The sequence below is a fragment of the Deltaproteobacteria bacterium genome, from assembly GCA_023382265.1.
In the GTDB taxonomy this organism is placed as follows: Bacteria; JAMCPX01; JAMCPX01; order JAMCPX01; family JAMCPX01; genus JAMCPX01.
On sequence record JAMCPX010000007.1, the window covers coordinates 1 to 91,518 of the forward strand.

The 91,518-nt window shown below is 40.7% G+C and carries 95 protein-coding genes, 2 tRNA genes, 1 pseudogene, 1 CRISPR repeat array and 1 riboswitch; of the genes and pseudogenes, 49 read left to right on the forward strand and 49 right to left on the reverse strand.

From position 1 onward, the window contains the following. Nucleotides 1-62: 62 nt before the first annotated feature. The 10 genes from M1381_00865 (at nt 63) to cas2 (ending at nt 8,558) form a co-directional block, all read left to right on the forward strand. On the forward strand, nt 63-173 hold the full coding sequence (locus M1381_00865) for a hypothetical protein (GenBank protein MCL4477641.1): 111 nt from the start codon (nt 63-65) through the stop codon (nt 171-173). A gap of 63 nt (nt 174-236) precedes the next feature. Continuing rightward, on the forward strand, nt 237-2,654 hold the full coding sequence (gene cas3 / locus M1381_00870) for a CRISPR-associated helicase Cas3' (GenBank protein MCL4477642.1): 2,418 nt from the start codon (nt 237-239) through the stop codon (nt 2,652-2,654). Further along, the gene (locus M1381_00875) at nt 2,651-4,096 is read left to right on the forward strand and encodes a hypothetical protein (GenBank protein MCL4477643.1); all 1,446 of its coding nucleotides are present in this window, start codon (nt 2,651-2,653) and stop codon (nt 4,094-4,096) included. The genes cas3 and M1381_00875 overlap by 4 nt, the downstream gene beginning before the upstream one ends. Next, nucleotides 4,093-5,154, forward strand: coding sequence for a hypothetical protein (locus M1381_00880; GenBank protein ID MCL4477644.1), 1,062 nt, complete (start codon nt 4,093-4,095; stop codon nt 5,152-5,154). Before M1381_00875 ends, M1381_00880 begins: the two co-directional genes overlap by 4 nt. Next, nucleotides 5,135-5,902, forward strand: coding sequence for a hypothetical protein (locus M1381_00885; protein ID MCL4477645.1), 768 nt, complete (start codon nt 5,135-5,137; stop codon nt 5,900-5,902). The genes M1381_00880 and M1381_00885 overlap by 20 nt, the downstream gene beginning before the upstream one ends. A 177-nt stretch (nt 5,903-6,079) precedes the next feature. Beyond that, a complete protein-coding gene (locus M1381_00890) occupies nt 6,080-6,340 on the forward strand; it encodes a DUF4258 domain-containing protein (protein MCL4477646.1) in 261 nt (86 codons plus the stop codon). A 6-nt stretch (nt 6,341-6,346) separates the two neighbouring features. After that, nucleotides 6,347-6,556 (forward strand): DUF2283 domain-containing protein, encoded by a 210-nt coding sequence (locus M1381_00895; GenBank protein MCL4477647.1) that lies wholly within the window; start codon nt 6,347-6,349, stop codon nt 6,554-6,556. A gap of 163 nt (nt 6,557-6,719) precedes the next feature. Next, the gene (cas4, locus tag M1381_00900) at nt 6,720-7,232 is read left to right on the forward strand and encodes a CRISPR-associated protein Cas4 (GenBank protein MCL4477648.1); all 513 of its coding nucleotides are present in this window, start codon (nt 6,720-6,722) and stop codon (nt 7,230-7,232) included. Between the two features lie 18 nt (nt 7,233-7,250). Next, a complete protein-coding gene (gene cas1b, locus M1381_00905) occupies nt 7,251-8,243 on the forward strand; it encodes a type I-B CRISPR-associated endonuclease Cas1b (GenBank protein MCL4477649.1) in 993 nt (330 codons plus the stop codon). A gap of 51 nt (nt 8,244-8,294) precedes the next feature. Beyond that, the gene (cas2, locus tag M1381_00910) at nt 8,295-8,558 is read left to right on the forward strand and encodes a CRISPR-associated endonuclease Cas2 (protein ID MCL4477650.1); all 264 of its coding nucleotides are present in this window, start codon (nt 8,295-8,297) and stop codon (nt 8,556-8,558) included. 117 nt (nt 8,559-8,675) lie between these two features. Then, a CRISPR array of direct repeats spans nt 8,676-10,025; the repeat unit is 30 nt; unit sequence CTTTTAATCGCACCAGTATGGAATTGAAAC. A gap of 325 nt (nt 10,026-10,350) precedes the next feature. On the opposite strand, the gene M1381_00915 is transcribed toward cas2, so the two are convergent. The 28 genes and pseudogenes from M1381_00915 to M1381_01050 all read right to left on the reverse strand — a co-directional run bounded on the left by M1381_00915 (nt 10,351) and on the right by M1381_01050 (nt 34,267). Then, on the reverse strand, nt 10,351-10,722 hold the full coding sequence (locus M1381_00915; GenBank protein ID MCL4477651.1) for a phage virion morphogenesis protein: 372 nt from the start codon (nt 10,720-10,722) through the stop codon (nt 10,351-10,353). 195 nt (nt 10,723-10,917) lie between these two features. Beyond that, the gene (locus M1381_00920; protein MCL4477652.1) at nt 10,918-11,430 is read right to left on the reverse strand and encodes a PBECR2 nuclease fold domain-containing protein; all 513 of its coding nucleotides are present in this window, start codon (nt 11,428-11,430) and stop codon (nt 10,918-10,920) included. A gap of 4 nt (nt 11,431-11,434) precedes the next feature. Continuing rightward, the gene (locus M1381_00925) at nt 11,435-11,647 is read right to left on the reverse strand and encodes a hypothetical protein (protein MCL4477653.1); all 213 of its coding nucleotides are present in this window, start codon (nt 11,645-11,647) and stop codon (nt 11,435-11,437) included. 114 nt (nt 11,648-11,761) lie between these two features. Continuing rightward, nucleotides 11,762-11,827: pseudogene (locus M1381_00930) on the reverse strand (hypothetical protein). 419 nt (nt 11,828-12,246) lie between these two features. After that, nucleotides 12,247-12,918 carry a hypothetical protein gene (locus M1381_00935; GenBank protein ID MCL4477654.1) on the reverse strand — a complete coding sequence of 224 codons (672 nt, stop codon included), beginning with the start codon at nt 12,916-12,918 and terminating at the stop codon, nt 12,247-12,249. A gap of 14 nt (nt 12,919-12,932) precedes the next feature. Then, complete coding sequence (locus tag M1381_00940) at nt 12,933-13,331, reverse strand: pyridoxamine 5'-phosphate oxidase family protein (GenBank protein MCL4477655.1); 399 nt, start codon at nt 13,329-13,331, stop codon at nt 12,933-12,935. A 462-nt stretch (nt 13,332-13,793) separates the two neighbouring features. Further along, complete coding sequence (locus tag M1381_00945) at nt 13,794-14,219, reverse strand: cytochrome C (protein ID MCL4477656.1); 426 nt, start codon at nt 14,217-14,219, stop codon at nt 13,794-13,796. Nucleotides 14,220-14,323: 104 nt separating this feature from the next. Further along, nucleotides 14,324-14,674, reverse strand: coding sequence for a DUF1634 domain-containing protein (locus M1381_00950; GenBank protein ID MCL4477657.1), 351 nt, complete (start codon nt 14,672-14,674; stop codon nt 14,324-14,326). A 62-nt stretch (nt 14,675-14,736) separates the two neighbouring features. Continuing rightward, a complete protein-coding gene (locus M1381_00955) occupies nt 14,737-15,582 on the reverse strand; it encodes a sulfite exporter TauE/SafE family protein (protein MCL4477658.1) in 846 nt (281 codons plus the stop codon). Between the two features lie 81 nt (nt 15,583-15,663). Then, a tRNA-Thr gene (locus M1381_00960) sits at nt 15,664-15,736 on the reverse strand. A gap of 847 nt (nt 15,737-16,583) precedes the next feature. After that, nucleotides 16,584-18,038: a hypothetical protein gene (locus tag M1381_00965; protein ID MCL4477659.1), complete on the reverse strand. Its 1,455-nt coding sequence runs from the start codon at nt 18,036-18,038 to the stop codon at nt 16,584-16,586. After that, nucleotides 18,031-21,420, reverse strand: a complete 3,390-nt coding sequence (locus M1381_00970) for an acyl-CoA dehydratase activase (GenBank protein MCL4477660.1) — start codon at nt 21,418-21,420, stop codon at nt 18,031-18,033. The genes M1381_00965 and M1381_00970 overlap by 8 nt, the downstream gene beginning before the upstream one ends. Continuing rightward, nucleotides 21,386-21,973 (reverse strand): TetR/AcrR family transcriptional regulator, encoded by a 588-nt coding sequence (locus tag M1381_00975; protein ID MCL4477661.1) that lies wholly within the window; start codon nt 21,971-21,973, stop codon nt 21,386-21,388. Before M1381_00975 ends, M1381_00970 begins: the two co-directional genes overlap by 35 nt. A 227-nt stretch (nt 21,974-22,200) precedes the next feature. Further along, nucleotides 22,201-22,272, reverse strand: a tRNA-Gly gene (locus M1381_00980). A gap of 125 nt (nt 22,273-22,397) precedes the next feature. Beyond that, nucleotides 22,398-22,736, reverse strand: a complete 339-nt coding sequence (locus M1381_00985) for a P-II family nitrogen regulator (protein MCL4477662.1) — start codon at nt 22,734-22,736, stop codon at nt 22,398-22,400. 249 nt (nt 22,737-22,985) lie between these two features. Next, nucleotides 22,986-24,176, reverse strand: a complete 1,191-nt coding sequence (tyrS, locus tag M1381_00990; GenBank protein MCL4477663.1) for a tyrosine--tRNA ligase — start codon at nt 24,174-24,176, stop codon at nt 22,986-22,988. A 75-nt stretch (nt 24,177-24,251) separates the two neighbouring features. After that, nucleotides 24,252-24,452 carry a 4Fe-4S binding protein gene (locus M1381_00995; GenBank protein MCL4477664.1) on the reverse strand — a complete coding sequence of 67 codons (201 nt, stop codon included), beginning with the start codon at nt 24,450-24,452 and terminating at the stop codon, nt 24,252-24,254. Between the two features lie 73 nt (nt 24,453-24,525). Beyond that, nucleotides 24,526-25,653, reverse strand: a complete 1,128-nt coding sequence (locus tag M1381_01000; GenBank protein MCL4477665.1) for a M20 family metallopeptidase — start codon at nt 25,651-25,653, stop codon at nt 24,526-24,528. Nucleotides 25,654-25,665: 12 nt separating this feature from the next. Then, entirely contained in the window at nt 25,666-26,223 is a 558-nt protein-coding gene (frr, locus tag M1381_01005; protein MCL4477666.1) for a ribosome recycling factor, read from the reverse strand. Nucleotides 26,224-26,227: 4 nt separating this feature from the next. Then, on the reverse strand, nt 26,228-26,950 hold the full coding sequence (gene pyrH, locus M1381_01010; GenBank protein MCL4477667.1) for a UMP kinase: 723 nt from the start codon (nt 26,948-26,950) through the stop codon (nt 26,228-26,230). 9 nt (nt 26,951-26,959) lie between these two features. Further along, on the reverse strand, nt 26,960-27,568 hold the full coding sequence (gene tsf / locus M1381_01015) for a translation elongation factor Ts (protein ID MCL4477668.1): 609 nt from the start codon (nt 27,566-27,568) through the stop codon (nt 26,960-26,962). Nucleotides 27,569-27,586: 18 nt separating this feature from the next. Continuing rightward, nucleotides 27,587-28,399: a 30S ribosomal protein S2 gene (rpsB, locus tag M1381_01020; GenBank protein MCL4477669.1), complete on the reverse strand. Its 813-nt coding sequence runs from the start codon at nt 28,397-28,399 to the stop codon at nt 27,587-27,589. A gap of 222 nt (nt 28,400-28,621) precedes the next feature. Beyond that, nucleotides 28,622-30,172, reverse strand: coding sequence for a DEAD/DEAH box helicase (locus tag M1381_01025; protein MCL4477670.1), 1,551 nt, complete (start codon nt 30,170-30,172; stop codon nt 28,622-28,624). Nucleotides 30,173-30,213: 41 nt separating this feature from the next. After that, nucleotides 30,214-31,293: a type IV pilus twitching motility protein PilT gene (locus M1381_01030; GenBank protein MCL4477671.1), complete on the reverse strand. Its 1,080-nt coding sequence runs from the start codon at nt 31,291-31,293 to the stop codon at nt 30,214-30,216. Nucleotides 31,294-31,305: 12 nt separating this feature from the next. After that, the gene (locus tag M1381_01035) at nt 31,306-32,085 is read right to left on the reverse strand and encodes a hypothetical protein (GenBank protein ID MCL4477672.1); all 780 of its coding nucleotides are present in this window, start codon (nt 32,083-32,085) and stop codon (nt 31,306-31,308) included. A gap of 9 nt (nt 32,086-32,094) precedes the next feature. Then, nucleotides 32,095-32,478 carry a response regulator gene (locus tag M1381_01040; protein ID MCL4477673.1) on the reverse strand — a complete coding sequence of 128 codons (384 nt, stop codon included), beginning with the start codon at nt 32,476-32,478 and terminating at the stop codon, nt 32,095-32,097. Further along, complete coding sequence (locus M1381_01045) at nt 32,475-33,503, reverse strand: response regulator (GenBank protein MCL4477674.1); 1,029 nt, start codon at nt 33,501-33,503, stop codon at nt 32,475-32,477. Before M1381_01045 ends, M1381_01040 begins: the two co-directional genes overlap by 4 nt. A 350-nt stretch (nt 33,504-33,853) precedes the next feature. Next, nucleotides 33,854-34,267, reverse strand: coding sequence for a hypothetical protein (locus M1381_01050; GenBank protein MCL4477675.1), 414 nt, complete (start codon nt 34,265-34,267; stop codon nt 33,854-33,856). Between the two features lie 195 nt (nt 34,268-34,462). Here M1381_01050 and M1381_01055 point away from each other — a divergent pair, with 195 nt between their 5' ends. The 4 genes from M1381_01055 to ligA all read left to right on the forward strand — a co-directional run bounded on the left by M1381_01055 (nt 34,463) and on the right by ligA (nt 39,927). Continuing rightward, nucleotides 34,463-35,965 (forward strand): ATP-binding protein, encoded by a 1,503-nt coding sequence (locus M1381_01055; GenBank protein MCL4477676.1) that lies wholly within the window; start codon nt 34,463-34,465, stop codon nt 35,963-35,965. Then, on the forward strand, nt 35,955-37,331 hold the full coding sequence (locus M1381_01060; protein MCL4477677.1) for a sigma-54 dependent transcriptional regulator: 1,377 nt from the start codon (nt 35,955-35,957) through the stop codon (nt 37,329-37,331). The genes M1381_01055 and M1381_01060 overlap by 11 nt, the downstream gene beginning before the upstream one ends. Nucleotides 37,332-37,696: 365 nt before the next feature. Continuing rightward, nucleotides 37,697-37,915 (forward strand): hypothetical protein, encoded by a 219-nt coding sequence (locus tag M1381_01065; GenBank protein ID MCL4477678.1) that lies wholly within the window; start codon nt 37,697-37,699, stop codon nt 37,913-37,915. Beyond that, nucleotides 37,912-39,927, forward strand: a complete 2,016-nt coding sequence (ligA, locus tag M1381_01070) for an NAD-dependent DNA ligase LigA (GenBank protein ID MCL4477679.1) — start codon at nt 37,912-37,914, stop codon at nt 39,925-39,927. Before M1381_01065 ends, ligA begins: the two co-directional genes overlap by 4 nt. Before the next feature lie 75 nt (nt 39,928-40,002). Here ligA and M1381_01075 read toward each other — a convergent pair whose 3' ends face one another. From M1381_01075 to M1381_01085, 3 genes are read right to left on the reverse strand one after another with little or no spacing between them, the layout of a single operon-like run. After that, nucleotides 40,003-42,174 (reverse strand): sodium-translocating pyrophosphatase, encoded by a 2,172-nt coding sequence (locus M1381_01075; protein ID MCL4477680.1) that lies wholly within the window; start codon nt 42,172-42,174, stop codon nt 40,003-40,005. After that, entirely contained in the window at nt 42,171-43,343 is a 1,173-nt protein-coding gene (locus tag M1381_01080) for a hypothetical protein (protein ID MCL4477681.1), read from the reverse strand. Before M1381_01080 ends, M1381_01075 begins: the two co-directional genes overlap by 4 nt. A 44-nt stretch (nt 43,344-43,387) precedes the next feature. Continuing rightward, nucleotides 43,388-43,648, reverse strand: a complete 261-nt coding sequence (locus M1381_01085) for a hypothetical protein (GenBank protein MCL4477682.1) — start codon at nt 43,646-43,648, stop codon at nt 43,388-43,390. A gap of 317 nt (nt 43,649-43,965) precedes the next feature. Between M1381_01085 and M1381_01090 the strand changes: the two genes are divergently transcribed. The 17 genes from M1381_01090 to M1381_01170 all read left to right on the forward strand — a co-directional run bounded on the left by M1381_01090 (nt 43,966) and on the right by M1381_01170 (nt 57,017). After that, nucleotides 43,966-45,195, forward strand: coding sequence for a cysteine desulfurase (locus tag M1381_01090; protein MCL4477683.1), 1,230 nt, complete (start codon nt 43,966-43,968; stop codon nt 45,193-45,195). Continuing rightward, complete coding sequence (locus tag M1381_01095) at nt 45,185-45,607, forward strand: SUF system NifU family Fe-S cluster assembly protein (protein MCL4477684.1); 423 nt, start codon at nt 45,185-45,187, stop codon at nt 45,605-45,607. Before M1381_01090 ends, M1381_01095 begins: the two co-directional genes overlap by 11 nt. A 12-nt stretch (nt 45,608-45,619) precedes the next feature. Further along, nucleotides 45,620-46,405, forward strand: coding sequence for a hydroxyethylthiazole kinase (gene thiM, locus M1381_01100; protein MCL4477685.1), 786 nt, complete (start codon nt 45,620-45,622; stop codon nt 46,403-46,405). Further along, a complete protein-coding gene (gene thiE, locus M1381_01105; GenBank protein ID MCL4477686.1) occupies nt 46,402-47,025 on the forward strand; it encodes a thiamine phosphate synthase in 624 nt (207 codons plus the stop codon). Before thiM ends, thiE begins: the two co-directional genes overlap by 4 nt. Nucleotides 47,026-47,100: 75 nt before the next feature. Next, nucleotides 47,101-48,009 (forward strand): putative 4-hydroxybenzoate polyprenyltransferase, encoded by a 909-nt coding sequence (gene ubiA / locus M1381_01110; protein MCL4477687.1) that lies wholly within the window; start codon nt 47,101-47,103, stop codon nt 48,007-48,009. A gap of 39 nt (nt 48,010-48,048) precedes the next feature. After that, nucleotides 48,049-48,867: a DNA adenine methylase gene (locus M1381_01115; GenBank protein MCL4477688.1), complete on the forward strand. Its 819-nt coding sequence runs from the start codon at nt 48,049-48,051 to the stop codon at nt 48,865-48,867. 118 nt (nt 48,868-48,985) lie between these two features. After that, a complete protein-coding gene (locus M1381_01120; GenBank protein ID MCL4477689.1) occupies nt 48,986-49,594 on the forward strand; it encodes a DedA family protein in 609 nt (202 codons plus the stop codon). A gap of 56 nt (nt 49,595-49,650) precedes the next feature. Continuing rightward, complete coding sequence (rnc, locus tag M1381_01125; GenBank protein ID MCL4477690.1) at nt 49,651-50,418, forward strand: ribonuclease III; 768 nt, start codon at nt 49,651-49,653, stop codon at nt 50,416-50,418. A 2-nt stretch (nt 50,419-50,420) separates the two neighbouring features. Next, a complete protein-coding gene (locus M1381_01130) occupies nt 50,421-51,044 on the forward strand; it encodes a riboflavin synthase (GenBank protein ID MCL4477691.1) in 624 nt (207 codons plus the stop codon). Beyond that, the gene (locus M1381_01135) at nt 51,044-52,249 is read left to right on the forward strand and encodes a bifunctional 3,4-dihydroxy-2-butanone-4-phosphate synthase/GTP cyclohydrolase II (GenBank protein MCL4477692.1); all 1,206 of its coding nucleotides are present in this window, start codon (nt 51,044-51,046) and stop codon (nt 52,247-52,249) included. Before M1381_01130 ends, M1381_01135 begins: the two co-directional genes overlap by 1 nt. A gap of 8 nt (nt 52,250-52,257) precedes the next feature. Next, nucleotides 52,258-52,755, forward strand: coding sequence for a 6,7-dimethyl-8-ribityllumazine synthase (ribE, locus tag M1381_01140; GenBank protein MCL4477693.1), 498 nt, complete (start codon nt 52,258-52,260; stop codon nt 52,753-52,755). Further along, the gene (nusB, locus tag M1381_01145; protein ID MCL4477694.1) at nt 52,722-53,114 is read left to right on the forward strand and encodes a transcription antitermination factor NusB; all 393 of its coding nucleotides are present in this window, start codon (nt 52,722-52,724) and stop codon (nt 53,112-53,114) included. Before ribE ends, nusB begins: the two co-directional genes overlap by 34 nt. A 2-nt stretch (nt 53,115-53,116) precedes the next feature. After that, nucleotides 53,117-53,671: a hypothetical protein gene (locus tag M1381_01150; GenBank protein MCL4477695.1), complete on the forward strand. Its 555-nt coding sequence runs from the start codon at nt 53,117-53,119 to the stop codon at nt 53,669-53,671. 5 nt (nt 53,672-53,676) lie between these two features. Next, the gene (locus M1381_01155) at nt 53,677-54,672 is read left to right on the forward strand and encodes a ketoacyl-ACP synthase III (protein MCL4477696.1); all 996 of its coding nucleotides are present in this window, start codon (nt 53,677-53,679) and stop codon (nt 54,670-54,672) included. Beyond that, the gene (gene rimI, locus M1381_01160) at nt 54,666-55,145 is read left to right on the forward strand and encodes a ribosomal protein S18-alanine N-acetyltransferase (protein MCL4477697.1); all 480 of its coding nucleotides are present in this window, start codon (nt 54,666-54,668) and stop codon (nt 55,143-55,145) included. The genes M1381_01155 and rimI overlap by 7 nt, the downstream gene beginning before the upstream one ends. Beyond that, nucleotides 55,142-55,906, forward strand: a complete 765-nt coding sequence (locus M1381_01165) for a dihydroorotate dehydrogenase electron transfer subunit (GenBank protein MCL4477698.1) — start codon at nt 55,142-55,144, stop codon at nt 55,904-55,906. Before rimI ends, M1381_01165 begins: the two co-directional genes overlap by 4 nt. Beyond that, entirely contained in the window at nt 55,872-57,017 is a 1,146-nt protein-coding gene (locus M1381_01170) for an amidohydrolase (GenBank protein MCL4477699.1), read from the forward strand. Before M1381_01165 ends, M1381_01170 begins: the two co-directional genes overlap by 35 nt. On the opposite strand, the gene M1381_01175 is transcribed toward M1381_01170, so the two are convergent. The 14 genes from M1381_01175 to M1381_01240 form a co-directional block, all read right to left on the reverse strand. Next, nucleotides 57,009-58,454, reverse strand: coding sequence for an NADH-quinone oxidoreductase subunit N (locus M1381_01175; GenBank protein MCL4477700.1), 1,446 nt, complete (start codon nt 58,452-58,454; stop codon nt 57,009-57,011). The two genes, M1381_01170 and M1381_01175, sit on opposite strands and share 9 nt — an antisense overlap. Before the next feature lies 1 nt (nt 58,455). Beyond that, entirely contained in the window at nt 58,456-60,033 is a 1,578-nt protein-coding gene (locus M1381_01180; protein ID MCL4477701.1) for an NADH-quinone oxidoreductase subunit M, read from the reverse strand. Between the two features lie 6 nt (nt 60,034-60,039). Beyond that, nucleotides 60,040-61,977, reverse strand: coding sequence for an NADH-quinone oxidoreductase subunit L (nuoL, locus tag M1381_01185; protein ID MCL4477702.1), 1,938 nt, complete (start codon nt 61,975-61,977; stop codon nt 60,040-60,042). Between the two features lie 4 nt (nt 61,978-61,981). After that, nucleotides 61,982-62,281 (reverse strand): NADH-quinone oxidoreductase subunit NuoK, encoded by a 300-nt coding sequence (gene nuoK, locus M1381_01190; GenBank protein MCL4477703.1) that lies wholly within the window; start codon nt 62,279-62,281, stop codon nt 61,982-61,984. Continuing rightward, complete coding sequence (locus M1381_01195) at nt 62,278-62,781, reverse strand: NADH-quinone oxidoreductase subunit J (GenBank protein ID MCL4477704.1); 504 nt, start codon at nt 62,779-62,781, stop codon at nt 62,278-62,280. Before M1381_01195 ends, nuoK begins: the two co-directional genes overlap by 4 nt. Continuing rightward, nucleotides 62,778-63,308 (reverse strand): NADH-quinone oxidoreductase subunit I, encoded by a 531-nt coding sequence (locus M1381_01200; protein MCL4477705.1) that lies wholly within the window; start codon nt 63,306-63,308, stop codon nt 62,778-62,780. The genes M1381_01195 and M1381_01200 overlap by 4 nt, the downstream gene beginning before the upstream one ends. A 2-nt stretch (nt 63,309-63,310) precedes the next feature. Continuing rightward, a complete protein-coding gene (gene nuoH, locus M1381_01205; GenBank protein ID MCL4477706.1) occupies nt 63,311-64,390 on the reverse strand; it encodes an NADH-quinone oxidoreductase subunit NuoH in 1,080 nt (359 codons plus the stop codon). After that, nucleotides 64,384-66,018 carry a 2Fe-2S iron-sulfur cluster-binding protein gene (locus M1381_01210; GenBank protein ID MCL4477707.1) on the reverse strand — a complete coding sequence of 545 codons (1,635 nt, stop codon included), beginning with the start codon at nt 66,016-66,018 and terminating at the stop codon, nt 64,384-64,386. Before M1381_01210 ends, nuoH begins: the two co-directional genes overlap by 7 nt. Nucleotides 66,019-66,022: 4 nt before the next feature. Further along, a complete protein-coding gene (nuoF, locus tag M1381_01215) occupies nt 66,023-67,294 on the reverse strand; it encodes an NADH-quinone oxidoreductase subunit NuoF (GenBank protein ID MCL4477708.1) in 1,272 nt (423 codons plus the stop codon). Further along, nucleotides 67,294-67,770, reverse strand: a complete 477-nt coding sequence (gene nuoE / locus M1381_01220; protein MCL4477709.1) for an NADH-quinone oxidoreductase subunit NuoE — start codon at nt 67,768-67,770, stop codon at nt 67,294-67,296. Before nuoE ends, nuoF begins: the two co-directional genes overlap by 1 nt. After that, nucleotides 67,767-68,954 carry an NADH dehydrogenase (quinone) subunit D gene (gene nuoD / locus M1381_01225; protein ID MCL4477710.1) on the reverse strand — a complete coding sequence of 396 codons (1,188 nt, stop codon included), beginning with the start codon at nt 68,952-68,954 and terminating at the stop codon, nt 67,767-67,769. The genes nuoE and nuoD overlap by 4 nt, the downstream gene beginning before the upstream one ends. Next, nucleotides 68,954-69,343, reverse strand: a complete 390-nt coding sequence (locus M1381_01230; protein ID MCL4477711.1) for an NADH-quinone oxidoreductase subunit C — start codon at nt 69,341-69,343, stop codon at nt 68,954-68,956. Before M1381_01230 ends, nuoD begins: the two co-directional genes overlap by 1 nt. A gap of 115 nt (nt 69,344-69,458) precedes the next feature. Further along, a complete protein-coding gene (locus M1381_01235; GenBank protein ID MCL4477712.1) occupies nt 69,459-69,956 on the reverse strand; it encodes an NADH-quinone oxidoreductase subunit B in 498 nt (165 codons plus the stop codon). Then, nucleotides 69,947-70,312, reverse strand: a complete 366-nt coding sequence (locus tag M1381_01240; protein MCL4477713.1) for an NADH-quinone oxidoreductase subunit A — start codon at nt 70,310-70,312, stop codon at nt 69,947-69,949. Before M1381_01240 ends, M1381_01235 begins: the two co-directional genes overlap by 10 nt. 167 nt (nt 70,313-70,479) lie before the next feature. Between M1381_01240 and M1381_01245 the strand changes: the two genes are divergently transcribed. Beyond that, nucleotides 70,480-70,791, forward strand: coding sequence for a hypothetical protein (locus M1381_01245; protein MCL4477714.1), 312 nt, complete (start codon nt 70,480-70,482; stop codon nt 70,789-70,791). Between the two features lie 755 nt (nt 70,792-71,546). Here M1381_01245 and M1381_01250 read toward each other — a convergent pair. Genes M1381_01250 through M1381_01265 form a run of 4 tightly spaced genes read right to left on the reverse strand, consistent with a single transcriptional unit; the run spans nt 71,547 to nt 75,553 of the window. Further along, entirely contained in the window at nt 71,547-73,049 is a 1,503-nt protein-coding gene (locus M1381_01250) for a transglutaminase-like domain-containing protein (GenBank protein MCL4477715.1), read from the reverse strand. A 50-nt stretch (nt 73,050-73,099) separates the two neighbouring features. Then, a complete protein-coding gene (locus M1381_01255) occupies nt 73,100-73,924 on the reverse strand; it encodes a hypothetical protein (protein ID MCL4477716.1) in 825 nt (274 codons plus the stop codon). A 1-nt stretch (nt 73,925) separates the two neighbouring features. Then, nucleotides 73,926-74,783 carry a UTP--glucose-1-phosphate uridylyltransferase GalU gene (gene galU, locus M1381_01260; protein MCL4477717.1) on the reverse strand — a complete coding sequence of 286 codons (858 nt, stop codon included), beginning with the start codon at nt 74,781-74,783 and terminating at the stop codon, nt 73,926-73,928. A gap of 2 nt (nt 74,784-74,785) precedes the next feature. Next, nucleotides 74,786-75,553, reverse strand: a complete 768-nt coding sequence (locus M1381_01265) for a tRNA 2-thiocytidine(32) synthetase TtcA (GenBank protein ID MCL4477718.1) — start codon at nt 75,551-75,553, stop codon at nt 74,786-74,788. Between the two features lie 71 nt (nt 75,554-75,624). On the opposite strand from M1381_01265, the gene M1381_01270 reads away from it, so the two are divergent. From M1381_01270 to M1381_01350, 17 genes are all read left to right on the forward strand, one after another. Continuing rightward, complete coding sequence (locus tag M1381_01270; protein MCL4477719.1) at nt 75,625-75,966, forward strand: P-II family nitrogen regulator; 342 nt, start codon at nt 75,625-75,627, stop codon at nt 75,964-75,966. A gap of 6 nt (nt 75,967-75,972) precedes the next feature. Then, nucleotides 75,973-77,142, forward strand: coding sequence for a peptidoglycan DD-metalloendopeptidase family protein (locus tag M1381_01275; protein MCL4477720.1), 1,170 nt, complete (start codon nt 75,973-75,975; stop codon nt 77,140-77,142). Between the two features lie 15 nt (nt 77,143-77,157). Next, on the forward strand, nt 77,158-78,252 hold the full coding sequence (gene alr, locus M1381_01280) for an alanine racemase (GenBank protein ID MCL4477721.1): 1,095 nt from the start codon (nt 77,158-77,160) through the stop codon (nt 78,250-78,252). A 65-nt stretch (nt 78,253-78,317) separates the two neighbouring features. Next, nucleotides 78,318-79,100, forward strand: a complete 783-nt coding sequence (locus tag M1381_01285; protein MCL4477722.1) for an ABC transporter permease — start codon at nt 78,318-78,320, stop codon at nt 79,098-79,100. Between the two features lie 3 nt (nt 79,101-79,103). After that, nucleotides 79,104-79,856 (forward strand): ABC transporter ATP-binding protein, encoded by a 753-nt coding sequence (locus M1381_01290; protein MCL4477723.1) that lies wholly within the window; start codon nt 79,104-79,106, stop codon nt 79,854-79,856. Nucleotide 79,857: 1 nt separating this feature from the next. After that, entirely contained in the window at nt 79,858-81,333 is a 1,476-nt protein-coding gene (locus tag M1381_01295) for an MCE family protein (protein MCL4477724.1), read from the forward strand. A gap of 191 nt (nt 81,334-81,524) precedes the next feature. Then, nucleotides 81,525-82,058, forward strand: coding sequence for a ribosome-associated translation inhibitor RaiA (raiA, locus tag M1381_01300; GenBank protein MCL4477725.1), 534 nt, complete (start codon nt 81,525-81,527; stop codon nt 82,056-82,058). Beyond that, the gene (locus M1381_01305; GenBank protein MCL4477726.1) at nt 82,042-82,599 is read left to right on the forward strand and encodes a hypothetical protein; all 558 of its coding nucleotides are present in this window, start codon (nt 82,042-82,044) and stop codon (nt 82,597-82,599) included. Before raiA ends, M1381_01305 begins: the two co-directional genes overlap by 17 nt. Then, on the forward strand, nt 82,589-83,461 hold the full coding sequence (gene rapZ, locus M1381_01310; protein ID MCL4477727.1) for an RNase adapter RapZ: 873 nt from the start codon (nt 82,589-82,591) through the stop codon (nt 83,459-83,461). Before M1381_01305 ends, rapZ begins: the two co-directional genes overlap by 11 nt. A gap of 2 nt (nt 83,462-83,463) precedes the next feature. Further along, entirely contained in the window at nt 83,464-83,865 is a 402-nt protein-coding gene (locus tag M1381_01315) for a hypothetical protein (protein MCL4477728.1), read from the forward strand. A gap of 2 nt (nt 83,866-83,867) precedes the next feature. After that, on the forward strand, nt 83,868-84,137 hold the full coding sequence (locus M1381_01320; protein ID MCL4477729.1) for an HPr family phosphocarrier protein: 270 nt from the start codon (nt 83,868-83,870) through the stop codon (nt 84,135-84,137). Beyond that, complete coding sequence (ptsP, locus tag M1381_01325; protein ID MCL4477730.1) at nt 84,134-85,855, forward strand: phosphoenolpyruvate--protein phosphotransferase; 1,722 nt, start codon at nt 84,134-84,136, stop codon at nt 85,853-85,855. Before M1381_01320 ends, ptsP begins: the two co-directional genes overlap by 4 nt. Continuing rightward, entirely contained in the window at nt 85,845-86,240 is a 396-nt protein-coding gene (mce, locus tag M1381_01330; protein MCL4477731.1) for a methylmalonyl-CoA epimerase, read from the forward strand. Before ptsP ends, mce begins: the two co-directional genes overlap by 11 nt. Beyond that, nucleotides 86,237-86,779 carry a hypothetical protein gene (locus tag M1381_01335; GenBank protein ID MCL4477732.1) on the forward strand — a complete coding sequence of 181 codons (543 nt, stop codon included), beginning with the start codon at nt 86,237-86,239 and terminating at the stop codon, nt 86,777-86,779. Before mce ends, M1381_01335 begins: the two co-directional genes overlap by 4 nt. Before the next feature lie 141 nt (nt 86,780-86,920). Continuing rightward, nucleotides 86,921-87,056: riboswitch (cyclic di-AMP (ydaO/yuaA leader) on the forward strand. A 205-nt stretch (nt 87,057-87,261) separates the two neighbouring features. Continuing rightward, nucleotides 87,262-89,055, forward strand: coding sequence for a potassium-transporting ATPase subunit KdpA (kdpA, locus tag M1381_01340; protein MCL4477733.1), 1,794 nt, complete (start codon nt 87,262-87,264; stop codon nt 89,053-89,055). 2 nt (nt 89,056-89,057) lie between these two features. Then, nucleotides 89,058-91,124, forward strand: a complete 2,067-nt coding sequence (kdpB, locus tag M1381_01345) for a potassium-transporting ATPase subunit KdpB (protein MCL4477734.1) — start codon at nt 89,058-89,060, stop codon at nt 91,122-91,124. A gap of 15 nt (nt 91,125-91,139) precedes the next feature. Beyond that, nucleotides 91,140-91,518, forward strand: a 379-nt coding sequence (locus M1381_01350) for a potassium-transporting ATPase subunit C (GenBank protein ID MCL4477735.1), incomplete at its 3' end; no start/stop codon positions are given.

Below are 91,518 nucleotides of genomic sequence, written 5' to 3' on the forward strand. Positions count from 1 at the left end.
ATAAAAAAAGCGGCAAGATTACAAAGAACATCAATTTTAAAGGTACAAACATCATCGGCTTCATGGCACCGATTGAAGTAGCCGGCAACCCGGAGCTTATAGAAATAGGTTACGAGGCGGGCTTCGGAGAGAAGGGAAGCATGGGGTTTGGGATGGTTAAAAGAACGGTTTAACAGAGGTTTTATGTTATTTACATGGACAGGAAATCCGTGGGTGGATATGGGGAAGAGGATAAAATGGAATATACAAAATTTCAGAAACATGTAATCAACAAGTTAAAAAGTGGCAAGTCATTACTCCTTATCGCTCCAACAGGTTTAGGAAAGACTCTTGCAGTTACAGGGGACATACAGGATAGCTTTTGCAAGATGGTATATGCCGTTCCACTGAGGTCACTCGGCAAAGGCATTCAGAAAGAGATTTCGACCCTAAAAAGGGATGACAAAAGAATATCAGCCGTTATACATCACGGAGATATTCAGGAAAGCAAGTTGTTCGGTGAAGAAGTTGTTATCACAACATATGATCAGGTTGTTTGTGCTGTTCCTGGCTTGCCGCTCAGTCTTCCGCTCAGGGCGGGACATGCCATAGCAGGGGCATTACTTATGTCACGCCTGATCTTGGACGAAACACATTTGGCTTGGAGTATCTCTGATAAGGCATTGTCAATATTGCTTGCCATAATAGATTTCAGACAAAAACTTGGTTTGCAAACCATCGTCCTAACTGCAACTTTGCCAAAAGAAGTGGCAACTCTTATTTCCAAACGATTGAAACTGGAATTGATAATAGTTGGCGAAGGAGAGGTAGAGTCAGATGAAGGCTTGATACTCCGTGAAAATAATAGAAAAGTAACTATTTCAACCCTTGATTTAAAAAACAAAGGAAAGGGTAATGATAAGAAGCTCGACTGGCAACCGCTGGATGACAAATTAAAGAATGCTAAGGGTAAACGCATATACTTTGCCAATACAGTAGAACGACTACAAACAACTTACGACAGATTGATAGCATCCTCAACTATAAAAAAAGCCGACGAAATTATCGTCCTCCACAACCGAATGCCTCGTTCATGGAGAGCCGACGCAGAGCAGAGGTCGTACGATTGCTTTGGTAAGGGTTCACCCGATGGTGACCGGATTTTATTGACGAATCAGGTCGCAGAGGCAGGACTTGATATTTCCGCTCCATTAGTTATTTCTGATCCCGCTCCTGTGGATACACTGGTGCAAAGGGCTGGACGATGTGCCCGATGGTTCAGGAATAGTGAAACGAAAGGAGAATTTGTTGTTATTACTGCTCCCAAAACAGAAATTGAAGAAGGAAAGAAAGGATTAGCTCTTCCATACAAAGCTGCTTTGGTATTGGATGCTTTGCAAAAAAAACCAAATGGCCAAATGACTTGGCAGGCAGAAAAAGAATGGGTTAATCAAGTGTGGGGCGGCGGTTCAGAGAAAGCCATGAAATCGGTAGAGGAATCTCTTAATGAAATTACCTTTGCTTTAAATCTTTTTGACCGTGCAGCACAAGAGCAGAAGCCTGGCCAGATTGCAGGTGCATTCCGTGAGATTTTGTCCGTTGAAGTTGCTGTTGAAGAAGGGGATTCTGTTCGCATAGACGATTTGGCACAACGAGACTTGCAAATTATGCTAATGCAAGGTCAACATCCGGAGACATCTTCTATTTCTCTTGGTAGGGCATGGGCTTTAATCAGAAAATCGCAAGGTAAGTGTGCGGTAATCCGCTATAACGAACATGAAGACTTGGTTATTTCTCCGACTGATTCTGTAAGATTAGGTGATGTCTTGATTGTTCCTTCATCTGTAGCCTACCTTCACAGAACAAAAGGTCTCTGTTTTGGCGATACAAATGAAATTAAAGGCGTATTTAGGTGCAGTGATTGGCTGGCTAAGAAAGAAAGGTCAGGTGAACCTATTAAAAAAGAATATGGAAAGCAGCAAACCCTTTTGGAACACACATCAGGAGTAATGAAAGGAGTTTATCAGCGATTCACAAATGATGGTATGTACCGCTCCACGCTTAAGAACATTCTAAAATCCCTTGAACCCGAAAAAAATACAGAAACGCTTGCTAATATCGTTGCTTCTTTAAGTATGCTTGCTGCCGGTTTTCACGATTTAGGGAAAGCAGATAAAAATTGGCAAGCAAAAGCAGAAGAAATTGAAGGAAAACATTTCTCTGAACTTATAGGACGGACTTCAAAAATCGAAGGTCGAATAGGTGTTCCACATACGCCGCCTGGATATAATGCCATTGTAAAAGCTGCCGAATTGTTGATTGGTAATCTCGATTCAGCAGAATATTTAATTCGTTCGATTGCTCTTTCTGCTGCTCGCCACCATTCGAGTTTTTTAAATCCATCACAGGTAACTCATCATTTTGACCCGCATCCGCAAACTAATGAATTTATTAAAGCTGTCCTAAAAGCGGTTTCTGCTTCTGAAACAACAATAAAGCAATCTGATGAAATCCTCGAGGCAGCCAAAAAATCCCCAGCAAAAGAAGATGTGCCTCTGTTGTTACCTAATGTAGACCTTTTCCCTGTTTATGCCATTGTCGGGCGGGCAATTCTTATGGCTGACAGGGAAGATGCAGCAGGTGTGGAGTTAGAGATGTGGAGAACAAAACAATGATAGCTTTTGATTGGTCAAATGCTTCTTCGACATTACAGCATTTTGGCGGGAAGCCTGTTACATTATATGTGCAAAAGACAGGGTTACCGTTCTTTGATGTATTAAGGCTTTATGGCGCTATTGATTTGTACATTGGACTTCGAGAGGATGTTACTATACATGATGCTGGTAATGAATGGGAAGTTGCAGGAAGACAACGTGCTCATCTTTTAAAAGACAGAGATGTTGGCACTTTTAAACAAGTGTGGAATAAGAGAAAACCTGATGCCAAGAAATTTTGCGATTCCTTGCGCTCTCATATTTCTGAACGGCATCTTTCCTCTGACGACTATTTTATAGAGGGGAAAAAGAGCTATGATTCAACTTTACAGACAGGTATTAGAGGTATAGCTGCTTATAGTTACGAAACCTTGCAGACAGGTCAAACATCGAAGCCTGAATGTAAGGCTAATATCCCATTAGGTCAAGGAATGCTTGCCTTTGCAGGGGAGAAAAGAACAGAAAGTTTAGGAAACATTTTGTTTTTGCCTATCTTTGAGGGACAGATTGACCTGTCCAAAGTTGTAAGTCCTTTGCGTGCCTGGCTTGGATTACCCAATGTAATTTGCTCTCAGACCTTGGCTTTATTATCTCTTAAATCATCCCTTTTGGGGGAAGGATACGAGGAACGGTTATCTGCGGTTGTTTTCAACACAAACCTTGGAAGCCAACGAAGCGACAATTATTCTGGTTTGATTTCAATAAAATCAACAGCCATAAATAAAATTAAAACAGCCGATTTTGCTGCTCACCTATATCGTATGTTTAGAATATTAGTCAGCAAGGCTTGGAATAAACAAGGAAGAGAATACAAAGCTACAGAATTTGCACCTGATGCCATTGCAGTGGCTTATTGGCAGTTGCAACCTGTTGGCAAGCATCTGTCTTCAATGATTACATCGCAGGAGAGATTAAAAGCAAAAGGGAATCAATATGTTTTTACAAAACCTGAATATGTAAAGGAGGTATTTGATATGAGTTATGGAGATTGGAAAGGTGACCATGAAGCTGTGCAAAGGTTTGCCAAAGCCGTAGCATCAGCTATTTATTTTGCCAGACAGAGCAAGGCTGATAACAGTGAAAAAGGTAAGGTGTGGTATGACGAAGTTGTCATGCTCCGATCAGCGCCTTCACCAAGGGCTTTTTGCGAAAGAGCTTTAATCCTTTTGGAGCAAGGACATCGTGAGCATGGGCAGATCGGTACGGTTCACAGAGAGGAAGATTATGACCCTTCAGCGCTTATAGCAAGCATAGGAGAAGGACGAGATTTTGAGACTTTTCGTGACCTATTCAGAATGTACCTGATACAGGAGAGTACATATAAATCGAAAGAATCTGAAGCAGAGGTATCAGATACAGATACCCCTGAAACAAATAATTCAGGAGAGGAGGAATTAAAATGAAACTATGGAGTATATCTTTTGCCTATCGTTTAGGACTTGGTTTTCATGCATTGAATAATGAGGGATCTGATGGAAGCAATCTGATGCAGCCACGCCGTATTGATGTTGGACAGGTGACTTACGATGGAATAAGCGGAGAAATTATCAGACGGCATATTTTGGAAAATTTTGTAGAAATATGCAGAAACCAAGAGCCCAAAATTCCTATGTTACCATTGAGTGAAGGGCTACATCCTGACAGGGGGCCAATTGGAATTCGTGCTGCTGCAAGAAATGGTAATACCTCTCCTGTTAAACTTAACGGAACTAATCTTTTCCAAAGCGTCAGAACAGCAATTGAGAAGTGTGCAGTTCTTGATGTCGGAGGTTTTCTTGCTGCATGGAAAGATGCCCAAGGTGAAGCTAATGCTGGTGATTATATAGCGGAAAAAGATTATATTGATCAGCACTGCGCTGAACTTGAAAAGGTTGATCCGGTAAAAAGAGAATCCTGTTTTGATGTGGCATGGCTGATTAGCGAAAATCCACAGGATTTGACTGTTACCCAGCATTCGGCATTTCGTGATACAGCTTCAATGAACAGTCGATATGCACAAAGCATGCGCTCCAATACCTATGGTGGTATCATTCGAGCTGATTTGCATAGAATAGGAACAGATGATTACTGGTATTTACAAAATAATAAACAGAGATTAGCTATCACAGAGGATGAACAGAAGAAACGCCAGAAAGCGATTATAGCGGCGATAATAAACTTCATTATCTCACCTACAGGATCAAAAACTGCAGGATGGGCTCCTCATGTATTTTTAACAGAAGGCGCAATTCTTCTTACATCTACCAGAACAGCTCCATTTGCCTCGCCGATAAAAGTGGATTTAACTGATCAAAACACGCCAGTAAAGGCAGATTCAACTTATGCAAATAAAATGGAAGATATTAAAAATGATACTGACACGTGGGTGTGGAAATTCAAAAATGCCAAAGAGCTTATTGATACGGTTTCGAAGATAACAGACACATTAGACGGGAAAAACGATGGCAAGAAAAAAAGCTAAAACGGATTCAAAAACAATTACGCCTGTTCCTGCACCACCGTTAATTTGGATCAAGGCAGCGTATAAGTTCCATACCTATGCCTATCGTGATCCCCGTTCTGCCTTTGCATCTGCAATGGGTTCGCCTGTTGTATCTCCGACAACGGTCCTACTTGGGATTGCATCAACTTTGTTCTCCATCGGAAAAGCTTGTGAAGCCAAGGCTTTTCTCGATATCGCCCAGCATTGCAAAGTTGTTGTGGATGCGCCTGACGGTGTAATATTTTTTAGAGCGTTCCATCAACTGAGACGATATGAGACTGGCGAAATGAAAGTAAAGAAAGAAAAATATAAACCAAATGAACGAATTGGTTTAACAAAGATAAATCAAGGAACTCGTGAATACGGTTTGGTCGAGGGTCAAATTATTCTTTATGTTGGAATACCAGAAGAACATTATGAAGCAGTTAAATTGGCACTTACAAATTTAGGGCATTTTGGAACGCATGATTCTATGTGTTCATTAATTGGTAATGCTGAAAAGTGTTCTAAACCGGATAATGTGGTTTACATTCCGCCGGAACAGTGGGAAACTAGCATACCATCCGGTTCTACCGCTGTGACTCTTTCACGCTTTAAGAATGACGATATTAAACCAACTTTGTCTAACTGGTGGATGGCTGGGGGAGAAAATACAGAACGAGTTCAGTATTTTATTAAAGGTAAATTCGAAGGTACATCAAGAGGGAAAATATATAAAAAACATTGAATCAACCATCACCGCAACTGCTTTCAATTACTTCTTCATCTGTCATCGCAAGCTGTGGTTGTTTGCGCATATGGATAGGATAAATTGAGGAGATTAGGTTTTTATGTTATAAACCTTCTATTATAGCTTTTATGGATATTCAATGACTGAAAGGAATACAAATCTCATACAATTTAAATGAATATTAAGTTTACAAAACACGCAAAAGAAAGAGCGATTCAAAGAGGAGCTACAAAGCAAGAAATTGAAAATGTTCTTTTAGCAGGTATTGAATCATTGGCAAAAGGAAATAAAAAATCAAAAGATATGGTTTTTGAGTATAATAGAGAATGGTTGGGCAAAATTTATCCACAAAAGAAAATAAAAGTGATATATGTTAAAGAAAGAAATGATATTATAATTATTACAGTAAAAGTATTTTATGGCGAATGGAGGTAGAATAATATGAAAATTACTTATGACCCTAAATATGATTTGCTCTATTTAAAAATGGGTGAAGCTAAAAAGGTTTTATGTAAAGAAGTTAACGATGATATAACCGTAGATATGGATGCTAAGGGAAAATTGATAGGCATTGAAATCCTTTCAGCATCGCAACATGTTGATCTAAAAATGCTGTTGCCGGTAGAAATCAAGAAAACAGCAGTGAGATGAATTATCAATGAAGAAGTTAAGATACAAAAAGAGAATGTGTCTTAACAAAGAATGGAAGCTGTTCTTGTCATTGGGCAATGCCATGTTTAACCTAATGCCGCTGAACTGGTTAATCTTGCAGAATAATTTTTAGAAGGCATTAAAAGATTTATTGCTTAGTAATATGGATATTTCGATCCCTTTTTCGCACCTACAGATCACCGGTACGGAATTCAATTACTTCTTCATCTGTCATCGCAAGCTGTGGCTGTTTGCACATGATATACAGATGGAGCAGGAGTCCGACAATGTGTACCTTGGCAATTTGATCCATGAACATTCGTATCCAAGAGAGAAAAAAGAGATTATGATAGACGGCGTAATCAGGATTGATTTCCTTGATGATGGAGCTGTGCATGAGGTGAAGAAATCTGATAAAATGGAAGAATCTCATATATGGCAGGTGTTATATTACATTTATTGTCTCAGGCAAAAGGGTGTGGATATACGGAATGGAGTTATCAACTATCCCAAACAGAAACGTACCACGTCGGTAGAACTGACACCTGAAAATGAAATTGAAATTACTCATACGCTCGTAAAAATAAAAGAAGTAGAGTCAATGCCACAACCTCCGGAGATTTTAAATACAAGGCTCTGTAAAAAGTGCGGCTATGAAGATTTCTGCTATTCCTAACCATTCCATGTCAAAAAAATGAAGCGTAACTACTACATTACAAAAAACGGCCGTTTAAAACGTCAGGATAACACAGTTTATCTTGAATTTGAGTCAGGCGAAAAAAAGGTAATTCCTATAGAGGATGTGGAAGGCATTTATCTGATGGGTGAGATGGATCTGAATACCAAGCTTCTCAATTTTCTGGCACAGCAAAAAATTCCAGTGCATGTATTCAATTACTACGGCTATTACTCAGGCTCATATTATCCGAGAGAGCATCTGAATTCCGGTTTTCTCCTTGTCAATCAGGTGGAAAGCTATAAGAATCAGGAAAAGCGGCTTGTCATCGCAAAGGAATTTATATTGAGCGCCTCGCACAATATTCTCAGAAATCTTAAATATTACCAGAGCCGCCAATCAGGTCTCGAGGGTTACATAACTGATATCGAAGCAAAGATCCCAGAATTAGAGAAAGCCCCTGGTATTCAGGAACTCATGGCATGGGAAGGCCATGTAAGGGAGCGCTATTATGATAGTTTCAATGTCATTCTTAATCTCAAGGAAGAATTTACCAAACGGACAAAGAGACCGCCCGACAACATGATGAATGCACTTATATCGTTCGGCAATTCCCTGTTATATGCAACAACACTTGGTGAGATCTATCATACCCAGCTTAATCCCACTATAAGTTTTCTTCACGAGCCTGGCAACCGAAGATTTTCGCTCAGTCTGGACATATCCGAGGTATTCAAACCTATTATCGTTGATCATGTAATATTCAAACTGATCAATACCGGCATGCTTGATAATACGGATTTCGATAAGGACATAAACTTCTGCTATCTCACCGAAAAGGGCAGGAAGATTTTTCTCAGGGAATATGACGAGCGCCTCGACACGACAATCAAGCATAGAACACTGAAGCGGAATGTTTCTTACCGACACATGATTCGGCTGGAATGTTATAATCTTGAGAAATGTATTGCGGGTATCGATGAATATAAAGGGTTTAGGGCATGGTGGTAACGTTACTCGAAGACACTCTTAATGATTCCCGGGCATCAAAGGTTTAAGAATATGTATGTGATTCTGGTATACGATGTAAAAGAAAATAGGGTACAGAAAGTACATAAGCTTTTGAAACGGTATCTGAACTGGGTGCAGAATTCAGTTTTTGAAGGGGAACTTACAGAAGGACAGTTCGAGGCGATGAAGATAGATGTTAAGGAACGTATGAAAACAGAAGAGGATTCTGTAATCATTTATAAGCTCGGCAGCTTGAAGTATACAGATCGTGAGATAGTTGGCGTTGAAAAGAATTTGACAGATAACCTATTGTAGGTATAATTCTATCAGGAAAGTCGTCGAGGATACGGAGTTTTTACATGATCAGAGGTAGACAGATGGTTTTGTGTTCTTTGACAACTTAATATGCTGTTTTTTCGGCAAAAATTTTGCCTTTTAATCGCACCAGTATGGAATTGAAACTATATGCTGTTAAATGTCCCCACCGAACCCCTAACTTTTAATCGCACCAGTATGGAATTGAAACTTCTTTGCAGTTATTTCGTCAATTTTACCTGTAATTCTTTTAATCGCACCAGTATGGAATTGAAACGTAGATAATAAACTACTGTGTCCTAAAAGTTCTTTCACTTTTAATCGCACCAGTATGGAATTGAAACCAGACTCAACCGATCCTACAAAACGACCTTTATCCTCTTTTAATCGCACCAGTATGGAATTGAAACAGCATCAACGATATTCGGGACTCGTCATTCGTCGGTCCTTTTAATCGCACCAGTATGGAATTGAAACAATATCGTTGATGCTCGGCTCACCATCTTCTTTGCTCTTTTAATCGCACCAGTATGGAATTGAAACTATAAAAGATGGCTTAGAAGAGGCTATAATTCTGTCTTTTAATCGCACCAGTATGGAATTGAAACCACTCAGTTGGGCGGCAAATTATGGGTATGTCGATCTTTTAATCGCACCAGTATGGAATTGAAACGACATTTTTTCAGAAGAACCTGCTTCAGATGCACCCTTTTAATCGCACCAGTATGGAATTGAAACTTTGGTCCCATGCTACACCTCACCTATCAGGTTTTTCTTTTAATCGCACCAGTATGGAATTGAAACATATATATATATGAACTCGGAAACTTTTAAAAACATCTTTTAATCGCACCAGTATGGAATTGAAACGCGATAATAAATAATCGTTAATGTCGTCAAGTATTACTTTTAATCGCACCAGTATGGAATTGAAACCGCTCCCCGCCTGCGGCGTGCCAGGCGCGGACAACTTTTAATCGCACCAGTATGGAATTGAAACTTACCTGCCGCCCAGCTGAGTGCGGTATCGCCGTACCTTTTAATCGCACCAGTATGGAATTGAAACTTATCATAAAAAAAGATGAATGCAATTGTGATATTAATCTTTTAATCGCACCAGTATGGAATTGAAACTAAATAGTATAGCCTCCAGTATCATGTGGATCGTCTGACTTTTAATCGCACCAGTATGGAATTGAAACTGATCTCTCGTCTGGGCTTTGGGAGTTAGATAGCTCTTTTAATCGCACCAGTATGGAATTGAAACCTCGTATATTATCTGCTGATAGGTATTGGGCACGCTCCTTTTAATCGCACCAGTATGGAATTGAAACCCTGCAATGCAGGACCGCCACGATAGCGCAATGAAGCTTTTAATCGCACCAGTATGGAATTGAAACAAAATCTCAGCAGGCTCGGAAGATTTAGACAAGTACACTTTTAATCGCACCAGTATGGAATTGAAACTTATTTAATATTGAACCCGTCAAATTTAACATCGCCTTTTTGACTTTATTATTATTTGTGTTGCAGGATTTATCATACTTTGGTTTATAAGAGAATCTTTTAAATCCCTTAGGCAGATATTAATTGTTGTTGCCAAAATCATTCGCTATATAATAGATGTCTTTCCTCATTCTACAAAGAAAATTAAAGAAAGTTTTGCCGAGACTATTACTGTTCAGAAGACAAAAGGCATAAGCATTGTAACCAAAATCGCGATTGGGGTTTTTATTGGCTTCTTTGGATTGCTTGCCATTTTTTTGATATATGCAAGTCTAACGCCTACACCCTAATCCACTTTTAACGCCGCTTCAATAGCCTCTATAATCTCATTTATATCGTCATTATCCAGGACGAGGAAGGGATGCGCGGGAATGCGGGCGCTCTGGTTTCTGCCGGCAAGTCCGCCGAATTGATGGATTGCGGCATAAGCTTTATTTGTTCCAACCGATGCGCTGTTGGCATCGAAATCGGTTGTCACAGATGAAGCAAGCGAGCCGGTGCGCTGGAGCATTTGCCCGGGCCAGTGCCCTTGTTTCTCACGCTGTTTTATTGTCGAGAGTGCAAGAGGCAGCCAGTGGTCATGGCGGCCTTCCTTCTCAAAGTTTTGTTCCACCGCATCAGCCATGATGCCGGCGATTTTGCGCATGACCGGCGTCATATCCTTGCTGGTTGCCTCCAGCTGCTTGAGTAGCTTCACGACATCACGGTCGTCTATGTGCACGTATATGGTAGTTTCACTCATTTTGACATAACCTTTTTTTGGTGTATATATTATAATAATTATCAGGAATCATCGATACTGCCGCTTGCGGCGGTGCAACCTTATCCGGGGCTTTGGTCGGTGGTTCCTTTTTTATTTTTTTATACTCTTTGGAAACAACAATGTCCCAGTGCGCTGTTTGTTCAGGTAATCCAGATTCCCGGGCTGAAAAGTAGTTGTTCCCTGCCATGTACCATTAATATTATCAAAGACTGCATATCCGCCGATCTTCCCGCTGGCGTCTTTATATATGCCGATATATCGTCGGCACAGCCGCCATTTACCGTCTTGCGTTTGTACAAAGGTCTCCCAGATTTCAGAAGGATGTTTTATCGTATCAGCAAGCATAGGGAGGTAAATCTCCCGGTCGGCCTGAAAGACTTTATAATCTTTATATTGATCCTGGACCGGCTTACTTTTGTCTCTTGTAAAAAGAGCATCAGAAACCACAAGTGGAACGTTTGCATCGTCCGTAAAAACCACCGGTGGGGCACCTACTTTTGTTCCAAAAATATTCAGAAATTTATCGATGTACTGTATAGGCGTATCGTTACTCTGTTGATGAGCAGGTTGTATGAGGGCCGTTGTAAGCGGCGCGGCATACATATTACTACAGGGGATCGTCGAGGGGAGTATATATGCCGGTTGATTTGTATGGAGGTGGTGTTGGTTTGAGCGTAAAAGGCGCCATGTCGTCGCGACCAGGGCAGTAGCTCCAGCCTTTGTCCGGAGCGATATCCATACCGGTGACCGGGTCGTGAAATGTTGTCACCGGAACTTTCTCATTCGAGCCTTTGCTGAGCGGCTCATAAGTCGTACTCATATTCCCCGCCGACGATTCCACCTTTGCACCGCTACGTTTCAGGGCGCTCTCGCTCAGGGCTGCCGTACGGCAACGGCAATTAAATCCGTTCGGGGGAAAGTGGGAGCGCCAGAATGGATCATCATACCGAAACACTATGCCGTTAAGTGCCGCGTGCGTGGGACGTGTCTTTGCATCCATAACCGCGACATACTCCCAGTATGGACGATCTGCCGCCATATCACTTTTAATCTCACCAGTATGGAATTGAAACTTCCGTGACAATTCCCGTGGATACAATTAACCCAAAAAATACAATAGGGCAGATTTAAAGATACAAACCTTTTGCAAGCCCTTCTGAGATCAAAAAGAGAGAAACGAAAGCGTGGCTATTGAAGATAAGATTTCACTTAAAAAATACCGCCCAAAATAGGTTCTCTGAGAACATTTTCTATGAACCCCGTTAGAAAAGACATGGCTTTTGTCCTTTTTTTTTGCACTATGCAGGCAGACAGTTTTAAGACTCCGAACCCTTTTCACTGCCGTGTCTGGGAATATTGTTTGCAATCAACAGGTTGGAAAGCTTTTAGTCCAGTGGGTTGAAAGATCTTTATAACCAATCATTTCCTGTATTTCCCATCAGACTCAATCCATTTTTTTACCGCGTGTAACGCCTTTGGTAGATCTTTCCGTGTTAGATAATTCTCCACAAACTCAGGAACAAAAGAGCCTACATCGAGTTTGCTTCCGTACCGTGCAAGCGTATGATCATCATCAATTTTATAAAACTGCCAGTAGCCGTACAGATCTTTTATGTCATGTTTGTATGACTTATCCAGTTTCCATGTTAATCTATAATCATTATCTTGAAAGTAATGGTTTACACGGTAGCGGATTGTAAAGAATAAAGCCTTTACGGTAAACGCCACTGTATTGCCGTTCTTATAGCTATTTACAAGATTTGATTCCTCAAGATCGGGTATGTATTGTGCCTGACATTCTGTACATTTTATCAATCTCCAGACCTTCTCAATAGGTTTGTTGATAACGAGGGATGCCTTAATCAGAGATTTATTTCTATTCTCGGATTTTGAATCTTGTTTGAGGATAACAATCTCCCCTGCCTCAAGGTTATTTATGTCTGTAATTGTTAATCCTGCGAGTGCTTTTGGAGAAAGTGGTGGAGAGGATAGTTTTATTGTATCATTTCCATATACTGTTCGAGTGAGAGATATAAACAGTAACAAGCTCAATAGCAGGGTAGTGTTTTTTAATAGATTCACGTGCTTCACAATACCTCCGTTAATTATGCAATTCTTTCACCAGCAGTGGGACCTGGCTTAAGATTGTAAATCTCTTCAACCTTTACTGCTATAACAGCTAAAGGTGCCGGTCTGTTTAATTGAGCAGCCATTTCTTTTGCTTTTTCAAAAATCGGGCCCGATGTAACAATGCCGGCATGCCCAAAAAACCTAAAACCTTCTGTTCTCTCTTTATTCACCACGGCGATTGCAACAATCGGATTTTCCTTTATATTTGAAAAAGTCCTTTTACCGGTACCTTCATTAAAGATAATTGTTTCATCATCCAAAGCTCTTGTACTTTTTTTAGGACCTACATCAGGTATGCCCTGTTTGTTTGCAGTGGCTACAAAGCATTGATTCTCGGCTATTAATGTTTTCATAGCATCGGTTAATTTAGTCATATTTATCTCCTTTTTTTATCTTATTGTCACATCATGTACAACAATTTTTATATTTAACTCAATTCACTTTAATTTCCAATAAATATTGATTCGAAATGCCTTTGCCCTATGGTGCTTGTCATAAGGTACAATGTCCTGACAGGGTGGCATGGAATTCCCGGTCACCCATTTTTAATCTTACCTAAAACTACACTCTGATCTATGATGCAGAAACTTTTTTTAAAAATACGTTTAACAAATAGAAATGGAGGTAAAAATAAAAAAATCATGATCGGCTTTTCAACTTTCCAACATAAGCAGGTTAAGCTTTATACAGTTATTGTAGTAATATTAAGGAAGCGGCTGCGGGTTAGACTTTTTCAGGCAAAGATATTGTAGAATGATGCGACAAACCAGCTGGTATGGCTGTTTTTTTTACTTCACTCGACGATGGTTTGTCCATATACACCCCAGTCGCTTGTATCACTGCGGCTTCCCGCCCATGTCCATCGGCTTGCCCTGGGAAAGCGAGGTAATGTAGCTGACCAAGGCGTTCATCTCGGCGCTGCCGTAAGCGGGGGGCTTGCCATGAAGCGCACCAACGATACAATTCCCGATCTGGTCTTCCAATGTAATCACCTTGTTAACCTTGGGATTGAAGCGGGGGAAAATGGTTGCGGCATTGGCGAGGCTTGGGAATTTCATGCCGCCTGGCATCCTGCCTGGTTCTATCCCACCATCAGTGTGACAGGTTTCGCATGTCTTACCGTTGCCGCCGAAAGTACCATGTATGAATAGATCCTTACCTTGCTGGATTGCCTTTTCCAGTTGCGGCTTGCCGGCGGCGTAAAGAATCGAAGAAAAAACCATCATGATCACTACACTGAACAATGGTGTAATGCGTTTCATTGTTAATCTCCTTTCAATTTTAAAGTTAATAATCTGTATAAAAATTCTCTTATCCCACCCTCCATTCCTATGTTCTGTTTCAGCGGCATCTTATAGTTACCCTTCTAACGCAAGAAGAGGCTGTAAGTCAGAACACTGAATACTAACGCAGTGAAAAACGTGTACTTGCGATTGCGCTCCACGAAGGCAAAGTAGAGCATAGAGGCAAACACGCGCAGGTATGGCGTCAGCATCAGCGTGGCAATCCCCATGCTGATGAAGAGATGCGGTTGAAAATCGCCAGATAACATCTGCCGTATATCTGTAAGCACAAAGACGTACAAATTCATGCCCGCTATAGAATATGTAATCCCCAGTTGACCGGTCACCAGCCAGCTCCAGACAATACCAATGGCAATCAGTGCCATGCTCAGTAACACACCGATCAACAAAATGTATCCAACCAGAGCTTCCATATCAAAACCCGACCTCTTTGTACCGGCCGGTTGATGCCTATCTGTTGTTCCCTCAAGTGCTATCATCTTATAATTCCGATCCCGCGCAAAATCATTTCAATACCTAATACCGCTAAAACCACTAAGAAAAAATGGCGTATTTTTTGATTTGTGAACCTGACGAGTAGCCGTGTGGCAATAAATGCGCCTATAAGAATGCCCAGAATCACAGGCGCAGCAAGCCCTGGATCGATCAAACCTGCTGCAAGATAAACACTCGCGCCTGCAAGCGCCGTCACACCGATAATCAGGTTGCTTGTGGTGGTGGACACTTTCGGCGGCAGTCCCATTACCAGATCGTGGATCAACACCTTGAGTGCTCCTGCTCCGATCCCGAGTAGCCCGGCGATCAATCCTGCACCAAACATAAGCGGCCCGCCAAAGTAGGCACGCACCCCGCGATAGCTGATGGTTTGTCCAACTGCCTGGTCATAATAACTCCCTTCTAATTGCAGCCACTTGGAAAACGCATCTTGATGTGTAACGGGTGTCCATCCATCGTGCCTCTGCAAGAAAAGAGCCGCCCATGCTCCCAGCAACACGATTCCGAAAACGAAAAAAAGCGGACCCTGTGCCGAAACCACGGTTATTGCTGCACCAACCAGTGCACCTACAATTGTAAACATCTCAAGGAACATGCCGACCTTGAGATTGGTAATATGATCACGCACATACGCCGAGGCTGAACCGCTTGATGTGGCAATTACTGAGACAATACTAATGGCAATGGCATGCTTGATGTCCATGCCCATCAAAGTGAGAGCTGGAATAAGAACAACACCGCCGCCCATCCCGCTCATCGCACCGATAAAACCTGCTATAATGGAAATAAAAAAAAGTAATTCGAAAGACACGGTAAGCTCCTTCAATGTTGTGTATAGTTTGACGCTTTGAACATGTCAAGGAACCATGGGGCGGTCTGCTCTCAACGACTTATTTGAAAAACAAAAAGCTGGGAGTGGGACTTGAACCCGCAACCTGCGCATTACGAATGCGCTGCTCTACCAATTGAGCTATCCCAGCGCCGAGCTATTATTGTATTGCAAAAATATGGGCATGCGTCAAGCAGTGAGCTCTATGGACAGTATGGCGAGCTTTCTATCCTCTCCAGCGAGGAGATGCCAGGGTAGGTTTCTGCTCCATCGATATACGCTGTGTCAGCCCATTGGCATCGAAAATTTGTATGTCAGTAAGACAGTCGGCATTGATACCCATTTGCCGTAGAAGTAGTGGTAGCCTGAAAAATAATACCTACTCACATAATAATTCAAACTCATATTGCCCTTTTGCCCCGCCCGTCGAGGAAGAAGATAGAAATTTAGGATGACGCAATCTTGTAATTTCAGATGCGATCGGCAAGAAATGAAGCTGTAAATTCAATCTTTCTTTGCTTCATTTACGATGGCTTTTATTGCGCCATCTACAGAGTTAAACCTGATCTTTTTTCCTTTCTCTGCATTGAGTATCCGTTTTTCAAACAATTTCTTCTTCCTTGCTTTCAGCGAAGATAAGAAACGAAATCTTCAATCTCTTTCAGATACTTTTTAGGGAGCTTCGAGAGAAGATTATCAATCTTTTCCTTTTCAAGCGTATCGGTCTGCATGTATTTATAATACTTATTTTCAAAAAATAGCCAAGCTTGTTTATTTATTAAAATTCTGTGATAAATCTGTTTTTGCCTTTTTGGTATTATGATTGAGCTGCTCTACCAATCGAGCTATCCCGGCATCGCATATGGATTCTCTCAGAAAAACCCTTATTCTGTCAGGGCAATGAACAAGGTCTATGTGTTCCATGGTACGCCGGTATAGATTCTCTGGATCCCCGCTCTTGCTGGAATAACAACATGGAAGCTTTAACTCGCCGTAAACTATTTTCCCCTTGACGCATGTACTGCAAAGTTTGCCGCAGTGCCTGTGTACAGGTGCGGCAGGGTTATCATTGGGTTGGAAAGAGAACCATGCTTATCCCGTTCTTTGAGCCTGTTGTAATCTATGCCGTGCTCCTGTAGCGCCTTATTGAACTCCTCATTTGCCCTCTGCCTTGCCTCGTAGAGTTTCATCTGAACCCTGCTTTTGACATTGACCTCTGCATCCCCAGATGTCTCTATTGAAACGAATATGCTCTCTGCCAGATCACTCGTGACCTTTGACTGCACTCCGTCGCTTAGCGTACTGGGCATACATCCGAACGGCTTTACAGAAACAACCATGTGTGCCTTTTTTTCTTTGAAAGCCATTATATGCTTACCTACCTCGAGGTGCCCCTCGCCTCCGGTTATGCGAACATTAAAGTAGGGTGATGCATAATCCGCAAGCCTTTTCTGCGAGGGCAGCCTGCTTGTCCATCGGCCAATCGCCCTTCTGTAGGTGTTGAAATAAAAATTAAAGAGCTTCTTTAACATGAATATACCCATCAGTCTTCCTGCGGCAATTACGGGCTTGATCATGAAACGATCCTTTTCTTCAAGGGAGCTGCTCCATAAAAGGTAATCTATCCATGTGGAGACAGGCTCTGTTTTTACCTCGGCACCCTCTGATTCAAGCCATCTTGCAAGCCTGTAACTGCCGTCGCCTTCTGTTGTCTGCGCCCAGAACTCTCCTATGATCTGAACGATAGGTTTGACCCTGAGATAATCAACCTCTATCCTGACAAGCCTCTTGTGAAGCCCTCGCAGGGCTGCGGTTATCGATGTATTGTCCAGAAAAGCATTGTAAAAACTGTTTCTGTAAAGAGCTATCACTTCGTCAGTTTCGCCGGTGTTTTTTTCATAGGGTCTTATCCTGTAACCTATTTCGTTCAGTATGTCTCCAAGAACAAGTGCCTTTATAAGTGCTTTATAAAATGCTCTGTTTGCCTGTAAGCCGTTCTGTACCCCTTTTTCAAACTTGTCTGACTGTTCAAATGTAAGGATCCTGAAGTTCCTGAAGCCCGCCTCACGAAGCGATTTCCTGTATTCCGATTCATACATGCCGAACCTGCACGGACCGCACGCCCCTGCGGTCAGAAACACGAACCGATCTTCTATATCGAAAACACCGCTCATTTTAAGGTTATTCAAATACCTGATAAGATTGCCAACGGTATAGTATGTTGGGTTGCACTGGCCACGGTTGCCGTACTCCTTCCCTGTCTGGAGTGCCTGATTATCGGGTACGGGCAGATGATCGGCATTATAACCAAGACTTTCCATTACGCCCTTTATAAGGTGCTCATGATTTAATGTGAGTCCGCCGAATAGTATTGTTGTCCTGTCCCTCTGTTCTCTTGTGAATGGCAGCTCGGAATGTTTTTTGTAATGTTGTATGTTTTTCCGGTTAATCATAATTTCCAACCTGTTCCGGGATATAAACTGCGATTGACTTAAGATTTATAGGTACATCCTCAGTCTCATTTCTTAAATGTCCCGAATACTGTTTCAAAAAATAATCAATAGTCTCTATCCTTATTTTTATTGATCCTGCAGGTTTGTTCTCATCTATGTCATGGAATGTAAAATAAGGGGTATCGGATGCCTTTAAAATGGATTCAATAGTGCTGTAAATGGGTGCGTCATTCCCGCACCTGAAACTTGACAGGTCAACCGCGACAAGGTTTTTGTGCCTTGCAACATACTTTGCGGCCCAGAGTTTTTTGTTTGTGTTTTCGCTGTAAGAGTTTTTCCAGACATCATCTATACTCATGGGGTTTTCAAGTTCTCCCGCAGCAAGTTCATCGCCGAACAGCATTGACAATGCTTCCCGATCAATCGGGAGTGATTCTATAGTAAATACTGGATAACCGCGTTTCTGGAGTTCTGACAGTATATCATGATTTATTCCTGGATCAGCATGGTAAGGCCTGCCAAGCACTGCGATCCCTATCCTTTTTTCTTTTTCGAGTCTTCTCAATACTCCCATGGCACGATTTCTCAAAACAGTGTAAAACCGCTCGAGTGATAGTTCTCCTGATGCGATTGCGTGCCTGTTTTCCAGCATGCTAACACCGAACCACTCCTTGAAGAATCTATACATCTGGAACCTGAAAAGTTCCGGCTCCGACATGTTCAGTACCGGGTTTAAATATTTTATTCCTCGCTGCTGAAACACATCGTCCTGTTTTGTGAATGCCGCCTTGACGGCCTCCGGCATTATTGTGGCTGAAGGGCATGCATGACTGTTTATGGTGTTGACAAGCTCTGTTTTAAGGGTAAGCATAATCGGGTAGAATATTGCATCAACGTTCTTTTCATATATAAGGTTATGCACGTGTGCGAGTGCGGCCTTGCTCGGGAAACACTGGTCTATCGAACCTCTCCTTGTGCCGTGTTTATACATCAGTTCATCCGTTACATCCGAAAAAACGATATTCTCTCCGGGTACGCCGAGGGCTTTAAGATATCCTGTAAAAAACGGTGCCGTCCCATACATGTTTAACGCCCTCGGTATTCCTATCCTTGTGTGTTTGCGGGAATCCAAATATTTTCCGCTTGTCCTTTTTCGCAACGCTATAGGCAGGATGGATTTATTAACAGGGTGCTTCAACGTATAGCCTGACGATTCAATATCCGTTGAAAATGCTTCACGGGACATAATGTCCGCAAAATTGGGATTGTCCTTTTTAATTCTGCTGGTCTGAGATTTTATTGTCTTTACCGCATCGATATTATCCGCCATACCTTTTTCGCATGATGCCACGATAAATCTGCTCTGTTTCCCCACGCCTTTGTGCATGTCAATAAATATCCTGAGACATTTGTTCTTACAGAAATTACAACGTGTTGTTTGGTCCTGTGTTATTGAGTAGGCAAGGTCCCGCACCGCATCAATGCCTATGAATCCCGTAGGCCTGCCGGCGAGTACACTGATAGCCTCGATCGCAGCACCTATTGCCCCGCTTTCACCCGTATATTTATGAACAATGATATTGGCGTCGGGAACTCTTGCTTTTATAAAATCATGTTGCGCCTTTACAACCGCAAGGTTGTTATGCGTGCCGCCCTGCAAAACAAAATTTTTGCCGAACTTCCCGAGGTTTGATTCCTGAACAACATACAGCCAGATGTTCCTGGGCAATACGTCCGCAAGCCCTGCCATTATCTCTTCCCTTGTAAACCCCTGCTGCTGGAAATTAACAATATCAGCCTCAAGAAACACAGCGCATCCGTAGTTAAACGATGGTGCACGTGCCGCTTTTAATGCAACTTCAGCATATTCGTTAATCTCATAACCGAACCTGTTTGCGGTATTCTGCAGAAAATATCCGTTGCCGGCAGAACATTGCGTGTTCAGCCTGAAGTCTTTTACCCTGCCGTTGTCCAGGAATATGATCTTTATGTCCTGTCCGCCCACATCGCAGATTACGTCTACGTCCTTGTAAAAATGAAGCGCCGATTTTGTATGCGCCACGGTCTCAACGATAGCAACATCCGCACCTACCGCCTCTTTTATCATGTCCTTTGCATAGCCTGTTGTGCCTGCACCGAGTATCTCAAGTTTTTTACCGTTGGTGATTACGGCATCGTTTAAACTCAGGATGATCTGTTTCGTATCATCTATCGGATTACCGCGCGAGAGTATGTAAGACCGTTCAATGACCTCTCCGTCCCCTGTAATAAGCACACCCTTTGTTGATGTGGAACCTCCGTCTATACCAAGATATGCCTTAATAACTTTATCACTGTTAAGCCTTAAGTCCGCTTTATAAGACGGGGATACACTTTTCAGAAAAGACACGGCGTCCTTGTGTTTGCCGGAATGCCCCTGTAATCCGGGATTATAGGTATTCCTTATTTTGCCGAGATGCTGTGAAAGCAGGGCTGCACCGCTAAACCTGCTTTCCCTCCCATCCGATATGCCGTAGAATATGCTTCCTATTGCGGCAAAAAACTGGGCATTGTCCGGCACTCTAATATGGAATGCTGGATCATTTTTTACTTTTATGCCTCTCTGCTCCCATAGCAGCGGTATATTATGCTGCCACGCCTGTTTTAATGCAGGTATAAATGTGTTAGGCCCTCCGAGCAGCAACACATCAGGGTTAAGCGTATTGCCGCGCGTGAGGACACTCAGGTTCTGCTGTACTATTGCCTCAAACAATGATGCCATGAGCTCTTCCGGTGGGACTCCCTGCTTCTGAAGACTGTTTATGTCCATCTCGGCAAACACGCCGCACCTGCCTGCAACTGCGTGTATCTTTATACCGGCATATTTAAGATTCGAGAGGTACTGTTGTGTAATATTTAGTTTTACTGCGATCCTGTCTATAACTGTTCCTGTGCCGCCTGCACACTTGTCATTCATGGTTGTAAATATGCGCTTCCTGCCTGTAGACGGATCTACAGACCATATTATTGCCTTTGCATCCTGTCCGCCTATTTCAATTACGCTGTTTATGTCCGGGTACAGCTTTTCTACCACAAGGGTTACTGCGTTGACTTCCTGTACATACCTGCACCCTAATACGGATGCGATCGTGGCTCCACCGCTGCCTGTGACAAAAAGGCTTATGTCCGCATTACCGAACCGCTCCTGCACTGCTGACAGAAACTCTATGACCGTTTCTATCTGTCTCGCCTCGTGCCTCTGATAGGAACTGTAAAGTATGCTTTGGGCATCATCCAGCACAACGCCCTTTACTGTTGTAGAACCGACATCGAGGCCCGTGTAATAATGTCCAGTACCGCGGGGTATGTTATTTGAGGGATAACCCATATAAACTAAAATCAATTAACCCTTTTATAATGATATCAACCCGCGGGAGATTATTATCGGTACGCGTAATCTTATCCATGATCTCCTTTATTCCGCCGGTTATAAATGCGGCAATAAGTTTAAGGTTACACTGCTTAACGAGATTCATCTGTATGCCGAGTGTTAATGCACTCTCTATAAGGGCGGTAATTTTGTTATAGAAGCTGTCAATCTTCTGGTCGGTAATCCCGTCGAGACCTGGAGCGTGCCTGAATAGTATCCTTGCAAGCTCAGGGTCGTCGGTTGCAAATTGAAAGACCCTTTTTATATTATCCGATATCTGTTCCAGAGGCGGTTTTTGATCTTTCCCGACAATGACCCTTTTCACGGCATTATTGATCCTCTCGAGCAACTGATCAAACAGGGCATCAAAGATTTCCCTCTTATCCTTAAAATAAATGTAAAACGTGCCTCTCGCTATATCGGCACGTTTTATGATATCGCTTATACTCGTTTCATGGTAGCCTTTTATAGCGAACATCTCTTTTGCCGCACTTAAAATTAATAGCTTTCTTTCTTCATGTAACATCGCACCCTCTATTAGACTGACATGTCAGTCTAATTATATAGTAAACCAGTGTTTGTCAATATTTTTTTAATATGATCAAATAATCTTATTTATTACAGAGTTATCCTGCTTAGATGTCTTTTCGCATGATTGGCCATTTAACATTAAAATTAGGCAAGTTTATCTGCTTATGAACTTCCATATTTTTTAAATGCACTTTTGGGTTAAACAACTTCTTAGCAATTAAAAGCGGGCGACCGGACTCGAACCGGCGACGTCAAGCTTGGGAAGCTTGCATTCTACCACTGAATTACACCCGCATTTGTGTCACTTTTAACAGAATGTTTTAGATATGTCAATTTACCGTATAAGCATACCGGGTAGTCCGCTGATGTCAAGCTCAGCGACATTATAAATTTGCATAATAGCTGTACATTAAAATCGTTTATAACGCATTGTATCCTGTTTCGCCTGTTCTTATTCTAAGTGCTTCCTCTATTGATAAAACGAATATTTTCCCGTCGCCGATTGAACCGGTTTTAGCAGCATCTGCAATTGCAGTTACTATTTTTTCAGACTGCTCGTTCTGTACAACGATCTCGAGTTTTAGTTTTGGGACAAAATCTGTCTTATATTCTGCGCCCCTGTAAAATTCTGTATGTCCTTTTTGTCTGCCAAAGCCTTTAACCTCGGTTATTGTCATACCCATTATACTCAATTCTACAAGTGCAGCCTTCACCTTATCAAGGGTAAACGGTTTTATTATTGCTATGATCATCTTCATCTGTTCCTCCTACAGATAAAGTATAAAGCATAAGCTGTGCCAAATGATATTTTTTCAATGAGCAGCCGGAGATAAGGCTTAAGACATGATGTTTTATAAAACATAATAATAAAAATATTACACTAATGTGATGATGAGACAATAATGTTATAGATGCGTTGTCACCCAAATAACCTATTTAAAGAATCAGGGAGTCTATGAGATTACTAAAAATCTGGGTCTGCAGAGTTAGCCTCCTCATAAACCATCTCAGAGAAATTTCATTTTTACCGGCTTTTTCTTACCGATTTTTATGATATAATTGCCGTGTGCGTTTAGTTTATAAAAGATATCATTTATGGTTTCATTGTTTATGCTTATACTGCCGCTCTGTATAAGCCTTTTTGTTTCCGATTTACTTGATACAAGACCTGTATCCGCAAACAGATCGTATAATAAAACAGACTCCGCTGCGGTATGCATTTCATACTCTTTTAAATTGCCGGGAAGCTCTTTTCTTGAGAATATTCTTTCAAAATCATGCATCGCTTCATTTGCTTTTTCTTCCGAATGAAATCTTTTACAAATCATAAATGCAAGTTGTTTTTTAATATCCATTGGGTTTTGTTTTTTTGAAAGTGACTGCTCTTTTAATGATGCAATCACTGATTCCGGCAGATCCGTCAGCAGTTCATAGTACGACCACATCAATTCATCGGATATGCTCATGATCTTTCCGAACATCATATCGGCCGGTTCATCAATGCCGATATAGTTACCATAAGATTTGCTCATTTTTTTTATGCCGTCGAGTCCTGGTAATAACGGCATTGTTAAAACGATTTGCGGTTTTTGATTATAAGCCTCCTGCAGAACCCTGCCTACAAGAAGGTTAAATTTTTGATCGTTTCCACCTATCTCCACATCTGCATTAAGCATAACAGAATCATAGCCCTGCATTAATGGATAAAGAAGTTCATGGATCCCAATAGGTTTATTCTCCGTATAACGATTTTTAAAATCATCTCTTTCAAGCAGCCTTGCTATGGTGTAGTTTGACGTGAGTTTCATTAGTTGTATCATATCCATTTTCATAAACCATTCGGAATTGTATCTGACTTCTGTTTTTACAGGATCAAGGATCTTAAAAGCCTGCTCGGTATAAGTCTTTGCGTTTCTGAGCACCTGTTCTCTTGAAAGCTGTGGTCTTGTTACCGATACACCTGTTGGATCGCCTATCATTGCCGTAAAATCACCTATAAGGAATAAAACGGTATGTCCTGCAAGCTGAAAATGCCTTAGTTTTTCCATTAAAACGGTGTGTCCAAGGTGTATATCTGCCGATGTTGGATCAAATCCGGCTTTTACCCTTAGAGTATGCTTTGACAGAATACGTTCTTTTAATTCACTTTCCCGTATAATTTCAACTGAACCTTTTTTTATGAGGGACAATGTATCCATTAGAATTAAAAATCCAAACTTGGAAAACTATTTAAAAAGGAGGGCGTAATCAAACGCCCTCCTTGAAGTGCTGGATCAGGCTTTGATTATACAATTTACAGGACAAACAGCAACGCAGTATTGAACTGTAATCTTACCTGCTTTTATTTCCTCTTCATCTTCTGTACACTTTGCAGGGTCTATTATATATAGATCCCCGGGACTTATAGCACCACGTGGACATTCAGGCTCGCACACGCCACAGGCTATACATTCCTCTGTAATTTTCAATGCCATGTCAATCTCCTCCTTTTAAAGTTATCTGTTTTAGTATACTTTATAATATAGCGTCCTTCAGGGCAAACATAGTTTAAAGCCACTTTTTTTTATAATGTAAAGAATTATCTTTATACATGTTCATTGCCGTCATTGCAAGCAGCTTTGCTCCTGATTTCACCATTTTATACGCAAAAGGTTTGTCTCCTGCAACCCTGAACGCCTCCGAATGAGCCGGCGTTGCTCTATGCGTAATTTTCAAGGTAGGGTGTATTGTTCTTACAACATGGCTTACATTGCCTATATCGGATGAACCAAGTTCATGATCGGTAAAAAAATTGTCAACCTTTATCCCCATCTCCCTTGCATGCTTTTCAAATACACGGGCAAGCGTAAAATCAGGCTTTAACGGATAATAGGTGTTGCCAATATTATTAATCCTATAATTAAGTTTATATGTTATGGCGGCACCTCTAACCATTTCTTTAAACCTTTTCAGCAAAGCTGCATGGGATGATAAAGTTTTTGATCTTATGTAAAATTCTGCAACGGCAATCTCAGGAATTACATTGGGTGCAGCCCCGCCCTTTCTTATAATACCGTCTATCCTGTCTCCGCCCCTCATTGTTATCCTGTTCGCATCTATTGCTTGAAACAAAGACAGGATACCGGCAAGCGAGCTTCTCCCATCCCATGGATTTGCAGAGGCGTGTGAAGATATACCTTTAAAAATAACCTCGTGTCTTGATAATGATAATGATAACTTTATGATCTCCGTTCTATCGGCAGGATGTATCATCATCACAGCATAAATGTCTTTGAATATTCCCATTCTGACAAGAGTTGCCTTTGCTCCAATAGTTTCTTCTGCAGGACAACCTATAATGTGTATGGTTCCTTTTGATTTTAAACTTTTCTGTACCCCTATACCCCCAAGCACTGAAATTCCTGTTATCAGGTGGTGCCCGCATGCATGTCCCATACCGTCAAGTGCGTCGTACTCTGCAAGAAACGCTATCTCCGGCTTACCCTTTCCTGATGTGGCAACAAAAGATGTCGGCAAATCATCAACATCTTTTATGGAAAACCCGTAAGAACTTAACAGATCGCATATTTTTGTTTTTGCCTTAAATTCTTTTAAACCTGTTTCGGGATTGTTGTATATGTATCTTACAAGATTGATAACATCGGAATAAGCATCATCAATTGCGCTTAAAAGCAAAGAATGGGGAATCTATACCTCCATTATTTCCTTGTTCTTTTTCTCAACAAGGTCATCTATCTTTTTTATAAATTCATCGGTAAGCTCCTGGACCCGCTTTTGGAAAACCTTTACTTGATCCTCGGTGCTTTTTTTTTCCTTTTCGCTTTTTTTAATTTCATCATTTGATGTTCTTCTTATATTACGGATGGAGATGCGCGCATCTTCCGCAAATTTATTTGTGATCTTTGTCAATTCCTTTCGCCTTTCCTCGGTTAGCGATGGTATGGAGATACGGATGATTTTGCCGTCATTAATCGGGGTAAGCCCGAGATCGGATATGAGTATGGCTTTTTCTATATCAGCAATAGCATTTGCATCCCATGGCTGTATGATGATTTGTTTCGGCTCGGGTGTTGTAATCGAGGCGATTTGGTTCAAAGGAGTTAGCGTCCCGTAATAATTTACCTTTACGATATCGAAAATTGATGCAGAAGCCCTTCCAGTTCTGATCCGTACAAGTTCACTTCTGAATACATCTATGCTTTTTTCCATCTTTTCTTTTGTTTCATGGATGATTTTGTCTTCCATAAGATTACCTTCCTGAGATCAATGTGCCGAGCTTTTCTCCAAGCACGATTTTTTTTATGTTGCCCTTTATTTTTATATCAAAAACAATTATCGGGAAATTATTATCCATACTTAAAGAGATAGCTGTAGAATCCATTACTTTTAAACCTCCTTTAAGTATGTCCATGTATTTTAACTGATCGAATTTCACAGCCTCTTTTACGAGCTTAGGGTCGGCATCATAAACCCCATCGACCTTTGTTGCCTTCATAAGGACATCTGCCTTTATTTCTATTGCCCGTAAGGCTGCCGCTGTGTCTGTTGTAAAATAAGGATTACCTGTTCCACCGGCAAATATGACAACTCTGCCCTTTTCAAGGTGTCTGATCGCTCTCCTTCTTATATACGGCTCTGCAATCTCATGCATTTCTATTGCAGACTGTACCCTTGTGTTTATTCCAAGCTGTTCAAGCACACTCTGCATTGCAAGTGCATTTATGTTTGTTGCAAGCATACCCATATAATCTGCCGTGGTTCTATCGATCCCTAGCTCAGAGGATAACGGATCCCCCCTAACAATATTACCGCCGCCTATTACCACGGCGATCTGAACGCCAAGCTGCGAAACCTCTTTTATTTGCCCCGCGATATCTTTAAGCGACCCAGGGGATAACCCCCTGCCTTCCTCTCCGCCAAGGATTTCGCCGCTTAATTTAAGAAGTATTCTCTTATACTTCAAAGCATCCATATAATGGTATTAATCCTTTGATGTTTCGCCAAGCTGATACCTTGCAAACCTCCTTATAATAACATTCTCCCCTAACTTCCCTATAAGTGCTTTAAGCAGATCACCAACAACAATGTTCGGGTCTCTTATGTATGCCTGTTCCATGAGACATACCTCTTTATAAAATTTATCAAGTTTACCCTGAACCATTTTCTCTATGACATTAGCAGGTTTGCCGGATATTTTTGATTGCTCGGTATATATCTCTTTTTCTTTCTGAATTACATCCTGCGGAACGTCTTCACTGTTTATATAAAGAGGATTTGCAGCAGCGATTTGCATTGTTATCTCCTTTACAAACATCTTGAAATCCTGAGTTCTTGCTACAAAATCTGTTTCACAGTTTACTTCAACAAGCACACCAATTCTGTTCCCTGCATGTATATATGATTCAATGACACCTTCTGCTGCTGTTCTTCCGAGTTTTTTTGATGCAGAGGCAATACCTTTCTTACGCAGTATGTCGATTGCCCTATCATAATTGCCGTCCGCCTCTGTTAAAGCGTTTTTACATTCAAGGATACCTGCACCGGTTTTTTCTCTTAAAGATCGAACCATTTCTGATGTTATTTCTGCCATTCTAAGATATCTCCTTCTTTAATTATTAAATTCCTCGGGAACATCAAGCTCCTGATTTTTTTCTATATCGGCATTTTCAACCACTTCCTGAACCTGTTCGGGTTGTTCATGCACTTCTGGTTCTTCTATTTTTGGGGTACGTTCCTGCCTGATCTTAAACCCTTCAAGGCAAGCATCAGCCATTTTTGAAGTAATAAGCTTTACAGCCCTTATTGCATCATCATTTGCAGGTATTGGATACTGAATCGGTTCTGGATTACAATTCGTATCAACAACACCAACAATAGGAATTCCAAGTTTTCCAGCTTCCATTACCGCGATTTCTTCATGATGTGTATCAACAATAAACAACATATCCGGTAGCTTTTTCATATTCTTTACACCGCCAAGATATTTCATGAGTTTATCTTTTTTCTTCTTTAGATGCATCTGCTCTTTCTTTGTTAGCTTTTCAAATGTACCGTCTATTTCCATTTTCTCAATAGATTCAAGTCTCGAAAGGTTACTTTTAATTGTTTTATAGTTAGAAAGCATGCCTCCGAGCCATCTAACATTTACATAAAACATCCCTGCCCTGTCTGCCTCTTCCTTGATCGAATCCTGAGCCTGTTTTTTTGTACCTACAAAAAGGATGGCTCCACCGCTCGCCACAGTTTCTACTACTGCTGCATACGCCGTTTTTAGTGCTTCAAGGGTTTTTTGCAGATCTATTATGTATATCTTATTCCGCGCCTCAAAGATGTATGGCTTCATCCTTGGTTCCCATCGGTTGGTTTGATGGCCAAAATGTACACCTGCTTCAAGCAGGTCTTTCATACTGACATCGAACATAGTTCCTCCCTGGTTTTAAACTTCCATCCGCCTTTATTCTGGTTTGAAGACTCTTTCGAGCACCATTAAACCAATAGGCAGATGTGCTTATTTTATTTAACTAATTTTTAAAACATACAAAAATTCAAATTACAAGCAAATGTAAAAACTTTTTTCATTTATACGTTAAGCATGGAAAGTCGGGCAGGCATGAAAGTTGAATTTTAATAAATGATAAATAGATCAGCTATGCTTTTTTTCACGGGCCTTCTCTATTCGTACCTCTTTGCCTTTCAGGATGATTTTATCAATGGATCTTATAACCTGCTCTGCATAATCCTTTGAAACCTCAACAAATGTAAAAGCCTCCATCATGGTTATCCTGCCGATACTGTTGAACGGGACTTGTGCCTCTGCTGTAAAGGTTTTAACAATATCTTTTACTGTCATATTATCCTTCTTGCCGATTGTCATGAAAAGCCTGGTCATTGAGCCCTGCTCGTTTTCTTTTACATGTTCCGTTCTATCGCTGAACGACATACTCATTACCGCTGCGAGACACTCTATCGGATCATATTGTTCAAGTAACTTCTCTGCGGCTGGGATGAAGTTGCTGTAAGCTTCTTGTTTTATTGCAGAAGCGATGTTATCAAGTATTGATTGTTGTTTTACGGCCATCACCTCTTTTAAGGACGGCAGCTTTTCTCTTGCTATCTTAGTTTTTGCTGTCTTCTCTATAAGCCTGAACTCCCTGTATTCCTTGGGGGTTACAAACATTATTGCTATTCCGGTTTTCCCAGCCCTGCCTGTTCTGCCTATCCTGTGGATATAGCTCTCGGGATCCTGCGGTATGCTGTAATTGATCACATGCGTTACATCCTGGATGTCCAGTCCTCTTGCCGCAACATCCGTTGCAACGAGGATGTCTATGGAACCTTCTTTAAAATGCCTCATCACCGTGTTTCTCTGGGACTGGGAATAATCTCCATGAATAGCGCCGGCATTGTAGCCCATATCTTTAAGTTTTAAAGCAACCTTATCAGCTTCTCTCTTTGTGTGGCAGAACACAAGGCATCTATAAAGGTCCTCAACGTCCATGATCTTTGATAGTGCATCAAGCTTCTCATCCTCACGTACCTCATAAAAGATCTGCCTTATCTTTGGGACAACGATATCGGCAACATTTATCATGACCTTTACAGGATCGTGCATATACTTTTTAGAAAGTGAGATAACATTACTGTTGATAGTTGCTGAAAACAACATCGTTTGTTTTTGTTCCGGGGTTTTTCCTAGTATGCTCTTAATGTCATCGATAAAGCCCATATCAAGCATCTCATCAGCCTCATCAAGCACCGCTATACTGACCTTATCAAGTTTTAGTGTACCCCGATGAATGTGATCTATCACACGCCCCGGTGTTCCTATAACTATGTCAACCCCTTTTTTTAGAGCGCGGAGCTGGTGCTCAATGGACTGTCCTCCATAGATCGGGATAGCGCTGAGCCCCTTGAATTTACCGATTTTGTTAAACTCTTCTGATACCTGTATGGCAAGCTCCCGTGTAGGCTCAAGAACTATGGCCGAGGTAAGACTGCCCTTTTTGCATAACTGAAGCACTGGTATTGCAAAGGCTGCGGTCTTGCCGGTCCCGGTTTGTGCCTGACCTATAATGTCCTTACCCTCAAGCGCAGGCGGTATAGCGGCTTTCTGTATAGGCGTTGGTTCTTCATATCCCATCTGGTAAACAGCCTTTACTATCTGGGCAGATATGCCAAGTTCTTCAAAATTCATAAGTATTTTTCTCCTGTCCTTAGTAAAGTCTTCAAATTCTTTTATGTCAAGCTATCATTCGCACTTTTTGGTATGTATTGTTCAAAAATAGACTTATTATTCGCATGTGCATAGGCATCCAATGGGGTTATCTTTTTCATCTTTAGCAAGTCGAGTATGGATTGATCCATAAGCTGCATACCGTCTTTTTTACCCGTCTGAATAATGGAGGGAATTTGAAATGTTTTAGACTCCCGTATAAGATTCGATACTGCTGGATTAGAAACCATAATTTCTATTGCCGCAATCCTTCCATTGCCGTCTGCCGTTTTTATCAACTGCTGGGCTATAACCGCCTTAAGCGATTCCGAAAGCATTGTTCTTATCTGCTCCTGTTGATCCTTAGGGAATGCATCTATAATTCTATCAACCGTCTTTGAAGCACTTGAGGTGTGCAAAGTCCCAAACACGAGATGACCTGTTTCTGCTGCTGTAATGGCAAGAGCTATTGTCTCAAGATCCCTCATTTCTCCTACAAGTATTACATCGGGGTCCTCTCTTAATGCAGAACGCAACGCAGCAGCAAAGCTATTAGTATGATCCCCGATCTGTCTCTGGTTTACAAGACATCCGACATTTTGATGGACAAATTCTATCGGATCTTCAAGCGTTAAAATGTGTTCCGAAGAAGTCCTGTTAATGAAATCAATAAGGGCTGCAAGTGTTGTAGATTTTCCGCTCCCGGTGGGTCCAGTTACAAGAATAAGCCCCTTTTCATAATTACAGAAAAGTTTTATTACATCAGGCATACCGAGTTCCTCAAGCTTTGGTACGGCCGACGGAATCATCCTTAACACTGCTGCCATACCTCTTCTTTGAAGAAATGCATTAACCCTGAACCTTGCCGTCCCTTTGAGTTCATATGCAAAATCATATTCTTTATTTTGTAAGAACGATTGCTTGCCATTCTCATCCATAACTTCGAGTATCAATGATTCCATATCGTTTTGAGTAAGCTCTCTGAATTCTGTTTTTACGAGATCTCCGTGCATTCTAATAATAGGTGGAGAACCTACTGCTATATGGAGGTCTGAGCCCTTTTTTTCTTTGAGTAACTTTAATAAACCATCAATCTTTGCCATAAGCCTCTAATTCTATTCAGCCCAGCTGCCGTTTTTAATTTTTACGGCTATCAAATCCCTTAATTTACCAATACGCATCACTGATTTTATATGTTCCTCTTCTATATGATCTTCGGCTAAAATCACGCCGATCAAATCATCTATTAGAATATCCAGAAGATAATTGCCTATAACTGCTCCGCGATAAAAAAGCGATATGTTCACATTTTTAGCGTACCTGCCCTCAAAAGCCATGCATATGGCATTTTTATAAACAAGTTTCTCAAATCCGGGTCCGACGTCTTTTAATATCCTGTATATCTCCGGCCTTATGTCTAAGATTTTCGCATCAGTTTTATTACCCAAAGAGCCCGGCTCACGATTTCTGTAAACGTACTCTATCATCCTTAAAATCTCTTTCTCGTCGCTTATTGCTAAATTTACCTTTTTACCCGAAATATGTTCGATCTCTTCTATGGGCTCATTTTCCAGCGGATCGGCAACGACAACATTAACAAAATCGTGAGCCTGACTTATTGTCAGCAGTGCATGTCGTTTGGCAAACTCATAAGGCACAAGGAGTACACTCTTCGGATCGATCATGTATTTTTCCTCAAGATCTGGTATATATGGAATGTTCAACTGTGAAGCAATCGCCCAGTTTATATCATCCTTTCCAAGAAAACCGAGTTTTACAACAGCATCACCAAACTTAATACCGTGCGTTTTTTGCAAGTTGAGAGCCTGTTCTATTTGATCATTGTTTAATAATTTTATGTCCCTTAACAATTCACCGAGCTTTTTTTTATACATGATATTGAGCTATACTTTTGGGTTAAGATTTTTCTTCCTTGCGAGGGTGATCAGATTTTCAAGTTTCTCTACCTTAAACGGTTTTTCTATGTACAACAAAGAGCCTATATTAAATGCACTCTCCATAACCTCTTTTGAGCCATAAGCTGTCATCACAATAACAACCGTTTGCGGGTACTTCTTCTTTATGATTTCAACAAGAGATATTCCATCCATCTTCGGCATTTTAATATCCGTAACAACTATATCAAATTGCGCTTTCTCAAGCTGTTCTACCGCTTCTTCTGCACTGTAAACGGCAAACACTTCAAGACTCCTGTCATTTGCATTTAATAATTTTGATATATTATTTGCAAAATACACTTCATCATCGATAATTAATATCTTTGTCATTTAGACTTTCCCTTTTTGTCATAAGCATTATCATCGATCACCCCTTCTCTGAGCAGATCAAAAAATACCTCAGTCACGTTCGGATCAAACTGCGTGCTCTCATGTAATTTTATTTCATAAATTGATTCCTGAAGGTTTTTTGCCGGTCTATACAAACGTTTTGACCTCATTGCATCGTAAGCATCTGCAATAGCTATAATCCTTGCCTGGACTGGAATATCATGACCTTTAAGATTATCCGGATAACCGTCACCGTTTACCCATTCATGATGGCTTCTTACAATATTGGATATATTATTGAATGGCTTTTGTTCTCTCAGTATCTGCTCGCCGTAAACGGTATGCATCTTAACGATTTCTCTTTCTTCCTCCGTAAGAGAAGAAGGTTTAAGCAGGACATAATCGGATATAGCCAGTTTACCTATATCGTGAAAAATGGATGCCCAATAAAGTATGTCGAGTTGTTCTGCAGAAAGTGTCATGCGTTTACCGATCCGCATTGAAATCAAATTTACCCGTTTGGTGTGCAGTTCAAGTGCCGGATCCTTGATTTCAATAATAGAGAGGAAGTTATTTTTTAAAGCATCGAGTTCCTGCGAGATAATCTTTTCATATAAATTCTGTCTCAATTCAATCAAAAGGTTTTCCCTTTGCTGCCTCTTATTTTTGTATAGCTCTTTAATCTTTTCTAACAATAACGATGGTTCAAACGGCTTTATTATGAAATCATGCACGCCAATTTTGATTGCATCGACAGCAATGGATAATTCGGGATATCCTGTCATAACCATTATACCCGTTAATGGATACCTATGCTTCAATTCTTTAGATAATTCGATACCGCTTTCGTTTTTAAGCATCACATCAAATAATGCCATGTCCGGCTTGACATCATTTATACTTGCTTTAAAATCTTCTGCACTTGAAAAGGTGACGACATTTGTATCTGGAAGACTCGATGTTATAAATTCGGAAAGCATTTTAAGCAGCATCACATCATCTTCTACTATTAGTATATTTTTCATATCATTTATAAATAGCAATATGTGTGCCAGATAAATTTTTAGATAACTACTTGGAATATAAAGATAATCTAAATATGGAGTATACTTGATATGGTAAATATTAAACATCAAAACTATATTAATATTTGTAATTTGCGGTTTTAATGTATGTAAGTATCTCTTATTGAAACACTAATCTTGTCCTTGCGCGTTTGATTAAAAATAAGCAATAATGATTAAATTTCCGCTGAACCTCCGCCAAGTTGGTGGCTTCTTAGGAATGATCATACAATCTGAAATGAACACAAATATGCATCAAATTGGTACTTGCTCCAAACTATGTAAACCGGCTCATGAAACGTATAAAGATATCAGTGCTTAATTAAATACCATACGTAGTTTATGGTAAAGCTTCCAAATACAAGACTGGTCAGATTTATAAGGATTTCAAAAAACATGCCGGAGTTTATGTGTTTGTACATACCGTTCTCAATGTTATACAATACATCCATTAATCCTAAGAAAACGAATGTACCGCCTGCAACAATACCCCATAACACACCTATTGACTCACTCCTGTAAAGGAAATAGGCTGATAAGAAAAATGCTATGCTCATCCAGAGATCGGCAGCAACAAAACTTTTTTGAAATACCATGTAACACTTTTCATCTGAAGATTGGACACTGCCTGGAACAAAGAAAAAGAGTATCCAGAAAACTATCGTGAATACACCGGCAAGAACCTCAAGGACGATAAACACCATGGAAACATTATTTATAACCATATAACCTCCTTAATGATTTTTATCAAATATCACAAATAAAAAAATTGTTAAAGCATAAATCGCATCATACGTTGCCAGGTAATTTAAATACACATCACAGCCAAACCGGAAGACAGGCGCACAAGTACCGTTACAACCGGCCGCATCTCGGCTGTCTCATTTGCATCACTCGGAATTTCATGGTAATTAAAAATTATGATAAAACGCATCATCGGAAAGTTTAAGTTATACGTATCAAAGCCGTGGGAAATATTTACCAGCCTTTCTTTAAAATTAAAACTCTCTATTGCCATGATGATGATCACTTTGCTTATGGTTGGCCTTCTATCATACATTCATTATGAAAATGAGAATGTGCTTATAAATGATTTTAAGGAAGACACGCTTAGCCTTTCAACAGCCATACAGATCGGCATTCAGCAGATGACAATGGTAACAGGCAAAACGGATGAGGCAAGGTTAAGATCCTATATAAAAGATTTAAACAAAAAAGGCGTAAAAGAGATCTCCATCATAAATAATCAGAACGAGGTCATAGCGAGTTCCAACCCAAAACATAAGGGGCAGATACTCAGAATAATTCACCCCAAAAAAGAATTCATGATAACAACAAGCCTGGGTGAAGAAAACCCATCAAAGCCGCAAAAATCCTACAATATTATAGTCCCGATTATTGTAGGTAATGTACAGCTTGGTTATGCACATATTGTCATGCATCTGGATGATATCCAAAGAATCCTTGAAAAAACATTCTATGAAAGAATACTCGTTGCCATAATAATCCTTAGTTTTGGGATCAGCGCCATTATTTATCTGTCAAACAGATACACAAAACCTTTGTATAATGTCATTGATGCTGCAAAAAACATATCAGATGGAAATCTCAAAACGAGATTGGCGGAAGATAGAAATGACGAAATCGGGGTGCTCAATAAGAGCTTTAACAATATGATAAAGAGCCTGAGCGAAAAAAAGGAACTCGAAGACAGGCTGCGGAAATCGGAAGAACTTTCAAAACTCGGACAGCTTTCTGCAGGACTTGCACATGAGATAAAAAATCCATTAAATTTTATTAATCTTAGCATAGATCACCTTAAAACAAAAGCAATGGGACTGAACGGAAAGATGCAGGAAGAATTTGTAAGTACGGTAGATGCTATCAAAGCAGAGCTTTACCGTTTAAACAGGCTTACAGAGCAGTTTCTTAATCATGGAAAAACAATTCTAATCAATAAACAACCGATGAACCTAAACCTGCTTCTCGCACAGATAATAGAGCTCATAAGAAGCAAAATCGAATCACAAAACATTACACTCGATCTCTCAATGCCCGACAGTATAGTTTATGCAGATGGAGAAGTTGAGCACCTGAGAACGGCAATTCTCAACATCGTAATTAATGCTATAGAAGCCATGCCTGACGGCGGGAAACTTACAGTAAGGCTCTCGATGGATAGTACACAATGTTATATGGGGTTTAAAGATACGGGATCCGGGATAACCGAAGATAACCTTGATAAGGTATTTGAACCATTTTTTACAACAAAAGAAACCGGCATAGGTTTCGGTCTGGCTATATGTAAAGACATTATAACCCAGCACAATGGATCGATCTCTGTAAAGTCTATGAAGGATCATGAAACAGAGTTTACGGTAAGCCTGCCCTTATCAAAAGTACAATTCTCAAATGCGGTATAATATTGTAGTCGTAGACGACGATATAAAACAGGCAGAAATCATAGTAAAGATCCTTGGTGATGAAGGTTACTTCGCAAAGGGCACAAACAAACCTCATGAAGTTCTTGAACTTTCAAAAAACAATTCTATTGAACTTGTGATCAGTGATCAGGCAATGCCAGGCATGGACGGGATAAAGCTGTTAGAAGCACTCTCTACAATTACGGAACCACCTCTTGTGATAATCCTTACAGGGTACGGCACAATCTCAAAGGCTGTTGAAGCTATGAAAAAAAAGGCGTTTGACTATCTTACAAAACCGCTTGACAGGGATAGACTGCTAATGGTTGTAAAGAATGCACTTGAGCTTAAAAGGCTTGATAAAGAGAACAAAGAACTGCGGGCAATAATCAAGGGAGACCGGATAGACAGCATAATTGGCAGTTCGGGTGTAATAGAAGATGTAAAGAAGATCATAAAAAAAGTAGCTCCAACAAACTCGACACTTTTAATAACAGGCGAGAGCGGAACCGGTAAAGAACTTGTAGCAAGAGCAGTACATAGACTCAGTCTAAGAAAGGATGCCACGTTCTCAGCAATAAATTGTGCAGCAATACCGGACACGCTTATAGAAAGCGAATTATTTGGATACGAGAAAGGTGCTTTTACAGGTGCCGTAACATCAAAACAAGGCATTATCGGGGCAACAGATAAAGGTACATTGTTTCTCGATGAAATAAGTGAATTAAGTACCAACATGCAGGCAAAGCTCCTGAGGCTGATTCAAAATAAGGAGATCAAACCACTCGGCAGCTCCAGCATAGTCCCGGTTGATGTAAGGATCATCTCTGCAACAAACAAACCCATAGAGCAGGAAATAAAAAACGGGAGATTCAGGGAAGACCTTTATTACAGATTAAATGTTATAACAATACAGATACCTCCATTAAGGGAAAGACAGACAGATATACCAATCCTGATTGAATACTTTTTAAAAAAGTATAATTACGCCCACTCAAAACAGATAAAAAGCATAGATAATGATGCGATTGGCCTTCTTCTTAAATACGGTTGGCCCGGGAATGTAAGACAGCTTGAGTCTGTAATTGAAAGGGCTATATTGCTTACGGAGAGCGATGTGATAACAAAAAATGACCTGCCCATAGAAATAAAAACTGCAAAATCCACAGTAATAGATCTCGGAATGTATGATTTTGAACTCCCAAATACCGGTATCAATTTTTACGAGCTTGAAAAAACAATACTTATAAAGGCAATGAAAAAAGCAGACGGCGTAATTACAAAAGCAGCGGGTTTACTTGGTATGAGCTATAGGACTTTACAGTACAGGCTTGAAAAATTCGGGATAAACAGGAAGCCTGATTAATCGCAGTAAGCCCCGTAGAAAACCTTAAGCAGCGTTAATCCATAACGCGTTTGTCTCTGAAACGGAACATCCGTTTGAGATGCGGTTCAGGCGTTTTTTGCCGGGATCCCTTTATATTTGATACCTTGATTCGCAACCCAGACATTGCCGGATGCGTCTATCACTATGCCAGAAGGTAAAAGAATAACCGCATCATATAGTCCCCTTATTTCATTAATTGCTTTAAGCGGATGGCTATTTTACCTCGTAAGACCCGTAAAAACAATAATATTTATAAGGCTAATGCAATCTCTTATCACACTTTGGAAATATCCATGTCCTCAATATAATTGACTTGATCGGCGGTATGCTTTAGAAATGGATAAATGCTGAAGACATACCTGCAGGAAACATATAATGATGCAGTTATACACAAAGAAACGAATATCCTCGCAGCAAGCAGTGGGGTATCCGTTATACCAAAGCTTGCGGGCATACATCCTCTGAATTCCAGCTTTTGCGGGAATGGAAATATAGGCACTTTACCCCGGCGTAAACGTCGAGGAAATCTTTTGATTAAAGCAATAAAGGTTAAAAAGGGATGAAACAGCACGATGCTGAAAAAAGAATAACAGAGCTAAGGAGGATACTGGATCACCATAATTATCTTTACTACGTGCTTGATTCACCTGAGATCTCTGATGATGAGTACGACCGCCTGTTCAGGGAATTAAAAATGTTTGAAGAGCAGTATCCTCAATTCTTAGACCCAAATTCCCCTACACGGCGTGTCGGGGCAAAGCCGCTCGAGAAGTTCAGCCAGGTAAAACATACAGTCCCCATGCTCAGCCTCGACAATGCGTTTTCCAACGAAGAATTCAATCAGTTTGTGGATCGAATAAACAGATTTCTCGGCAGGGAAGGGCCTTATGATTTTGTCGGGGAGCCCAAGCTTGACGGGCTCGGTGTCGAGCTCATTTATGAAAGCGGTGTGTTCAAGATCGGTTCTACAAGGGGTGATGGTAATGTCGGAGAGGACGTAACACAAAATTTAAGGACAATTAAGGCCATACCCATGTATCTTATTGAGGGCAGGTATCCAACTCCTAAAAGGATTGAGGTGCGAGGAGAGGTGATCATGAACAAGAAGGACTTCCTGAGCCTGAATACCCGGCGTGAGGAACAGGGGGAGCCTTTATTCAGTAATCCAAGAAACGCTGCAGCCGGTTCCCTCAGGCAACTTGATCCTAAGATCACAGCCCGGCGTAATCTCGATATAATCTTATACGCAGCAGGCAGTTATGACGGCGTAGAGTTCAAAACCCATTTGGAGATGCTTGAACATTTTAAGGCATGGGGCATGAAGACGAACCCTCTTAATAAACTACTGCACACAAAGGATGATGTGTTTAAATATTTCTCGGATATAGAAAAAAAAAGGGACGACCTTCCCTACGAATGCGATGGGGTCGTTTTTAAGATAAATTCCCTGTCTCTTCAGAGGTTCCTTGGTGAGGTTTCACGCAATCCGCGATGGGCAATAGCTTACAAGTTCAAACCCAGGACAGCAATGACGAAAGTACTGGACATAGTACCTCAGGTCGGCAGGACCGGTATACTAACCCCTGTTGCACTGCTTGAGCCGGTCAATATCGGAGGTGCAAGGATACAGCGTTCAACGCTGCACAACCAGAGTGAATTGGACAAAAAGGATATACGGATAGGTGATACGGTCGTTGTGGAGAGAGCAGGTGACGTTATACCTGAGGTTGTAAACGTTGTTAAGGAAAAAAGGACCGGTAAAGAGGTACCCTTTCATATGCCTGATAAATGTCCGGTATGCGGTTCTAAAATTGAGAAACTCGAAGACGATATATTTTACAGATGCATAAATATTTCATGCCCGGCCCAGGTTAAAGAAAAAATACGGCATTTCGCACAGCGCGGTGCAATGAACATTGAAGGGCTTGGAGAAAAATGGATCAGCACTCTTGTTGATAAAAACATTGTTCAGGATGTCGCATCGCTTTACGCATTGAAAAAGGAAGATATCATATCCATGGAGCGAATGGGCGATGTGCTTGCGAAAAAACTCACCGATGCTGTCCAAAAAAGCAGGGGTGCACAGCTTGACAGGTTTATCTTTGCCCTCGGCATACTGCATGTGGGAGAGCACATAGCAAAGACACTCGCTATGAAGTTTAAGAGTATCGATGACCTTGAAAAGGCAACAAAAGAGGAACTTCAGCAAATCGAAGGCATAGGCCCTGAGATTGCCGAGAGTATTCATGATTTCTTTTATACGAAAGAGAATCAGATTCTTCTCGGGAAATTAATGTCATTCCTCAACATTACGAACCCGTATGAAGGAGCCGTCACCGGGCACCTGAAGGGCATGAGGTTTATCTTTACCGGCGGACTTACCGCGCTTTCACGGGATCAGGCAAAACAGCTTGTCGAGCAAAACGGGGGCAGTGTCACGGAATCGATTAGTAAAAAGGTTGATTATGTCGTTGCCGGGGATCAACCCGGCTCGAAATTGGATAAAGCCCGATCCTTTGGCCTGAAGATCCTGTCAGAGGATGAATTCCTTAAGCTGGTGCGTGACCAAAAATAATGCCGTCATAAGACAGAAATAAAAAGCCCCGCAGCAATGCGCGGGGCTTTTTTAATTCAAAACAAGTTTATAAATTTACAGGAACAATGGTGCCATGACAAGTGTAACCGTAGCCAATAATTTAATAAGAACGTGGATAGATGGACCTGCTGTATCCTTGAATGGGTCGCCTACCGTATCACCTACAACCGCTGCCTTGTGTGCATCGGATCCCTTGCCTCCAAACATACCTGTTTCTATGTACTTCTTTGCATTATCCCATGCACCACCGCCGTTGTTCATAACCACGGCAAGCAATACGCCGGTAATTGTTCCAACCATTAGAAAACCTCCAACTGCCTGTGCACCAACATCAAACCTCTTAAAAATTAACCCTATAACAATCGGTGAAAGTATTGGCAGGATACCCGGAAGTATCATCTTCTTAAGGGCTGTCTTTGTAACAATATCAACTGTTCGTGCATAATCCGGCTTTGAAGTGCCTTTCATAATGCCCGGGTTTTCCTTAAATTGCGCCCTGACATCGCTTATTACCGAATACGCTGCTTTACCGACAGCACTTATTGCGAGCGATGCAAATATAAATACCAGCATTCCACCAAACATAGCAGCGACAAATATATGTACCTCTGCAAGATTGATGGTATGTGCCATAGTATAAATCTGTTGTGCAGTATAGCTTGCAAAGTTCTTTGATTTCTGCATCAATTCGCCGACATCGTCAAGGTATGCATTGAATAGCAGGAATGCCGCAAGTGCCGCACTGCCTATTGCATAGCCTTTTGTCAATGCCTTTGTTGTATTACCAACAGCATCAAGCCTGTCGGTCTTCTTCCTGATCTCTTCCGGCTGTTGTGACATCTCGATGATGCCTCCTGCATTATCCGTTATCGGACCGAATGTATCCATTGCAAGGATGTAAGCGGAGGTTGAAAGCATACCCATTGTTGCAATCGCAGTTCCAAAAAATCCGCCGCCTGATATAGCAACTTTTCCAGGATGCATTGCCATTTCGAGATCACTTCCCTTGATTCCAAAGTAGTAGGAAAGAATCAGTGCGATCGATATTACTATTACAGGCAGTACCGTATTCTCAAGTGCCACTGCAAAACCCGTAATAATAACGGTCGCAGGCCCTGTCTTTGCAGATTCTGCAATTGATTTAACAGGCCTGTATTTGTATTCCGTATAGTACTGTGTGATATACACAAACAGGATACTTGTTACAATACCAACCAGACCAGCGTAGAAGAACCATATATTCCCGTTAAGCATAAGGTCTGTTGCAGCGTAAAAACCGATTGCAGCAAGTATGCTTGTAAGAAAATAACCATTGTTCAATGCCTGCATAGGATCTCCATCTTCTTTTGTCTTTACAACCATAACGCCAAACATAGCTGCAATAAGACCGAATGCCCTTGCAAGCAGAGGAAACAGTATGCCCTTCAATCCAAAATGAGGATAAAGTGCTATTCCAAGTATCATGGCTCCAATGTTTTCTGCTGCGGTTGATTCAAATAAGTCAGCTCCCCTGCCTGCGCAGTCACCGACATTGTCACCGACAAGGTCTGCTATAACAGCAGGGTTTCTTGGGTCATCCTCAGGAATTCCCGCCTCTACCTTACCCACGAGGTCTGCACCGACATCAGCGGCCTTCGTATAAATACCGCCGCCAAGCTGGGCAAACAAAGCAACAAAACTGGCGCCAAATCCGTACCCAACAAGCATGTATGGTACATGGGTTGGATTACCAAGACCGCCGTATATCAAGAATAATATAGATATACCGAGCAAACTCATTGCAACAATTGTTATACCTGAAACAGCGCCCCCGCGTAGCGATACCTTCAATGCCTCATCAAGGCTCCGTGTTGATGCGGCTGCGGTTCTTACGTTCGATCTGATAGCAATATGCATACCCACATAACCTGCGAGTGCAGATGAGAATGAGCCGAATATAAAGGCTATGCCGGTTTTTATTGCAAGGCTTGTATCGTGCTGTACACCGTAGTATATACCAAAGATGATAATGGCTGTAAGAATCGCGAGTGATATAATCGTTTTGTACTGCCTGTTCAAAAATGCGACAGCGCCCTCTTTAATCGCGTTACTGATTTCCTGCATCTTCGGTGTTCCCATATCCTTTTTAAGAACCCACCTTGCCAACCAGCCTGCGTATCCCAGTGATACGAGACTGACCGCAATGATGCAAGTCAATATTATTTGAGCTTCTTGTCCCTGTGTCATACTTCCTCCTTCTTTATTTTTATATATTTTTTATAAACCAAGACAAAATCGTTTAACGCATCCATACCTTTAAATCCGGCAACAATCATCACCGACTCTAACAAAGCCCATCCTAAAAATATCCCCATAACAATCCCTCTTAAATCGGGGAATATAAACTGTATAAGCCACATAACGAATACTAAACTTGCTTCATACAAAGTAAATCGCATGTCAATCAAAAGTAAAGCAACCGTTATACATTGAGCAAAAGTTAGCAGCATTTCCATCTTCTGATAAGTATCAAAATGTATTGGCGATATGTGCCCGATCGAAACCGCATATATAAAAGGAAGCAGTGCCGGAAGAATTGTCAGTTGATTAATCGTTGATGAGGTTAAATTCATCAGCCCCATTGCTGCACCAGTCTTTTTTTTTGCCCAATAAAATGCACTTAGTTTTTCCGGAAACTCGGACAGGAAGGGCGCAACCCATTGAATGAATATAAAGTTTGAGACCCCGAGTGTAGCAGCTATGCCCATCATACTTCCTATAAATGGACCAACCACGAGTATAAGACCAAGCCCTCCTGCCAAAAATAGCATAACAATTGTGACAGTTCTCTGAAAAGGCTTCATGGATATAACTTTACGCGGGACATACTCTATATGTTCTTCTTTGTCAGAGGAGGGTAATCTGAATAACAGCATTAAATATATAGCATAGACACTAATCATAAAAAGGCCATCATACATGTTTAGACTCCCTTTAAGATAAATAAAAAATAAATAGATTGTACCAAGGAGGAAAAATACCACTTCAATGGAGTGAGTCTCATTGATTATAATGGTAGAGCCGTTTTTATGTTTTCTATTGTACAGGTATGAAACAAAAAATACCAGCGGAAGCCCAACGCCTGTTAATAATCTCAAGGAGCCTGTAAAATTTGCAAGCAGCAAATGCACTTGCTGTTTCCATGCAAGATCAGCCTCTACCATAAATTCAGGTGCTGTTTGAAACCATGCAAGTAATGCAAGTGCAAGCCCTTGCGAAAGAAAAAATTGTGCAGACTCAGCGGCCCATGCAATTATGAATGCGAGAATCACTATAAGAGGAAAGGTCCATAAGGCATGGATTGAATGCATCTCTCCGTATAAAAGAACAGGCAGCATATTCAAGCATTCTGACATAACTGTTGTTAGCTTTTAAATAATTTAAAAGTCAATTCTTATTGTTATTCATCTTCTACGAAGCTTAGCTGATTTATTGCATTATTTGTCAGCTCATCGACAAGCTCCATATTGTTATTAGCGATATCATCTCTTATCCGGGTGAGCGATTTCAAATCATAACCTTTAAGGTTCTCTGTGAGCTTTTTCTTAATATTCTCTATATCATCAGAAAACAACTCCTCAAATTCCTCCTCATTATCCCATGCGATCTGTTTGTATCTATCAATACACGTCTTAACTATGTAATCTACAATATCATCCATAATCACTTCCTTGTATTTTTCAAAAGTTCTATCTGAAAATAGAGATCAATTCAAGAATAAACAGATTATTAGAGCAGCCTCAAACATACAATAAAGATACATTTGTACAACATTAACCGCACTGCAAAGATAAACCGGGGTGACAGGCTTATCAGGCTGACCAGAAATAGCGTTTTTATCCTGTTTTGATTTGCTAACCGATTGGTTGTATTTAGGCTGATTTTGGGAAATTTGAATTCTCGGTTACATATTGTATAGGTTCTTGATTTATAGTATTTCATGGCTTATGTATATTTTAATTCAGATTGGAGCTTATAATGGATATTGAACGAATAAGAAAAGATTTCCCCGTTTTATCACGCATTGTCAGGGATAAACTGCTTGTTTATCTTGACAACGCGGCAACAACACAAAAACCGATTCAGGTAATAGAGGCGATAAGCGATCTATATAAACGATACAATGCAAATGTGCATAGAGGTGTTTATCTGCTCGCAGAAGAAGCAACAGACGCACATGAGGCGGCAAGAGAGGCTGTAAGAAGATTTATAGATGCACCTTCTACGGAAGAGATTATCTTTACAAGGAATACAACAGAGTCGATTAACCTTATTGCATACACATGGGCAGAGGCAAATTTAAAAAGCGGGGATGAGATTATTCTAAGCATAATGGAGCATCATAGCAATTATATCCCGTGGTTCAGAATAGCACAGAGGAAGCATGCAAGCATAAAGATCGTTCCCGCAACTTCAGAGGGTATTTTTGATATGCAGGCATTCAAAGGTATGCTATCTGAAAGGACAAGGCTTGTAACAGTTACACAGATGTCAAATGTCTACGGCACAATAAATCCGGTAGAAGAGATAACACGGCTTTCACATGAAGCAGGCGCTACTGTTATTGTGGACGGAGCGCAGAGTGCTCCACATATGAAGGTGGATGTTAAAAAGATAGGTTGTGACTTTTTTGCATTTTCGGGTCATAAGATGCTTGGACCAACAGGTATTGGAGTTCTATACGCAAAGAAATCATATCTCAGCAACATGGAGCCGTTTTTAACAGGCGGAGAAATGATACTCAAGGTTACACTTAATAATGTCATTTATAATGAACTGCCCTGGAAGTTTGAAGCAGGTACGCCTGACTATGAAGGTTCCATCGGTTTAAAAGCAGCAATAGAGTATCTCGAATCCATAGGAATGGATAATATTGCAGAGTACGAACATGAGCTGACCGTGTATGGGTTAAAAAAAATGAAAGAGGTGCCGGGCATAATAATTTATGGGCCTGATGATCCGTCCAAAAAAGGCGGGATCATCGCATTTAATATAGACGGCATGCATTCCCATGATATTGCAACAATACTTGACAGCGAGGGAATAGCAATAAGGGCAGGTCATCATTGTGCACAGCCGCTCATGATTGTTTGTGATGTTTCTGCAATGGCAAGGGCGAGTTTTTATTTTTACAATACAAAGCAGGAGATTGATAAGCTTGTACAGACACTAAAAAAGGCAAAGGAGATGTTTACGCATGGCACTTGAAGATTTATATAAAGAGATTGTTATAGAACACTATCAGCATCCAAAACATCATGGGCATCTTGAGCACTTTGAAGCAAAAGCAGAGGGTTCAAACCCATTATGCGGAGACGAAATAGGGATAGAGCTTCAATTCGATGGAGACGTCATAAAACAGATCATGTTTACAGGCGGTGGCTGCTCAATAAGCCAATCCGCCATTGACATGCTTGCAGATATAGTAAAAGGAAAGTCTACAACAGAGATACATAAGATTATCGAGGAATACAAAAAGATGCTACAGGGGGAGCAGCACGATCCGGATATCATCGGTGATCTTGAGGCACTTTCAGAAGTAAAAAAATATCCCGCAAGGGTAAAGTGCGCCAGTTTAAGCTATGCGGTGCTTGAGCAGGCAATAAATCAGAAAAAATAATCGGAGGAGATAATGGTTCAATATTATGATGACCTTTTAAAGATCAGAAAAACAAAACCGCTTGTGCACCACATAACAAACTATGTTGTCATGAACGTCAGTGCCAATATAACACTTGCACTCGGGGCATCCCCTGTAATGGCTCATGCAAAGCCGGAGGTAGAGGATATGGCATCAATTGCCCAGGTGCTTTACCTGAATATAGGTACACTGAGTGATGAGTGGATCGAAGCAATGATCATGGCAGGTAAAATGGCTAATAGATCGCACGTTCCTGTGCTGCTTGATCCTGTTGGTGCCGGAGCAACTATATACAGAACACAAACCGCCAACCGGATATTAAAAGAAGTAAAGGTTAATGTGCTTAAAGGCAATGGAGGTGAGATGCAGTCGCTCGCAGGTGAAGATGTAAAGGTAAAAGGTGTTGATTCTACAACATCGGCAAGTCCAGACATTGCATCTGCACTTGCAAGTAAATATGGACTTATTGCCGTTGTAACAGGAAAAGATGACTATGTGTCCGACGGCAAAAAAACAGCGGTTATAAGTAACGGTACGGATATGTTTCAGAAAATAACCGGTGCCGGTTGTATGCTCGGATCTATTATTGCATCATTTATGGCTATTAATAATGATTATTTTACAGCTTCTATACAAGGACTCGTATCATTTGAGATAGCAGGTGAAAAGGCAGTGACAAAGTCAAAACTTCCTGGTGGTTTTATGCCTGCACTAATCGATGCAATATCAATACTTGATGAAGATGCATATAAACTTGCAAAGGTAAAGATAAAGTGAGGGGCAACAAACCACAAATACCGCCCGGCATTTACGGTATTACATCAAGGGATTTCGGTTACACCCATGAACAAACAGCCGTGTATTTATTAAAGGCGGGTGTAAAGGTCATCCAGTATAGAGAAAAACACGCCGACACGCGGATTCAATACAAAGAAGCTAAAAGAATAAAAGAGCTGTGCATTGCTTACGGTGCTTTATTCATAATAAATGATAGAATGGATATAGCCCTTGCCGTTGATGCAGACGGTATTCATATAGGCCAGGATGATATGCCAATTGAAGTGGTAAAACGGTACATGGATGGAAAGATTATAGGTGTATCGGTAAGAACTGAACAAGAGGCAATAATAGCACAAACAAACGGTGCCGATTATCTCGGTGCAGGTGCTGTGTATCCAACAACAACAAAAGAGGATGCACTAAGTATAGGGCTTGAGGGACTGGCAAAGATCATAAATGCTACAACCTGTCCTGTCGTTGCCATAGGCGGAATAACAATGGATAAAATTCCAGCATTAAAAGGACTTGATTTGCACGGCATGGCGGTTATATCGGCTATTGCTGGTGCTCCTGACCCGGAGAGATCTGCGAAAAAATTTATTCAATTATTTGGATAATGATCCGGGCTTACCGTATGAGATTTTTTAAACAATAAAATTGTGATGCCGCGAGAGGAGGAGAGAATTACTACTTTGTCTGCAAAATTATCCGCTTATCCGTCTATGCTTATTAAGAAGTTAAAGATCATACTTGAGATGATCAAATTCGAGCATACTTTATTTGCTTTGCCTTTTGCCTTGATAACAATGCTGCTTGCTGCCGGGGGTTTCCCGACATTGCATCAATTGGTATGGATATTCATTGCACTTACGGCCGCAAGAACGATTGCAATGCTCTTAAACAGGGTCATTGACGCTTACATTGATGCAAAGAACCCAAGAACACTCAATAGGGCCATACCGAAGGGACTTGTTTCAAGGCTGTTCGCCGTCATACTCGCAATAATCAGCGCCGGCATCTTTATCTTTTCCGCTTACAAATTAAACACATTGAGTTTTATTTTAAGCTTCCCCGCTTTGGCTGTTACGCTGGCATATTCGTTCCTGAAAAGGTTTACGTGGTTTAGCCACTTTGTGCTTGGCTTTATTGATGCAATGGCACCCGCGGGTGCGTGGATTGCAATAAGAGGCAACCTGCCTGTTAGTATCATGATTTTGAGCCTTGCCGTTGTACTATGGGTTGGAGGATTTGATGTGCTTTACTCTTTGATGGATCTCGAATTTGACAAAAAAGAACACCTGTTTTCAATACCAGTAATCTTTGGCGTTAAAAGGGGTATCTTTCTCTCAAGGCTTTTTCATGTGCTCATGGTTTTATGTTTGATTATTTTCGGTTTGATTTATCCAATGCACATCTTTTATTTTATTGGAGTAATGTTTGTAGTGCTCCTGTTCATATACGAGCATAGCCTTGTTAGACCGGATGATTTTTTAAAGGTTGAAAAGGCTTTTTACGAAACAAACATCGGCGTTAGCGGGATTATGCTTTTCTTTTCTGCACTGGATATATATCTGATCTCGGTAATGCACTTAAAAATATAAGATAAAAATATGTTTGCTTATTGTACGTTTGTGTAAAAAATGGGAGAGATTATCAATCCAAAACCATTTGTAAAATGGGCAGGAGGTAAAAGGCAGATTATAGATATACTCCTGGAGAATAGTCCCGATACGTTCGGAACATATATTGAACCATTTATCGGGGGAGGTGCATTATTGTTCGCTTTGATGCCGGAGAATGCCATCATATCCGATATCAATTCTGAACTTATAATTGCATATAAAACCATAAAAACACATGTTAACAAACTAATAAAAAGTTTAAGTAAACATAAGAATGAAAAAGAATACTTTTACGCTATAAGAGCCAAGAAAGCATACAGATCTGATATCATCAAAACGAGCAGATTCATCTATTTGAATAAAACATGTTTTAACGGGTTGTACAGAGAGAACTCAAAAGGTGAATTTAATGTACCTTTCGGAGAATACGAGAGACCAAACATAGTAGATAAAGAGAATCTATTTACCGTCTCTGTTTATCTGAATTCGGCTAATGTGAAGATACTGAACCAGGATTTCAGAAAAGTTCTTTTAAACGCACGAGAACGGGATTTTGTTTACCTCGATCCTCCGTATCATCCATTGAACAACACGTCTTCTTTTACCAAATATACGAGAGAGGATTTTAACAAACATGATCAAGAGGAGCTCTCGGATATCTATAGTAAACTTGATAAACGCGGATGTTATGTAATGCTTTCTAATTCCAATACAAAATTCATTAAACAACTTTATAAGGGGTATAAAATACAGGAGATAAATGCTAACCGGTTTATAAACTGTAGAGCAGAAAAACGCGTAAAAATGCCTTTTGAAGTTATAGTAAAAAACTGGTAGGCAGAAGTAATGTACCTAAAAGAGAGCAATTAATCAAGTCTAAAAAAGTAATCATGAAAAGGCTGTTCAGTAGAGATGTATAGCATTAAACCTATATATATCGTATAAAGTTACAATAATGATGAACGATTTAGATTATATGCTTCAAACATTGTATCCATGGTCTTACGTGTTTATAGGTTTAGGTGTAATGATAGAGAATATGGGTGTACCTGTACCGGGTGAAACTATCATGGTTGCATCAGCCATACTTGCCGTATCCGGAAGGTTAAATCCGTATCTTGTTATTATAAGCGGTGCTGCCGGTGCTGTAATCGGAGATAACATCGGCTACTGGTTGGGTAGAATTGGCGGCAGAAGACTTGTGAATAGATTATCTTTAAAATTTCAATACATTAACAAAGCAGTGGGTTCAACGGAAAAATTCTTCAAAAAATATGGCGGCGCAACAGTTTTTTTTGCAAGATTTATAGCTGGTGTAAGGATATTTGCAGGACCATTCGCGGGTTTGTCTCTGATGGATTTTAAAAGATTTTTTATTTATAATGCTACAGGTGCAATAATATGGGCATGCACGGTTGTTCTTGTAATATCCTATCTCGGTAAATTTTATTACACATATGTACAGGATTATGAGTATGCAAATTATGTTATTTATGGTATTATCTTTATTATAATAATATATATGACATACAGTATAATAAAAAAGTTGAAGAACCATGCATGACAAATTGTTAGACAATATACATGAAATAAACGGCTTATAAGAGGTACCCAGGCGAAATGACTGCAAAAAAAGAGTCCGGCTTGCTGAAGTTTATAAAAAAGCTTGTAAAAACAAAGGCGCAGAAAAGTGTTGATAAAGATATTGCCAATCTATTAAGGCAAATTGAACATCTAACGTATAAACGATTTAATGATTACGGTCATATAAAAAAAGCACTTACCCATAAGTCTTCAAATACAGCATCGGAATACGAAAATTATGAAAGAATGGAGTTTCTTGGTGATGCAGTATTGGGACTTATCATATCGGATCTATTATACACAGGTTACAGGCATGAAAATGAAGGCAAACTAACTTATTATAAAGATACATTGATTCAGATGAGAAGTCTTGCTTTAAAGGCAAGAAAATTGGGTCTGGCTGAATATGTAAAGGTCGGCGCAAGAGAAAAGAGAAACGGCTTTGCAAACAGTGATGTTCTGCTTGCGGATATCTTTGAATCACTGGTAGGAGCTATATATATTGATATGGGATTTGAACCGGCATACAGGTTTATAAAGACCGTGTTTGAAAAAGACATAAAACATATCTATGCGAGACCTGAGTGGGATTTTAAATCAAAGTTAAATAATATTGTTCAAGAGCTTTATAAGGAACCCCCTGAATATAAAACCATAAACGAAACTGTTGTAAAGGGTATTAAGATTTATAATGTCGCTGTTGTAATTAACAATGAAGACATGGCACACGGTGAAGCCAGGAATAAAAAAGAAGCAGAGCAGATAGCTGCAATGGGCACCTTGAAAAAACTTGGCAAGCTATAACGATGTTTACAGGTTTAATTGAACATACCGGCATTGTTGAAGATATTGATAGCAGCGGATTTATAAAGGTCAATATCAAAAACCTTTCAGAGACACACGCAGGGGACAGTATTTCTATAAATGGAGCATGCCTTACACTTGTATCGATCAACAAATCAACATACACCTTTGAACTATCTCCAGAAACGATTAAGACGGCAGGCTTCGGTATAATCAGACCATATGATATGGTTAATGTGGAGTTACCCAAAAGGCTTTCCGACAGATTACATGGCCACCTTGTCCAGGGACATATCGATACGACAGCAGATATTATAAATATTAAGGAGTCAGGGAAGCATCATTCTTTTACCTTTGCCTTGAAAAGGATTTCCCCATATCTTGTGGATAAAGGGTTTATTGCAATTGACGGCATAAGTGTGACACCATATAATGTTAGCGGTACAATGTTCACAATCGCCGTTATACCATACACCTATGAGCATACAAACCTGAATAAAAGGCATGTTAAAGAACGGGTAAATATTGAATTTGATGTAATTGCAAAATATATTGATAGTATATTAAATATTAAGAAACGTTCCAAAATAACAGAAGATTTTTTAAAGGAAAGAGGTTTTGCATAATGCCGATAACTAGTATTGAAAAGGCTATAGATGATATTAAAAACGGAAAAATGGTCATCCTTGTTGATGATGAGAACAGGGAAAATGAAGGAGATCTGTGTATCGCAGCGGAAAAAGCAACACCCGAGATAATCAGTTTTATGGCAATCTATGGCAGAGGACTTATATGCCTTTCATTGACAGAGGACAGGCTTAATGAGCTGAACCTGCCTTTAATGGTTAATGATAATACATCAAAGTACGGCACAGCATTTACAGTATCTATCGATGCAAAAGAAGACGTTACAACAGGGATATCGGCTTATGACCGGGCAAAAACAATACAGGTTGTTATTGATGATAAAACAAAACCGTATGACCTTGTCAGGCCAGGGCATGTGTTTCCATTGATGTACAAAAAAGGCGGCGTTCTTGTAAGGGCAGGTCAAACAGAAGGCTCTGTTGATCTTGCAAGGCTCGCAGGTTTAAAGCCTGCTGCTGTGATTTGCGAGATCATGAAGGACGATGGAACAATGGCAAGGATGCCTGATCTCGAAAAATTTTCAAACGATCACGGGATCGGCATTGTAACTATTGAGAAGCTTATACATTACAGAATGACACAGGAAAGACTTGTTAAAAGGGTTTCAGAGGCTAATATACCAACAGAATACGGCGGCGAATTTAAAGCTATTGTCTATGAGAATGACCTTGATTATAACCAGCATATCGCACTTATAAAAGGAAACATAGATCCCCAGGAGCCCGTGCTTGTAAGGGTGCACTCGGAATGTTTAACAGGTGATGTGTTTGGCTCAAAAAGGTGCGATTGCGGCAGCCAGCTGCACGAAGCCATGAAAATGATAGAAAAAGAAGGCAGAGGTGTAATCCTTTATCTGAGACAGGAAGGCAGGGGAATAGGGCTTGCCAATAAGATAATGACTTATTCACTACAGGATCAAGGTTTTGATACGGTAGAGGCTAATCATGCGCTCGGATTCCCGGCGGATCTAAGAGACTATGGCATAGGTGCCCAGATACTTGCAGATATTGGTGTAAAAAAGATGAGGCTCATGACGAATAATCCTAAGAAACTTCACGCAATAGCAGGATACGGACTTGAGGTCGTGGAGAGGGTTCCAATTGAAATAACGCCTAACAATATAAACGCTCGATACTTAAAAACAAAACAGGATAAGATGGGGCACATCCTGCATTTAAAATAGGAGGTAAAATGAAGATAATTGAAGGACATCTGAAGGGTGAGGGTCTAAGGATTGGTATAGTAACAAGCAGATTTAATCACTTTATCACAGACAGGCTTGTGGACGGCGCACTCGATGCATTAAAAAAAGTTGGTGTTGGAGAAGAGGATATTACAATTGTAAGAGTACCCGGCTCTTTTGAGATACCCATGATAGCCAAACAGCTTGCAAAACAGAATTTAAATGCGGTATTAGCGCTTGGTGCAATCATAAAAGGCGGCACCTCTCACTATGAGTATATTGCATCGGAGGTTACAAAAGGTATAGCAAACGCATCATTAGAGCTCGGCTTTCCCATCGTATTTGGAATTTTAACGACCGAAACCATCGAAGAAGCAATAGAAAGAGCGGGAACAAAACAGGGTAACAAAGGATACGAGGCTGCTATGAGTGCAGTGGAACTTGCAAATCTGATGAGGATAATGGACAAACAATGGGTAAAAGACAAGATCGAGAAGAAATCCTGAAGGCACTGTACAATATCGACCTTATAAATGACTATTCAGAATCATCTGTAAAACAGCTTGCAATGATGAATAATTGGACACCGGCAACCAATGATACGATTCTAAAAATTGCAGCAAATATAAATACGATAGATCAATACATATCAAAATATCTTAAAAATTGGGCTATCGGTAGAATTGCTGTTGTGGATAGGAATATTCTCAGGCTTGCGATAAGCGAACTCTTGTATGAGCCTGTCACACCTATTAAAGTTATAATAAACGAGGCTGTTGAGATAGCAAAAAAATATGGCACAAAGGACTCGTTCTCATTTATTAATGCAGTTCTCGACAAAGTGGCAAGAGAGCTGAAAAGATAGTAATGAGCCTTACAGTAGACCTTGACAATTCATTGGAAAAGCAATCGGGTGAAATGATTGCGGTATGCATGTTCGAGAGCATTGCTCCGGTGCACGGGTGTGCGGGTATAATTGATTGGGAGATCTCGGGTGAGATCTCAAGGCAGGTGGAAAGCAAGAAATTCTCTGGCGAAAGAAAAGACAGGCTTTTAATTTATTCTCAGCACACATGTGTACCGCCAAGAAAGGTGCTTTTATACGGACTCGGTAAAAAAGAAAACTTTAATCAAAAGATATTAGCCGCACTTACGAAAGACCTTATGCAGACCTTAAACACCTTATCCGTTTATAAGTTTATGCATGTACTGCCGGTTCTTTACGGAATAGAAGCAAAAGTTCAGACAATGATAAACACAATAGCATACACAATGCTTGAATATACTTATATAGAAAAAAAGGATTACACATTAAAATTACTGTGGGATAATATTTCATCAGTGGATGTTAAAACGGCATTCAGGGAAGCAGTTAACATGCTGCCTGATGCGGATATCATAATACTTGAAAGGGAGGTTTAGATAAAATGAAAAGATCTCGAATACTGGGGGTTGGAGTATACCTGCCTGAAAAGGTGGTAACAAATTTTGATCTTGAAAAGTTTATGGATACAACAGACGAATGGATAAGACAGAGGACGGGTATTGAAGAACGCCATTTCGCTGCAGAAGGCGAAGGCGCTGCAAAAATGGGCGCTATCGCAGCAGAAGAGGCGATAAAAAATGCAGGCATAAAAAAGGAGGAAATAGACTTCATTATATTTGCAACATTAAGTCCGGATTATAATTTCCCGGGCTCTGGTGTGCTTGTTCAGGATATACTTGGTATTGATACAATAGGCGCACTCGACATAAGAAACCAATGCACCGGATTTATATACGGGTTATCTGTGGCGGATCAATTTATAAAAACAGGCATGTACAAAAAGATACTTGTAATAGGTTCAGAGGTGCACTCAACAGGTATAGAATTAGCCACGAGGGGCAGGGATGTTTCAGTCTTATTCGGTGATGGTGCAGGTGCGGTAGTAGTTGGACCGGAGGAAGATGAGAATAAAGGCATACTATCAACGCACCTTCATTCAGAAGGCAGGTATGCCAAAGAGTTATGGGTTGAAGCGCCGGCAAGTGTTCTACATCCAAGATTAACAAAAGAGATGCTTGAGGAAGGCAGGCATTATCCTAAAATGAATGGACGGAACGTGTACAAGCATGCAGTAACGAGGATGCCGGAGGTGATTATGGAGGCATTGAATGCAAACGGTTATCAGCTTTCCGATATAGACTTACTTGTTCCTCATCAGGCAAACATGAGGATCAACGAATATATAGGAAATATGCTCGGCATACCGCCTGAAAAGATAGTGCATAATATACAAAAGTATGGTAACACAACTGCAGCAACAATCCCGTTATGCCTCTACGATGCACTTAAAGATGGCAGGTTAAAGCCGGGTCTGCTTGTATGCATCGTATCATTCGGTGCAGGTTTTACATGGGCTTCTGCATTGGTAAGATGGTAGTAGAAAAAGAATTTTTAAAAAATATATTGTCCACAATAACAAGAGAGGCAACAATAGATGATCTGACAGACATCTGGATGGTTGAAAGACACTCTTACGACGATCCATGGTCTTTGAACGTATTAAGGCAATCTCTTGAAGACAGGCATGCATTTAACCTCATAGCATTAAAGGAAACAGACCGTACTGTTACCGGATTTATCATCAACTGGCTCGTTATTGATGAGTTGCACATATTAAACATAGCGGTAAGTCCTGAGTTCAGGAGATACGGTATAGGCGATGTACTGCTCGAGTCAACCATTTATAATGCTAAAGCTCGTGGCTGTAAAACGGCGTACCTTGAAGTGAGAAGATCCAACCTACCCGCATTGACACTTTATATTAAAAAAGGTTTTAAGGTTACGGGTGTCCGAAGGGGCTATTATTCCGATAACCGCGAGGACGCATTACTTATGACAAAGCTGCTATGAAAAAAACTCATACAGGCATTGTTGCTTCTATCAAAACCCTTGCGTCCGATTACTTGCTTTTATCCATAAAAGTAGAGGATGTGTTTAAATTTATACCCGGGCAGTTTGTCATGCTTAAGGTATCCGATACTTATGATCCGCTGCTTTTGAGACCATTTAGTATTATGCGGGCGCATAAAAACATATACGAATTTCTCATAAAGATTCGTGGAAGAGGTACAGGGTTAATTGCAAATTTAAAAAAAAATGATTTCATTTACCTTACAGGACCATTCGGGAATGGGTTTCCCGTTAACACAGGGAGACATCCTATCATCGTAGCAGGAGGCGCCGGTATTGCTTCTGTATATTCACTTGCCCGGAAGTTAAAGAAAGATAAAAAACCGTTTAAATTATTATATGGAGCGATAACAAAGAAAGAGCTTGTTATGCTTGAGGATCTTAAAATTTTTGATCCCTTGATTGCAACGGATGACGGCTCATATAATTATCACGGCACTGTAACCTCACTCCTCGATAAAACAATAGAATACAGCAGCACTGTGTTTGCATGCGGTCCAATGCCGATGCTTTATAACGTAAAGCATATCGCAAAAAGGCATAAATCGGCTTGTTACGTATCACTCGAATCCCGTATGGCGTGCGGGTTCGGCGTATGCCTAGGATGTACTATCTTTGATATGAAGGGAAATACAATAAGGGTATGTAAAGAAGGACCCGTATTTAATGCAGAGGACTTTAACCTTGAAGACTACCATTAAAGATATTGTTAAATCATTAAAACCATCACTCATAAACCTTTCTCATGATATATGGTCTCATCCTGAGATTGCACTTGAGGAGTTTCGAACAAGAGATGCGATATGCGATTACCTGAGCGCACATGGATTTAACATAAAAAAGTCTATCGGCGGCATTAACACATCATTTATCGCAACTTACGGGCATAAGCCACATCCTGCAATAGCATACCTTTCAGAAATGGATGCATTGCCCGAACTGGGCCACGCATGCGGTCATAATGTTAATGCCTGTATAAGCGCTGGTGCTGCTGTTGCATTGTCAAAATCGGTAAACAAGGATAAATGTACGATTGCTGTTATAGGCACGCCTGCAGAGGAAATAGGATTCGGAAAACCAGAGCTTATAAGGCATGGGATTTTTAAGCCTTTTGATGCCGCTATTATGAGCCATGCTTCAACAAAACGCATGAGCTTTAGATGCATGCTTGCACTCAAAAAGGTAAAGATAAGTTTTAAAGGAAAGTCCGCACATGCTGCTTCGTATCCGGAGCAGGGTAAAGATGCGCTGTCCGCCCTTATCCTAACAATAAACAATATCAATGCAAAACGTTCTATGTTTAAACCTTACATGCATGCAAATTTCATAATCACACGCGGAGGTACGGCACCAAACATAATACCCGATTTTGCGGAAGCTTATTATTATGTAAGGGCTAAAGATCTTAAAGAGCTTGATGAGCTTATGGAGCATGTAAGGACGGCTGTAAAGGGCGCTGGACTTGCAACAGGTACAAAATATAATATTATAGAACAGGGTTACACACAGTATCCCTTCAAAATAAATAACGCACTTGTTAGGGTTTATGATGATGTGCTTAAAGAGCTTGGGCTAAAAAAGACCCGGACTGATCCCTGCGAAGGAATGGGGTCGTCCGATATAGGTAATCTTTCTTATATTATACCCACATTGCATGCAAGTACTCCCATAGGAAAGGATGCACACATCCATACGAATGAATTTAAGACGCTTGCCGTTTCAAAAACTGCTGACAGCGGCATATTAGAAGGTGCTACCACACTTGGTATGACAGGCTGCAAGATCATAAATAACCCGGGGTTATTATCTTAACAACGAATTTATAGATTGGACTGCAATATGTATCAGTTCAGAAGGCAATATGCCAAATTGAAAAACACCCCATATTGCTATAATTATGCCTATCGATATGCCTGCCGGTACCGGAGTCTGTGTCTGAATCTCCGGTTCTTCAAAATACATTGCATAAACGACCCGCAAATAATAGTAAAGCGATATTATGCTTGTAAATATACCAAAGATTGCGAGCCCGATATAACCGTTACTTATGGCCGCACTGAATACGTAGAATTTTGCCAGAAACCCTGCTGTAGGAGGTATTCCTGAAAGTGATAAAAGGAAGATAGCCATCATAAGACTAATTACCGGATGCGTTTTTGAAAGACCACTGTAATCGGAAAGCTCATTACCCGTCCCATCCTTCTTTTCAAGGTATGTAACAATTGCAAATGCACCCGTTGTTGTAAACGTATATGCAATAAGATAAAATATGGCTGCCGACATCCCGTAAACACTGCCGGAGACAAGTCCAACCACAATATACCCTGCATGTGCAATGCTTGAATATGCCAGCATACGTTTTACATTCTTTTGTGAGATTGCAACAACATTACCCACAAGCATTGTCAATGCACTTAAAACCCATAGTGCATCCGATACTGGTACTTTATAAACATTGAACACTATGATCACAAGTTTTATAATTGCCGCAAAACTCGCGGTCTTTACAGCGGTTGCCATAAACCCTGTAACAGGTGCAGGAGCACCTTCATAGGCATCGGGTGCCCATGCGTGGAATGGAACGACCGCAACCTTGAATCCTAGACCTATTAATATGAATGTAATGCCGCCCATCATGATGATGTTGGTCATCAAATCCTGTCTTGCGGTAAGAGACTTTGCAATAAGATAAAGATTGGTGGTACCCAGTACGCTATAAACAAGTGCTATACCGTATAATAAAAATGCTGTTGCATAAGCTCCAAGAAGAAGATATTTCATTGAGCCTTCAAGGCTTGCACTTCTATCCCTTGTAAAACCAACAAGAGGATACACAGAAAAACTCATAAGCTCAAGCCCGAGGACAAGAACGATCATGTTTGTCGCAGAAATTATAAACATCATCCCGAGAATTGCACTTAAGATAAGGATGTAAAAATGGCCGCCGTCGGGCTCAAACCTATCCACATAATCCAATGAAACTAATATCGTTATAACACCAGACAGCATAACAATCATAAATAGTATAAGAGAAAACTCATCAATAGCGATCATGTTTGAAAATCCCATAATCTTATTACCCCAGAGATATATGGAAGTCCCCATACCCGTTAATATGCCGAGCACGGCTATTATACCTACAGCTAATTTTCTGCCCTCTGTAAAAGCGTCAAACATGGAAACTATAAAAAGCGTTACTACAATAACAAGTTCCGGAAGGATGGCAGTAAGATTCATTTGTCCCATCATTTTATTTCATCCTCTCCTGCATCCTGATCTGTGGAGGCTGAACCGGTACCGGTTGAATCACTTGCTGATTCTGAATCTGCAGTGGTTGAGCAAATGGTTTTGGTTTGACATACTCAATATAAGACCTGCTTGCATTGTTTATAATTTTTAAAAATGGCTTCGGATAAACGCCAATCCATACAATCATTACGAGGATAGGAAGCATAACTATAATCTCCCTTATACCCAAATCCTTCAGCCCTTCGTTTTTTTCATTCTTTATCTTACCAAAGAAAACTTTTTGATATGTTCTTAACATATAAACAGCGCCAAGCACAACACCAGTGCCTGCAAATACAGCATAAACAGGCTTATCGAGAAATGATCCGATGAGTATCAGAAACTCGCCCACGAAACCATTCAATCCGGGCAACCCGATGGATGATAAGGTTACAATCATAAAGATTGTGGCAAACACGGGCATTACTTTTGCAATACCGCCGAACTCCGATATCTCTCTCGTGTGCCTGCGCTCATATATCATACCCACGAGCAAGAACAATGCCCCTGTTGAAAGTCCATGATTTATCATCTGCAACACGGCTCCATCAACGCTCTGCATATTAAGGGCAACAAGCCCAAGCATGACAAATCCAAGATGACTAACAGAGGAGTATGCAACAAGTTTTTTTATGTCAGTCTGCATCATAGCAACAAGCGCACCATAAATAATTCCTATAATGGCGAGTATTGCTATGTACGGCAGGAATATGGCTGCTGCCTGCGGGAACAAGGGCATTGCAAGCCTCATATAACCATAGGTTCCCATCTTAAGTAAAACACCCGCAAGTATAACACTGCCGCCTGTCGGTGCTTCAACATGCGCATCCGGCAGCCATGTGTGGAATGGAAACATTGGCACCTTGATCGCGAAAGAAAGAGCGAATGCGGCAAACAACCATACCTGAACACTGAGAGGCAGGTTTAATCCATACAGTTTTATTATATCAAATGTATAAATACCCGTCTGCCTTCCGTATGCATAGTATAGATAGATTATCGCTATAAGCATCAACAAACTGCCAAACATGGTATAGATAAAGAACTTTACTGCAGCGTATATCCTTCTCGGACCTCCCCATATACCAATTATCAAGTACATCGGTATAAGCATTGCCTCCCAGAACATATAGAAGAGTATGAGATCAAATGCTGCAAAGACACCAAGCATGCCTGTTTCAAGTACTAAAAACCAGAGGTAATACTCCTTTTCTCTGTTTTTTATGTAAGACCATGATCCAAGTATAACAATCGGCGTAAGAAAGGTTGTCAGTAACAACAATAAAAGACTTAAGCCGTCTACACCGACATGATAGTTTATATTATACGCACCTATCCATGAGTGTCTCTCCACAAGCTGGAGTCCTATCTGTGCCGGATTAAACCAATGTACAAGGAATAAAGACAATATAAAATTGACAAGCGATATTATCAGGGCATACCACCTTATCATTGTTTTGCCATTTATTATTGCACCGGCTATTGCTCCGATCAGCGGTAAGAAAATTATTATCGTAAGTATATGAGACTTCAATTCCATATCATCCTACCTCAACACAAAGTATGCAAACAATGCAAAAACACCAACCAAAAATACGAGTACGTATATCTGGAAATCACCTGTCTGAATCTTTTTTAGTTTTGAAGATGTCCATTTTGTAATCGCAGCTGAGCCATTTACAGTACCGTCCACGATCCATACATCGAAGAACCTCCATAGAATATTTTCCGATAACCACATCATGGGCTGTATAATAATTGCATTGTATATCTCATCGACATAGTATTTGTTTAACAGCAAAGTGTATAAACCGTCCGAGCCTTGTGCGATCTTCTTTGCGGTATCTCCTTTTGTCTTAATGTATATAAACCATGCCATAAATAATCCTGCAAAAGCCATGATAATAGAGCCAATCATAAGGAATGATTCTATTGATACACCCGCTTCAGGTACCGCTGCATTATTGAATACCGGTGCAAGATAATTGGCGAAGAGATCAGAGTTGTTCCATCCAAAAATATGCCCGAGGAGCGGGGGTATGCCAATATACCCGCCTATAACGGAAAGAACGGCAAGGACGATTAAAGGTATTGTCATGATCCCCGGCGATTCATGAATATGTTCCTGTACATGGTGATCAGCCCTGCTCTCTCCATAGAATGTCATATAAACAAGCCTGAATATGTAAAAGGCCGTTAAAAGTGCTGTTATGAATCCAAGTGCCCAGACCACAGTGTGCCCTGATGTATAAGCTGCCGATAGTATACTGTCTTTACTGAAAAATCCCGAAAGACCGGGGATACCCGATATTGCAAGGGCTGCTGCAAGAAATGCTGCATGGGTAACTGGGATTTTGTTTTTTAGACCGCCCATCTTTCTCATATCCTGTTCACCGGACATGGCGTGGATCACACTGCCTGCTCCGAGAAAGAGTAATGCCTTAAAAAATGCATGTGTCATAAGATGGAATATCCCTGCGCTAAACGCACCTACACCTACACCAATAAACATATATCCGATCTGGCTAATCGTAGAATATGCAAGTACGCGTTTTATATCATTCTGGACAAGCCCTATGGTTGCTGCATAGAGTGCTGTTAATCCGCCCACCACAGCGACTACTTCAAGAGCAAAAGGAGCAAGCTGATACAAAAAGTTCATTCTTGCTATCATATAAACACCCGCCGTTACCATTGTTGCTGCATGGATCAATGCACTCACAGGCGTAGGGCCTTCCATCGCATCCGGCAGCCACACATAGAGAGGCAGCTGTGCAGACTTCCCGGTTGCACCAAAAAATAAGAGTATACCCACGATCGTTAATATCTGAGGTGAGATAAGGTTTATGTGTGCTTGCATTGTTCTAAAATCAAATGTATAAATGCCCTTTGATGCAAACGCCGATGCAAGCAAAAATAAACCCAATAGAAATCCATAGTCTCCAACCCTGTTTGTTATAAATGCCTTTTTACCCGCATTGGCTGCAGAGTCTTTTTCATACCAGAATCCTATTAACAGGTATGAGCATAAACCCACCCCCTCCCATCCGACAAACATGAGTACGATATTTGACGATAGGACAAGAAGCAGCATTGAGAACATAAACAAGTTCAGGTATGCAAAGTACCTTGCGTATCCCTTGTCCTCATGCATGTAACCCACAGAATATACATGAATCAAGAACCCAACCCCAGTTACAACAAGTGCCATCACTGAACTGAGTTGATCAAACATAAGTTTAAAATCAATAGTAAGTGAGCCTGCATTTATCCATGTATAAACATGATCAACCAAAAGCCTCTGCTCGGCAGGCATACCCAATAGAATAAAGAACAGGTAAGACGAGGTTAAAAAGCTCAACAGAATGGCTGTACTGGCGACCCATGAAACAGCCTTATTGCCGAGCCTTTTGCCGATCATGCCGTTTATTACAAACCCGAGGAGCGGGAATATCAAAATATATCTTATAATGTTCAGTTCCATTGTATTACCATTTTAACTGCTTTAGATCGTCGATTTTCAGCATGCCGGATGTTTTATAAATCCTTACAAGAAGCGCCAGGGCTATTGCTGTTTCTGCTGCCGCAATGGTTATCACCATTATTACAAATATCTGTCCGTCCAGTGTGTGCAGGTACTTTGATACAGATACAAACAGGATGTTTACGGCATTAAGCATGAGCTCAAGAGAAACAAGCATAATGATAATATTCCTGCGCATTGCAACACCTATCATCCCTATTACGAAAAGGATGAAACTTAAAATAACGAGCATCTGATAACTCATTGATCCCTCTTCTTTTTTATAAATGTAAGTGCGCCAAATATACCCACAAGCAGCACAAATGATGCAAGTTCAAAAGGTAAAAGATAATATTTAAGCAGGCTAAACCCGATATTCTGTGCAGAGCCGAATCCACTTATCACAAAACCCTCGGGCATCTTAAAGACGGCCCGTGCCATGTAGAACCCTATTACCGCTATAAGCATTATTATAAGATAAGACGCTATAGAGGCAGGTTTAAATTTAATAAATGCGTGATCAGATTTCCTTAAATTAAACATCATTATAACAAAGAGGAATAGAATAAGCATCGCTCCAACATACACTATGATCTGAACGGCGGCTAAAAATGGTGCATCAAGCAGGATAAAAACAAAAGCGGTTAAAAAGAAAGAAACACCCATTGAGAGAGTACTGTAAAGAGGATTGGTAGATAGAATGGCATACAGATAGGATAAGATCAGCAGCACCGACAGAATATACATTAAAACGGTACCTATCATTTTGCCACCATCCTCAGGTCGGTTTTTTGCAGAACTAACTTTGGCCGCTGTTCCGCCACAAGACTATAAAAATCTGTCATGATTATTGCATTCTCGGGACACGCTTCAACACAGTATCCACAGTATGCACATCTTGTAAGATCAACCTCAAAAATTTTTGGGCTTCTCTCTTTTCTCGGATCCGGGGATTCTTCCGGCTCAATATATATCGCAAAAAAAGGACATACAGTTTCGCACATCTTGCACGCAACGCATCGTCCGAGATCTCCGTCTACAACAAGAGCGTGCTTGCCTCTAAAATCCGTTGTAAGTTCTATCCTTTCAACGAACTCCTGAGCATCCTTATCCATTACCTTTATTATGCTTCTTCTCTGTCCTCTAATTTCAAGTCTCTCTTCGGGATAGTTTATTGCAAATTTCTTTCTTCTGAAGAAGTGTGTAATTGTAACACCAAGTCCCTTTATAATCTCAATGAGATAAACGGCTTCCTTAAATTTATATCTTTTTTTATCTGTCTGATTTACCATATCTAAATAACCCTCAACATCATAAGAACGGCTGTTATAACGATGTTTAAAAGTGCAAGCGGGATTAATAGTTTCCAGCCAAGCGCTGTTAATTGATCAAATCTGAATCTCGGCAGTGTCCATCTTATCCACAGGAATAAGAACAGGAAAAATACTGTCTTCACGACGAATGACAAAATCCGGAGTATCGCCACAATCCAGTTCGGCATATATAAAATCCCGAGCTTTGGGAAAATAAAGCCTATGCTGTGAAGATAAGGTACCTGGTATCCGCCAAAGTAGAGTGTTGCAAGCAAGGCTGATGCTGTAATTATGTTTGCATATTCACCCATAAAAAAGAAAGCAAACTTCATACTTGAATACTCTGTATGATACCCGCCAACAAGTTCTGATTCGGCTTCCGGCAGATCAAACGGGACTCTGTTTGTCTCCGCAAAAACGCTTACAATAAAAAGTATAAATCCAAGCGGCTGAACCAATATACCCCATTTCGGAATTACACCAAACCACAGATTACCCTGATACTGGGCAATTTTATTCAATTGTAATGAGCCGTAAACCATTATTATCCCTATCACAGATAGCCCCATTGCAATTTCGTAGCTTATAAATTGAGATGCCGATCTGAGCCCGCCAAGTAAAGAAAACTTGTTGTTTGACGACCAGCCTCCCATTATGATTCCGAATATCCCGATGCCGGCAACTGCAAATATATAAAGTATGCCGACATTAAAATCTGCAATCTGGAGATGTATAGTTTTACCAAACAGCGTTAAATTCCCGCCAAATGGAACAACCGCGAATGTAAGTATCGCTGGAACTATGATCAAAATCGGTGCAACGATAAAGAGAAACCTGTTCACTTCAGCCGGTACTACATCTTCTTTCATCAGGAACTTAACTCCATCCGCAACTGGCTGTAACAATCCATAAGGTCCAACCCTGTTCGGACCGTACCTATCCTGAATAAAAGCGCTTATCCTTCTTTCTGCAAGTGTCAACAATGCAACCGTGCTTATAAGTACACCAAACACTATAAGGATCATTACTGTGTATATTATAATTGTTGTATAATTTACCATAACCTGCCGGCTGCTTTTTTAAGATAAAGTTCTTTTGAGAGCTCTTCTGCTTTCACATCCTTGAAAAAGGGTATAGTATCAACCATTGTTTTTAAAACCTGATCAAAGCTGCCAAGCCCCTTACCCATAATGTTGTACACAATGCTGTTAAGGATATCGAGGTCATTCATTGAATGTTTTGATTCATTTACAGCCTTTTTCAACCTTTGAACCATACCATCTTTATTTGTATAAGTTCCATCTTTTTGTGCAAAATTTACCCCAGGTAAAATCACGTGCGCTTTTTCCATCCATTCCGAGCTTTTGAAGTCTTCAACAATCACAAACGGCATTGCAGCAACAGCATCTCCATATTTATCAAGCTGATCAAATACTGGACCAAGTATATATATAAGACTGGGCTTTGATTTTAAAACATCCTCAATATCAATTAGCTTAATGCCGTACCAGTTTGCAACCTCTTTAACACCTCTCACATTTGGTGCCTGAACACCTTTACGCAGTTTAAGGTTTTGTTTGTCCATGCCAAATTCTTTTGCTTCCGAGAAGTTTATTATACCTATAGATAATGCTCCTGTATATTTTAAAAGATGCATGAACGCATATGCCTCTTCATTTGTAGCATAAGGCGAAATAATGCCTGAAACACCGTGTCCGCTGTCTTTTATTTTTTCAGCTACAAAACCGAGTAATTCGTTCCATGCATTTTTTTTCGGTTCAAACCTGTTTACGGGTTCATCAATCACACGGAACTGGATCATCTTTTTATAGTTAAATCTGCCATCATCACATATAAATCCACTCCTTAGTATCGCATTTATAAGCGGATCCGGATAGATAGCCGCAACATCCCTATTGGGATGGGTATGTATGGTTGTGATCTTTGGATTCCTCGACCTCACCCTGTAAACCGTAAACATCTTTGCATCAACGTATATCGGGCAGCCTGCCTCACACAATGGACAGATCGTTTCTGTTGTCCTTAAATTGAATACCCTCTCATTAAATCTGAAATCTCTTGTTGTTAATGCACCTACAGGACAGATATCGGCTATGTTCCCTATATAACCATAGGTCAACTGCTTGCCCGGAAAAGTTGTTATCTCAGAGCTTGTACCCCTGTACATTACAGCCAATTCTTCTGTCCCAACAATCTCCCTGTAGTATCTTACACATCTCTCACACATAATGCATCTTTCCGGATCATAAGCTATGTGCTCGCTTAGTTCAATATGGTCCCTAAGCTCTTTTGGTTCTATAAAACTGCTCTTATCAGGCCCATATTTATGAGTGTAATCCTGAAGGACACATTCACCCGCTTGATCGCAATCGGGACAGTCAAGAGGATGGTTTGTTAATATAAATTCAAGTATAGCCTTTCTTGCCTCTTTTACACGCTCTGTTGTTGTTTTTACAACCATCCCTTCCGTTGCAACCGTGGTACAGGAGGTTTGCAGCTTTGGCATTTTTTCAATCTCTACAAGACACATCCTGCACAACCCGCCGCTCTGAAAGGATTCATGATAGCAGAAATGGGGAATCTCAATTCCATTAGCTCTTGCCGCCTCAAGCACCGTAGCACCCTGTTCTGCAGTTATTTTTTTACCGTCTATTTCAAATATAGGCATAAATTCATTCCTTGCTCAGTGGACATTTTTTTGCACTCACGTGCGTATGAAATTCTTGTTTAAACTTTTTCAGAAACCCAAGCATCATCATCGCTGCTGCATCACCAAGAGGACATAAGGTATTACCCATAATGTTATTAGAAACCCTTTCAAGCAGTTCTATATCCCCCTGTCTGCCTTCACCATGCTCAAGCCTATCAAGGATCTTCTTCATCCAGACGGTTCCCTCCCTGCACGGAGTGCACTGACCGCATGACTCATCCGCATAAAAATCGGCAAGTATGAGTGATTGTTTTACCATACAGGTACTCTCATCCATCACAATAACGGCACCAGATCCTAACATTGAGCCTATCTGCGGCAAAGAATCGAAATCCATTTTTACATCTATCTCTTCGGGCAATAGAACCGGCGTAGATGAACCGCCAGGGATAACACCCTTTAATTTTTTGTCATCCCTTATTCCTCCTGCATAATTATATATTATTTCCCTTAGAGATGTGCTCATGGGTAGTTCATACACACCCGGCTTTTTAACATGTCCGCTTATACCGTAAAGTTTTGTGCCTGTGTTTTTCGGGGGAAAACCTATAGATGCATACCATTGGCTGCCTTTTTTTATAATGGATGGAACGGATGCAAGGGTTTCTACGTTGTTAACAACTGTTGGTTTTTTAAATACACCAACAACAGCAGGGAATGGCGGTCTAACCCTTGGGTTTCCGCGTTTGCCTTCTATGGATTCAATTAAACCTGTTTCCTCACCGCATACATAGGCACCGGCACCTCTGTGAACAATAATATCTAACCTATAGTTTGTTCCAAATAATCCCTCACCAAGCATGCCGTGCTGTCTTGCCTGCGCTACGGCAGATTCCAGTATCGCTGCACCTTTTGCAAACTCACCCCTTATATATATATATGAAAGCTCTGAATTAATCGCATAGCTTGCTATGATCATACCTTCTATCAACAGATGCGGATTCTTCTCTATAATCTCCCTATCCTTAAATGTACCAGGCTCACTTTCATCAGCATTACAACACAGGTATCTTGGTCCTTTAAAATCCTTTGGTACAAAGCTCCATTTCATCCCGGCAGGGAACCCTGCTCCACCCCTGCCTCTAACGCCCGACTTCTTAACCTCTTCTATAACCTGATCAGGGGTCATTGATGTTAATGCCTTTTTTGCAGACTCATAGCCACCTATTGCTAAATAATTCGATATATCGGTTAGCCTTGAACCTTCTACATGTTTAAATAATATCTGCTCCATTATTTCTTCTTAAGCTCCTCAATAATCTCTCTTATTTTATCCTTTGTAATCTGTTCATGATAATCATCGTTGATCTGTACAACAGGCCCGAATCCACACGCACCAAGACATTCCACGGCAGATAGGGTGAACATGTTATCCTTGGTTGTCTCACCCTTATCTATTTTTAATATAGATTTGATCTCTTTAAATACATCTTCCGAGCCTGAAAGGTTACACGAAATGTTTTTACATACCTGTATATGATACTTACCTATGGGTTTCCGGTTATACATTATATAAAAAGTTGCAACTCCGTATACCTTTGCAGGCGAAATATCAATTAATTCAGCAATATACTCCATTGCCTCTAAAGAAACATATCCGAATTCTTTCTGTGCTAAATGAAGAATAGGTAAGAGGCATGCCTCCTTGGTAGAATATTTACTCCTTAGTTCATCCACCTTTTTCAACGCTGCCTGTGAAAACCTGATCATCTGTCAAGCTCCCCTGCTACGATATTAAGGCTCCCGAGTATTGCAACCGCATCCGATATCAGGTGTCCCTTGATCATTTCAGGAAATGCCTGAAATATTGCAAAACATGGCGGTCTTATCTTAATCCTGTATGGATACTGCCCGCCATCACTCACTATATAAAAACCAAGCTCCCCGTTTGCTGCCTCTGTACCGAAATATACATAACCAGGCTTTGCCTTAATTCCATACATGATAAGCATGAAGTGATGTATAAGACCTTCCATTGTATTATAAACCTGTTCCTTTGGCGGCAGTGTTATATGAGGGTCATCAACATTAACAGGTCCGTCGGGTAATTTATTTATAGCCTGTTCGATAATCCTCAAGCTCTGCCTCATCTCTTCCATCCTTACAAGATATCTGTCATAAGTATCCCCGTTTTCTCCTGTTGGTATATCGAATGTAAAATCCTCATAACTTGAGTATGGCTGAGACTTCCTTAAATCCCATGCAAGACCTGTTGCTCTTAAAGTTGGGCCTGTAAAGCCCCAATCAAGTGCGCGCTCTGTTGTTACTGCACCTACATCTATGGTTCTGTCCATAAAGATCCTGTTTTTTGTTATGAGTTTGTCAACATCATTTATGGATTTAGGAATCTCTTTTAATAGATTCCTAACCATTGGGACAAAGTCATCCTCTACATCTCTTGCAAGTCCTCCAATCCTTGTAAAGGCTGTTGTAAGCCTTGCTCCTACGTTTCTCTCTATTACATCGTATATCCTTTCCCTTTCCTTGAAAAAGTAAAAGTAGTTAGTAAGAGCACCTATATCCACAACATTGGTTCCTATTGCTACAAGATGATCGGAAATCCTCGAGAGTTCATTCATTATGACCCTTATATACCGTGTGCGTTTAGGCACCTCTATGCCAAGCAGCTTTTCTACAGCAAGCGTATAAGAGATATTGTTCATTATTGGCGATACATAGTTGAGCCTATCTGTTAAAGGGATAAAACCATGGTATGTTCTATATTCGGCCATCTTTTCTGTACCGCGATGAAGATAGCCTATCTCAAGCTCCGAATTAACAATAATCTCACCTTCAAGTTCTAACACTACTCTCAATGTTCCGTGGGTGGCATTATGGGATGGCCCCATGTTAAGAATCATTGTATCTTTTCTTTTTCTATTGAAGGTAAACATCAATACTCCCTTGTTCTTCTTTTATCCCATGGAGCATAACGTGTTTCAGGGGATTCTAACCCTCTTACAGGGAAGTCCTTTCTGAGCGGATGTCCTTCGAAATCCTCCGGCATCAATATCTTTTTCATGTTGGGATGCCCTGTAATCTTGATACCAAACATATCATACAGCTCCCTTTCAAACCAGTCTGCCCCAATCCATACACCTGTGACGCTTTCTATTGTATCCGCTTCATCAATATCTATCTCAATGTTGAGTCTATGATTTTTTATCGTTGAGAGGAGTATGTAAACAACCCTGAATCTCGGTGTTTGATTAAGGAAATCTATACCTGCTATATCAAGAAGCTGATTAAATTTAAAAGGTTCTTCTTCTTTAAGTGCTTTCATAACCCCGGAGAGGGCATCTTTTTTTACCCTTACCGCCCTTGGTCTAAATCCAAGTTCAATATTTAATATTTTATCTACGAATCTATTTTTTATCTCGTCTATTATATTATCCATACTATCTTATGGTTATTGACTTTCTTGGTCTTACCACGCTCTCTTTTTTTATAAGTTCTTGCAACCTCATAACAGCATCGACAAGTGCCTCTGGTCTTGGTGGACATCCTGTAACATAAATATCAACCGGTATGATCTTATCAATCCCCTGAAGCACAGAGTACGTGTCGTATATTCCGCCTGCTGTTGCGCATGATCCCATTGATAAAACCCATTTTGGTTCTGCCATCTGATCATATATTTTCTTTAGAACAGGAGCCATTTTATTTGTTACTGTTCCTGCCACAAAAAGCAGATCCGATTGTCTAGGTGAAAACCTCATTGCCTCAGCACCAAACCTCGCGAGATCGTATCTTGTCCCTACAAGTGCCATAAATTCTATTGCACAGCATGCTGTACCGAAAGGCATGGGCCATAATGAATTTTTCCTTGACCAGTTTACAAACTCGTCAAGTTTTGTTGTAAATACATTATCACCGAGTTTTTCTTCTAATCCCATTCAAATGCACCCTTTTTCCATGCATACACAAAACCTACAAGAACTATAAGGATAAAAAACCCCATCTCTGCCATGCCGAAGATACCCATCGGCCTTGATATAACTGCCCATGGATAAAGAAAGATCACCTCAACATCAAAAACAAGAAACATCAGCGCAATAACATAATATCTTACAGGAAAGCTCGTTCGTGCATCGCCGACAGGCTCTACCCCGCATTCATAGGGCGAGAGTTTTTCTTTGCTTTTTACCTTTGGTCCAATAAGAGCAGAAAGTAACAGTGTAACTACCGCAAAGCCTACAGCGATTACCGAGTATATTGCTATATTTATAAAACTGTACCTTTCCATATACATAGCTAACTCTCATAAATTATAATTTTATCTCTTGTCAATAAAAAAATGGGATTGCTGTCATTTTTGTTAAATGCATTTTTTGGGCTAAAAATAGTAATGTGTTCCTATAACTGGGAATACACAGTCTACAATAAACCCAAAGGGTGTAAGCCTGATCAGGCGGCGAGGTGGCTTGTGAAGACAAAGATCCATGCACATTCACACCTGCATATTCAATCCCTGGCACCATCAGATCAATATTGAATCCTAAATGCTTTACACTCTCAAATGGAAAGAATTCACACCCAAGACCAACTGGAATAGCAATACCAGAAATGCTTGTATCGTACTTACTCGTGCCAACCCCGGATTTCGTAATGTTTGTATTGCTGGGGGGTGATACTATAGATTCCGGCGATTTCGTTTTTTTCGTGCATAGTGGCATACCTATTGCAGTAAGGAACATGCGGGGCATATCTCAGCACTGCATAATCTATTGAGGTAGTAGTACAAAAGCAGCCTTCGATAGTGGTTGGTGTGGAAATTGTCCCAATGGCCGTATGAATTTTTAAGTAGTGTCCATGTAGTATGATTTTGCTATTGGCAGTATTGGCTGTACCGGTTATAAAACTGATAAAGATTAATCTTATTACTATGTTTAATTTAATATTTCTTTTCATATCATTTTCATCACACAACCTGAGTAATGAAAAGGTCCTAAGATAAGCCCTATCATACTGATAGAACTTCTCTTTTCTTTACTCTCCGCATTGACAGCTTGGACTATCGTTACCATTTACTCCGTTAGAAGTTAGGCGGCTTATAACTATTTGCTCCATGAAATATCCCGCCTCTGATTGAGGAACTCCTAACGGAGTTTACTATATAATATACGCTATTTTAAAAATAATGATGGCTGGGTAATAACATATATACATAGGACTTAAACCTCGTTTTTATATGGAAGTGTATAGATATCAGGCGGATCGCACGACCAATGCCACGCATGGGTACCCCGAGCGAATAAGGAGATATCCTTATAGTTTTTTCGGGTTAATGGATTTATACGTTTTTACATAACCAACAATGTTGAAAAAAACATACTGAATATCATTGTAGGATTTGAATCCGCTATAACGCTGGTTTCCATCCGTTTTTACTAAAAATACTATAATCATATATTACATATTTTTATGCATTCATCAGGAGAGCTTTTTAGTTGAAATTTTGTCATTAAAAATTCAAAAGTGCACTTCTATTGGTTGGTTTGTATCTTCATAACATCAATCTGCAGTCTACCAACAACACCAAGTATGTCCATCCAGTTCGTGAGATTGCCAGTGGCAAGTATTATGTGTGTTGCATCGGCAGGAAATTCGCCAAGGGTTGGATCAACAGGCACCCATCCATCTAAATAAACAAGCGGCCATGCATGATAATAAAAATAGCCGTCATTCATAAGCACGATACCCATGGCCATTTTTGTCGGAACGCCGGCAGCTCTGGCAAGTGCAGTAAATAGTATTGTATGCGCCTTGCAATCACCTTCCGGTTTCTTAAGCAGGTCTATAGATCTTGGTATCATGACTGTAAAATTATCCTTTACATGTGTATAAACCCATCGGTTGATCAACTCAACAGCCTTTTTTGCATCCGTTTCTCCATGAAGAATCGATTTTGCTAATGCAATAATATCCGGATTATCGGCATTGATTATTGAGTTTGAATTAAGCGCATCATTGATTGATAAAGGACTGTTTTTTGTAATGCGATATGGTAATTTATAGGTTCCGATATGCGTAGTTGCAGATATATCTACAAGTCTGGATTGCACTGTTTGAAAACCTATTGATGGCAAAAATTCGTCTTTCGACAGACCGGACATATAAGCATACATGTGTGTTACTTGAGCAGGATATGTTACGGTTAAACCCTGGGCTTTAATGGCTGTTGCTGAAATAAGGTCCACATTCTCGCCACCCCATCCCTTTGTTAATGCCATATATTTTGGCTCGAGCACTGCGCGAAAGCCAAGCGGGCTTATTTCCTCTACCGTTTCACCTTGCGGTGTTATAAACATCGTTTCTTTCATATCTTTTATTGTTACTTCCAGTTTGTATGTATCAACGGGGTTGTTTAAAATGGTTTTCACTGCCTTGCCTAGAATCCTTACATTAACAGGCAGTTCCTGCTGCACGGTTGGATCAAAGATATGAAAATTATATTCACTCCTGCTGAAGCCGTCTTTGACTATCTTAAGGATGATACCATCTGAACTTAAAACAGGCTTTTTTAAAGTATACCTTTCCTGCGTGTTTCCTCCGATTCCATGCAGGTTTATTAAAAGAATATTACCATTAACTGTACCATCTGCTGCCATTTCCATGCCTGACGTTTTAAGTGAAAAACTGATGTGCCTTAAAAAATAATCTTTATCGGTTGCAGAATCGACAATGGTTGTAATGGTTTTCTCATGTCCCATAAGCATTATTCTCATAAACATTCTTTCCCTGAATACAAATCCGTTTTTTTGCGGAACAACCTGCTGATATTCATATCCTATCTTCTTGTTCCCTATATAAAGTCCCATCCACTGTGAAATGGGCGATAATCCTGTTTTTTTAATTGATGAAAAAGCCTTTGAATTGGTAAAATGTGGAATATGATTCCACGAAAACAAATATAACAGGCTTCCGGCCCATGCTAACAATATGAATGAATAGATCGATAGTTTTAGCGGTTTGTTTTTTATATCCATTTTTCAAAACCTACGCATTTGTTTCTGTATAGTCAACGGCATTATAAGCATCAGTATAATATAAATGGTGATAATGCAGGGCTATAAATCTTTAATTTCTTGATCTCCCGGGATGATAAGATCAATTCTTGGATCGGTTTGTCGTTTGTCAATAATACGGCTTGTGTAAAATCCCATTTTTGCAAAAGCGTATTGGAAGAGTAAAGCTCTACATTGTCAGGGAATGTCATTGTTTTCTCCGCATAACCCTTATTGGAGAATTCTCCTGGTTCGGGAAGCTGAGATACAGTATCCGTTATAAATGCGGATCTTAGATAAGATACAACGGCTGCTTCTGTATAATTGCTGTCATTTTTTATCCTGTACATTATAGGCACTGTTAATTCATTATCTATAAAAAGCTGAATTGAATCGCTGCCAATAATATAAGCTGCACGGTTGTTTGCAAGCCCATAAGCAACCTTTGCAGTATCAATATGCATTTTGTTAAAAACGTACAAAGGGTTTTTTGATAAATAAAGCCTTAAAATCGAGGCAAAGAGATCGTTTGTTGAAAAAACAGCAGGGGTTTGATTTAGGAGAACATTATTCACGAGGATTATTGGTTTTGAATCACCGTTTATGATTGTTACAACAGCCTTTGGGAAGTTATAATCCTGCCTCACATAGCCGGATGGGGTAATAATAACCCTTGTATTTACAGGCTGCGCCGAATAGCTATTACCGATGTTTAGATATGTCTTACCATAAAGAATTAAAGCCTTATAATCAGGGTTAGCCTTCATAATGTCCGCCATTTTAAATCCGGGTATAATAAATGCCGTTAAACAAAACACCGAGATTAATGTAAATAATAGGAATAGATTTTTTTTCATATTAAAAAGCCCTCAGATATTGTTGCAGCTTCTCTCTGAGCTCCTTTCTTTTCATTGCATAGGCAATATTCGCAAGCAAAAATCCAAACTTATCACCGCCATCGTATCTATATCCTTCAAACTGGTATCCCATCATACCTTGCCCTTTTAGCAATACCTTTAGTCCATCGGTAAGCTGGATTTCTCCGTCCGCACCCGGCTGTATGTTTTCAAGGATCGGAAAAATCTCGGGTGTAAGTATGTATCTCCCTATTATAGCAAGGTCGGAAGGGGCTTTTTCTGGTAAAGGCTTTTCTATCACATCATCGAGCATATATATCCTTTTTTCAACCTCCTTGCCTTTTATTATCCCATACCTTTGAATATCTTCTCTCGCCACCCTTTGAATCGCGATAACAGGCTTTGAATATTTATTATAAACCTCGACCATCTGCAAAAGGCATGGTTTTTGTGCGTCTATTATATCATCTCCGAGTATAACGGCAAACGGTTCATTTCCAATAATTTCTTTTGCCTGCAAAACAGCATGCCCGAGGCCCATCGGTTTTTTTTGTCTTATAGACACAATCTTTATAAGATTAGACAGACCATCCACTGAGCTAATAAGTTCTTGATTACCCTTCTTTCTTAAAGTGTCTTCAAGTTCATAATTTATATCAAAATGATCCTCTATAGCCTCTTTCCCGTGATTAACAATAAGTATCACAAGCTCTATTCCGGAAGCCTTCGCCTCCTCCACTATATACTGGATCATGGGTTTATCCACTATGGGTAAAAGCTCTTTGGGCACTGCTTTTGTTACAGGCAGGAACCTGGTTCCATAGCCTGCTGCCGGTATTATTGCCTTTTTTATTTTCATACCTACTCCTTTGCTATATTATCATTAAATAATCGTTTATCAAGAAGATAGTCTTTATTTACATGCTTTAGAGATGCGAAGATCGTATTCTTTATATACGGGTATTCCTTTTCAAGGTTTGATATCAAATTCCTGATCTTCCTTCTATTCTCAAGCCTACCCGACATCGATACAGGACATTCGGGATCGATCAAAGGTGCCTCAAGTGATACAGCATATTTAAGTGCATCTTTAGCTTTTACATAAATAAGCGGTCTTATAACCGTAACCTTGTAGTTACCGGAACGGCTTATAGCCGGCATAGCCTTAATCTGACCTGTAAAAAAAATATTTAAAAATAGTGTCTCTATGAGATCATCCATATTGTGTCCGAGCGCTATTTTATTGAACCCATGCTTTTGTGATAGGCTGTAGAGGTACCCTCTCCTCAATCTTGAGCATAAGGAGCACAAGAGTTTGTCTTCTTTGTTATATTCTACCGATATCCGCATGATCTCCGTACGTTCGATAATGTAATCATAGCTGTGCGACTTAAGGAATTGTTCAACAAGGTCGCTCCTCATTCCTGGTGCGCCAGTATCGATATGAACAGCTGTTAAATCATATTTAACCGGGGATCTGTGCCTCAACTTTTCAAGCGCGTCGAGCAGCGTATAGCTATCTTTGCCGCCTGATACGGCAACAAGTATTTTATCCCCTTCGTGTATCAGATCAAAATCACCTATTGCCCTGCCAACGGCTTTTACAATGTTACGATTATAAATATTCATAACTATTCTCTTATGCTTGATCTTTTTTTAAATATGGTCAATATATCAATAACCATTGAAAGAGGTGAATTATGTTAAAAAAAGTAGAGGCTATAATAAAACCGTTCAAACTTGACGAAGTTAAGGAAGCGCTTGGCGAAATCGGTATACAGGGACTTACGGTGATTGAGGTAAAAGGTTTTGGCAGACAAAAAGGGCATACGGATCTTTATCGGGGAGCAGAGTACGTCGTAGACTTCTTACCAAAAATAAAACTTGAAGTCGTTGTCCCTGAGGGAATTGTCCAAAAGGTTGTGGAAGCAATAAAGAACGGCGCTAAAACAGGAAAAATAGGCGACGGTAAAATCTTTGTTACCCCTGTAGAAGAAGCTGTAAGGATAAGAACTGGGGAAACAGGAGATAATGCTATTTAAATAACCTTGTATAGCCCAATAAGACAAAGTCACACAAAGTACGGCTTCCTCGTACTGTTTATCTTTACTGTTGTTTATTTTATTCCATCGTATGCTTACTGCAAGCACACTTCTAAGAACAGCAGTGAATATGTAAAGGGAAGACTTGAGAGGGTTAAAAAAAATATAGAATTAAAAAAAGAATCTATCCTTTTATCAAGACAAAAGGCATCAACAATTCTGAGTGAGCTTGATAATCTGGATAAAACCATAACTAATATAAATACCCAGATCAACGATATAACAACACAAAAGGCACAACTGTCCGATAAACTTGCAGATACCAAAACAAGAATCACTTCACTGAATAACAGTATAACCATTAAAAGGGCAGTTATAGACAAAAGGCTTGTTACGATTTTTAAATTAAAACAATCGGGCTATCTCTCTGTTTTACTCGCCGCCGATTCTGTATCGGATATGGAGAAAAGATATACACTGATGAATTGCATAATAAGGCAGGATGAAAAAGAGGTTAATACTTATCTTTCAGAACTGGATTCGTTAGCAGAAGCTAAGAAGACATACACGGATCAGTCATTACAGCTTGGGAAATTAAAGGATAATTTAAGTAAACACAAGGACCGGCTTTTGCAAACACACAACGATAAGGCTCATTTACTCGCACTTATCAATCACAATACTGCAATTGAAAAAAGAATATTAAGAGAACTTGAAAAATCAGCAGATACGCTTAAAAAAGCATTAAAATCGCTTGAACCGTCTTCGGGCAGCATATCGGGTTTTGCTGCAATGAAAGGCAGGCTGCCATTACCTGTTAATGGAAAGATATTACAAAGTTTTAGAGACAGGTTATTAAATGAAATGTCAATTAAAGGTATCCTATTTAAAGTTACAAAAGATTCTAATATAAAAGTCGTATATCCCGGTAAGATAGTATGGGCAGAATGGCTTAGAGGATATGGAAATACAATTATTGTTGATCACGGAGATAGGTATTTTACCATATATTCACATGTTGATAAAATAGACATGAAGGTCGGGGAAAGTGTCAAAGCAGGTGATGTGATAGGTAATGTCGGGGATACAGGACTTAGTTCAGGGAAAACCCTATACTTTGAGATACGTCACGGAGAGAATACGCTGAATCCCCTGAAATGGTTAAAGATAAGGTGAAATGGAGTTATTTTTATGAATAATTCATACACTTATGCTATAGTATCACTCAAAGCGATCAAACAAAATCTATCCACTATAAAACATTTACTTAATCCGGAGACACCGGTTATGGGTGTCGTTAAATCTGATGCCTATGGCCATGGGATTATTGAAGTATCGCATGCACTTGAAGATGCAGGAATAAATACATTGGGCATTGCCTTTGTCAACGAAGGGATAAAACTGAGAAAAGCAGGTATATATTTGCCTATTTATGTTTTATCGGGTTTTCAAAAAGGCGAAGAGGAGGCAGTTATAAAAAACAATCTGATCCCTTTTGTATATAATACGGAGCAGATAAAATCTCTTAATAAAACAGCGGCAAAATTAAGGAAACATACAGCAGTTCATCTAAAGTTTGATACAGGCATGGGCAGACTTGGTTTTTTAGAATCAGACAAAGGAGAGATCGAGAAGATACTGGCACATACTTCAAATATAAATATTACCGGTATTGCATCACACCTTTCAGACGCCTTGAACTCCCCATCTTATTCAAGGATGCAAATAAATAGATTCGGGAATTTATACAAATGGCTAAAGGGGATACCGGGGCACCAAAATATTACAGGGCATATAGCAAATACGGGTGCTCTTATAGCTTATCCTGAGTCCCAATTTGATATGGTAAGGGTTGGAATAGGGCTTTACGGTTATGGAGATAAAAATCTTACTCCTGCAATGTCAGTTTTCACAAGTTTGATATCTGTCAAGATGTTAAAAAAAGGCACTTATATAAGCTACGGCAGGACAGCCAGGCTAAGGCATGATACGCGTATCGGCGTTTTGCCGATCGGATATGCAGATGGATACAACAGAATGCTCTCTAACAAAGGATGGGTAGGGATCAATGGAAAAAAGGCTTATACATCCGGTGTTGTTACAATGAACCATACAATGGTAAAGCTTGATGATATTAAAGCAAAGATCTATGATAGGGTATTAGTAATGGGTAAGGACAAGGGTGTGAGCATCACTGCAGAAGATATAGCCGAAAGCTGTTCAACGATAAGCTATGAGATATTATGCGCCCTCGGCTCACACATCAGGAAACAATACAAGAGTTGATAGAGGTTCTGTTTATCTTTACAAAATGAACTTTAGTTTATAATATATCGTTATGCATAAAATCTATGACTATTAATCCTTTCAATATTTTTAAATATACCGGAGAAAAGGTACAATTATTACTGGAAGAGCTTGGCGGTATGACCGTCACCTTTGGTGAGGCAGTGGTTTTACTGTTCGTCCCTCCCATCAGACAAAAGTTGTATCTCAAACAAATGGAATTCATAGGTGTGCAGTCAAGTTTTATTGTTTTATTAACTGGTTTATTCACAGGCATGGTTTTTGCATTACAAACCTCCTATGCGTTTAAACTGTTCGGTGCAGAAAACCTCATCGGCCCGTCTGTTGCATTGTCACTCGCAAGAGAGCTTGGTCCTGTATTAACCGCCTTAATGGTCACAGGCAGGGTTGGCTCTGCTATGGCTGCCGAACTTGGCACAATGAAGGTTACAGAACAGATAGATGCACTTTACACGATGAACATAAATCCTGCTCAATACCTTATATCTCCAAGGGTTATCTCTTCAATAATCATGTTACCGATGCTTACGGTTTTGTTTGATTTTATAGGGATACTGGGCAGTTATTTTATGGCTACTGCTCTTTTAAAACTGAACGGCGAGAGTTTTATTAATAGTACTATCTATATGTTAGATATAAAAGACATTTATGTGGGACTTTTAAAGGCAGCAGTGTTTGGCGCCATCATTGCGACTGTTGGATGCTACAAAGGCTATTACGCGGGAAAAGGCGCAGAAGGCGTCGGCAAGGCGGCCACACAGGCGGTTGTAATTTCTTCTGTTTCGATACTGATCGCGGATTATATTTTAACAGCACTTTTATTTTAAGATATGAAGATAGATATCAAATCATTAAAGAAATCGTTCGGTTCACATATAGTTCTTGATGGAATCGATCTTACGATAGAAGATGGTAAAACCACCGTTATAATAGGACAAACAGGCTGTGGTAAAAGTGTCCTTATAAAACACATTATTGGTTTACTAAAGCCCGATGACGGACAAATACTTATAGACGGGGTAGAATTTACAAATATGAAAGGCAAGGAGTTTTCTAATATTATAAAGAATTTCGGTGTTTTGTTTCAGAATGCTGCACTCTTTGATTCAATGACAACGGGTGAGAATGTAGCCTTTCCTCTGATAGAACATACCAAATTGTCAAAAAAAGAGATCGATAAAAAGGTAGAAGAAAAACTCGCAATAGTGGGGCTTAAAGGGGTTGAACAACTTTATCCTTCAGAACTGAGCGGCGGCATGAAGAAACGTGTGGGTCTTGCAAGGGCAATTGCACTTGATCCAAAGATGCTTATCTTTGACGAACCTACAACAGGGCTTGATCCTGTTATGAGTGATACAATAGATAACCTTATTGTAGACACACAAAAGCACCTCGGGGTAACGAGTATTGTTATAAGCCATGATATACAGGGCACATTTAAAATAGCTCACAGGATTGCAATGCTTTACAAAGGCAAAGTTGTTTTGTACGGTAGTCCTGATGATTTTAAGAATACTGAAAACCCTATTGTCAGACAGTTCCTTGAAAGAAGAGCAGAAGGACCCTTACAGGTAGAGGTTTAATATGAATAAAGGTATGCCTACAGATATAAAGGTTGGGATATTTACTTTAGCAGTGCTTTTGATCCTGTTATGGATTACATTCCGGATAAGCAGCGGCTCTATTTTTGGAAGAACAGAGGGGTATGAGTTAAAAGCGGAATTTCATAATGCACAGGGAATTAATACAAAGACCGGTGTGTTCCTTGCAGGCATAAAAATAGGATACGTGGATGATATAAAATTAAAGGATGATAAAGCACTTATTACATTAAGAATAGAACCCGGTGTTAAAATAGAGGAAAACGCACAGGCTATAATAAGGACAAAAGGACTGCTCGGTGAGCGGTATATAGAAATAGTTCCAGGCAAACAAACAGCAGAGCCATTACGACCCGGAGGTACCATCTATTTTACAGAGTCACCGCCTGATTTTGAAGAGGTTCTGAATAAACTTAATAATATAGCATTCAATCTTGAGTCTGTCACACACAGCTTAAAAGATGTATTTGGCGGTAATAATGGAGAGAAAAACCTTCAGGAGATAGTTGATAATCTTAATAAAACCCTTGCACATATGAATCATCTGGTTGTGACAACGGATAAAAATTTAAATAGAACGCTCGTATCATTAAATACATTTACAGACAACTTACGGGACCAGGGACCCGACATCCTTAGTAATCTAAAGCTGGTTTCAGGGGATCTCCATGAAATTATAGCTAAAAACAAAGGCAACGTTAACACCCTAATAGATCGCATAAGTAAGGCTAGTGAAAAGCTTGATAAAACGCTTGGAAATCTTGAAGTTATTACTCAGGATGTTAGAGAAGGTAAGGGAGCCATTGGTAAACTTCTTACTGATAAAAAAACTGCCGAACAGGTATCACATGCCATAAGAGGTATAAACAATATGGTAGGCGGTACATCAAGATTTCAGACCATTATAGACTATAGAGGAGAATACCAATTCCAGTTTAAAAATTTCAAAAGTTATCTTAACCTGAGACTGCAGCCCACACCTGATAAATATTTTTTACTCGGTATAGTTGATGATCCAGCCGGATATGTTTCAAAATCTACAAATTATACCTACACTCAGGTTAATAATGGTCCTGTCCAGCAAACACAAACGGTAACACAAAATGTTACGAGTCAATTAAAATTGAATGCAGAAATAGCAAAAAGGATATCGTATTTTACATTCAGGGGAGGGATAATAGAATCAACCGGTGGGGTGGGAATCGATATTCATACACCTTATGAACCGGCATGGCTAAGCCTTGAGATGTATAACTTTAATAGTAATCAACATCCAACACTTAAGGCAATGATGAGCATATCGATACTACGGTATTTTATCCTTTCGGGTGGTATGACGGACATAGCCAATAAAGATTCAAGAACATGGTTTCTTGGCCTAGGCTTGAGTTTTAATGATGAAGATCTAAAAAACATCTTCGGTCTTGCGGCAAGTACTACTTATGTTAATACCAAATAAGTCTCTTGTCTGTATATCAACTTACAATTTGAAGCGATAATAGAAACGGTGAGGAGAATAAAAACAGCAGTGGTTTATGATACCATGAATTACCGTAATACAAGCTTTTAAACAACGAAGTCCAAAAAACAGTTGAAATCAGGCAAGGCTTGACATATTTTAGTATTAGAATAAAAAAACAGGAGGCAGTTATGAACATTCAAGCAACCTTCAGACATATCCCACCATCCGACGCCGTTAAGCAGTATGCAGAGGAAAAGATCAAAAAGATAGCTTCAAACCTAAAGGAGCCTGTAGAAATACATATCATCTTTTTACAGGAAAAGAAAAATAATGCCGTTGAACTTACGTTAACATCACCCGGTACAGAATTGCATGCAAAGGAAGAGGGCATAGACATGTACGCTGCAATAGACATTATATATGACAAACTTTCCAAACAAATTACAAAACTAAAAGAAAAGAAAAAAAACCACTATGCTTCAAGATCTATTAAACACATTGCACAGGAAGAGGATAATTCAGAAGAGAGTGATATCGTTGTCATTCCCGATAAAGAATATTTTATAAAACCCATGACAACCGAGGAAGCCGTTTTACAATTAGATATTGTAAAAGAGTCATTCCTTGTATATCTTGATGCGGAAGAACAAAAAGTGAATGTGATATTCAAAAAAGATGATGGAAACTACGGACTCATAGAAACAGGTGCACGCTATAAATAAAAACATTAAAACCGTCCGTATCCACGGTGTTCTTGTATCAATAAAGAACGTTGGTGTACTTATTACAGGAAGAAGTGGTATAGGGAAAAGTGAGTGTGCCCTCGAACTCCTAATGCGCCAGTACAAACTTATCGCAGATGACCTGGTCATTGTATCTCTTGACGATCGAGGGCTATACGGTGCCGCAGATCCCCTTATAAAGGGCTACCTTGAATTGCATGGCCCGGGTATAATCAAAATAAAATCTCATTTTGGTGAGAAAGCACTTGCTAATAAAAAAGAAATCAAAATGATTATAGAGTTTGTTGATTGGGAACGGTATAAGAATAAAGAGATAAGGGGATTTTTAAAACAGCAATATCGTACGCTTCTCGGGAAAGAACTTCCATTAATAAAACTGCCGGTAAGTCCTGGCAGGGACATGGCATCACTCGTAGAGGTGTCGGTAACAAGTTTCCTCCTAAAAAAAAGCGGTAACAGAGAAACAAAAGAGCTTGAAGAGAGGATACTGAAAAGAACCAATAACGCACATGCAGGATAAACAGCATTTAAACATCGTTATAATAACGGGGATGTCCGGCTCAGGCAAAACAAGCGCAATGGCCATATTGGAGGATGCAGGCTTTTTTTGTATCGATAATATCCCCGTACAATTAATTCCAAAATCCATCGAACTCATTGAGGCATCAAAAGAGGATATTAAAAATGCAGCACTCTCAATTGATGTACGAGGCAGAGGCTTTTTTACAGACCTTGTTAGCGAAATCATAAAACTAAAATCAACAAATAAAGTTACAATAATTTTCCTTGACTCTTCGGACAATGTTTTGCTCAAGAGATACAGTGAAACAAGAAGAAAACATCCGCTTGCTCATGACATTCCGATTGAGCATGGTTTTGCTCTTGAAAGAAAATATCTTGAAGAGATAAAAAGCCAGGCGGATCACATCATAGATACATCCAATTTTACGGTACATGATTTAAAAAGAGAATTAAGGTTATTGATAAAGCAGATGTCGAAAGAAAAATCAATGACCATAGTTTTACAATCCTTTGGATACAGGTATGGAATACCTTTAGACTCAGATATCATCTTTGATATAAGATTTTTGCAAAACCCTTACTTTGTGGAATCTCTTAAAAAACTGTCCGGGTTAGATAATGCCGTGATTGACTACATCAAAAACAATAATACCACAAAAGAATTTTTAGAACTTATAAGACAGTATGTAGGATTTTCAATTCCGCTTTATGAGTCGGAGGGAAAAGGCTATTTGACAATTTCTTTCGGCTGCACGGGTGGAAGACACAGGTCGGTTACCATTGTAGAGGAGGTAAGAGGTATGATAGAATCCATTGGATACAAACCCGTGGTAAAACACAGAGATATTGAAAAGGGGTAAGCATGATTGGTATCGTTATCGTAGCGCATGGACAGCTTGCCACTGAGCTTCTAAATACTACAGAGTTCATAATTGGAAAAATAGAACATATAGTATCCGTTATGACCGATCCAAAACAGTCTGTAGAAGTCTTGAGAGAAGAGCTTGCCAATGCCATAAATGAGGTTAATACAGGTAATGGGGTACTCATTCTTACAGATATGTTTGGAGGCACACCGTCGAACATAAGCCTTTCATTCCTGGATGAAGGAAAAGTTGAGGTGCTTGCAGGCGTTAATCTGCCCATGCTTATAAAGCTTGTTTCCAGTGATAGAAATATCCCTTTAAAAAGGTTGGCACATCTGATAAAAGATTATGGTAAAAAGAACGTAATACTTGCAACAGAGGTATTAAATAAAGGGTGACCATGAGAGAGGGTAGTTTTACTATATTCAATGAGCTTGGATTCCATGCAAGGGCAGCAGCCCAGTTTGTGAAACTTGCAAATAATTATGATTGTGAGATCACGGTTTATAAGGATGGGTACAGCGCTAACGGCAAAAGTATACTCGGATTATTAACCCTTGCAGCAAGTAAAGGCACAGTTCTAAGGATTATCGCCTCAGGCAAACATGAAGAAGAGGCGATAAATACACTCGGACAGATAATCAATAATAAATTTGGAGAGCAGAAGTGACCACTTACCTCAAAGGTATCGGAGTTTCCCCAGGATGGGCAACTGGTAAGGCGATAATTCCCATTGCAAATAACTTCGCCATATCCAGATATCACGTAATGGCTGACAGAATTCCCTATGAGGTGAACAGATTTATTTCTGCAATTGAAAAATCCAAGGAAGAACTAAACTCATTCAAAAATAAAATCAATACCGAAATAGGTAAAGAAGCAAAGCTTATACTTGATACACACATATTGATCCTTGAGGATAAAGGTTTAATAGAAAACATAGTGAGCAAAATAAAAAATAGTAGAATGAACACGGAGTGGGCTTTAACTGAGGTACTTGTAGAGATCGAGAAGACCTTTAACGGTATAGATGACGAATATCTAAAAGAAAGAAAATTTGATATAATACATGAAGGGCAGCGTGTTCTCAAACATCTTACGGAACGTGAAAGAAAAATCGAGCCTGAAGAGACGGGCATCCTTGTTATTACAGAGTTTGCAATGTCAAACTCTTCGTTCCTGATGAAAGAAGACATCCGTGCTGTCGCACTTGAGTTGGGCGGACTTGCATCTCATACTACAATAATTGCCCGTTCGCTCGGGATACCCGCGGTTGCAGGAATAAAAAATCTCTCGGAAAAAATAAAAGACGGGGACATGTTGCTGCTGGACGGGAATAACGGCATACTCATAATAGACCCTGAATCAGAGACCCTCTATAAGTATAAAACGGCTTCTATCCCTTCCGTTAGCACTATACAAAAAGACATTAAAATGGGCGTAAAAACGGTTGATGATGTACCCATAAAGGTTATGGCTAATATCGAGTTTCCTGAAGAAGCAGAGTATGCAAAAAATAAGGGGGCTGATGGTATTGGATTGTTTAGAACAGAATACCTTTATATAAGTAAAAAAGAATTACCCACGGAAGATCAAAGTTATAGCGAGTACTCCTCGATTGTAAAACTATTTCACGGTTCAACTATAATAATAAGAACGCTTGATACAGGCGGAGATAAGCTCTTATCAACACAGTATAAGAAAACGCAAAATCCCGCACTCGGGCTGCGTGGAATAAGACTTTGCCTTAAAGAAAAAGAACTTTTAAAAACCCAGCTCAGGGGAATACTCAGGGCAAGCGAATTCGGCGAAACCAGTATACTTTTGCCCATGATCACTTCAACAGAGGAAGCCATTGAAGTAAAGCAATTAATAGAGGACACCAGATCCAATCTTATTTCACAGGGATACAAACTCGGTACTGTAAAAATAGGTGCGCTTATAGAGACACCGGCTGCATCCATTATAATTAATGAACTATTGGACATACTCGATTTTGCAAGCGTCGGAACTAATGATCTTATACAGTATACCCTCGCCACAGACAGATCCGACAATGATGTTATTTATCTATACCAGCCCCTTCATCCTGCCGTAATAAGGATACTCGCATCAATAGCTACTGCCGCAGAAAATCATGGCAAACCTGCACAAATATGCGGAGAAATGGCCAATACGCCGCTCTATATACCACTTTTACTCGGTATGGGATACTCTGCATTAAGTATGGATAAGACTTCTATTCAAAGGATAAAAAGATTGATATCCAGGATCAATATGGAAAAATCAAAAAATATTGCAAAAAAGGCAATAACGCTCGGTTCTCAAAGCGAAGTAGAACAATTAATTTTAAAGTCATTCAAAGAGGAGTTGAGTTATGAGACTTAATCACATCGCTATCGCTGTTAAAGATCTTTCTCAGGCGGTTTCTATTTATCATAACAAGATCGGGGCATCGCTTGGCTCAAGGCATGTTGTTGAGAGTGAAGGGATTGAGATAGCCGTAATAAATCTTGATAATACCGAGATAGAGCTTATGATGCCTATTAACAATACAGGCGGTGTAGCAAAGTTTATAGAAAAAAGGGGCGAAGGACTTCATCATATATGCTTTGAGATCGATAATATAGAAGAAACTATAAAATCACTCTCAAACTCGGGTTTAAAAATCATTGACACCAAACCGGTGATCGGTTACAAAGGTAACAAGGCTTTTTTTGTGCACCCATCTTCGACAGACGGCGTACTTTTAGAATTTTATGAAAAGAGGTGATTAAAACAGTACCTTTAGATCTTTTAATGAATTTCACACTCGGACAGTTGTTTGCCATTGCCGGTGCCGATACTATAAAGAAGACGGCTAAGCCAATGAGGTCTTATTCTTTTATGCTTACCTTGATCTATGAGTTATTCATATTTATGCCTGCCGGTATATACCTGTTAATGGCATACTCTGATTGGAGCCTTATGTATTTCATAAATGCCGTTTATATCCCCATGCCGGTTAAAACATTAATACTGCTTGGTTATCCGGTGATGATTGTGCTTGGATTTTATGTTTCTGCAAAATTGATAAAACTTTCACTATCAAAGCTGAATATTTCCATACTAATTGCCTTAGTGCTTGCAATGTCCGCCATCTCACTTGTATATGTAAAAAGGCTTTTATTCGTAGGTACAAACCATGCATTTAAAAACGGTTCTGCTGTAATAATATATGATACACATCTGTTCATTGCACTTGTAGTAATTTTTGGTATAGCAATTCCCGTTGCCCTATACACATTATTTCTTGCAAGAAAGAGCGATTGATCTATAAGCCAGCATCTATAACAAAACGACCGCTCAAGTGCTATTTGTCTAAATGAAGGATTTAGACCTATTTCTTTCAAAAAATGTAGCAGGAAGACAACCGTCGTACTTGACAATCCTTTTTACATGATTATTTATTACTGCAAATAGCGGCCGAAACCCATTCAGAGAATGGGTGCGGGGGAACCAATTTGGGGCGCATTCCTCTTTTTCGAGGATAGGACACTTTCAAGTCCGAGCCTGTCAGCTAACCTCGCAGGCATTTGAAAGGGCAACTGGCATTGCGTGCAAGACCGTCGTTACCCGCGGTCTTTTTTTGCCCCGTTAGAAATTTTCGTTATGGAGAGAGGAATCTAAAACCACGTCTGTAAGGTACGCATGTGTAACTTCGGCGTATGGGCGTGATTTCTAACGGGGTTTATGCTCTTGCCCCTCAAAAAGGAGGAAGAGATGTTAAGATGTTTAAATATTGGGGGTTTATTATGCATGCCAATGTAGCGGCTGATGTTTTGCAGATCATTGTATTCCTTGTCATCCTTACCCTGCTCGCAGGACCGCTGGGCAGGTATATGGCAAGGGTTTACCAGGGCGAGCGAACCTTCCTGACACCAGTAATCGGTGCCGTGGAAAGGCTCTTTTACAGGGTCTGCGGTATACAGGCTGAAGCAGAGATGGACTGGAAACAGTATGCAGCATCACTGCTTGTCTTCAGCGCTATCGGATTTGCCGTAACGTTTTTGATTCTTGTGCTGCAAGGGTATCTGCCCTTCAACCCCGGAAGGTTCCCGGGATTTTCCTGGGACCTCGCACTCAACACAGCCATCAGCTTTCTGACCAATACCAACTGGCAGGCATACAGCGGGGAATCTGCCGCGAGCTATTTTACGCAGGTGTTCGCCCTGATGGTACATCAGTTTTACTCGGCAGCGGCTGGAATGTCCATAGCCATTGCCCTGATACGCGGGATCATACGAAGGAAATCCGCCACCATAGGCAACTTCTGGGTTGATATGACACGCGGCGTATTGTATATACTCCTGCCTTTGTCCTTTCTCTTTGCGCTTGTACTCGTCTCTCAGGGGGTGATCCAGAATTTTAGTCCGTACAAACAGGTAAGATTACTTGAACCGTATTCTTATGAAAAACCAAAGCTTGATGCAAAGGGCAATCAGATAACAGGTGTACTAGGAAAACCCGCTATGGAAACAGTGACCGTAACACATCAGACCCTGCCCATGGGACCTGTTGCAACACAGGAGGCAATCAAGGAACTTGGGACAAACGGCGGCGGCTTTTTCAATGCAAACTCAGCTCACCCATTCGAAAACCCAACACCGCTTTCCAATGTGCTTGAGATCCTTGCATTGCTGATTATCTCAGCTTCCCTGCCCATTACCTTTGGGAGCATGGCAGGTAAAAAAAGGCAGGGCTGGGCTATTTACGCCGCTATGATGGCTGTCTTTATTATTGCAACCGGTATGATGTACTGGGCCGAGTACACCGGGAATCCCCTTGTCCAGAGGCTTGGGGTACAGGGTGCATACATGGAGGGCAAAGATGTCAGGTTTGGACTTGGCGGCTCTGTCCTTTTTTCCGTGGCAACAACATCCACGTCATGCGGTGCTGTCAACAATATGCATGATTCTCTTACGCCTCTTGGCGGCATGGTACCTTTGACTCTTATGCTGCTCGGCGAAGAGGTGTTCGGCGGCGTGGGGTCCGGACTTTATACCATGCTTGCCTTTGTCATTATCTCGGTGTTCATATCGGGCCTTATGATAGGCAGGATACCGGAGTATCTTGGGAAGAAGATCGAAGCAACAGAGATGTGGATGTCCGTCATTATTGTGCTTACCTCGGGCATTCTCGTTCTGATATTCACGTCCATAGCACTCATAACAAGGGCAGGGGTAAGTGCCATGGGAAACCCCGGGCCTCACGGACTCACCGAGGTGCTGTATGCATTTGCGTCCACGTCAAACAATAACGGGAGCGCATTTGCAGGCTTGAATGCAAACACACTGTTCTATAATTTAACCACATCTATTGCCATGATCATGGGGAGGTTTGGTCCTGCAATCGCCGCACTTGCAATGGCAGGTTCGCTGGCAAAAAAGAAGTACGTACCGCCAAGCCGCGGCACACTTCCGACGGATCAACTGACATTTATACTCTGGCTTGTATCGGTTATCATCATAGTAGGGGCACTTACTTTTTTCCCCGCCCTGTCGCTCGGTCCGATCGTAGAGCACATGATGATGACAGGAGGCAGGTAGCCATGAGCAAAACAGCGAAAAAAAACAAGGGTGTATTTGTCCCTGAACTGATGAAGTCAGCTTTAATAGACTCTTTCAAGAAACTCAATCCCCGTACGCTGTGGAAAAATCCGGTTATGTTCGCCGTGGAGATTGGAAGTACCATGACAACAGTGGTATTCATGAACACCCTGATTACCGGCAGGGGAGAACCTCCATGGTTCACAGGGCTTGTTTCCCTCTGGCTCTGGCTGACCGTCATATTCTCAAACTTCGCGGAGGCACTGGCAGAAGGCAGGGGAAAAGCGCGAGCAGAAAGCCTGAGGAAGACCCGCACCGAGGTCGTGGCAAAAAAGCTGAAGAAACCAGATCTTCAGGGTGAATACGAGCTTGTGCCATCCGACAAGCTGCATAAGGGTGACCTTATCCTCGTCGAGGCGCACGACATCATCGGCAGTGACGGTGAGGTTGTTGCTGGTGCTGCGCTGGTAAACGAGGCAGCCATTACCGGAGAGTCCGCACCCGTCGTACGCGAATCCGGAGGTGACCGCAGCGCAGTGACCGGCGGTACCGAGGTCATTGCAAACAGTATTGTCGTGCGGGTAACGTCCGACCCCGGAGAAACGTTCATCGACAGAATGATATCCCTCGTTGAAGGCGCCAAACGGCGCAAGACGCCGAATGAGATTGCGCTGGAAGTCCTTCTCATTGCACTGACCACGGTGTTCTTTTTCGTCGTGATTAATTTGAAACCGCTGTCCCTGTACAGCATCCATGCCATGGGCCGCGGCACGCCGGTGACACTCACGGCACTTGTGGCACTGTTTGTGTGCCTGATCCCCACAACAATAGCGGCACTCTTGCCTGCAATAGGTATCGCAGGCATGGACAGGCTTTTCCAGAAAAATGTCATAGCACTATCCGGCAGGGCTATCGAGGCGGCAGGGGACGTTAATGTGCTGCTGCTGGACAAGACGGGCACCATAACACTCGGCAACCGGGAGGCGGTTGCATTCATACCGGTATCCGGCCGTTCGGATAAAGAGCTTGCAGAGGCAGCGCTCATGGCATCGCTTGCGGACGAAACACCGGAAGGAAGAAGCATCACCGTGCTAGCCAAACAGAAGTACGGCCTCAGGGTCATGGAATTGCCTCACAGCGCGGTCACGATCCCGTTCAGTGCGGTTACAAGGATGAGCGGCGTCGACATCGACGGCAACGCTTACCGCAAGGGGGCCGCGGACTCAATCGTGGATTACATCAAGGAAAGCAAGGGTGTTATCCCGGATGATCTTGACCGGCATGTAAAGGACATTGCCCAATCAGGGGGCACACCCCTTGTCGTGAGCAAGGGCATGGATGTCCTCGGGGTAATCCATCTCAAGGACATTCTCAAAGGCGGCATTCAGGAACGTTTCCAGCAGCTCCGGAGCATCGGCATCAGGACAGTTATGATCACGGGTGACAACCAGCTGACGGCCGCTGCAATCGCAGCAGAGGCACGTGTGGACGATTTCCTCGCGCAGGCCAGACCAGAGGACAAGCTGCGGCTTATACGCGAGAACCAGGAACAGGGGTACATGGTGGCAATGACCGGTGACGGGACCAACGATGCGCCCGCACTCGCACAGGCGGACGTCGCGGTCGCGATGAATACTGGGACACAGCCCGCGAGGGAAGCAGCAAACATCATAGACCTTGACAGTAATCCGACCAAGCTCCTGGACATCGTGGAGATAGGCAAGCAGATCCTGATGACTCGCGGAACACTCACGACATTCAGCATCTCCAATGATGTCGCGAAGTACTTCGCCATCATACCAGCCGCCTTTGCGCCGATCTACCCGCAGCTGCAGGTGCTAAACATCATGCACCTTGCCAGCCCTTACAGTGCCATCCTGTCAGCCGTTATCTTCAACGCACTCATCATACCGTTCCTCATACCTCTTGCGTTGAAAGGCACCCGGTACAGGCCCATGCCCGCAGAGAGGCTTTTGCTGTACAACCTGTTCGTGTACGGGCTTGGCGGGCTTATAACACCGTTCATCGGCATTAAGCTGATCGATATGCTGATCCATCTGTTTCTGTAGGAAAGCGAGGTTACTATGATAAAAAAAGAAATTAAAACCGGCATCAAGGTGTTCATAGCCATGACGATCCTGACCGGCGTGATTTATCCGGCGGTGGTTACAGCCCTTGCACAGTTCATTTTTCCGAAACAGGCATCAGGGAGCATCATCTATAAACCCGACGGCACACCGGCAGGTTCTGAACTTATAGGACAGCCGTTCACCGGTCAGGGTTATTTTTGGCCCAGACCGTCGTCAACCCCGGGTTTTCCGTATAACCCCATGGCATCGGGCGGGTCGAACCTTGGACCAACCAATCAAGCCCTTCTCGACAGGATAAGCATACGTGTCCATACCTTGATTGCAGCAGGCATCACATCTCCGGTTCCATCTGATCTGGTCATGGGATCCGGCA

Excerpts from the sequence above, each read along its gene's own strand:
- M1381_00985 (MCL4477662.1), bottom strand. The coding sequence starts at position 22,736 with ATGAAGATGATCATAGCAATAATAAAACCGTTTACCCTTGATAAGGTG.
- M1381_00995 (MCL4477664.1), bottom strand. The coding sequence starts at position 24,452 with ATGGCATTGAAAATTACAGAGGAATGTATAGCCTGTGGCGTGTGCGAG.
- M1381_01170 (MCL4477699.1), top strand. The coding sequence starts at position 55,872 with ATGCAGAGGACTTTAACCTTGAAGACTACCATTAAAGATATTGTTAAA.
- M1381_01065 (MCL4477678.1), top strand. The coding sequence starts at position 37,697 with ATGCTGAAGACATACCTGCAGGAAACATATAATGATGCAGTTATACAC.
- M1381_00945 (MCL4477656.1), bottom strand. The coding sequence starts at position 14,219 with ATGAAACGCATTACACCATTGTTCAGTGTAGTGATCATGATGGTTTTT.
- galU (MCL4477717.1), bottom strand. The coding sequence starts at position 74,783 with ATGAAAATAAAAAAGGCAATAATACCGGCAGCAGGCTATGGAACCAGG.
- M1381_01200 (MCL4477705.1), bottom strand. The coding sequence starts at position 63,308 with ATGGTAAATCAGACAGATAAAAAAAGATATAAATTTAAGGAAGCCGTT.
- nuoD (MCL4477710.1), bottom strand. The coding sequence starts at position 68,954 with ATGTTTACCTTCAATAGAAAAAGAAAAGATACAATGATTCTTAACATG.
- M1381_01085 (MCL4477682.1), bottom strand. The coding sequence starts at position 43,648 with ATGGATGATATTGTAGATTACATAGTTAAGACGTGTATTGATAGATAC.
- M1381_01045 (MCL4477674.1), bottom strand. The coding sequence starts at position 33,503 with ATGAAAAATATACTAATAGTAGAAGATGATGTGATGCTGCTTAAAATG.
- alr (MCL4477721.1), top strand. The coding sequence starts at position 77,158 with ATGAATAATTCATACACTTATGCTATAGTATCACTCAAAGCGATCAAA.
- M1381_01130 (MCL4477691.1), top strand. The coding sequence starts at position 50,421 with ATGTTTACAGGTTTAATTGAACATACCGGCATTGTTGAAGATATTGAT.
- nuoE (MCL4477709.1), bottom strand. The coding sequence starts at position 67,770 with ATGATCAGGTTTTCACAGGCAGCGTTGAAAAAGGTGGATGAACTAAGG.
- M1381_01295 (MCL4477724.1), top strand. The coding sequence starts at position 79,858 with ATGAATAAAGGTATGCCTACAGATATAAAGGTTGGGATATTTACTTTA.
- M1381_01320 (MCL4477729.1), top strand. The coding sequence starts at position 83,868 with ATGAGAGAGGGTAGTTTTACTATATTCAATGAGCTTGGATTCCATGCA.
- M1381_01075 (MCL4477680.1), bottom strand. The coding sequence starts at position 42,174 with ATGACACAGGGACAAGAAGCTCAAATAATATTGACTTGCATCATTGCG.
- pyrH (MCL4477667.1), bottom strand. The coding sequence starts at position 26,950 with ATGGATGCTTTGAAGTATAAGAGAATACTTCTTAAATTAAGCGGCGAA.
- nusB (MCL4477694.1), top strand. The coding sequence starts at position 52,722 with ATGGGTAAAAGACAAGATCGAGAAGAAATCCTGAAGGCACTGTACAAT.
- tsf (MCL4477668.1), bottom strand. The coding sequence starts at position 27,568 with ATGGCAGAAATAACATCAGAAATGGTTCGATCTTTAAGAGAAAAAACC.
- ribE (MCL4477693.1), top strand. The coding sequence starts at position 52,258 with ATGAAGATAATTGAAGGACATCTGAAGGGTGAGGGTCTAAGGATTGGT.
- M1381_01150 (MCL4477695.1), top strand. The coding sequence starts at position 53,117 with ATGAGCCTTACAGTAGACCTTGACAATTCATTGGAAAAGCAATCGGGT.
- M1381_00915 (MCL4477651.1), bottom strand. The coding sequence starts at position 10,722 with ATGACGCCGGTCATGCGCAAAATCGCCGGCATCATGGCTGATGCGGTG.
- cas3 (MCL4477642.1), top strand. The coding sequence starts at position 237 with ATGGAATATACAAAATTTCAGAAACATGTAATCAACAAGTTAAAAAGT.
- M1381_01255 (MCL4477716.1), bottom strand. The coding sequence starts at position 73,924 with ATGAAAAAAAATCTATTCCTATTATTTACATTAATCTCGGTGTTTTGT.
- M1381_01025 (MCL4477670.1), bottom strand. The coding sequence starts at position 30,172 with ATGAATTTTGAAGAACTTGGCATATCTGCCCAGATAGTAAAGGCTGTT.
- rnc (MCL4477690.1), top strand. The coding sequence starts at position 49,651 with ATGACTGCAAAAAAAGAGTCCGGCTTGCTGAAGTTTATAAAAAAGCTT.
- frr (MCL4477666.1), bottom strand. The coding sequence starts at position 26,223 with ATGGAAGACAAAATCATCCATGAAACAAAAGAAAAGATGGAAAAAAGC.
- raiA (MCL4477725.1), top strand. The coding sequence starts at position 81,525 with ATGAACATTCAAGCAACCTTCAGACATATCCCACCATCCGACGCCGTT.
- M1381_00975 (MCL4477661.1), bottom strand. The coding sequence starts at position 21,973 with ATGTTACATGAAGAAAGAAAGCTATTAATTTTAAGTGCGGCAAAAGAG.
- M1381_01250 (MCL4477715.1), bottom strand. The coding sequence starts at position 73,049 with ATGGATATAAAAAACAAACCGCTAAAACTATCGATCTATTCATTCATA.
- M1381_01060 (MCL4477677.1), top strand. The coding sequence starts at position 35,955 with ATGCGGTATAATATTGTAGTCGTAGACGACGATATAAAACAGGCAGAA.
- M1381_01265 (MCL4477718.1), bottom strand. The coding sequence starts at position 75,553 with ATGAATATTTATAATCGTAACATTGTAAAAGCCGTTGGCAGGGCAATA.
- M1381_00925 (MCL4477653.1), bottom strand. The coding sequence starts at position 11,647 with ATGAGTACGACTTATGAGCCGCTCAGCAAAGGCTCGAATGAGAAAGTT.
- M1381_01175 (MCL4477700.1), bottom strand. The coding sequence starts at position 58,454 with ATGATGGGACAAATGAATCTTACTGCCATCCTTCCGGAACTTGTTATT.
- M1381_01290 (MCL4477723.1), top strand. The coding sequence starts at position 79,104 with ATGAAGATAGATATCAAATCATTAAAGAAATCGTTCGGTTCACATATA.
- M1381_01240 (MCL4477713.1), bottom strand. The coding sequence starts at position 70,312 with ATGTATATGGAAAGGTACAGTTTTATAAATATAGCAATATACTCGGTA.
- M1381_01165 (MCL4477698.1), top strand. The coding sequence starts at position 55,142 with ATGAAAAAAACTCATACAGGCATTGTTGCTTCTATCAAAACCCTTGCG.
- M1381_01235 (MCL4477712.1), bottom strand. The coding sequence starts at position 69,956 with ATGGGATTAGAAGAAAAACTCGGTGATAATGTATTTACAACAAAACTT.
- M1381_01035 (MCL4477672.1), bottom strand. The coding sequence starts at position 32,085 with ATGTATAAAAAAAAGCTCGGTGAATTGTTAAGGGACATAAAATTATTA.
- M1381_01115 (MCL4477688.1), top strand. The coding sequence starts at position 48,049 with ATGGGAGAGATTATCAATCCAAAACCATTTGTAAAATGGGCAGGAGGT.
- cas2 (MCL4477650.1), top strand. The coding sequence starts at position 8,295 with ATGTATGTGATTCTGGTATACGATGTAAAAGAAAATAGGGTACAGAAA.
- M1381_00920 (MCL4477652.1), bottom strand. The coding sequence starts at position 11,430 with ATGTATGCCGCGCCGCTTACAACGGCCCTCATACAACCTGCTCATCAA.
- thiM (MCL4477685.1), top strand. The coding sequence starts at position 45,620 with ATGGTTCAATATTATGATGACCTTTTAAAGATCAGAAAAACAAAACCG.
- M1381_01135 (MCL4477692.1), top strand. The coding sequence starts at position 51,044 with ATGCCGATAACTAGTATTGAAAAGGCTATAGATGATATTAAAAACGGA.
- M1381_01270 (MCL4477719.1), top strand. The coding sequence starts at position 75,625 with ATGTTAAAAAAAGTAGAGGCTATAATAAAACCGTTCAAACTTGACGAA.
- M1381_01210 (MCL4477707.1), bottom strand. The coding sequence starts at position 66,018 with ATGCCTATATTTGAAATAGACGGTAAAAAAATAACTGCAGAACAGGGT.
- M1381_01095 (MCL4477684.1), top strand. The coding sequence starts at position 45,185 with ATGGCACTTGAAGATTTATATAAAGAGATTGTTATAGAACACTATCAG.
- rimI (MCL4477697.1), top strand. The coding sequence starts at position 54,666 with ATGGTAGTAGAAAAAGAATTTTTAAAAAATATATTGTCCACAATAACA.
- M1381_00965 (MCL4477659.1), bottom strand. The coding sequence starts at position 18,038 with ATGATTAACCGGAAAAACATACAACATTACAAAAAACATTCCGAGCTG.
- M1381_00940 (MCL4477655.1), bottom strand. The coding sequence starts at position 13,331 with ATGACTAAATTAACCGATGCTATGAAAACATTAATAGCCGAGAATCAA.
- M1381_01195 (MCL4477704.1), bottom strand. The coding sequence starts at position 62,781 with ATGATAGGTACCGTTTTAATGTATATTCTGTCGGTGCTGCTGATCTTA.
- M1381_00885 (MCL4477645.1), top strand. The coding sequence starts at position 5,135 with ATGGCAAGAAAAAAAGCTAAAACGGATTCAAAAACAATTACGCCTGTT.
- mce (MCL4477731.1), top strand. The coding sequence starts at position 85,845 with ATGAGACTTAATCACATCGCTATCGCTGTTAAAGATCTTTCTCAGGCG.
- nuoF (MCL4477708.1), bottom strand. The coding sequence starts at position 67,294 with ATGGAGCAGATATTATTTAAACATGTAGAAGGTTCAAGGCTAACCGAT.
- M1381_01090 (MCL4477683.1), top strand. The coding sequence starts at position 43,966 with ATGGATATTGAACGAATAAGAAAAGATTTCCCCGTTTTATCACGCATT.
- M1381_01120 (MCL4477689.1), top strand. The coding sequence starts at position 48,986 with ATGATGAACGATTTAGATTATATGCTTCAAACATTGTATCCATGGTCT.
- M1381_00875 (MCL4477643.1), top strand. The coding sequence starts at position 2,651 with ATGATAGCTTTTGATTGGTCAAATGCTTCTTCGACATTACAGCATTTT.
- rapZ (MCL4477727.1), top strand. The coding sequence starts at position 82,589 with ATGCAGGATAAACAGCATTTAAACATCGTTATAATAACGGGGATGTCC.
- M1381_01285 (MCL4477722.1), top strand. The coding sequence starts at position 78,318 with ATGACTATTAATCCTTTCAATATTTTTAAATATACCGGAGAAAAGGTA.
- M1381_01315 (MCL4477728.1), top strand. The coding sequence starts at position 83,464 with ATGATTGGTATCGTTATCGTAGCGCATGGACAGCTTGCCACTGAGCTT.
- M1381_01030 (MCL4477671.1), bottom strand. The coding sequence starts at position 31,293 with ATGGCAAAGATTGATGGTTTATTAAAGTTACTCAAAGAAAAAAAGGGC.
- M1381_01055 (MCL4477676.1), top strand. The coding sequence starts at position 34,463 with ATGATAAAACGCATCATCGGAAAGTTTAAGTTATACGTATCAAAGCCG.
- M1381_00895 (MCL4477647.1), top strand. The coding sequence starts at position 6,347 with ATGAAAATTACTTATGACCCTAAATATGATTTGCTCTATTTAAAAATG.
- M1381_00865 (MCL4477641.1), top strand. The coding sequence starts at position 63 with ATGGCACCGATTGAAGTAGCCGGCAACCCGGAGCTTATAGAAATAGGT.
- M1381_01230 (MCL4477711.1), bottom strand. The coding sequence starts at position 69,343 with ATGAAAGCACTTAAAGAAGAAGAACCTTTTAAATTTAATCAGCTTCTT.
- kdpA (MCL4477733.1), top strand. The coding sequence starts at position 87,262 with ATGCATGCCAATGTAGCGGCTGATGTTTTGCAGATCATTGTATTCCTT.
- cas4 (MCL4477648.1), top strand. The coding sequence starts at position 6,720 with ATGGATATTTCGATCCCTTTTTCGCACCTACAGATCACCGGTACGGAA.
- M1381_01050 (MCL4477675.1), bottom strand. The coding sequence starts at position 34,267 with ATGGTTATAAATAATGTTTCCATGGTGTTTATCGTCCTTGAGGTTCTT.
- M1381_01180 (MCL4477701.1), bottom strand. The coding sequence starts at position 60,033 with ATGGAATTGAAGTCTCATATACTTACGATAATAATTTTCTTACCGCTG.
- nuoH (MCL4477706.1), bottom strand. The coding sequence starts at position 64,390 with ATGGTAAATTATACAACAATTATAATATACACAGTAATGATCCTTATA.
- rpsB (MCL4477669.1), bottom strand. The coding sequence starts at position 28,399 with ATGTTCGATGTCAGTATGAAAGACCTGCTTGAAGCAGGTGTACATTTT.
- tyrS (MCL4477663.1), bottom strand. The coding sequence starts at position 24,176 with ATGGATACATTGTCCCTCATAAAAAAAGGTTCAGTTGAAATTATACGG.
- cas1b (MCL4477649.1), top strand. The coding sequence starts at position 7,251 with ATGAAGCGTAACTACTACATTACAAAAAACGGCCGTTTAAAACGTCAG.
- kdpB (MCL4477734.1), top strand. The coding sequence starts at position 89,058 with ATGAGCAAAACAGCGAAAAAAAACAAGGGTGTATTTGTCCCTGAACTG.
- nuoK (MCL4477703.1), bottom strand. The coding sequence starts at position 62,281 with ATGAGTTATCAGATGCTCGTTATTTTAAGTTTCATCCTTTTCGTAATA.
- M1381_00890 (MCL4477646.1), top strand. The coding sequence starts at position 6,080 with ATGAATATTAAGTTTACAAAACACGCAAAAGAAAGAGCGATTCAAAGA.
- nuoL (MCL4477702.1), bottom strand. The coding sequence starts at position 61,977 with ATGGAACTGAACATTATAAGATATATTTTGATATTCCCGCTCCTCGGG.
- M1381_01080 (MCL4477681.1), bottom strand. The coding sequence starts at position 43,343 with ATGTCAGAATGCTTGAATATGCTGCCTGTTCTTTTATACGGAGAGATG.
- M1381_01040 (MCL4477673.1), bottom strand. The coding sequence starts at position 32,478 with ATGACAAAGATATTAATTATCGATGATGAAGTGTATTTTGCAAATAAT.
- M1381_00950 (MCL4477657.1), bottom strand. The coding sequence starts at position 14,674 with ATGGAAGCTCTGGTTGGATACATTTTGTTGATCGGTGTGTTACTGAGC.
- ligA (MCL4477679.1), top strand. The coding sequence starts at position 37,912 with ATGAAACAGCACGATGCTGAAAAAAGAATAACAGAGCTAAGGAGGATA.
- M1381_01155 (MCL4477696.1), top strand. The coding sequence starts at position 53,677 with ATGAAAAGATCTCGAATACTGGGGGTTGGAGTATACCTGCCTGAAAAG.
- M1381_00880 (MCL4477644.1), top strand. The coding sequence starts at position 4,093 with ATGAAACTATGGAGTATATCTTTTGCCTATCGTTTAGGACTTGGTTTT.